Raw genomic sequence first — 115,343 nt, forward strand, 5'->3', positions numbered from 1 at the left:
AGCCTGTAGCGCTTGTTCTTCTGGCGTTAGCATTTCAGCTTTCGCCGAAATAATAGTGAGTACGTCGTAGGCAGATACATCTAATTGCAACGCATATTTAATCCATTCGGGCAATGCGCGAGAGAAGTGCCCCATCATCAACATACCAAATGCAGTAATTCGAACCGGAATATAATCTAATGCAAACATGAGACGGGCTGCAGTTTCGCGCATGGGATGATTAGCTGCACAAAGCGCTTCAGTAGTACTTCTACTCAGGCTATAAAATAATGCGCCAGGCGCGCCAAACGCAATAAACCACAGCATAACAGCGGCGTAGTGCTGATAATTAAGCCATGTTAAATGTTGCCCAAAGCTTTGACCTTGGTATTTTGCGCTACTCGTGTCGTCAGCCTCTTCATTATTTGCGTTTTCGTTAACACTACTGTGACTATCACGCTCGTTGGTACAGTGGCCCAATTGGTCGGTGTACATACTACAGGCCTGCAAATCATTTCGCTCGGCCGCGTTTAAGAAGCATTTATAAGTGGCCCTTAGTGCAGGACAACCAATGCAAATAAATAGGACAACGCTTTGCTCGATAAACGTAAGAAAAGCGCCGAAAATAAAATATTCTATTCCTGCAAGTACAGCGGCTGGAGCTAGCAGGCAAAGATACAATGACGCAGACGTGTTCTTTTTAGACAACCAGCGCTTTTCAATAAGCCACTCACGGTATTGACTGGCGTATTTTTCAATATGCCAGCGGGGATCTTTACTTACTAATCGCTCTAAACTTAGTACTAATAGCAAACTCATTAAAATCATGTGGTAGATCGCTTCCAGTTATTTGACGCAATGCAGGTATTTATCTTAGTTGTTGATTAAGCCTGACTAGACGCGGTGACCCACTTTATAGGCATTCATTTTATTGCTTGGTTTACTAAGAATTGCCTACAGTAAATTGATAAGGGTCTTTCTATACCTAGCCCAGTCAAACGCAACTCCAGGGTCGGTTTTTCTCCCTGGTGCAATATCGTTATGACCTACGATACGCCCTAACGAGATATGAGGATAGTGCTTAACGATGAAATTGGTCAGTTTTGTCAATGCGGTATACTGCTCACCGGTGAAAGGAAGTGTGTCTGTGCCTTCTAGTTCTATACCAATAGAAAAATCATTACATCGACGCGTACCTTGAAACACCGATAGCCCGGCATGCCATGCTCTTTGGTTAAAAGGAACGAATTGCTCAATCTTTCCCGTGCGGTAGATGACACAATGTGCCGATACCCGTAGACCGGCAATTTCCCTATAAAAGGGATGTTCATTAATATTAAGCTGCCCCATAAACAAATCACGAATTCCTGACGTACCAAATTGAGATGGTGGTAGAGAAATATTGTGAACCACCAGCAGGCTTACTTGTGCGTCATCAGGACGAGCATCACAATGAGGCGACGGTACAAAGGTCGCATTGTCGTATTTCAACATAGGGTGAAGCACCTCGGTGTGGGTTTATTTTAATGTTTGCCAGCATTATTACATATCAAATTTTACATATTAGATGCCTGTGCATATAGAAGTGTTACATTGCTCTACTGGCAAAATCAATAACTTAAGCCAAAGGCAGGTTTTAAAAAGCTATGAAAAAAACTACGGAAGCAACTAATATAAAAGCGATCGTAAGCGCTCTAACGGGAGAGTAATGTCTCAGGAACACAATGAAACAAGCGCCGCTGGAAAGTGGATGGTGCTATTAGCGTGGGTGTGCGGACTGGGTTTACTTGTGTATGTTTTCTCCGGCCTATTGGAAAAACAAGTTAACCCGAATAGCACGCCTATTTCGCAGCAAATGGGATCGCAAACCGAAGTGCGCCTTAAACAGAACCGTCAGGGCCATTACATCACCAGCGGCTATATTAACGGTGAAGAGGTTGTATTTTTAGTCGACACTGGTGCGACGGACGTTGCTGTGCCGGCACATTTGGCCAGTAAGCTTCAGTTGCAGGCAGGCCGCCAAGCACTGGCAAGAACCGCGAACGGAACGGTCAGAATAGCCGAATCCACCATAGACACCCTTCGCATTGGCGATATAGAAGTACGAAATGTAAAAGCCAACTTAAACCCTGGTATGCAAGATAACCATATATTGCTCGGAATGAGCGTTCTTCGCCAATTAGAGTTTACTCAGCGTGGCGATTGGTTAATATTGCGTACCCTCTAAAAAGACAAAGTGAAAAGAAAACAGCAATGAAGATGACGTCACCCGATATACAAGCCATCCGCGAACAGGTTTCTCAAGCGCTCATTGAAGACTTAGGTGGTGAACTGAATGCCGATAACGACATAACTGCCAACCTAATTGATAAAGAAGTGACAGCGAGTGCTACTATTATTACCAGAGAGCCTTGCGTTATTTGTGGCGTTGCTTGGGTAAATCAAGCGTTTGCCTTAATAGATGAGTCAGTGTCGGTAGCTTGGCATGTAAAAGACGGGGACCATGTTGAAGCCGATACGGTGTTAGTGAGTTTATCTGGCTCTGCCCGAGCTATTCTTACCGCTGAACGCACCGCGCTTAACTTTTTACAGACCTTATCAGGCAGCGCAACGGTAACGGCTTCTTACACCAAATATTTAGCCGGTACTAACACCAAAATTCTTGATACACGGAAAACCCTTCCAGGACTTAGATACGCGCAAAAATACGCCGTACGCTGCGGCGGTGGTCAAAATCACCGTGTCGGGTTGTTCGACGCTTACTTAATTAAAGAAAATCACATCTTCTCCTGCGGCGGTATTCACAATGCAATAAGCCGAGCAAAAACAAACATGCCAGGTAAAACTGTTGAGGTTGAAGTTGAAAGCATTGAAGAATTTCAACAGGCCCTTGATGCGGGTGCTGATATTGTAATGTTAGACAACTTTACTAACGAACAGATCCAGCAGGCAGTAGCCATGAATAACGCACAGTGTAAGCTGGAAGTGTCTGGCAACATTACCGATGAACGTTTGGCTTCGTTATCAAAACTTGGGGTAGATTATATCTCTTCAGGGGCACTAACAAAGCACGTGCAAGCGATTGATTTGTCGCTACGTATCCAGTTAGATTAAGGCTACTTTTGTTTAGTTTTGCTAGCAATGATCGCTGTCAATAACTGAGCAAGTTAGAAAATATACCGAAATCAACGGAAAATTAGCAGAATATGAACCTGCGACGAGTAGTTACGCGAAGGTCAACATATAAAACATTAAATGTTGTGGTTTGTATTGCTCAACATACTTTGCCAGTAGGAATAGTTTTATACGAAAGTTCAATGACATAGAGCTGCAATGGTGTGAACGAACGTGTCATACTGATTGTGTCAGACATAGGTATAATTCTAGATACTTGTCATAGACAAAGAAAATTCTATACTGAGTAACAAGTACCAGGGGCGTTTAAGGACGACTCGGGTATAAACGTCAATTTGAATTTATTTAAACTTAGCGTGTTATACACGTCCCGGAGATAGACCATGATGAAAATGAAAACTACAAACCAAAAAGGTTTTACCCTAATCGAACTAATGATCGTTGTTGCGATCATCGGTATTCTTGCAGCAATCGCATTGCCTGCTTATCAGAACTACACGCAGAAAGCGAAGTTCACTGAAGTGACTAACGCTACTGCCGCAGCGAAAACAGCTGTAGAGATTTGCTATTCATCAACGGGTAATATTACCGATTGTGATCAAGGCACAAATGGGGTTCCCGCTTTAATTGGGCCAGATGCAGATACTGTCGGGGTAACAATCACTGATGGAGTAATCAAAGCGACTGCTTCGGGAGACTCTGGTCTTAAAAACGGAGCTGATGCCGCTACTTATACGTTATCACCTGATGTAACTGATGGTAACGTTAAGTGGACTAAAGCGTGTCTTCCAGCTGACATCTGCTAACCAAACAGAATATCCCAAAAGCCCAGCATTAACTGGGCTTTTTTTGTTTTATGTCGTTCAAGAAGAGTCAGAAGAATTGCTATGGCAAGAGCACCAACAGTTTTTATATGGCAGGGCAAAGACAGAAGGGGCCAGTCGCGAAAAGGTGAGTTATCAGCCGTATCTGTTTCAGAGGCCAAGAATCTACTTCGTCGTCAGGGTATTTCCGCTAATAAAGTTAAAAAGCTGAGTAAGCCTATATTTGGCTCTGGCGCAGCAAAAATAACACCGGCAGACATATCAGTTACTTCACGCCAAATCGCCACTATGCTTAGCGCTGGCGTTACTCTTATTCAATCCTTAGAAATGATCGCTCAAGGTCACGCAAAAGTCAGTATGCGCAAGTTGCTAGGCGAAATAACTGAAGAAGTTAAAGCAGGTAATCCACTTTCCTCGGCATTAAGAAAGCATCCAAACTATTTTGACGACCTTTATTGTGATTTGGTTTATACCGGTGAACAATCTGGTGCACTAGAGTTAATTTACGACCGAATTGCGACCTATAAAGAAAAAGCAGAAGCCTTAAAATCTAAAATTAAAAAGGCCATGTTCTATCCTATTGCTGTAGTGGTAGTAGCCTTTATTGTAACCACTATACTGCTTATTTTTGTGGTACCTCAATTTGAAGAGATATTTAGTAGCTTTGGAGCAGAACTGCCCGCATTTACCCAGTTTGTATTAGGCATTTCTCGATTTGTGCAAGACTACGGTATTTTTATTGCTATAGCGGTAGGTATTGCAGGCTTCTTATTTGGCCGTGCTTACAAAAAGAGCCAAAAGCTGCGCGATTCCTGTGACAAACTTGTATTGAAAATTCCGGTAATTGGAGAAATTCTTAGAAAAGCCAGTATTGCTCGATTTACCCGGACCCTTGCCACTACTTTCGCTGCAGGCGTTCCTCTTATAGGAGCCCTTGAGTCAGCTGCAGGTGCATCAGGTAATGCAGTATTCCGAGATGCCATTTTGTTTATACGTAAAGAAGTGGCAGGCGGTATTCCCATGCATGTTGCCATGCGTGCCACTAACGTGTTCCCAGATATGGTGACCCAGATGATAGCTATTGGTGAAGAATCTGGCGCCGTTGATGAGATGCTCAGTAAAATCGCCACAATATACGAGGCGGAGGTGGATGATATGGTAGATGGCTTAACTAGCTTACTTGAGCCTATGATAATGGCAGTATTGGGCGTAGTTATAGGTGGTCTTATCATTGCCATGTACTTACCTATATTCGATATGGGTAACGTGGTATAACTATCCGTCGACTTCAAGGAAGAAACTAGCACAAATCGCTAGCGTTGATTTTCCAATGCAAAAAGTAAAACTTCTCTGCTTAAAAACAATAACAAATAACTAGCTCGCACTTTCGCGGGCTTTTTCTTATTCTGGTAGGTATCGATAGCGCGTAAATACGTTGCTGACAACAGAATTATATTAATGGAACTGCTTTAATGGATGCAATTATTACCCTCAGTCAACTCCACCCAGAGTTCTTTTACGTATTCGTTTTTCTGGTTAGCCTCATGGTTGGCAGTTTTTTGAATGTGGTTATTTATCGTCTGCCAATTATGATGGAGCGAAGCTGGCAAGAAGAATACGATAGCTACTTTGCTGAGGTAAATAGTGATGAAGACGCCAATGCTGCTTCTACGGTTGACCCAGCCCTATCTATCCCTTCGGCCCCCTCAGCCCCGTTTAACCTTGTAAAGCCCGATAGCACCTGCCCTAAGTGTGGGCATACCATTCGAGCGTGGGAAAATATTCCAGTACTCAGCTATTTGTTTTTAAAAGGCAAATGCGCCAATTGTAAAACAGGTATTTCCCCTCGCTATCCGTTAGTAGAGCTTTTTACTGCTATCGCCTGTACGTTTACTGCATATCACTTTGGGCCGACTTCCCAAGCTGTGTGGGCTATTTTAATTACCTATGTACTTATTTCGCTTATTTTCATCGACGTGGATAAAATGTTGCTGCCAGACCAACTGACGCTATCACTGCTTTGGCTCGGTTTGCTATTGAGCACGAGTAACGTATTTGTTGGCACTACCGATGCCATAATTGGTGCTGCTGCAGGGTATTTAAGCTTATGGTCTGTTTATTGGCTGTTTAAGCTAGTGACTGGCAAAGAAGGTATGGGCTACGGCGACTTTAAGTTGCTGGCTGCGCTTGGTGCCTATACTGGCTGGCAGGGCCTGCCGGTTATTATTTTACTCTCTTCTTTTGTGGGCGCCATTATTGGTATTGCCATTATGATGATACAAAATAAGGGTAAATCGCTGGCGATTCCTTTTGGGCCTTATTTAGCAGTTGCGGGCTGGCTGACGCTTTTATACAAAGACGTTATTATTACCACCTACCTTGATATGGTTTTGTAGCAATAGACTAATTAGCTTTGAACAATTTAGTTCGGCAACGTCAATTTTTCAGTCGAACTTAAAGCTTAAGCTTATGGCTCGAACTTATGATTCAAGCTGATAATTTAAGAGCGGCGGCTGTGGCAAACGGCGCCGGTTTGGTAACTACAACATGTAGCGAATATTCATTTGTTTGACGTTCTTGTTTAATGTGTTGGGTAAACTGATTGGCTTACTGTGTTTAATTAACGTATTTGGGAGAATAAATATTGAATAACACATTTGTTGTTGGCCTGACGGGCGGTATTGGTAGCGGTAAATCGGCAGCTACTGATTTGTTTAAAACCCATGGTATTAATGTTGTCGATGCCGATGAAGTAGCACGAGATGTGGTTTTACCAGGCACAACTGGGTTGCAGAGTATTGTCGAGCGCTTTGGCGACAGTGTGTTGCTGAGCGATGGCACCCTTGATAGAGCGCAACTTCGTAAGTTAGTGTTTACCGATAGCACTGCGAAAGACTGGCTGAATAGCTTACTTCACCCCCTTATACGGGAGCGTATGCAGCAACTGATAGCCGACACATCGAGCGCTTACTGCATACTCTCTGTACCGCTGCTTGTTGAAAACAAACTCACTACAATGTGCAACAAAGTCGTTGTAGTTGACTGCAGCGAAAGCACTCAGCTGACTCGTGCAGTGAATAGAGATAGCAGTGATGTAGAAACGATAAAGAACATTATGGATGCCCAAGCTACCCGCGAAGAACGTTTAAGTGCAGCTGATTATGTATTAGATAACAATACAAGCTTACTATCGCTTAAGCAGCAAGTAGCAGATTTACACCATCAATTATTAGCGCAAGCCTCAACTACTCCTTCTTCCTAGAGCAATCCGCACTCCCTAGAGCGAGCCTTCCCTGTCTGCACATTTTTACAGTGGCTTATTCTCAAATTAGATAAGGCAAATAGTTAAAGGCATCTTGCTGTAACAGCGATTGATGACAATTTGCCTGTTTTTGAAACTTTTTTGCTCATTTAGTATCTAAAGACTAGTTTGGTTGGTAAGTATACTTGGCTTAATGCTCACTATGCTTTAGGCTTTACGCTTTCTCCTTACGTAATTGTATTTAAAGGATATCCATGAGCGACGCTGTATTCGAATTCCCCCTAAAGGAAAAGGTGCGTAATTACCTACGCGTAGAACAGCTGCTTGGGCAACTTAAAATTACGGCTAAGGCAGAGCAAAGTAGCTTGCAGCTTGTATTTTTTGAGCAACTCTTTGAGCTACTTGACCTCATAGAGCGAATCGATCTTCGCTCAGATCTCACTAAAGATTTAGAAGCTCATGAAAAGAGCCTCGTTTACTGGTCAAAACACCCTAAAATCGACTCTACTGCCCTTGATCATGCGTTAAAAACCGTATTGCGTTTACGCCAAAAAATTAAAACAGAAGGTCGGTTTGGCAATGCGCTAAAAGAAGACAAATTATTAAGCTCCATAAGGCAGCGATTCGCCATACCTGGCGGTGCCTGTAGTTTTGATTTACCTAATTTGCATTTTTGGTTACATCAACCCCTTGAGCGTCGCCTAACAGAAATAGCACAATGGCTGGATACTCTCGCCTTATTAGATGACGCTATCACGGTAGGCTTATCGTTTATTCGCGAACGAGGTCAATTTAAGAGTACTATTGCAGAAAGCGGCTTCTATCAAGGAGCAGCAGAAGACAAAAATGAACTGATAAGAGTCAAATGTCGCACCGATGAAGGTTACTACCCAACCCTTAGCGGTAACAAATATCGCTATGCCCTTCGCTTTATGCTCTTCTCAAGTGATGACAGTAAAAGCGGTTCTGTAGAAGAAAACGTTCAATTCCTTTTAGCAGCCTGCTAACCTGTATTTAAGAGCTACCCTTACTTAAAAACCCGTATATGCTATTTAGAATGACTGGCATTCCTAACTTTTTTAATGGCTGTGTCTGCAGCGCATAATGGCTGTACCTGCAAAGCATTGAGACGCATGTGATCGATTCGTCCTAGTAGCTCATTCAAGGAGTTAGCCTATTTTATGCGTGGTTAAACACATGTGGTACTAAGTTATCAGCAAGGGTGATTATGCCCTAGCGTTTTGTTTTAGCATTCTTTTTGGAGAGATAGATGGAAGTAAAATGTCCTATTTGCACCAAACCTGTCGTGTGGTCGCCACAAAGTGAATACCGCCCTTTTTGCAGTAAAAAGTGTCAGCTAATAGATTTAGGTGAATGGGCCGGTGAAGATAGAAAGATAGCCGGTAAGCCAGCTCAAGATGCTACGCCTCAAGCTATGGATATAGAGGAAATTGAGGCAATGCTAGCGCAGCAGCCTAACGACTTCTTCAAGCATTAATTTATCTTTTTAAGGAACATCATGATTAACCATATTGCACTGGTAGGTGGTACTCACGGCAATGAAATGAGCGGCATTCAGCTTATTCAAAATTGGGAATCTAGCGGTATTCCTTCTCAGTTTAATGAGCTAGACGTCACGCTTTATACCGCCAACCCTGCTGCTATTGCAGCCAACGTTCGGTTTTTAGAGGAAGATTTAAATCGCCAATTTACTCCCGACGGCCTAAACACAGATTCATTTGAAGCTGCCAGCACGAGTGAAGAGCACAAGCTAGCAAAAACGATTAACGAACAATTAGGCCCTAAAGGCGATGCTTCCACCGACCTTGTAATCGATATACACAATACCACCAGCAATATGGGTGCAACACTTATCATTCTCGATACAAGCGATGTGTACGTTAAAATGGCCCGATATGTAAAGCAACATATGCCAGAAGCTAATATTTTAGTTGAAGACGAAATGGCCTATGCCTCTCACGGTTATTTATGCACTACAGGTAAATACGGCGTAATGATTGAGGCTGGCGCCCAGCCTCAAGGCGTATTGCGAGAGGACGTATTTTTGGCCACACAGAAAATGGCAGAAGTATTGTTAGCCTTTTGTATCGCCTACAACAAAGGCGAGTGCAACGACCTTGCGGCCTGCGAGGCATTTCGACTTGGTGAGAACATCTCTTTCCCATTAAATGATGAAGGCAACCGCACGGCTATGATCCATCATTCGTTGCAAGATAACGACTTTGTTCCCTTAATGCCTGGCGCCCCCATGTTTAGGCGTTTTGATGGTAAAGACATTGTATGGGAGGGTACAGAGCCAACCTACCCGCATTTTATCAATGAAGCGGCCTATCACAAACTAGATGTGGCCTTTGCCACCTCGTCACTAATTTCGCTATAGCCGAACTAAAATCATACAAACAGGAGCGATATGCTTTGCATTTCAGTGCTTGGCGATATCGCTTCTCAGAATAGTTGTATTTTGGGCTCTCTCGCTTCTTCAACCTCTGTTTTAACACTGTTACCTTTATCCTCATTGATATCAAAGTGAATCTTACGCTGATCTTCCATAACGTAATTTTCAAACATCTTCTTTGTATTTAAGTTAAAAGTTTCATCAAACTCTTCTCGAGAATCAATATATGAAGAAAAATGGCCGAACAATCCCACAATAGCATCTTGTTCTAGCTTTATGTGCTCTGCGCGCTGCCTAATGATATCTTGAAACTGAATTTTACCAATTGCCCCACTTACTTTCTTCGCGACTTCGCTCGCACTTTTTGCAAAACACGCAAGCATTGCAGGATTTAAATCTTCTAATGACTTGTAATGTTGAGTAATGCTTTTCAGGGAGCTTGAGAAACCACTTAGCAAGTCACAGGTTTCGTTTGACTGAGTTGATGCCAACATTTTATCACCCTGAAGACGAGCAGCATCAAGCGCCGACTTTATTCCAAATTCAATTTTATCTGCTGCTTCAGAAGATTGCGAAGACAGAATACGAACTTGCTCTGCGACCACTGCAAAACCTCGACCATACTCCCCGGCTCTTGCTGCTTCTATTGCAGCGTTCAACGCTAGAAGGTTAGTTTGGTTTGCGATGTTTTTGACTAAATCCGTCAACTCTTTGAGTTTCTCCACTTCGGACATAACATTTTGGATAGACTCATTGTGTTCGATGTCTTGCTCTCGCTGCTGGTTTATAAGAGTCTGTATTTGCGATAAGCGCGTTTCAACTTTTAAAAACTCAATTGCACTTTCCTTCTTGCAATTAACACTTTGACGTTGGTTCATTTCAACGTTGTCCAAGCTGCTTTGAATGGAACTTTCGATCTCATAAAGCGCAGTCATTAGCTCTAATGACGCCTCTTCGGTAATCGTACTAATCCCATCAATTTGTCCTTTCAGTATTGCAACGTAATCGTTTACTTGATTATGGGTATCGCTTAATTGACTCGACGCTTCTTTTAAATAGAGATTTTGTATGTGTATCTCTGCATTCAACTCCTTCCTCACCTTCTTCGTATTCCAATAGCAGCTGAACAAAATTCCTGATGCAACGAGAACCATATCAAGAGCTCCGCCAAGCGCCATTGATAAACTTGAGTGAAGATTTGCCCCAAGCCCTATAAGCAAAGAGAGGGTTATGCAGAAACAAAAAACAATTCTTTGAAGGCTGAAAAAGCTGACAAACGAATCTATGGAGATTTTCATGTCTGCAAATTTCATTTTGCTCGCAACAAACTGATTATCAAAAAAAGTTGATTTCTTCATCATGTTTAACCTTATGCTGCAGGAACCAGTTGCTTTACTACGCCAATTAGCTGATCGGGCTCTACGGGCTTAACCAACCAACCTGTTGCACCAGCTCGCTTCGCCTCCTCACGTCGGCTTTGCTGTGACTCAGTAGTCAACATCAGCATCGGCATAAACCGAAACTTTGTTTGTTGTTTGAGAGTCTGAATGAGATCTATTCCATTCATACCTGGCATATTCAAATCTGTGATGATGAGTTTAGGCGTGATCTCTTCAAGGTCTTTTATCGCAGCTTCAGCGCTGTTTGATTTTGTTACGGTATATCCTGCTCGCTTAAGTAGCATTTCCATACTCATTAGCATGGTTGCAGAATCGTCAATTAAATGTATTGTACTCATAGTTGCTCCGTTGTTACTCTGAAATCATGGCGTTACACAGTGCGTCATAGTCTTTCGCTCCCCGACATTTAGGGGCAAACTCACTTATTGGCTTATTGGTACTGAATGCTTCCGCCAATTTGATGCACTTATAAATAGGGGAAAATACCTTTGCATTCCCAAATCTCTCTCTCCATTGGTTGAGCGTTAGGCGGTGAAGCCTCACGTTTTTCTCGACCATGACAGGGAGTAGCTTTATGCTTTTTGCTCTAAACTTTCTTTCTGACACCGCTTTTAAACAAGCAAAAAGCAGTTTATCTACACCATCGGAGCTAAGCGGCAATGGAGCCGCGGGTATAACGATTTCTGTCGCAGCCGCTAATGCAGCCATTAGCTGAGCATTGAGCGTTGGTGGGGTATCAATAAGAATCACGTCGTAGCGTGCGCACAATCTTGAATCATCACACCACTCTCTTACCGCTTGCAAATGTATCTGGCTTCCAATATCGGAACTTGTATTGTTGACTTCTGTGATATCAATATTGGGGTGCACAGCCACAAGTTGTTTATAAAAATGCGCAATTGGGAAAGCAGGCGAAATAGGGCCTTGCTCGCCTTGAGAGAATCCGTGTAGCACATGCCCTTGATTGTCTAGGTCTAGTACCAATACACGTTGCCCCCTAGTCGCAAGACCATAAGCAAGGTTTACAACAGTAGTCGTTTTAGCACTCCCACCTTTTCTATTTGCGACCGTTATAACCCGCATCACAGCCAAACCTCTTTCGAATCGTTCGTTAATAGTTCTTTAAACCAAAAGAGTGAAGTGTCCTCAGGCATTATCGATATCGTAGGTTGGAGCCCTAAGATCACCTGATAGATAGCTGTATGTGCGGAGGTCAGCTCTTTTAAATTAAGCGAACGTCCAGAGGCCTCCTGCAGCCAATTGAACAAGCTTTCTGCTTCCTCTATTTCGCAGTGTCCACAGAGCACCGCCACTTTTTTCTTCAATACTAATGGCATGCAAGTATCTCCTGAATATTTACAATCAGCATCACACGCCCATCGCCTAGTAGTGCTGTACCTGAAAAATGGGAATAGCCAGACAGGACTCCCTCTAAAGGCTTTTGAATAACATCTATTCCCTCGTGAAATTTATCTATCACTAGTCCATGCTCGCCAGTAGGAGAACTAACGATCAAGATAGAACACTCTTCTCCATTTTCAATATTTTCAAAACCAAGCGCCGAACGCAGTTCACACAGAGGGATTAACTTATCGCGGATAACAAGTACATTCTGGTTGCGAATTCGTTGAACTTCACTTCGATGCACTTTTACAGTTTCCACAACCGCGTCCATACTGACACCGAACATTTGATCGGCGACTTCAAACATCATCACGTGGTTTACCGACATGGTTTGAGGCAGCAATAGTTTAAATGTGGTTCCAATACCGAGCTTACTGCTCATTTCAATCTTTCCGCCGGCCTGATTGACCATGGTGCGAACAGCATCCATGCCAACTCCACGTCCCGATAAATCAGACACCTCTTCGTTGGTTGAAAATCCCGGAGCAAAAATAAGTTGAAGCGCATCCTCATCATTTATTGTTTCTAGCTGATGCTCAGTGATGATGCCCTTTTGGAAGGCAAGTATTTTTAATTTTTCAGGGTCAATTCCTTTACCGTCATCGCGAATTTCAATGACAACGCTATCATCAAGCGGAGTAGCAATAAGATCTATTCTTCCTTTTTCCGCTTTACCCTGCTGTATCCTCAAATCTGGAAGCTCAATACCATGATCAATGCTATTTCGCAGCAGGTGAATAAGCGGTTCAGACAGTGATTCGATTAAATTTTTGTCGAATTCTGTATCCTCTCCACTCATAACTAACTCAATTTTTTTATTAAGCTTTCTAGCAAGGTCACGCACCAAACGAGGATACCGTTCGAAAACATGAGATACTGGCACCATACGAATCTGAAGCACAGCACTTTGTAACGACTCTGTTAAACGATTCACGATAGAAAAATGAGACTTAATCTGCTTACTCAACACTTTACTTCCCCCTTCTTCTTCAGCTTGCTTTGCTAAGTAGGGTAAAGAATTTTTTGCGACAGCCAGTTCACCAACGATATCCATGAGATAATCAATTTTTTCTTGGTCGACTTTGAGCATTTTCACGACGTGGCGTTCTGATTTAGCCATTTCTTCAGAGGGTGAAATAGAAGAAGCATGCCTGTTATGCGAATCAACATTTATTGAATTACTGTCGTTCTCTGGTTGCGAATTCTCTAAAGCGGTGCTAGCCACTGACAAGGCGCGATCTATCGCATTTCGTATGCTCTCCTCACAGGTCAAATCACATTCAATTGCAAAACGACTCAGCAATTGTTGCGTTAGGTTCGCTACTGAAGGGAGCATAAGCTCGCGATTGTAATACTCTGCGTCAAGTAATTTGCGCTGCTGTTGCAATAGCTCGACTTCATAGAGGCTGACAGATTTAACGTGCTTATTGTCTGTAAGCTGAATAGATTCTAGCTTCAGGCTATCTTGCATATGGGCTTGAGGCGAATTAGCAGGGTACTCATTTCCTTTTGCCAAATAGCAGAGCACTGCATTTGTGATAGGGTCGTGATTACCCGAGGTTTGCAGTATTTCGGCAACACTTTGTATCTGCTCCAACTCACCATCTTCAATCGCAATAAGGAGACTTTCATTCGCAAGTTTCTCGACAGCGTCTCTTATTTCAGCGGCAAAAGACAATGCTAATTCGCAGCGAGAGATGTGCGATACGTGATACTGTCCCTCGTAATATGCCATATGGCTATCGATTTCACTTATATCCGCTTCGCCGATGGCAATAAAAGAGAGAGCACTCTGATAAATATCGCTTTCGCTTGTTAAAAGTGGAACTGCTGCTTTGAAGCCCAATAAACCAGGCATTGTGATTAAGACATTGAACGGATCTTCGCCCCGAAAAAAGCAGTCGTGATCTGGCTGATAGTCTATGAGATACAGGTTTTCACTTTGCGTTTTTGCCAAAAGAGTGATTGCCGAGCTTGATGAAAACTTGGACGTGAATGTACCGATAGTGCTATTGAATGGGCCAGCGCTAGATGATTCACTCGTTGTATTTCCAATAACATTGACAGAAGTCAATGAGTCGGGGTGCGGCGGCTCTTCATCGCTGGTGCCCTTTGCGTTGTTTGCACTAATGAATGCACGCAATGAATCGCTTAGTTTTACTGAAACTGGTTTCCATTCGTTCATGTTTTCAGTACCGAGTTCAAGCTCATCGAACCACGAGGATATTTGATCTAGCACCTCTAATAGAAGGTCACCAATTTCTTCGGTATAAACGACTTCACTCGCTCGTAGGCAATCAAGCAAATCTTCTGCGGCGTGCGCTAACGCGGTGAGGGGTTTAATATCGAAAAGATCAGAAGAGCCTTTAATTGTGTGGATGTCTCTAAAAATACCGTCAATAATACCGTTGTGGGAGCTCGAGGAGTGTATAGTTAAAAGGCCTCGACTTGCTGACTCTAGATTTTCTCTCGACTCATTAATAAATACATCTAGAAGCTCACTCATACCGCATCCCCTAATATAGCCGCAACAAGCACTTTGAGTTGTTCACTGTCTACAGGCTTTGACATATAAAAATTTGCACCACTTCTATAGGCCCGTTCCTCATCCTGCTTCGCTGACTCTGTACTTATCATGATAACTGTGGATGAGCGTAGCTCGTCACGTTGTCTGATTTCTTGGCATAGTCGGTACCCGTCCATTTTTGGCATGTTGATATCAACTAAGAACAGATCAATAGGAGCTTTAAGCGCTTTCTCTAATGCCTCTACCCCATTTTCAGCCTCTTCTATGTGACGGTTTATAGAAGAAATGACGCCTTTGTGAAACATACGAACTGTAGTAGCGTCGTCAACAATCATTATATTCTTCATCTCACTCACCCCCTGTCATAGGTTTTTGGTAAGCAATCACATCACCAAATCTTTTAATTTTAAACATAGACGATATGCGACTCATCGACTCAGAATGACCGAGAAAAATATACCCCCCTGGCTTCATAGCATCGTACAAAACTTGTGCGGCTCGCTTGCGTGAGTCATCGTCGAAATAAATCAATAAATTCCGACAAAATATGAGATCAAAATGTCGAAACTGCTTCATATTGCTTGAAGATAAAATGTTGGCGAGAGTGAATGAAACAGAATCGCGAATATCTTCAATTAGTTGGAATTGCCCGTTGTTTTCTACAAAGTATTTTCTTTGAATATCCACTGGAATATTTTGTACCGAGCGTTTTGAATAGAGCCCTTTCTGTGCGGCTTGCAATACCTTGCTATCGATATCTGAAGAGATTATTTCTACATCTCGATGTGATATTCCTTTCCAATATTCAAGTAATTGAATTGCGATAGAATAAGGCTCTTCGCCAGTACTAGAAGGAACCGACCAAATTCTGAGATCTTCACTAGGCTGACGTATACTATCAAGCTCGTCCATTATATGTTTTGTCATGGCAGAAAACTGATAGTCTTCACGAAAGAAGTAAGTTTCGTTGACTGTCATGGCATTCACCAAGTTTTGAAATTCATCACCGCTTGCCTGAAATCGCATGAACGTAAAGTAGCTTTTAAATGTTGTATGCCCCGTGACTTTCATTCGTTCATAGAGCCGTTTATCAACGAAATAACGCTTCCCATCTTCAAAGTGAATACCTGTTTTTCGATAAAACAGTGAGCGGAAGCGCTCAAAATCTGCTGTTGAAATTTTGTCTAATGATGGACTATTCATCAGCTGAACCCAGCTGTTGATAAAGAATATTGATGACAAATTCTATGTACGTATTACCAGCATGTCGTTTAGCAACCAATGGTAATACTTCCAACGTTGTGCCGTCGCCTACCTCTGTGAGTTTGTCTAATGCGGTTCCTACAACATTTATGTCTGTATCCGTTAGTGCAATTTCATGTAGCCAGTTTGTAGCCTCTTTGTGTGCAACAGCGCCAATAATATCGACACAGAAAATTCGTAAATCTGGATCGTTATCATTGATAATATTGTCAATTTGAGAAGCGAACTCAACAGGATTGAGCTGAAAAAGTTCTATAGCTCCATTTCGAACCTGAACGTTTTCTGATTTGAGCAAATCAAGCATCCCATTTGCTGTCTTTGACGAAAACTTCCTGTCTAAAGCAGAGAATAGCGCCTCAATAATGGTAACGTCAGTCTCTTTATGAAGCCGTTCGATGAACACTTCGTCCGAAGTGTCACTGGCCCTTAAATCACGAATTGCCCAGCGTCTGACCTCTATGTCGCATGAGGATAAATCGCGAATTAACTGTTCGTAAGTTCTGGCTGTTGCACGGCGTTCTGACTCGCTCGACTCAGTTTCAAAACTAACTTCATTTTTCTTTTTCAATCCCATTCGAATCCCCTCAGCTGCACAGTGCGTTCAATTTTCCGGAAATATGATGGCTATCAAGGGTAAAACTGGCACATCCAGCCTCTATTAACTCTTTAGGCATGCCAAACACCACTGCAGACTTTTCACTTTCGGCAATCGTTATAGCCCCACCTTTGAACGCTTTACTCATAGCTTGCGCCCCGTCATACCCCATTCCGGTGAGTTGGACACAAACCATATTCATCGGCTCATAGCAGGAAAGTGCTGACTCAACCATGCGATCTACACTCGGGTGCCACAGAAAAGAAGGACTAGAGGGAACCGGCCTAATAAAAATGTCTTGGCCTGATTTTGAGAATACGACGTCCGAATCCCCCTTTGCTATATACACACAGCCGCGCTTCAATTTGGTTTTATTGCCGGCTTCCATGACAGGAAGTGGGCAAATTCCATCCAACCGATTGCTTAGTGCGCTAGTAAATGAAGCAGGCATGTGCTGAGCAATAACGATAGGTGCCGGAAAATGTGGTGAAAGCTGAGTTAATATTTGCTCCAATTTTTTTGGACCGCCCGTTGAAACTCCAATAAGCACGACATCCACCTGCCGGTTTGAAGATGTATTCTGCGGGACAGGGGCTGCAGCTGAATTTACTTTTCGAATTGATCTTACTGGCTTAACAGCGTTTGTCAGAGCATGGACTTTATCAATCAGCGAAGCTTCTATATCTGCAATATCACGTGATACGGTTCCGCCAGTTTTTAGTACAAAATCGGCGGCGCCTAAGGTGAGCGCTTCTAAGGTGACAAACGCACCTTTTTGAGTGAGCGATGAAACCATAATGATTGGGCAAGAGTATAAGTCTTTCAAAATAGCTAAACATGTCATCCCATCCATCACGGGCATATTGATGTCTAACGTAATGCAGTCTGGTTGAAACTCAACGGCTTTGTTCAGTGCTTCTTCTCCGTTGCGCGCTATGTCAACCGCAAACCCCTCCCTGATGAATAGGCCAGAGAAGTGTTTACGCATAAGAGCGGAGTCATCGACGATAAGAACTTTAATGGGCATTTCTTGACCTCTCAAGCGATAAAATGTTTAACCACGGGCAGTTTCTACAGCTTTGTCGTGAAGCAACACGCTAGGCTCGATAAGTTGGATAATGCGTTTTTCATCGCTGAGCTTTATTAACCTGTTTAAAAATTCACTTTGTGAATCTGATAAGGAAGGTGCTTTTTCAATCGCATTTCGCACCACGGTTTTTACTTCAACAACGCTGTCTACAATGAAACCTGTACGTAACTTATTTTTCGTCAGTACAACAATCCTCTGACGCTCACAGCTTTGCGACGAAGGCAGATTTAAACGGCTTCTCAAATCGATAACAGGTAAGACTGTACCTCTTAAATTAACAATACCTTTCAGGTAGTGAGGAGTGCCTGGCACACTCTCCAGCTTCTCTGGAACACGAGTTATCTCCTGTGTGTCTTCAATACTAACGCCATACTCCTGTCCCTCAATCCAGAATATGACGTACTGTTCATAGTCGTCTTCGCCCGCCGAGTCTTGCTTAACCTCGGTCACGTTATCCTCTCCTATAAGATCGGTTTCCATGGTATTTAGCGTATGTGATAATGAACGCATGAAAATATTCTCCAACGAAATTATTGAAACTAAACTTTTACCGCCGTCTCGTCGGTAAACCGCTTCAAGGAAGCCAGACTCTGCGCCATCGTTACAAACACTAGGAACAGGCTCCATCTCATTACTGCAAATTGACATGACGTTGCTTACCTTAGCGACAACGAAGCCAATACTTCCATAATGTGCGCTATGTATGATCACAATTCTGCTTGCATCGTTAATTTGAGAACTTTTCATGTGTATGGTCGACGCAAGATCGATAATAGGAATAATTCGCCCCCTGAGATTAACAAGCCCTAAAACACAAGGTAGGCTATCGGGTAATTGCGACATGACATCTGGTACCCGCACTATTTCTTGCACGTCCTGTAGATGCAGGGCAAAGTCTTGAGCATCCAGCGAAAAACAGACAAGTTGCTGCAAGTCATCTGTCTCTTCTTCAATACTGGCCTTACTGTCAGCTGATGCAAAGTGAGAAAGAGTGGCATTTTGCGATTCTACCTTTGCTATTGATTGTGCTTTAGCTAAGGAAGACACATTCAGAATTTGCTCAACAGGCCTGTCTGCTTGCTTTATAATTCCGTCTAAATAGTCGTAAGCCACAGCTATCGTTTTACTATCGCTGTCGACCACGCAATTGCTTGGCACGCTGTACACTTTGAGAACTCTGTCTACAAGGAAACCAATACTCCCAAGCTCTGTATCAACTACGATAACGCGATTCACATCGGATACCGCTGAAGGCGTGCTAAGTAAAATCATTGACAGATCGTAAACTGGCAGCACATTTCCTCTCAGATTTGCCAGTCCTTGCATTTGAGGCGGACCTAATGGGACAGATACCAAAACTGGAACTCTGATGATTTCTCCGACTGATACCATTTGGAATGCAAAACATTCTTCTTGGATTAAAAAAGAAACAAATTGTTTTTCAATATCTGCGCTATCAGTGTGAACTTGTTCGGTTATACTCATCACTGCCTCCTCATCTCGACCGCTTCGTTTTGACCACTTTGCACAAACCACATTTTAATGACCGATTTCTATTAACCAATTCAACTAGCCGTTTTGCATTTCATCAGCTACCGATGCAATTTCTTCAATGGACTTAGCGAGTAACTCCATTCCCCTACTCTGCTGCTCGGCAGCCACAAGCGCTTGCTGACAGTTACTGCTGGCCTGTTCATTGGCAGTAGCAATTTGCTCGAGTCCTTTTTGCGCTTGTGTTACCCCCGCTGATATTTCCTGCCCACTGTCTTTCATTCCTTGGTTGAACTTAATAATTTCGCCAATATCAATACTGATTTTTTCCACATCCTTCATTGTTTGCTGTGCTTTTTGAACTTCTCGTGATGCGCTTTCTGCAACATTAGTAAGGTCAAATTTGACTTTAACTGTTTGATCTTGAATGGCTTTTATTAAGTCTTTGATTTGCTCTACGTTTTCCGCCGCTTCATCTGCTAAACTTTGAATATCGGAAGAAACGACAGCAAAGCCTTTTCCAAATTCGCCCGCTCTTGCCGCTTCCACAGCACCGTTAACCGCTAACATGCTAGTCTTCACGGATACTGTGGTAATAGTGTCTATAACTTTATCGATCTGTCGGGTCATTGCTTCCATGGTAGAAATGGATGAGACATTTTCTTTGCTGGTTTCGAGCGCGATATCAATTCCCGACACCATCTCTTCGATAAGTGTTTTATTCGTTGCGAGTAAGACAGAAATGGATTCACCTTTTTCTAAAGCTGTATCACATTGTGAAGAGGCTTTATCCACACCCTCTCGCAGAATTTCAATGTTACCTACCGCCTGCTCAACCGCGCTTGCAGCTTGCTGAGCACCGTTGTTAACCTGAGTAAGAGCGGTTGATATTTCTGTTGATGACCGACTGATCTCTTCAAGAGTCGCAGATAGTTCTTCAGCAGAGGAGGCGACTTCTTCTGCGCTTTTATTAATGTCCGTGCTATTGCGTAGCTCCTCGGTTATGATTTCGAGCGATTGTGCGGCTTGCTCTGCTTGGGTCAGTGCAGCGCTTTGTTCAGCGACATTAGATGAAACCTCTTGGGCCGCTGATGACTGCTCTTCCGCTGCGCACGATATTGCTTCTGAAGCAGTCTGAATTTCTGTTGCAGCATGTTCCATTGATTTAACCTGAGCTTGAAGCTCATAAGCACCATTCGAAATTGCTTGCATATCCTCTTTTATCGTACTGAGCTGCGAAGTAACTGTTTCTCCTTTTTTTACTTCTTCCAGTGCTGACTCAGAGGATGATTTAACAGAGTCTGAAACTTGGTTCGACTGCATTTGAATAGACTCGATTTGCTTTGCAATTTCAGATGCACTCTTATCAGATACTTCTGCCAAAGCACGCACCGTGTCAGCGACAACCGCAAACCCCTTTCCGTGCTTACCAGCTCGCCCCGCTTCAATTGCTGCATTGAGCGCAAGAAGATTAGTTTGGTCAGCAATACGAGTCACTTGTTTGACCGCCTCGCCAATGTTGGAGGCCTGCTGCTCTAATTCACTCATCATCACAACAGAACGGGATTGATTTTCAGATGCCACCTTTACGCTTGACATAATAATCGCCAAATCATTAACCACTCTTTCAATGTATTTTTCTAGCTCGTTGGATTTACCCAACGTCGCGGTAGATAGCTCAGTTTGCTCTGTTAAACCGCCCGCAATTTGAGTGATAGCTGCCAAACTTTCTTGGCTTGCACTACTTGACTCTTCTGCTCCAGCCGATATTTCACTAACCGCAGTTGAGAGTTGATCTGTAGCACTCGATGATTCGTTGATTCCACTTGCAAGCTCAGTTGTTGCCGTTGCAATCCGCTCAGCTGCTTGTTGTTGCCTCGCTAGAGTGCGTGCCTTTTTACGTGCATCTTCCGCTTGTTTCCTCATTCTAGCGTCAACATTAACGGTGGGGGCAGAGCTTTGCTCGGTGTTTTTTTTGAGTGCCATGGGTTACCTCAGTACGGTTCAGAATAGATACACATTTACTATCAGCGACTTTCTGAATAATTTAGGTATAAATCAAAATACTAAAGTATAGAAATGACGAACTAAGAAAATGATCCCGCTACAGAGATTTCGAGAACACAAGCAGAATGCACAAATGGCACTAATGTCTCGTAAAAGTAAAATATTGATCTGCAAGATAAAATGTAAAAGGCTGACAATTGGAAAAATTGTCAATTATCTTTCGTCTAATAGGAGAAAGTTTGAAAAGAAAATTTTTGAGTTTTTGCGTAACTGAACGACATTTGTATGACGTTCATTACGAAAAAGAGGTTAGGGAAGTGTTAAAGCTTGTATGATGGGTTTGTTCGCCGCAGGGAATTCATCGCTGTTAATGTCACTCAATGACTGCCAGCGTGATGACTGACCTTCTTTGCCGTGAGGCTCGCCGTTAAACTGCGTTACGCGATGCACATCTAGTTTTACTCGCTTATCGCCATAATCATGCTCGATAAGTATTAACGGCTCGCTAGATAGCACGTCTATGCCAATCTCTTCAGCGAGTTCTCGTTTAAGGGCATCAGTAACCGTTTCTCCGCTTTCCACTTTTCCACCGGGAAACTCCCATTTCCCGCCTTGGTGAGCGTCTTTTGCGCGAAGGGTGGTAAAGATATCATCGCCGCGGGCAACAACGCCCACGGCAACATGTACCACTTTCATTAACTTAATTTACCGTGGCACTGCTTATACTTCTTACCCGAACCACAAGGGCACGGATCGTTACGGCCTACTTTAGGGCCATTTCTTACGGCAGTACGTGGCGTATTACTGGCCTCTTCTGGCTGCGTTTCAGAAGCATCTTGATGCTCAAAGTTTTTAGGTACGTCATCGGCTTGGCGACGCTGCTCTTCCACTTTTTGCACGTCTTCTTCTGCCTGTACTTTTACGCGGGCAAGAATGGTAATAACTTCAACTTTTAAGGTCTCTAGCATTTGTGAGAATAACGCGAAGGATTCTCGCTTGTACTCTTGCTTTGGATTCTTCTGAGCATAGCCACGCAAGTGAATACCTTGGCGCAGATGATCCATAGCCGCCAAATGCTCTTTCCAGTGGCTGTCTAGGTTTTGTAGCATTACCGCTTTTTCAAACTGACGCAACACGTCAGCCCCTACTACTTTTTCTTTCTCTGTGTAAGCGCCTACTACTTCACCGTGAATGCGTTCACGAAGCTTCTCTTCATAAAGCTTGTCGTCGTTTTCTAACCATGACTGCACCGGCAAATCCACAGCGAAGTCTGCCTTCAAGCGCTCTTCTAGGCCCTTTACATCCCACATTTCTTCAAGAGACTGCGGTGGAATGTATTCGTCTACAACGCTCGTGATAACGTCTTCACGGATAGCAGAAATTGTTTCGCTGATATCGCCTTCATCGAGTAGTTCGTTACGCTGCTCGTAAATAACTTTACGCTGATCGTTAGCCACGTCATCGTATTCAAGAAGCTGTTTACGGGTATCGAAGTTACGACCTTCCACTTTGCGCTGTGCGTTTTCAATAGCGCGCGTCACCCAAGGGTGTTCAATAGCCTCGCCACGCTCCATGCCTAAACGCTTCATCATATTGCCCATTTTTTCAGAAGCAAATATGCGCATAAGCGCGTCGTCTAACGATAGATAAAAACGGCTTGAACCAGGGTCACCCTGACGGCCTGAACGTCCGCGAAGCTGATTATCGATACGACGAGATTCGTGACGCTCGGTACCAATGATATGTAAACCACCTGCAGCGAGTACTTCGTCGTGTCTTATTTTCCACTCTGCTTTAATTTTCTCTACCTGAGCGTCGGTAGGATTTTCAATATTTTCAATTTCAGCCTGCCAGTTACCGCCCAATACAATATCAGTACCACGGCCTGCCATGTTAGTCGCAATAGTGACAGCACCCGTTTTACCCGCTTGTGCCACTATATCAGCTTCATGCTCGTGGAATTTGGCATTCAGTACTTTGTGCGGAATTTTCGCTTTTTTAAGAATACGCGAGATAAGCTCAGAGTTTTCAATTGATACCGTACCTACTAAGGTAGGCTGTCCACGCTTCACGCAGTCTTTTATGTCTTCTACTATCGCCTCATATTTTTCTTCAGCGGTTAAGTAGATAAGGTCAGCCATGTCTTTGCGCTGCATTGGCTTGTTGGTAGGAACAACCACGGTTTCTAAACCATAAATATGCTGAAATTCAAACGCTTCTGTATCTGCCGTACCTGTCATACCCGCTAGTTTGTTGTATATGCGGAAGTAGTTCTGGAAAGTAATTGAAGCAAGCGTTTGGTTTTCGTTTTGAATGCGTACACCTTCTTTCGCCTCTATGGCTTGGTGTAACCCTTCAGACCAACGGCGCCCGTCCATTGTGCGACCAGTATGTTCATCAACAATAACAATTTGATCTTCTTTAACAATGTAATCTACGTCTTTAGTAAACAGCTTGTGGGCACGCAGTGCAGCATTAATATGGTGCAGCAGTGAAATATTGCCCGCAGCGAATAGAGATTCGCCCTCGGGTAGCACGCCTTCTTCCTGAAGAATTTCTTCTACATGAAGCTGTCCACGCTCAGTTAAGTGAATCTGCTTGGCTTTAAGGTCGATGGTGTAATCGCCATCACCTTCTTGGCCTTCTTCGTCTTCCTTTTCTTGCTGTTCAAGTTGAGGAATTAACACGTTGATTCTGCGATAGAGCTCTGAACTATCTTCAGCTTGGCCGGAGATGATCAAAGGCGTCCGCGCTTCGTCAATTAAAATGGAATCAACCTCATCCACTACTGCGTAGTTAAGTGGACGCTGCACTCTGTCTTGGGGGCTAAATGCCATGTTGTCGCGAAGGTAATCGAAACCGAATTCGTTGTTCGTACCGTAAGTCACATCAGCTTGGTAGGCTTTGCGCTTTTCCTCTGATGACATGCCCGGCACGTTACAACCGACTTCCATGCCCAAGAAGTTGAACAGTTGATTACTCCACTGCGCATCACGCTTGGCAAGGTAGTCGTTCACAGTAATAACGTGAACACCTTTACCCGATAATGCATTTAAGTAGGTAGGCAAGGTTGCAGTTAGCGTTTTACCTTCACCGGTACGCATTTCCGAAATGTTGCCTTGATGCAGTACCTGACCGCCCAACATTTGCACGTCGAAGTGACGCATGCCGTATACGCGTTTACTGGCTTCTCGTACCGTCGCAAACGCTTCATTTAGCAACGCATCTAGGGTTTCGCCCTTTTCAATGCGCGCTTTAAATTCGTCGGTTTTTGCTTTTAGCGCCTCATCAGAAAGCTTTTCATACTCTGCTTCCAGTGCATTGATGGCATCTACGTTTTTACGTAATTTTTTTAATAGACGGTCGTTTCTACTTCCGAATACTTTTCTAAGGATGCTTGAAAACATTAGCTTTTTTATTCCACTACTTGTCGAGACGCCATACCAAAGGTACAGCAAAAATTAATTGTATAAGACTGAAGCCACCACGTGGCATTGCCTTGCGATTTTCACATAAAATGCGATTTGTAGCGCATTAACACTGTTAAAATATGCACTTTATATTGACGCAGGAATAACCCTACTTACCTGGCTGCTACCTTTATTTTTTTCTTACATAAGGTAGAGGATCGACTTGTTTTCCGTTTCTTATTACTTCGTAGTGAACATGAGCGCCAGTCGAACGACCGGTATTGCCCATTTTAGCGATAGGTTGTCCCTTGGTAACCACATCACCGATGGAAACAGACAGTGTGTCGTTGTGCCCATAGCGGGTAACGAATCCATCTCCATGATCAATTTCTACTAGTTGGCCATAACCGTAGCGATCACCTGCCCAGGTAACAATACCTGCAGCTGTTGTCACTACGTCTACACCCGCCTCTCCAGCAAAATCCAGCCCTTTGTGCATAGCTGATTCGCCAGTAAACGGGTCGGCCCGCATACCGTAATAAGATGACAACCATCCCGACGCAATCGGACGACCAGATAATCGACTCTGCTCTTGGATATGGTGACCCCGAACCAAACTTTCAAGCATAGCTAGCTGTTGCGATTTCAAATCGAGTGATTGCTCTAGCTTGGCTATCTCATTGAGGATGGGGTCGTCTTGGATGTTGTCTGGTATCGATACCGGTACGAAAGCGTCCAGGTCAGCCGCTGACATACCTAATTCTGTTGCAATTTGTTTGCCTTGCTCGTCAAGAATGGTTGCTTGTGCCGAGAGTTCGGCCACACGTGAGAGCAGTGCTTTTAATTTTGTCGTGGTTTGATTTTTTAGCGCGTTAATGTCTTCTTTAGCGCCATCGACTTGTGATTGAGCTAAGCGAACCCGAGCAACGTCTTCAGGAACAGACTCTGTTGAACGGCTCGACACCAGCATAAAAATAGATGTGAGCACAGTTGCGCTCACAAGCGTACGGACACTGATACTGTGCCGATAGCGTGTATTTTTACCTGCTAGTGTAATTGTTAACTTCATACCACAAAACGGAATTGGACTTCACACTCGAACGTGTTCTTTGCACGCTAGGCTAATTCCCTAGGGCTTTATTATTAATGTCGAGACGGAATTCTGTAAATTATCGGCTTACTTTATCATTTATTGAAACGATTGCCACGTGAAAAAAAACCGCCAAGTTGGCGGCTTTTTCAAATTATGCTAATACGGGTTGTGCGTAGCGTATTGGCGCGGACTCCTGAGAGTCATACGTCACGAACTCCCAGCAATCTTGTTGTGCTAATAGAGCATTCAGCAGCTTGTTATTTAAACCATGACCGGTTTTATACGCTCTCAGTTCGCCGATTAAGCTGTTTCCGCCAAGATACAAATCACCGATAGCATCCAAAATCTTATGCTTCAGGAATTCATCGTCGAAGCGCAACCCTTCAGGATTTAACACGCGAAACTCGTCAAGGGCCACGGCATTTTCCATGCTGCCACCTAATGCTAGGTTATTCGCATTCATATACTCAAGATCGCGCATAAAACCGAAGGTGCGCGCTCTGCTAACTTCGTTAACATAAGAGCACGAATCAAAATCCATCACCATGTGTTGGCGGGTTTGGCTAATAACGGGGTGGTCAAAGTCGATTTTGAAATCTACACGAAAGCCGTCATAAGGAACCAGCTCAGCCCATTTGTCTTCATCTTCTACGCGCACCGGTTTCTTTATACGGATAAACTGCTTAGGTGCATTTAATTCTTCAATACCCGCCGTTTGAAGCAGAAATACAAACGGACTTGCACTTCCATCCATGATTGGCAGTTCGTTACTGTCAACTTCAACGATGATATTGTCGATGCCTAAGCCAGCAAGAGCAGAAGCAAGATGCTCAACGGTCTGAATTGTCACACCGTCTTCGTTATTTAAACACGTGCACAGCATGGTGTTCCCTACCGCGTCGGCGCGAGAAGGAATATCAACATGAGGGATAAGGTCAACACGCCTAAACACGATTCCCGTGTTCGCAGGCGCAGGCCGGAGAGTCATCGTGACCTTTTCCCCTTTATGAAGCCCAATGCCGGTTTCTTGAACCGGATGCTTGATTGTACGTTGTCTAATCATTTGCTTATGCTTTTACCTTTTAAAAAAGCGGGCGCGAATTATAGTGAGTTATTACTCACATGTCAAAAAACACACAAATTGTGGAATTTCTCCCACTGCTTTGCCTGAGCAGAAATACTGAATAACTTGCTTCAACAAGCGGTGAAGTAGTTTACAAAGCACCCCGTGCTTGCTCGCAGTTTATCCAACCAGTGCTTGTTTCACTCTAAGCTTAGGACTCTAACCATAATGCTCTAGCCTTAACACTCTGACCTTAACACTATGACCTTAACACTGTGAGTACATTACTCAGACCACAGAAAAACTAAAAGATTCCCCGCAGTTTCCTGACGTTTTTCGCAGATTTTTTCAAATGCCTCGAAAAATTTTCGAAAACGCCAGGCAGTGCGTTAGTCTGCCTGCTTACGCAAAAACGCAGGAATATCTAAATATTCCAAATCATTGTCAGGCTGTGCACTGTCTTCTGCTTTTAATGCTTGGTTGCCTTCGGTACCACCAACAGAAGAGCGTGATTCGGATGTATTGCTATTACTACCGTACTCTTTAGCAGGCTGAGTTAAGCGAGAACCTTCAGTGCTAACTAACGAAATATCAGCCTTACGCTCTGCACCAATACCCGTGGCAACAACAGTGACACGTAGCTCGTCCGTCATTTCCATATCGATAACGGTACCAACAACAACAGTAGCGTTTTCAGATGCAAATGCTTTAACCGCATTACCCACGGTTTCAAACTCGTCGATAGCAAAGTCTGGGCCCGCTGTAATGTTAACAAGAATGCCTCGCGCACCTGATAAATCGATATCTTCAAGCAGTGGACTCGCAATAGCTGATTCAGCTGCTTCTTCAGCACGGTCTGGACCGCTTGCTGCACCGCTGCCCATCATGGCTTTACCCATTTCAGACATAACAGTTCTTACGTCGGCGAAATCCACATTGATCAAACCAGGGCGTGTAATCAGCTCTGCGATACCTTGAACCGCACCGCGTAATACATCGTTCGCCGCGCTAAATGCTTGAAGAAGCGGCGTGCCAGGACCCATTACTTTTAACAGCTTTTCGTTAGGGATAGTGATCAATGAGTCAACGTTGTTCGCTAGTTCAACAATACCTTGCTCAGCAAAAGAGGTACGTTTCTTCCCTTCGAATGGAAATGGTTTGGTTACCACGGCCACTGTAAGAATACCCATTTCACGGGCTATCTTTGCCACCTCTGGCGCAGCTCCCGTTCCAGTACCGCCACCCATACCAGCGGTAATGAAAACCATATCGGCCCCATCTAACGCTTGACGAATAGTTTCTCTGTCTTCTTGTGCTGCATCTCTACCGATATTTGGATCGGCGCCTGCGCCTAACCCTTTTGTGACACTTGAGCCAATTTGCAGCGTAATATCTGCATTTGAACTACGAAGTACCTGTGCATCAGTATTCACAGCGATAAACTCTACGCCTTCAATGCTTTGAGACACCATGTGCTCAACTGCATTACCTCCGCCACCGCCTACACCGATGACTTTGATTACGGCTTCTTCGCCGTGACTATCCATTAATTCGAACATACTTACTCTCCGGTTGTACGTCTTTAAAACACTGCACTAGGTCACGTTGTTGACTAATAGCATCCTGCTAGTCTTAATGCCTTTACTGCAGCGCCCCCTAAAAAATTAAAATTCACCTTTGAACCAGCTTTGCACTCGATGAAACAAACTTTCGCTCGATTTCTGCGTACTGGAATTCTTATTATCAGTTTGTACTTTGCCGTATTGCAGTAAACCCACCACAGTTGCAAATCCGGCATCATCAACATATTCGGCTAGGCCTTTCACATTGATAGGTTTGCCCACGCGAACAGGCATCTGGAAAAGTTCCTCGGCAAATTCAACAGCACCTTCCATCTTCGCGGTGCCTCCTGTAAGCACAAGGCCCGCAGCAATTTGCTCTTCCAGACCACTGGCACGAATCTCATCATGTACCAGTTCAAAAAGTTCTTGATAGCGAGGCTCAATGACCTCAGCTAATGTATGACGAGACATGACTCTGGCAGGACGTCCACCCACGCTAGGTACTTCAATGCTGTCTTCCATACTTACCATATCTTTTAATGCACACGCGTAATTGATTTTAATCTCTTCCGCATTGCTGATAGGTGTTCTAAATATTTTCGCTATGTCGCTCGTAATCTGATTGCCAGCAACAGGTATTACAGCAGTGTGACGAATTGCGCCATCAGTGTAAATAACCATATCCATGGTACCGCCACCGATATCAACCACACACACGCCTAATTCGCGCTCATCGTCAGTGAGTACTGCATAACTTGAGGCCAGTGCAGAGAAAATGAGCTGGTCTGCGTTTAGTTCGCAGCGCTCTACACATTTCACCATATTTTTAGCCATATCGTCTGCACAGGTAATGATGTGTGCATCGGCCTCCATACGCACCCCTGACATACCAATGGGGTTTTTAATCCCCTCTTGCACATCAATAGTGAATTCTTGTGGCAACACGTGAAGCAGGCGTCTTTCAGCTGCTATTGGCACACTGCGCGCCGCGTGAATAACATTGTCCACGTCTTCTTGTGTCACTTCTTGATTATTAATCGGCACCATGCCGTTTTCGTTCTGGCATTTAACATGACGTCCTGAGATAGACATAAATACCGACGAAACACGACAATCTGCCATTAATTCCATTTCATTAACAGCACGTTGTACTGATTTTACCACTAAATTCAGATCGTTAACGCCACCTTTATCCATGCCTTTCGATGCATGAGTGCCCACACCAACAATACTGATTTGATCATCATCTAGTACTTCGCCCACCACGGCCTTAACTTGGCTGGTGCCGATATCTAGTCCTACAATCAGATTGCGTTCCGCAGGTTTTGACATGGTTTTCTTAACTCTCTTTGTTTGTCGTGTTGCTGTTGTCGTTTTCATTCCAACCAACAGCTACACCAGTGTCATAGCGAAGGTCGACGTAACGTACAGCCTTCTCTTGTTGCGCTAACAGTGGATACACATCGATAAAGCGCTGTAGCCTATCGATAAAATCCTGGCGCCCTAAATTCAATCTAATGCCATTTTCTAGCTGTACCTGCCAAGCAAATCGCTCGCTGAGTGACAGTTCATCAATAGCCATATTGGTAGTGCCTATCAGTGCATGCATGCTATTAAAGCCTTCTAGCGCCGTTTTCTCACTACCACCGGGACCATACAGCCGCGGCAAATCAATCTCAACGCCTTCATCATTAAAGGTGTCGCCGTACGGATTAAGCAGTAAGTCTTCGTTCCACTTTGCAACGGCTTGCTGCTCAACCAAGTAAATCTTCAGCGTGTTCGGCCACTTTTTGCGAACCGACGCGCGGTATACCCATGACTGTGCTTCAACTAACTCGAACACGTCATTAACATCCAAAGCAAAAAAACTGCCGGGCTGCGCCTTTCTAATCAATCTCTCTAGCTTAGTGATATCGATGTGCTGGTAATCCCCAGAAAAATCGATAACTTGTACCGGCATTTGTTGTTCATCATGCAAGTATTGGTTGGCCTTCATACCGCCAAACACCACACCCGATATCACCAACAGCAAAAAGAGTACGCCGGCCCACATTGTGCGCCTATTGTTCTTCGACGCTTTAGCTTTTGAACCTGCGCCCGACTCATCGGCGGCTTTAGTCATTCGCATTGTTAGTAACGCTATCGAAGCTCGTTGATAAAATGCTTAACACCAACTCATCGAAACTCAGCCCTGCCACTTTTGCTGCCTTTGGCACTAAGCTTTTTTCAGTCATCCCGGGCACCGTATTCGCTTCTAGCAAATAAAACTGGCGCTGGTTGTCCTGCATCACGTCTACTCTTCCCCAGCCGCTTCCTGAAATAGCGTCAAAAGCGCGAGATGCTAGTGATGCCAGCTGCTCTTCTTGCGCTTCTGATAAGCCGCTTGGGCAAAAGTATTCGGTTGTATTATCCTGATATTTCGCAGCATAGTCGTAGAACGTGTGAGGCGTAGACATACGGATTGACGGTAAAGCCTGCCCCTGAACAACAGAAACAGTAAACTCAGGGCCGTCGATATACTGCTCTAGCAATACTTGATCGTCATATTGAAAGGCATCTTGAACAGCCGTTTCTAGTTGTTCAGCGCTTGTCACCTTTGCCATGCCAATACTCGACCCTTCTTGAGCCGGTTTTACCATGACCTCATTTCCCAACTTTTCCATTATAGCGCTGCACTTACCAGCATCAAAGCGCCTTTTGTCAGCAATTTCATATTTCGCTGTAGGTAAGCCAAGACTTTGCCACACCTGCTTAGTGTGGATTTTGTCCATTGCCAGTGCAGAGCCTAAAACTCGACTGCCAGTATAGGGAATTTTGAGCAGCTGAAGTGCCCCTTGCATAGAGCCATCTTCACCACCGCGACCGTGCAGCATGATAAGCGCGCGATCGACTTTTAAGTCAATCAAATCGGTAAGCGGACGCTCGGCAGGGTCAAAAGCAAAGGCATCAACCCCTTGTCGTAACAGGGCGTTTAACACCGTGTTACCCGAATTAAGCGATACCTCACGCTCGGCAGAATCACCACCAAGTAACACTGCAACTTTGCCGTATTGCTCTGGTGTATGAGAAGTCACCATTGGCTTAAGCATGGTCACCTCCTTCGCTAGCAAGCTTCGCTGGCTCTAATTCACAAGCCGCTAATCGTTTTGAAATTTGACCGATATTGCCTGCGCCCTGCGTCATAACAATATCGCCGTCTTGTAATATGTTCGCCAATATTGTGGGCAACGCCTCTTTATCGCCCACATACACAGGCTCTATTTGGCCTCGTTGTCGAATAGAGCGACACAATGACTTGCTATCTGCCCCTTCAATGGGCTGCTCGCTAGCGGCATACACGTCAAGCAACAGCAGTGCATCAACACTTGATAGCACCTCAACAAAGTCTTCGTACAAATCTCGAGTTCGCGTGTAGCGGTGAGGCTGATAAACCATCACTAAGCGATTGTCTGGCCAATTGGCTCGTGCTGCTGCAATAGTCGCCTTTACTTCGGTAGGGTGATGGCCGTAGTCATCGACTAAACACACTTCACCTTTACTGGTATTAAACGTGCCTAATTGTTCGAATCGACGCCCTATACCGCCAAAGCTTGCCAGTGCGCTTACTATCGATTCATCATCAATGCCTTCATCACAGGCTACCGCTATGGCGGCGAGCGCATTGAGCACATTGTGATTACCGGTTAAGTTGAGCATTATCTCAAGGGGCTCAGCATCAGGTCGGTGTACAGTGAAATTCGCTTTACCAAAGGACAGCGTAATGTTCTTGGCGCGATAGTCGTTATGCTCCTCAAAGCCATAAGTGACAATGCTTCTGCCTATACGCGGGCGTATTTCTTGAATATTAGTATCATCGCCACACACAATGGCCTGACCGTAAAACGGCAGGTTAGACAGAAAATCCACAAAGGTATCTTTAACCTTTGAGAAGTCGCCGCCATAGGTATCCATGTGGTCGGCTTCGATATTGGTCACTACAGAGACCATAGGCTGTAGATGCAAAAATGATGCATCGCTTTCATCAGCCTCAGCAATTAGGTAACGACTTTTCCCTAAGCGGGCATTGGTGCCAGCACTATTTAACAACCCACCAATCACGAAGGTTGGGTCGTAGTGGGCCTCAGCAAAAATGGTCGAAATTAAGCTGGTCGTGGTCGTTTTACCATGCGTACCAGCAACCGCTATTCCGTGGCGAAACCGCATTAGCTCAGCAAGCATTTCAGCTCGGCGAATAATGGGAATACGGTTTTCTCTTGCGGTGATTATTTCAGGGTTTTCCTCGTTAATCGCACTAGAGACTACGATCACATCCATGCCATCGACATTTTCCGCTCGGTGTCCAATTTTAACGTCAGCACCTAACTCGCTTAGGCGTTTTGTCATTGGGCCCTGTTGGATATCTGAGCCCGCTATTTGATACCCTTCATTAAGAAGAACTTCTGCAATACCACCCATACCGGCGCCGCCGATACCGATAAAGAAAATATTATTAACCCGACGCATTTGCGGGCTTTCAAATGGGGTTTTAAAAACCATTAGTCCCCTACTCCTACCACTGACTTAATGTGGCTTACTACTTGGTGTGTGGCGTGGGGGCTTGCACATTTACGTGCAAGCTCGCCCATTTTCAAACAGTCCTCTGGATGCTGTATCCAGTGACGAACGGTTTGCCCTAAATTCTCTTTTAATACCGATTGCACAATCATGACGCCAGCGCTGTGCTTAACCAGCGACTGTGCATTTTTAGTTTGATGATCGTCCACCGCATGAGGCAGCGGTACAAAAATCGCCGCTCTTCCCGCCGCCGCAACTTCGCTAACGGTAAGCGCGCCCGCTCTGCATACAATAAAATCGGCCCATTCGTAAGCGTCTGCCATATCGTCAATAAAATCACTCACTATTACATCTACTGTATTAGCGCCTAAATTATCGTAGGTCTGTTTTACAGACGAGGCGTTATCTTTGCCGCATTGATGGCGAATGGATAACCCTTTTAATGCGCTGCACACTTGCGGCACTACTTCGTTGAGCACTTGTGCTCCTAGACTGCCGCCAACAACTAGCATGTTGAGGGAAGATGCATTGCTCTTATTGGCTGTATTGACGCGTTTCTCTGAGCTATTCTCTGGGCTTTTTTCTGAGCTATTTTCTAAAATATTGGCCGAGCTATTGACCGCTTGGGGTTCGTTTTGGTGAGCCCTCTGTAAGTGAGGCTTACGAGAGACTTCCCAAATATCGTCTCTTACTGGGTTGCCAACAACGTGCACTTTGCCGGCCACGTTGGCAAATTGCGCTTTCGCATCCTCAAACCCAAGTAAAACGCGATGCGCCACTTTGCTCAATAGTTTGTTCGTCATTCCGGCAGCCGCATTTTGCTCGTGAATAATCACCGGAATGCCAAGAGTCTTAGCGGCTATGCCACCAGGTCCACTCGCGTAACCGCCAAAACCGACGACAATATCAGGCTGTATACGCTTGATAATACGCCTTGCCGATAGCAAACTTTTTAGTAGCGCGATGCAGCCTTGAATACGCGCTGACATACCTTTGCCACGTAACCCTTTTACCGGAATAAAGTGAATAGGAATATCGTGCTTTGGCACCACGCTCGCTTCCATACGCTCAGCAGTACCAAGCCAATGAATGTCCCACCCTTCTGTGCGAAGCGCGTTGGCTACTGCGAGTCCAGGGAATACATGCCCGCCAGTGCCGCCGGCCATAATAAGACAACGTTTAGTCATTATCGGCCTCCTCGGCTACCCGTGCGAGTATAGCTTTGATACCGGCCTTTCCTTCGTCTTCCGGTTTTGCTTTAGCACTAGAAGAGTTAGATGCAGCCTGTGAAGAAGCATTCGCCCCAGCGCTGTTATCTGAGCTTGGGGCATTTGAGCCTGCAGCATTTGATGCAGAAGCCTTAGTCTTTCTCTTTTCCCCGCGATTTAATGCCTGTACGCCATCTACGCGAAGCTCAAAGTCTATTCGCAATAAAATGGCAACCGCAATCGACATGATAATAAGGGAAGAGCCACCGTAGCTGACAAGCGGTAGCGTAAGCCCTTTTGTGGGTAAAATACCTGCGCTAGCGCCAATATTTACCGCCGTTTGAAAGCTAAACCAAATGCCGATACTGTAAGATAGGAAACCGTCGAACGCCCGTCCTCTCTCCAATGCGTGATTGCCAATATGCAGTGCTTTAATCACCATCCATAAAATAAGACCTAACACAGCAAGAACGCCTACAAAGCCCAGCTCTTCAGCTAATATTGCCATCACGAAATCGGTATGGGCTTCAGGCAAAAACTCTAACTTCTGCAGACTATTCCCTAGCCCTTGACCAAGCCAGTTACCTCTACCGTAGGCCATTAGCGATTGGGTTAGCTGATATCCAGCGCCGAAAGGGTCGGCCCACGGATCTAAGAACGATGTCACGCGCTTAAGGCGGTATTCTTCAAATACAATAAGCGCAACCACAGCCATAAGACCAACAAACACTAAAGCGAAGAACTGCCACAACCTTGCGCCAGCTAAAAACAACAGCCCTATAGTGGTGGCAAACATAACTACGACTGTGCCTAAATCTGGCTGCAGTAGCAGTAGTAGCGCAAGTAAGAAGAACACGCCGAGGGGCTTGATAAACCCTTTTAAATTCTCGGTAACTTCTTCATAACGACGAACTAAATACCCAGCAAGGTAGGCAAAGAAAAATAACTTTGCCGGTTCGGCTGCTTGAATGGTAATGGGCCCAAGTGCTAACCACCGGGTACTGCCGTTTACGGTTCGACCAATAAGCAGTACCGCTAGCAATAAGCCTATTGCGGCAAAAAGAAGGTAAGGGTTAGTCACACGCCAAAACTGCATGGGCAACTGCAATACAGCAATAGCCGCTAAGATGGCGCCGACGATATAAATGCCGTGGCGAATAGCAAAGTGAAAAGGATTACCGTGTAATCGGTCAGCCACAGGCATTGATGCCGAGGTAACAATAATGACTCCTATGCTCATTAGCGCTAGCGCAATCAGCACCAAGGTAGCATCGTAAGGGTACTTTGGTTGCTGCGGTTTATCATGCTTGGCTGCAAATAGCGCGCTGAGTTTGGTAGAGGTTAACATCATGCTGCTAATACCTCTTCAACGGCCTGCTTAAATACATCGCCACGGTGCATATAGTTGTTAAACATATCAATGCTAGCGCAGGCCGGAGACAGCAAAACCACATCGCCATTGCTTGCCACCTTGCACGCACTTTTCACTGCGTCGTTTAAATTGCTGCTTATTACGGTGTTGGCAAAAGCAGTGGTGAACAAAGGCGCATCTTTACCGATGGCAAATACGTGTGAGACAAACTGATTCAAATAGGGAGACAGCGCATTAATATCGCCGCCTTTTGCATCTCCACCGGCAATAAGGATGAGCTTACCTTGTGTGACAGGCGCTAACCCTTCAAGGGCGGCAATGGTGGCACCTACGTTTGTGGCTTTTGAGTCATCAATAAAGCGCACGCCATTGTTTGCAATTTCAACACAGCGGTGTGGAGCACTGGTAAAGCTGCCGATATGCGTTGCAGCCGCCTCTAGACTTATCTCTAGTGCATGGCTCTTATTTAACGCATAGCAGAGACCTAGCGATGCCATTACGTTAAGCACATTATGCGTGCCTGCAAGATGGATGCTGCTGAGGCTGCAAAGAGGTTTACCGTTAAAGGTTAACTGCGGCTTCTCGGCAGAATCGCTAACACCAAAGCCATGCAGCGCTTCCCCTAACCCATAGTGTAGCTGTAAAACAGAGGATGATTCAGGTGCGACATGATGACCATCGCGCCACACAATAGCCTGCGATGCATTATCAAAAATACGATGCTTTGCAAGGGCATAGTGTTCAAACGAGCCGTGGCGATCAAGGTGGTCATCGGACAGATTAAGAATAGTGGCGGCACAGAGCGACAGGCTTGATGTGGTTTCAAGCTGAAAGCTAGAAAGCTCAAGCACAATAACATCTGCATCAGAATCCAACGTATCTAAAGCAGGAAGCCCTACATTGCCAGCAGCAATCGCTTTAACGCCAAGTGAGTTGAGCAAGTGCGTAGTCAGTAAGGTCACTGTGGTCTTGCCATTTGAACCGGTAATGCCGACAACGGGTTTGGTGTTCAGTCGAGCAAAAAGCTCTATATCACCAATAACTTCAACGCCACATTGCTTCGCTAGTTTAACTTGCTCTATATCCGGCGATAAGCCAGGACTGAGCACTAGCGTATCCACATTATCGAAAAAAGCGGCAGACAAAGGTGCAGTTTCTATTTTGCCCTTCATACTTGCTTGCATGGCTTCTGGCATTGAAGCCATTATCGATGAAGCTGAAGGTCGCGTATCGAACGCTTTTACACTAGCGCTTTGTTGAAGTAAGAAGCGCACGCAAGCCTGACCTGTTATTCCAAGGCCTCCTACTACATAGCTGTGCTCGCGTACGTTATACGTCATTATCGACTTATCTCAACTTCAGCGTTGCTAGACCTACTAGCACTAAAATAATGGATATAATCCAGAACCGAACAATAACTCTGGGTTCAGGCCAACCCTTCAATTCATAGTGATGATGAATAGGTGCCATTCTAAAAATACGTTGCCCGCGCAGTTTGTAAGAGCCCACTTGTAAGATCACCGACAGCGTCTCTATTACAAACACACCGCCCATAATGATAAGTACCAGCTCTTGCCTTACTAATACCGCTAGCACGCCAAGTGTGCCACCTAGGGCTAACGAGCCCACATCGCCCATGAATACTTGAGCTGGATAGGTGTTAAACCACAAAAAGCCAAGTCCTGCGCCCACCATAGCGGTGCAGACAATCACCAGTTCACTGGTAAGGGGGATGTGTGGAATATTTAGGTAGGCCGCGAAATTGGCGTTTCCTGTCACATAGGCAAAAACGGCAAACGCACCGGCAACTAAAATGGTTGGCACAATGGCCAAGCCATCAAGGCCATCGGTTAAGTTCACAGCGTTACTCGTCCCCACAATAGCGAAGTAAGTAATAATGATGAAAAATATCCCTAACTGCGGGAATACTTCTTTGAAGAAGGGCACTAGTAGGGATGTTTCTGCACTTAGCGTAGCGCTACTGTAAAGATAAAACGCAACACCCAACGCAATCACTGATTGCCAAAAATACTTCCACCTGGCAATAAGACCTTTTGAGTCTTTGCGTATTACTTTTCTGTAGTCGTCAACAAAGCCAATGATGCCATAAGCCACGACCACGGTAAGCGTCACAAGCACGTATCGATTTGATAAATCAGCCCACAGCAAACCGCTTATTACAATTGCCGCGAGTATGAGTAGGCCGCCCATTGTAGGCGTTCCAGACTTCGACAAGTGACTTTGCGGGCCATCGTCGCGCACCGTTTGGCCTATTTGCATGTTTTGCAAATAGCGGATCATTTTAGGACCGATAAGAATAGCAATCAGAAGCGCAGTTAACGTACTTAAAATAGCCCGTAACGTGAGGTACGAAAATACGTTAAACCCTGAATCGAATTGAGTTAGCCAATCGGCCAGCCACATTAACATTTACTTTGCTCCTCATTACTATCGCACTGTCCGAATGAAGAGGCTTCAATAGCCTTAACGACTCGCTCCATTTTTGAACTACGGGATCCTTTTACCAAAATTGAAATATCTTGGTGTGCTGTCACTACGTCGTCTTGTAGCGAGGCGAGTAAACTGTCAAGGTTGTCGAAGTGACGCCCCCCGAATGATTCACTCGCTAAATGACTTAGGGCACCCATGGTGTAAAGGTAATTTATACCCTGCTGCTTTGCATACTCGCCGACGTGCTGATGGTAATAATCTGACTCATCACCAAGCTCTGCCATATCACCTAAAACGAGCACCTTGGCGCCAGAAAATTCGCCCAAGGTGTTAATAGCGGCTTTCACCGAGGCAACATTGGCGTTGTAAGTATCGTCAAGCACTCGTAGCTGCTTATTAAGCCGCTTAACGTTAAGTCGGCCATCTACTTGATTCATTGCACTTAGCCCTGCGCTTACATCAGCAAGGGTAGCTCCAACATTCAGCGTAAGAGCTGCTGCAAGTAGTGCATTGCCTACGTTGTGAATGCCGGGAATAGTTAGCGCAATAGCTATGTGACCCTTTGGTGTATTAAGCGTAAAAGACGCACAGCCGCTGTCTTTTATTTCAATATCTGTGGCAGTGAAGTCTGCTGCGTTTTTTTGATCAGGTGAAAACGTCAGGGTTTGCTTACCGCTCACTTTGTCCAACCAAAAATCACCAAATTCACTGTCAATGTTCACTATGGCAACGCCATTGTTGCCTAAGCCATCGAATATTTCGCTTTTTGCTCGTGCCACACCATCTACGCTACCAAATCCCTCAAGGTGTGATGCAGCGGCATTAACAATGGTGGCGACATCAGGCTTTACTAGTTCAGTGGTATAGGCAATTTCACCTTTGTGGTTTGCACCAATCTCCATGACTGCAAAGTCATGATGAGGTTCAAGGCGAAGTAAGGTAAGCGGGACGCCAATATCATTGTTGAAATTGCCCTTTGTGGCCAACACACTTCCGCAACCTTGCAATATGGATGCGCACATTTCTTTTACTGTGGTTTTGCCACTGCTGCCTGTTATGGCGATAGTTTTTGGAGCCACAGAAGCTTTTACTGCCGCCCCTAACAACCCTAAGGCTACTTTTGTGTCTGAAACCTGAATGACGGGTAAGGATGTCGTAATATCTTCGCTAGCGATTATCGCTTTTGCACCTGCACGTTGTGCCTGGTTAACAAAATCGTGACCATTAAAATTAGGGCCCTTAAGCGCAAGATAGATAGCCCCTTCGCTAATTGTCCGGGTGTCTGTGCTAACGTTTGAAACGTCGCAATCATTTCCTATTAATGTACCGTTTATTTTCTCGGCTACCCAAGACAGCGTTGTAATTATCATTTGCTGTATTCCTGTTGTAGTCGCGCCACTACTGCACGTTCATCGTAATTTGTTTTCGTATCACCAATAATTTGGTAATTTTCGTGGCCTTTACCCGCCACGATGATAATGTCGCCCGCTGCGCTGTGCGCTAAACAGTAACGAATTGCCTTCTCTCTATCGGGGATTGACACCGCAATGTCTGGGTTGTGCAACCCTTCAACAATGTCTTTTGCAATGTTCTCAGGTGCTTCACTTCGACTGTTGTCGGTAGTAATCACTATGCTGTCTGCACCCGTTTCTGCCGCGCGCCCCATCAAAGGACGCTTTCCTTTGTCTCTGTCTCCACCGCAGCCAAATACGCACCACACATTTCCTTGTGTATGCGCCTTAGCGCTGGCAAGCACTTTTTCAAGGGCATCAGGAGTGTGAGCGTAATCCACAACCACATTGGCGTGAGCTTGAAAGGGAAATACTTCCATACGCCCTTCAACGGGTGTAATTGTATTAACGGCGCTTACCACCTCATTAAAACGCTCTCCCTGCTGCAATAAAGTCGCAATGGCACTAAGCACATTGGCAACATTAAATGCTCCAAATAGCGGAAGCGCTATCGCGGCATTCCCCCAAGAGCTTTGAATGTCAAAACGACAGCCGGCTTCGTGGTACTCGGCATTTAGCGCAAAACAATATTTGCTAGCGGGGCTCTTTGCACTCGTAGTTAAAGCGGAGCCTTGGTTTTCATACGTACTGACTGAAACTTCGTTACTAGTTACACCAGTCCACACACGAGTAATGTGTTTTTCTGCCGCATGGTCCCAACGATTACTTTCTTCATCGTTCGCATTTAATACAATTGCCGCAAGCCCCGGTTGTTTTAGCAACAAACGTTTAGCCTTTGCGTACTCTTCCATAGAGCCATGATAATCAAGATGGTCGCGAGTTAAGTTAGTCAACACCGCAATATCGGTTTTAACATGACTCAGACGCCCCTGAACCAGAGCATGAGAACTCGCCTCAAACGCAACGTGCTTCACATCGCTTTGCACAAACTCTGCCAACAAGTACTGCATGCGAATGGCATCGGGCGTGGTATTTGCCGCCGACGTTGTCTGCCACTGAGTATCAGCACCTTCAAACACACTGCTACCTAAGGTTCCAATACTGGCACTGCGTGTACCTAGCGCGTCTTTAAGTTGCGTAAGCAATTGAACTGTCGATGTTTTTCCGTTCGTACCCGTTACCGCAACCGATGTCATTTTTTGTGCAGGATAATCGTAAAATGCGCCTGCTAATGTGGATAGCAAATTGGGCAACTGATAAAGCGAAATGATAACGCTATGGTCGCGCATCTCCATAGCGCCATGGTCATCACTGTCGTCAGTTTGCGCCAGAATCACTCGGGCACCTAAGCTGATGGCTTGGGGAATAAATTCACGACCGTCCCTTTCATGACCTTTTATGGCAACAAACGCTGAGCGCGTGCTAACTTCACGGCTATCAAGGGTGAGTCCTTCTACGCGGATATCAGGGGCATCTACGCCAAACTTTGCGAGTAAGGCTCGAATGCTTTGAGTGAAGGCGCTAGCTACCACTTTCACCTCCCTTCAAAAATCGACTGAACGTAACCTGCTTGTCATCGGGGGTAATATTTAATATGTGAAGTGCCCCACCCATAATGGATGAAAATACAGGGGCAGCGGTGTCGCCTGCGTGGTACAAATCGCCACCAGGCTCATTAATAAGCACAACCGTGACTAATCGCGGATCGGAAACAGGGGCTATGCCTGCAAAAATATTCACATACTCTTCGCCATAACCACCCGCTACTGCTTTTCGACTTGTGCCCGTTTTGCCCGCAACACGGTAGCCAGGTACAGCGGCCTTAGTTGCTGTACCGCCACGCTGGGTAACGCTCTCCATCATTTGAACAATGGCTTTTGCATTTTCTTCGCTAATCACGCGCTCAGCCTGCCCTTGCCATGCAGGCTGCTCTGGCGACTTCACCATATTAAGTGGCGTTTTAATTCCACCATTGGCGATAGTAGCGTAAAGCCGTGCTAACTGAGCAGTGGTTACCGAAATACCGTAGCCAAAAGACAGCGTGGCTAATTCAAATTTAGACCATCGGCTTCTTTCGTGGAAAATACCGCTGCTTTCCCCAGACATATTAAGCCCAGTGTCGCTCATTAAGCCAAGGTTGTAGTAGGTGTCTAATAAGAAGTTTTTAGGCACAGAAAGCCCTAATTTAGACGTTCCCATGTTGCTTGAGTGTTGAATAATTTCTTCAAGCGATAGTTCACCGTAATTGCGAGAGTCTTTGACTAAGCTACCGCCAAGTCGCATCCAACCAGGACTAGTATCAATAATATCGTTAGGTTCTACTTCGCCAAACTCAAGTGCCGTAAGCACCGCTAGTGGTTTTAATGCAGAGCCTGGCTCAAAGGCATCAGTAATTACGCGGTTACGCATTCTGTGCGGGGCAATATCACTTCTGTCATTAGGATTAAATGACGGTGCGTTTACCATGGCCAATACATCGCCCGTTTTTACGTCAACCACCATGGCTGATGCAGAGCTGGACTGATAATAAATCATGGCTTCTTTAATTTCTTTATATGCCAGAGCCTGGATACGCTGGTCTATAGCAAGCTGAAGATTACCGGCTTTTTCGCCTGCTTTGGTCTCCAAAATTTCTACCTGCCGTCCTTTTGCATCGCGACGGATTTTTCGAGAGCCAGGCGTGCCCGTTAGCCACTCATCGAACATGTGTTCAAGACCTTCAACACCCGTATCATCAACATCGGTGATGCCAATAAGCTGTGCTGATACTTCACCGGTTGGGTAATAACGGCGACTTTCTCTTCTGAGATAAATACCGGGAATATCAAGTTTGTCCACGTATTCGGCCATAGCTGGCGATACCTGGCGCTGCAGATACACAAATCGACGTTTAGGGTTTGCTACCTTTTCTTTCAGTTCAGTCACGTCCTGACGTAAAACGTCTGCCAGTGCATCCCAGCGGCGCACTTCATCAAAACCGTTGTTTTCATGGATTACTTTTGGATCGGCATAAATCGCTCTTACCGGTACACTGACCGCTAATTCAACGCCGTTTCTATCGGTAATAATGCCGCGGTAGGTGGGCATATTGCGTGTACGCAGTGTGCGGCTGTCACCCTGTTGAATAAGCTCATCGGGCTCTATCACTTGAATAAACGCGGCGCGGGCTGCAAGTACGCCAAACACAGAGGTAATAACCACAAGCACAACGAGGAATCGCCAGTGCATGAAACTTGGCGTTACGTTTTGTTTTGCGCCTGTCTTCTTGCGCGACCGAGTAGTCGATACCGTGCTCATTTAAGTCTGACCACCACTTCATCATCGGCAGTAGGACGATACATACCAAGCTGCTTTTCAACTAAGGTTTCGATGCGGTTGTGCTCGGTCAAAGCGCGTTGCTCAAGCACGAGATTTCTCCACTCAACGTCAAGCTCGTCTTTCTCCTGCATAAGGTCTTCTAACGCAATAACTTGCTGTCTATTGTGGTGACTACTCAGAATCACGGCCATAGCACTTGTAATAACCATCAAATACAACAAAACCCGCAACTTGTTGCGGGTCAAATCTGAGACGATAATCAGTATTAAGTTAAAATTAGTACTGGCTTTATTCGGCGTTGTCATAGCTTTTCGGCCACCCGCAATACTGAGCTGCGAGAGCGCACGTTATTTATGACTTCTTGCTCAGATGGCTTGATAGCTCGACTAAGCGCTTTTAGCACTTTGTCGGCATCAATTTCGGCTTGAGTAATGGGCATGTTGTGAGGAACCGACTTCCCTTTACTCTGATCTTTAATAAACCGTTTAACCAATCTGTCTTCTAACGAGTGAAAAGAGATAACCGCTAATCGACCTTCTTTCGCCAACACCTGAGTGGCTGCTTTTAACCCAACGCGAAGCTGCTCAAGCTCAGCGTTGATATAAATTCGAATGCCCTGGAAAGCTCTTGTGGCCGGGTGCTTATATTTATCTTTCACCGGCACGGCTTCATCGATAATTTTTGCTAATTGGGCTGTACGAGTAATAGGCGTTTCCTTGCGAGTATTCACAATCGCATGGGCTATTCGCTTGCCGAACTTCTCTTCACCGAACTCTTTTATAACTTGCGTGATATCTTGCTCTTCTGCGTGCGCCAACCAATCAGCAGCGCTTTGGCCTTTAGAGGTATCCATACGCATATCAAGAGGGCCATCGCGAAGAAAGCTGAAACCCCGTTCAGCATCGTCAAGCTGAGGTGATGACACACCTAAGTCCATTAATACGCCATCAATTTTCCCCGTCAAACCTAGGGCTTCTATTTCTTCGGCCATATTGCCGAAGGGCGCGTGGATAATACTGAAGCGTTCGTCCTCGGCAAAGCGTTCAGCTGCCTTGATAGCTTGTGGGTCGCGATCAAACGCAATAAGTCTCCCGCCACTACCTAACGCCGCTAAAATGTGCGCAGAATGGCCTCCACGTCCAAAGGTCGCGTCAATATAAGTACCATTAGGCTTAATAGATAACGCCTCGATACATTCATCAAGCAATACGGAAATATGTTTAAATTCGCCTGTTGATGATGTGTTTTGCGATGTCATAGAGAGAAATCCTGTAGCCGTTCGGTAAGTTCAAATTCGCCTTTGCGTTCGGTGTCTATATCAACCTCAATTTGTTGAGCCCAAACATCGGCATCCCAAATTTCAAATTTGTTTAACTGACCAACTAACATGACTTCTTTGGATAGCTTTGCGTGAGCACGCAAAGGTGTAGGTATAAGAATTCGACCGCTTTTATCCATTTCCCCCTCTGAAGCATGGCCTAATAGCAAGCGCTGCATTCTGCGCTCGGCTGGAACCATACTAGAGAGCTTAATGAGTTTGAGCTCGATTTCTTCCCATTCGGGAAGTGGGTAAAGTAGCAAACAGCTTTGCTGTGTATCGACAGTGCAGACAAGTTGTCCCTCACAATCATCCAGCAGCGACTGACGATACCGCGTAGGTATAGCTAGTCTGCCTTTTGTATCCAGATTAATTGCGTTAGCGCCGCGGAACATTCCCCTAGCCTTTTGTTATTTGCTTTTATTTTTCTTACTTTTTGAGTACTAATCTGCAAAGTGATGATGATTTGATCCACATTTCGCCACATTTACCCACTAGGTGACAGTTTAGGTATCATTGATCCCCACTGTCAAGTATAAAAACAACGCCAAGCCCGCGTATTTACTGGCTTTAGACTGTGTGTATATACAGTACTTAGAGGAAGTGTATGATTAGGCATGTAAAAAAGAGAAAAATAATGGGAAAAGAAATTAAGCCTAGAAAAATTAATCGATGAACTGCAGTAAATAGTGTGGCTAACGGGTTAATTTGCGTGAGATACAAAAAGCCCCGCAAAAAGCGGGGCTTTGAAATACGCTAGGCCGTATAGACTACGGTTAAATCTATTATTCGCTTGCTTGTTGCTCTTCAGGCTGAACGGCTGAAAGCTGCATGTTGCGAATTGGGTTTTCTGTCTCGTTAGAAAGCTCAACCAAACGGTTTAATTGACCCACTGACATCATTACCGCGTAGATTGCACCTAAGAAGCCCGCTTTATGTAGCTCAAGTACTTGCTCTTCAGGAAGCTCAAGTAACTTCTTCTCATTGATGCTCATCATGCCAGTTACATTGCGTTGTTTACCGTCTTGGTAAGTTAGGCGAATTTGGATTTGATCAAGAAGGTCTAGCTCAACTACTTTAGCAACGAAACGCTGTGTTAGCATTTCGCTGTTAGCAAGGTCTGCTAAGAACTTCTGACGACCGTCTAGGAACTCGCTTGGCTCGCCAGCATCAGTGAACAGTGCTTGACCTTCACCCGTTGACACTAGGTCGCTGTTCTCATCGATGTATACACCTAATTTGTCGCCGTCAGGACGCACGTCAAACGGATAACGAAGAATGTTCATTGGAACATGAGGGCCTTTCCACGTGTCGCCAGTTAAAAACAAGTTTTGACCTTGTTCCATACCTAGCATAGTGACTACGTGGTGACGCTTTGATGTTGGATCTTCGATGAACACTAGAGGCATAGTTGCCGCAAGTTGTGCAAACTCACGAATTGTTGCCGCAGCAAGGTGAGTATTTTTTGCGAAGCTGAAAGATGAATTTACCGCAACCTTCAGGTCTTTATGCTTTTCTTTATCTAGCGGTACAAAATTAATAGCCATATTTATTTCTCATACTTGTTAACGGTGGCCCCTGCTTTTGTTTTGATAAGTGCGGAGCCACAAAAAATGTAGTTTTGCCGTTCAGGTGATATGTCGTCATCACCCATCGGACGAGCGCTAGGGCGTGCTGACCTCTGATGTACAGCAAAGGTCAACACGCCCAGGGATTCTCCCGAAAATAGCGCCATGAAGTATCCCGTATTCGCGCAATGAAGTCACGCAGGCTTCACCATAACAAGTTTTAAATTTTTATTGCAATGTAAACTTGAGGTAAATACGCCCGACCGCTTTAAAAATGAGCAATTGAGGTAAAAACCTAGCTCAATAGGCCTAATAGTCGAAAGGAAGGTAGTAAATAGGCTCTAGTAACCCGTTTAGAAACTGCGATAATAAACGATAGAAAAGCAGTCGTTGTAGCCCACCAAAATATGCATTAGGCTCATAGTATCGACTAAGCTCTGGTTTAAAAGCTCTAACACAAGGGCTTTTATCTACACCTAATGACCCACGAGTAATGAAAATAACAAATAAGGAATAAAATAATGAAGGGGCGTCTACCAACAACACACTTTTTAAAAAGTAAGTGTGCACTGGCTATCACCACATTTTTTACCGCCAGCGTATTGTCTGCTGGCGCATTCGCTTTTGTACCATTGTCTCAAGGCCAGGCACAGGACAATGGCCCTGCGGCTTCTAAATCATACAGTGCTTCAGATAAAGCAGTTAGCATTGCCAAGGAAACCATTATTGTCGATGGCCATATTGATGTTCCCTATCGGGTTAAAAATCAGTGGGTTGATGTGACTAAAGCCACCGACGATGGTGACTTTGACTACCCTCGGGCGGTAAAAGGAGGATTAAACGCTCCCTTTATGAGTATTTATGTTCCAGCCAGTTTGGATAACTCGCCCGAATCAACCCAACTGGCACATCTGCTTATCGATTCTGTAGAGGCCATTGTGGCGAGAGCGCCCGATAAGTTTGCCATTGCCAAAAGCCCAAGCGACGTAAAAGCACATTTTAAAAAAGGCATTATTTCACTTCCGCTTGGAATGGAAAATGGCTCACCTATTCAGGGTAACTTAGATAATCTGAAAGACTTTCACGAGCGCGGCATTCGGTATATAACCCTTGCACATAGCCAGTCTAATCATATTTCAGATTCATCCTATGACCTGCGTCGACAGTGGAAAGGATTAAGCCCGTTTGGAAAGCAGTTGGTTAGCGAAATGAACAACATTGGCATTATGCTGGATATTTCTCATGTGTCTGATGATGCCTTCTATCAGGTGATTGAACTTACTCACGTTCCTGTCATTGCATCACACTCTTCGCTGCGCCGTTTTACCCCAGGGTTTGAGCGCAACATGAACGATGACATGATTAAAAAGCTGGGCGACAATGGTGGCGTGATCATGATTAACTTTGGCTCAAGCTTTGTTTCTAAAGAAGCGGGTCAATGGCGCACTGGACTCACTAATGCGCGAAAAGCGCTGATAAAAGCTGAAGGCGAAGACAGTCCTAAGCTCGAAGATTTTGAAGCACAGTATCGCAAAGAAGTGCCTTATCCATACTCTACCCTTGACGAAGTGTTGGATCATATTGATCACGTGGTTAAGTTAATTGGCGTTGACCACGTAGGGATTGGCTCAGACTATGACGGCGTTGGCGACTCATTACCAATAGGCCTTAAGGATGTTGCGAGCTTTCCAAACTTAGTGCAAGGCTTGTTAGACAGAGACTACAGCCGAGCCGATATTGAGAAGATATTAAGTGGCAATTTACTGCGTGTGTGGCAACAAGTAGAAGACTACGCAGAAACACACTAAAACACGTTTATCAAAACGGCTGTAACTGTTGCTCACCGAGTCTTATGTAATCTAAAATATTGAAAAAAGGGGTGTTTTCTATAAAGAAAACGCCCCTTTTTTTGTCTTTTGCTTGCTGTTTATTGCTACTGTCTATTGTTGCTGTCTATTGTTACTGTTTAGTGAATCATAGTGTCGTCAGCTCGCAATCCATACCTCAGTTTAAAACTGCTTCACTGGCTTATGCTTCACTGGCTTATGCTTTACTTAGACTTGTCTTGCTTAAGTCTGCCCTACTTAAGTCTGCCTTACTTAAACCTGCCTTGCTTAAACCTGCTTTACTTAAACTGATTCAGATAATCTACTAACATCAGTTTCATGGTAGGGAACAACGGGTTTGCTTTTGGAATAGCACATTCTTCCTGTTGATTGACCATATTTGCATTAAAGTCCATTTTGGCAAGCAGCGCAGCGTTAACGACTAAGTCGGCATGACAAAGCTTGTAAGATTCATCAATCACGAAAAAGGTGTTGATACCTCTACTTTGCGCTATCAGGTTTTCAACCCCGTAAATAGGCGTTGTTGAATCCGCCTGAGAGTGGGCAGCAAATACAGGGATGTCTATGTGCTTCTGTGCGCCAGAGCTGTTTTTATCAGAACTGTTCTCATCAAAGCTATCTTCAGCATCGTTGGAAGCATCCATCACGTCGCGAATATCATTAATGATATCCATTAGTTCCAAACCAGCAAAACCAGCCACATTAGGATACTTATAAGGGTTGGGGCCATGAGTTTCGTAAGTGCCATCAACAATTTTGGCAAGCAGTTTTATGCCCCAAATTCGAGACATGCCTTCTGCGTTATCAGACAACGCTAACGCCCCCGAAAACAGCATGAGTCCATCAATATTGTTTTCTTTGGTAAGATAGTTATCAACGGCCAACGCACCACCTGTGGAAAATCCGCCGACTACAAGAGTGTCTCCCATAGTGCCCGCTAATGAAATGACATCGTCCACATGGGTTTGCCAACGCTCTGCAAGGCTCCAATCCGACATATCGTCATCGGCTTCTCGTAAGCCGTGCCCCGGTAGCAGCGGCACTACAACTGAAAAGCCTTCATCAAACAATACTTGTGCTATTGCACGCATGAAAAAGGGAGAGTCGCTCAAACCATGTACGAGCACTGCAACCTTGTCGCTATTTTTGTTATGCAAAATAAAAGGCGCATTTCCTTCATTTCGCAAAACGTTGCTACAAACGCCAAACTTATTTAACGCCGTTTCGCGGCACGTTTGTGTCTGTCCCCACTCGCGCTCGTAAAATCCTTTAAACCGCTCATTAGCTTCATTAGCCCCAGCTAACATCGACATTAACGACAATATGAGTGCAGAAAGTAGTTTAAAACCTAATTTTGACGACACCTTAAATCTCCACGGAAAAGCTCAAAAAACGGCGGTTAACAAATGACAATAAAAAACGGGGCCATGTTATCACGGCCCCGCTAATTGTTGTTCACATTAGCTTTAGCTTACAACAACCTCTTTAGCTGAAGTAGGCTTCTAAGTCATCAGAACCACCAATGTGCTTACCACCGATAAACACTTGAGGTACTGTTTCTCTTCCGCTAATGGCTGAAAGGCTGGTTAACGTAGCATCTTTCCCTAGCACTAGCTCTTCGTACTCGTACCCTTTTTCTGTAAGAAGTGCTTTAGCTTTCGCACAGAAAGGGCAGCCTGGCTTGGTGATTAGTGCAACCGGTGCATTGGCGACTTCTTCAGGTGCAATATAAGACAACATAGTATCAGCATCTGATACTTCAAATGGGTCGCCTGGCACATCTGGTTCGATAAACATTTTATCTACCACACCGTCTTTCACTAGCATAGAATAGCGCCAGCTGCGTTTACCAAAACCTAAGTCTGCTTTGTCTACTAGCATACCCATTCCATCAGTAAACTCGCCGTTTCCATCTGGTATAACGGTAATGTTTTCTGCCTCTTGGTCGGCAGACCACGCATTCATAACAAAGGTGTCATTCACTGACATGCACACAATGTCGTCGATACCGTGCTTGGCGAATTTTTTCGCAAGGGCGTTAAAACGAGGTAGGTGTGTAGATGAGCACGTTGGCGTGAAAGCCCCCGGTAAAGAAAACACTACAACGTTCTTTTTAGCAAAAATGTCTTCCGTCGTTTTCGCTACCCACGACTCACCTTCTCTACACTGAAACGTTACGCTTGGTACTTTTTGGCCTTCTTTGGATGTGAAACGACTCTCTGACATATTTCTCTCACTGTTAAAGTTACTGTTATTAGTGGCGACTTATCTTTGCTGTGTATATTTTTGCTGCATGCATGTTGTTCACTCTACGTGCGTGCAGCACACTCTCGGCACATATTGTTTGTGCGCAGATTCGCGACACATCTTAAAGGTGCAATGAATCTGCATCTCAAGCAAACAACAAATAAAAACACATTGTGACAAGACTAGTTTGTGTTAGATCACAAATCAATAGATGCCCTTTATAAACTGCATCATGCTTTATAAACAGCATCGGGGAGCGATTATGCCATAACAACAGTCACTTAATCATTATTAGGTATTTAACTACATTCGTTAATATCGTTTTTGATGCTGAAGATTCACCCAAGTGTTTCTATGCTTTGTGTCATAGGTTACCGACGCCGCACATTCAAAGCGTGGTTCATGTTGGTAGCACAACGATTTATTAAAGGTTTACTTGAGGGTTTGTACCATGATTATTCTAGTCGGTGGTGAAAAAGGCGGAAGCGGTAAAAGTTGCTTAGCCCAGAACATAGCAGTGTATTTGCGTACCGAAAAAGGTGCAAATGTGCTAATGGTCGATTGCGACCCTCAACGAACCACATCGGATTGGATCCAAGAGAGAAAAGCCAACCCGAGACTTGCTGAAATAAATTGCGTTCAGTTATACGGAAAAATACGTAACGAACTTTTGAATCTTCGTCAGTATTACGATTACGTCGTAATAGACTGCGGTGGGCAAGACAACCTTGCACTTCGCTCTTCTATGGCAGTGGCCGACCATATTCTTATTCCGCTTCGCCCAAAACGCAGAGACTTAAAAACCGTTCCCCACATGGAAGATATACTGTCAACGTGTAAGATGGTAAATCCAAAAATGAATGCTGCATTTGTTGTAACGCAGTGCCCTTCACTACCTAGCCTTGCAGGACGAATTCTAGAAGCGAAAGAAGTGTGCCGTTCTTTTGGTATTCCAGTGCTTAACGCAGTTACCTTCAGCCGCAATATGTATGATGATTCAGAAGAATCAGGACAGTCAGTCATAGAGAGCGAGCCGGAAGGTAAAGCGTCGCACGAAATAAGAACCTTGTTTGAAGAGCTATTAGCGGGAAAAGTGGAGGATTCGCATGAGTTTACTCAGCCTCAAAAAGTCGAAGCCGTCAGCTAAAGCCACGCTTCACTCTGTCGATTCGTTTATTGACGATGCAATATCTTACGCAGCGGGTAAGGGGTTACAACAAGAAACGCCATTGGAAACGCTGGTAGACTCGAACCAAAAACCAAAAGACACTCGAGCAAAACCGTGCCTGAAAGCGGTTAAGTGTAATGCCACTCAGAAACAGAAAAAAGGCATGCGCCATGCAACCTTTACCCTTTCACCCGAGTGTATTACGCAGCTTTCACTGCTATCGCAAGATAGCGGTATGGCGAAATCAGCAATAATAAGAGAATGGATATCAGCTGAATTTGCCAAGCGTCAATTTAGAAAGCGCTAATTTTTAAAGCTCTAATTTATAGAGCTTTAATTTAGAAAGCCCTTATATATAAATCTCATTTTACAGATAACCGCGGTACACAAGAGCGCGGCACGGATGGCGTTGCGAAAAAGAAATGAGCGTGGCTCAACACGTTTCATAGAGAAATAAAGATCATAAAACACTGAGCTTTATTTAGGCTCAGTTCGTTTAATCATTTATACTAAAGTATAACTGCCATCCTAGACGTTATTGAAAAACCGTTTATTGTTTATGCACGATGGGAGTATATAGACGGCAGTATTTCGATGCCATCATGGCGGCTCTCGCTACCTAGCGCTCCGAGAACAAGGAGCACTCAAAAAAAGAGCCTATAAAGCGACACCTAAAACGCTATATCTAAAAAGCTATCAGCTAAAGAGTTATTATTAAAAATCTTATCACGCAACTCAGGAGGAAGAACGTGATTTACAGCTTCAAGCTTATTCACTCGCTTGTTCTTTCTCTTTTATTAAGCAGTATCTTCGTCACACCTTCGCTTGCACAAAGTAATGAAAAAAGCGAAGTTAATGAACTCAACGTTATCAGCGGACTTTTAGAAGCGAAAAGATATGCAGATGCTGACAGACAAGCGCTGCTTTTTATAGAAAGAGCGCTTCAAAAAGATAATGCACCGTCAGACTACTTACCCTTGGGAACGCTGCTTCAAGCCTACTCACGATTCAAAGCTTCCAAAGCAGTACTAAACGCAGCCCTCGAAAGGTATACACGTGAGGGTAAGTTACTCAACGTAGCTCGTTCACTTCTGCACCTAGCCAGCGCTGAACGGCACTTATCAAATTACGCATCTGCAGAAGAATATTTACGTCGTTCCCTATCGATTGCCGAAATGAGAAACGACAGACAGCTTAAAGCAAAAGTGCATTTAGAGTTGGGCGTCGTATATAAAGAGCAAGATAAATTAGAGCTCGCTTTGGAGCCTTTGAAGCTCGCATTGGCTGTGTTTCGCGACAACGACAACGTAACTTATTCAAGTCTTTGCTTGTCTCATATCGGGGATATTTACGGCTTACTTGGCCACACTACCCTCGCCTTTACGTATTATGACGATGCGTACTCTGCTGTTTCTAACTTAAGCGCAAATGTAGAAAATAAACGCTTATTAGGAATGATAAAAAGCAAAATGGGAAGTCTCCAGCTCAAAGACAACGAAAAAGAAGAAGCACTGCAATCAATTACTGATGGGCTTGATCTTCTTTTATCGACCAATGATGTTGGCGCCATTTTCGAGGCAAAGATGTTAATGGGCAAAGCGCTGTTAGAAACCGGAGACACAGCCAAAGGCACCGCTTTGTTGCAAGAGGCAATGAGTTTTGCGTTGGAATCAGGACAAATTGGTTTAGTCAATGATGTGCGCTTAGCGCTCGCTCAGGGCTATATGCGAGAACAAAAGTTTGACCTAGCTCTCGTCTATGCGCGCGCCGGAACCGTTGACGCTCGAAAACATGGGAACTTGCGAGACCAATTGCGCTTTTTAGCTATTCAGCTAAGCGCCAATGTTAGCCTTGGCGATTTCGAGAAAGCATTGGACATACAGTCGGTGGTTCAAGAGCTTCGCGAGGCGCTTCTTAATTCCGAAACCCAGAATGCCGTAAAGGGGCTTCAAGCGGAAATTGAGCTCGTTAGGCAGTCAGGAGAGCTTGAAAAATTAGAAGAGTCCAAACAGCTTGTTATTGCAAAAGCGGAGCGGGAAAAGCTAAAAAACACTCTCTTTTGGAGTGCGTCTGTCGCGGTATTACTCATGCTTTTTTTAATGTGGAGCAGGTTTAAGCAGCGCCAACAAACCATTATTTTACGCCGTGAAGTTAGGCAGCAAACTGAAACCTTACAAGAGAAGAATAGTGAATTAGAGCAAGCCTACAAAACCTTAGAGCATGTCAGCTTACGCGACCCACTCACTGGGTTATACAACCGACATTACTTGGAATCTCAACTACCTTCAGAGATTAAACGCAGTCAGGTTGAAATTGACAATATATCGACCCCGTCAAAGAAGCGGGATCTTCTGTGTTTACTCATTGATATAGACCACTTTAAAAGTATTAATGATGATTATGGACATTTAGCAGGCGATAAGGTGCTCGAAGGTTTCTCATCTGTACTTAAAGAGGTGTTTAGGCACACCGATTTGATTATTCGCTGGGGCGGGGAAGAATTTCTTGTGGTTTGCCGTCATTCCTCGCGAGAGGAGCTTCCTGAATTAGCAGAACGTTGTCGGGCAACAGTCGCGAGCAATGTGTTTAACATCGGCGATGACAAAACGGTTAAAGTTACCTGCAGTATTGGATTTTCACTGCTTCCACCTAACGAAATTTCACATTTTGATAAGGCGTGGCAACGAACGTTTGCGGTCGTTGATTATGCCCTGTATGCCGCTAAACTTTCTGGCAGAAATGGGTGGATAGGGCTAATTGAAACCTATCACACGACAGATGCCAATCGAACGCCCTTAGACTGTAAGTTCGATTTTCCAAGTTCAAGAATAGCAACATCATTTAACAATATCGCTAGTATTCAATGGCCTGAAGAAGTAACGAGGTAGCAGTATGTATAGGGGAAATTGCAAATGCCAAGCTGTGCATTTTGAATTAGCCGATGGCAACCATCTAGAAGCCCACTCTTCAACGTCTCTGCTAACAGATGACAGTAAAATGTTACTTGAAGCTGATAGACAGCATGTCATTGTAGATTGCGCACCATCAAGTGTCGCACGACTCCATGCTTCAAGCGGCGAAACACATCATGTTTGCAATATATGTGGGTCGCTGTTGTTTGTGGAAGTAAAGCCAAATACTTTCCAGCTTGAAGTCGTGTTTGCAGGGCATAGTAAACCGATTGGTTTCGCCTAAGTTGGCGGCTCAATTCAGTACATTACGGTATTGACCCATTGCGGTTTCTTCTTTGTGGGCGCTAATTATCGCTATACAAATACTTCTCACACTTTGCTTTAGAATTAGGCTAGACTCGTGAAGTTAAGCGTAAGCTGAGGTGTGGTAGAGTCATTACCTGTTCTACGCTTATCAACTTGTGACACCAGCACTCAAATTATCCGGCAAAAGGAGTTTTACCATGAAAACAAAAACAATTGCGCTAGCACTACTACTTACCACTCTTGGCGTAGCAGGCTGCTCTGATCAGAAAGAAGAGCCGAAAGAAGAAGTAATGGCTGAAATGGAAAAGGCAGGCGAAGCAACTGCTGATACCTATGAAGATGCAAAGGAGAAAGCAGCAGATTCATGGGATGAGACCAAAGATGCAACATCTGATGCCTACGAAGAAGGTAAAGACATGGCGTCTGACGCGTATGAAGACGGCAAAGATATGGCCTCTGATGCATACGAAGACGGCAAAGAAATGGGCTCTGATATGATGGACAAAGGCGCTGAAAAATCTGAAGAGCTGAAAGATGCGGCATCAGAAAAAATGCGCGAAGCGTGTATCAAAATGAAGAAAAAAATGGGTGGCGACGTTAGCGAATGCGACACGCAAGACTAATTTAGTCAATGCGATACGCAAGGCTAATTCAACGAATACGAATTTCCTAGCTACTTAGCAAGTTACCCTGTGAAGTGTTGGTTGGCGTAAGCCACCCAACACTTTATTTTGTAGAGACTATTCAACAGGTCTCGTTCTTTACTGGCGCAAATGCAAAAACTCGGTTGACTAGCTCGATTATCTGGCTCAGTCGCTACTTTTAATATCTTCCATGTGATATTTATCGATAAGCGAATAAAGCGTTGGTCTTGTAACCCCGAGTAACTCCGCAGTTTTAGACATGTTCTTTTCAGCTTTTTGATAAGCGTTTCGAATTGCCTTACTTTCCGCTATTTCTCGCACTTCCCTCAAATTTAATGTGGTGGGCTCATCAACACCATCTGCAGGTAACAACCCTAAATCATCGGGCTGTATCACCGTTCCCTCAGCCATAATTACCGCTGATTTGAGTTTATTCTGCATTTCCCGAATATTGCCAGGCCATTTGTGAGCTAGCAGTGCGTTAACAGCAGACTCGGAAAAGCTTTTTGCTTTCGCTTTAAACTCTTCGCGATAAATATTGAGAAACGTCCGTGCGAGTAAAATGACATCCTGATCCCGGTCTCGCAGTGGTGGGATCATAATAGGCATTTCCCCTACCCTGTAATATAAATCTTCTCTGAATGTTTCGTTCGCCACCATAGCCTGCAAATCTCTATGGGTTGCACAGATAACTCGTATATCGACGGGTATCTCACTTCTTCCACCTACACGTTCGATAATGCGCTCTTGAAGAAAACGCAGCATTTTAGCCTGTAGCCCAATCGGCATATCGCCAATTTCATCAAGAAATAGCGTTCCGCCCTGAGCGGTTTCGATTTTACCGAGCGTGGTTTTGTTAGCTCCGGTAAATGCCCCTTTTTCATAACCAAACAGCTCACTTTCAAGTAAGTTTTCCGGTATGGATGCGCAATTAATAGCCACAAACGGCTTATCTTTTCGCGGACTATGTTCGTGAATACTGCGGGCAAACACCTCTTTACCCGTACCACTTTCCCCAAGAAGCAACGTGCTAATATCAGTATTTGCTATTTTTTCTGCGCGTCTTACCACCGTTTGAATGGCTTCGCTGTTTCCTACAATTCGAGACATCCCGGTACGAGTGCGGGCTAAAATAGCGTTCTCGTGTTCCAATTTTGCTAAGTTTAAGGCGCGGTTTACCAACAGCTTTATCGTATCTGAATCGATAGGTTTTTGATAAAAGTCATAGGCACCAAAGTCGATGGCCTTTAGCGCATTTTGTTTATCGCTGTTGCCCGTTACCACGATTACCTTTGTACGAGGCGCGAGAGAGATTATATCGTGAAGTATACGCAGCCCCTCTGAGGCGTTTGCAGGGTCTGGAGGGAGTCCTAAGTCAAGAGTAACAACTTTGGGCTCATGACGTCGCAACTGGGCAATTGCCGAGGTGTGATCATCGGCAAACACAACGTTGTAGTCGGTTAAACTCCACTTGAGCTGCTTTTGGATACCGAGGTCATCATCAACTACCAGTATGGTATCTGTCATCTTGTCATCCTATTCTTCTACTTCATCATACGCCGCGAACAATCCACTGCGCTCGTATTTGATTGCGTGCTTACTGCGCCTAAGCGCTATTTTGCGAAAGGTATCATCGCCTACTCTATGGGAAAATGCAGAGTAAAACAGCTTCCTTTTCCCACTTCACTTTGTACGGTAAGTTTGCCGCCGATAGACTCTAGGTAGGTTTTTGCATCGTAAGCGCCAATGCCCATACCTGCATTTCCTTTTGTTGTATCAAAGGGTTTGAAAAGGCGCTCTTCAATAAAGGCTTTTTCCATGCCGGTACCGGTATCTTCAATCATGATCATTTGCGTGCGCTCTGCGCCATCAACCGTCAATACCACATCAACCTCACCATCATCTGCGGTAGCCTGCTGAGCATTGCTGATTAAGTGATAAAGTACATTGGCCACTTTCTCTTTGTCCACAATAACAGATTCTTCTTTCATCAAGTGGACTTTTGGTATCGGAGAAATTGAACTGCAGCGCTGCGTTACCACCTCATCGACTATTCGCGACAGATACTGATCATCATTCACACTCTCTTCAATGACCTTTTTATCGGTTAATTGTTTCAGCATTTTTTCCATACGCGCTTTTGTGTGCTCAAGCGTCTCAAACGTATCTTCAATGAACTCGGGATTATGTTTGTGCTGCTGCGCATTAGCAAGAATGAGGTCTACCTGAGCAAGTACGTTTTTCAAATCGTGCAGCACAAATGCGGACATTCGATTGAAAGCGGCAAATTGTGCATTCTCAGCGACGACTTGAGCTGCTTCATGATGTTGTATAAAGGTACCGACTTGTTCTGATACTGCGTTGAGGTAATCTTTAACTTCCCAATTCAAAGCGACTTTTTCTTTATCACCCGCGGCTAACACGGCAAAGCCCCATACTTGGGCATCTTGCATGAAGGGGATGAATAGTTGGTAATCCCACTGTTTTAACACTTCCCTATCAAGCTTTAACCCTTCATAGTCAAAGGGCTTTACCAAATAAGCATCCGTATCGATTACCCACCCTTTTTCACCACTATATCCAATTAGTTGCGTAAGCATAGCGTGCTGCTTTTCATTCAGGCTTGTATCGCCAGACGGAGAGGCAGCGGCGACGCAGTCGAGGCCGCTTTTTGATACTTTGAACAACAAGCCCGAGTCGTATTGAATGGCATTTAATAGACCGGTTAACCCCGAATGATAAACGTCTGCCGTGCTATCCCCTGAGCGGGTTAACCATTTAGTAAGCTTTACCCACTCCACTCGATAATCGTATTGATTAGCAAAAAAGTGCTTGGTGATGAAAATTTTGATTTTTGTTCGAAATGCATTTGATAAAAAGACAGTGGCTAACAACGCGAAAGACATAACCACCAAAATAATTTGTACTGTGGCGCCCCAGCTCCCCCCTACGAAGTTAATCGCATAGCCAACAACGGCCATGACAAATAAATAGCCACCAGCCACAAGTAACAGGGAGCTATGCAGAACCACATCTCGGGAAATAAAAATGTCGATACCCCAGTGATGGATACGACGAATAGAGATAACGAGGAGCGGCATAAGCAGGAAATAGATATAACCGCGCGCTGCGATGTAACCGACCTCGACCTGGTTCACCATGGTTGCATTCGCATAGGTGACAAATTCAAATACATTTGCCGCACCAAGGTAAATGATGAGGGGTTTAAACGCCCACTGTTCCCGACCCGCTTGGCGATAGACAACCTCGAGTAGTACCAGCACTTCCAGCGACAACACAATGAGCGTTAAAAAGCTCCACGTAGGGTCAATAGCAAACAGATAGGGAGCAACAAGTGCGACAATGGCAGGCGCTATGATCATTAATGTCGCAGGGCGACGAAGCACGTGATGAAGATTTTGAAAATTAGTTTGAATACAGCCAGCAAGGAAAAGAAGCCACGCCAACTGTTTGACTATGTCGACAGTGAGTAACCAGTTTAGCGAAATAGGCCCAAACAACACCGTAATTAAACTTGTCGACCAAACGAATGTGGTGGCAGTAGCGAGCACGAGCAAATGCTTCGCTACACCTGGCTTCCTTACCGTTAGCAATAAAAGTAGCAGTGCTAAATGCGCTAGGCTATTTAGCCCATAACCTAAATCTGAAACCATCCCTTCGCTGTCATCCTAGTAAGTCTTATTATTTGGGTGCCGATAGGCTATTTCTCTTAAGCGCTCTTTTAAAGCGCTGTTCTTGTAACCATTTTTAAGTACTTATGTTTACGTACTTGGCTTTAAGCACTTATCTTAAAGCCCTTGGCCTAAGACAATTGACTTGAAGCGCTTATTTTCGAGTACTTGGCTTCAAGTGCCTATTTTTAAATGCTTAGCGCTTTTTAACGACCAACGAGCCAATCGAGTAACCTGCACCAAATGAACATAGCACGCCCACATCGCCAGAAACTAGGTCTTGATGATGCAATCCAAACGCAATCACCGACCCTGCTGACGCTGTGTTAGCATACTCATCTAGCACAATTGGCGCTTCTTGTTGTGTGGCATCTCTGCCAAGCAGGCGCTTACAGATCAGTGTATTCATGTTGATATTCGCCTGATGGAGCCACCATCGTTTCACTTGCGCAGGCGTAATATTGTGTTTTTCTAAATGCGCTTCGATGTGTGAGGCCGCCATGGGGCAAACTTCTTTGAATACTTTGCGCCCTGCCTGATGGAACAACTTGTCGACACCATAAGGTTCAACGTCTTCAGCTCTCGTTAAATAACCAAAATTCGAGCGTATATTGTTTGAAAACTTAGTGACCGCTTTTGTGCTCAGCACGTCGTACACATGCTCGCTTTTTGCAGTATCAGCTAATTCCATAACGGTTGCTGTGGCTACGTCGCCAAAAATGAAATGGCTATCTCGGTCGGTATAATTTATTTGCGGCGATACTAGCTCAGGATTTATCACCAACACTCGAGAGGCGTTGCCGGCACTTAGCATTTCAAATGCTCTGTGCATCCCAAACGTTGCTGCTGAACATGCCACGAGCATGTCAAAACCAAAACCCTCTATGTTCAGTGCTTCTTGTACTTCAATGGCAATTGCGGGATATGCCCGTTGCGTATAAGCACACGAAACAATAACGGCATCTATCTCTTCTGCATTTACGTTCGCTGAATTAAGTGCCAAGCGCGCAGCTTCAACAGCGATTTCAGCCTGATGGGACAACGCGTCATCACTGCGAGGAGAAATTTTAGGCTTCATTCGCTCGATATCCAAAGCACCTTCTTTCTGATAGATATATCGGCTTTTAATACCTGATGCTTTTTCGATGAATTCAGCACTTGAATAAGGCATTGGCGCTACGTCGCCACTTTCGATGTCCTGTTTATTCTTTTCGTTGAAGCTGTCTACATACGCATTGTAACTTGCTACCAATTCTTCGTTGGTTATGCTTTCTTCAGGGTGCCAGACACCCACGCCACTTATCACGACTTGCTGAGACATAGTTACTCTCTTCTAATTATACGCTTCTATTATTTGGTGAGCCTAGATGGTAAATACAGGGCACAAACCCTATTATTAAAGCAATCGCTTGCGCCTCGATTTACGGCTGAATCACCTACGCATCAATATTAAAGGTATTAATACACAGTCTGTGTATTTGAATTAGGCAAACCTTCGATATCTTTGCTCGCGGGCATCCTATAAAACGCCACTTCTTTTGCCATAGCTTACCTCAATCAAGTCGCTCTGTAACTATTCTCAACCATTGAGACGCTCTTGCATTACTACGAAAGTCCGCAGTGTATTTATACAACAGAGTGACTCGCTAACCCTTGATACAAAAAAACCCGCTGTTAAGCGGGTTTTTGTCACTAATGCAATACACTAGGTTGTTGTCATAATTTATTACAGCTGGCTAATTTGCCATACCGAAACGGTACCACTTACTTCGTTACCGACAATCAGTAACGCTTCGCCGCTTGGGCTGTCTTCTGCACTAACAAACACCAAACTCTCAGGCGCTAAGTCGCCAATCACATCGTCAGAGGTTAGGCCTTCAGTTAGGTCACGGTTAATTACGTATTCGGTAAATTGCGCATCATACGGATTAGTCACATCATAAACGAAAATTCCGCCCATGCGCTCTAGACCGATAAAGGCGTAAGTACGATCGCCAATTTGACCAACGGTAATAGCTTCCGGCTCAGGCCCTTTGTTTTCAGAGCGTGAATCGCCTTCATTTACATCATTGTCGTTATTAAACTGTGCGCCGTGCACTGACGCCGTAATGCGTTCAAAGTCATCACCTGAATCGAAAACCACTAAACCGTTTTGATCCCAGATTGTGAATGAACGTGCACCGTAGGTAAATGCAGCGTCATACTCACCGTCGCTATCAGCATCACCCATGGCTGTTGTAACACGTAAATCATCAGCTTCACCAGTGGCTTGCAACATCGCTAATTCAGAGTTTGCTTCTGCAACTAAATCGCCCACTTGTACTTCATCGGTGTAAGCTAAACAGCCGTCGTCTTCATCAAAAGAAACGCCACCTGCAGCGGTACATGCAGCATCATCAGCAGCATCAAAGAAGTATTCACGAGCATCACCTTCGTTAGCTGTCACAATAAAGGTAGCGTCTTTCCATGTAAAAGTAGCAAGGCTGTCAGGCTGATATACGCCGTATAGACCAGTGTACTGACCAAAGCTTACGGAGCTGTCTTCTTGAATATCGATATTCAAATCAGCCCATGCTTTAGTACCTAACCCAACAACATCAACGGTTAACTCTTCTAAATCAAGTACCGCTAGGCCGTTATTTTCTTGCAAGCTGACGTACGCTACGTCATTAGTTGCTGCAATGTATTCAGGCTCTAAATCTTGCGCTACTGTCGTTGCAATGCCAGTCCCATTGATTGTGCGACCAGATGGGTTGGGGAACATCATGCCCTGTGCCATAAGCTCAGCTTGTGAGCCGTTGAATGCCGTGAACCCAACGGTGGTTCCCGTTTCTTCTGGTTCGCCACTGGCAAGTACATTAATAACGGATATTGAACCAACCGGGTCTACCGTGTAATCGTCTGAGGGCTCGCCTTCGTTAGCCACTAACACTTTGCCGCCATCGGGAGTGAACGTAACCATATCTGGTAGCGCGCCCACTTCTACCGAATCTAAAAATGCCGGCGTTGCGCTATCTAAACCGTTGTAGAAAAGCACATAGCCGTTGTCAGTTTTCACTGCTGCTGATACGGCAACAGCCATAAGGTCACCGCTAACCGCAATGCTATTAACACCGCCAAGGGCAACCCCATTAATGTCTGCTGGTAAATCAACAGTTGAAGGTGTCAGGTTAATTGTGTTTATCGGGTCGCCTAACGCCGCTGTAGTAACAGTGCCAGCGGGAATAACCGCTATAGTATTGGTTGAGGTGTTAGTCGCGTAAATCGTTTGGGTATCAGCGTGATATTGAACAATTTCCGCAGCGCCCTGGTTACCTAAAAATGCACGACCAACAACATCTAAGGCAATACCAATTGAAGCATCAGTACCGTCAGAACCATCTGCGCCAGGTGTTCCCTGTTCACCCTGAGGCCCTTGAGCACCCGTTTCGCCTTGCTCGCCATCGTCGCCGTCTAGGCCACAACCAGTTAACGATGCAGACACAAGAAGGGCGAGTAATCCGTACTTGAATTTATTACGCACTGCCATTTTTATTTCCTTTTTTATTAGTGTGTTATTCAGTGTTGAACTGTTGAAATAGGTATCGCTTCCTGCGCACTAGTACAATCAGCAGGTGTAGGTATCTGTTCAACATTATTCCAGTACAACAGAAATATCATGTAACTTCTATGTATAAATTAAAGCCAGTTTATGACACAAATATTAATTTGGCAAAGGCTTTACCAAGGGCTATCAACTACTTATTGAGCGATGATATTTTTACCATTGCGCACCACGGGAACCACTAAATAATTTAGCCACTATTGATGCACTAAAAATAAAGGTATGCTTAGCGTCAGCCTAATGACCTTTGGTCTGCACGTTTCTGCGCTTTCTTAGGCCTTAAAAGTGCAAACCAAAGATCATCAGGCCCAAAGCCAAACGATGTTTAAGACACAAAGGACTCAAAATGAAATTGAAATTCACCTTATCAGCGGCGGTGGCCGCAGCGCTCGCACTATCAGCGTGCGCCACCTCCCCAACTGGCAGAAACCAAGTACTGCTTTTTTCTGACTCCCAGTTATCTGAAATGGGAGCACAAGCGTTTTCAGGCATGAAAGAAGAACTCAAAGTGTCGACTACGCGAGTGCAGAACACTTACGTGGAATGTATTGCCAATGCAATTACTGCACAGGTGCCCTCCTCTGTTTTTGACGGAAAATGGGAAGTGGTAGTTTTTGACGATGAGCAAGTCAATGCATTTGCTTTGCCTGGCGGTAAAATAGGGGTTTACACTGGCCTTCTTGGTGTCGCTGAAAACCAGCACCAGCTTGCAGCGGTAATAGGCCATGAAGTCGGTCACGTTATCGCTGAACACGGTAACGAGCGTATGTCTCAATCTACCTTAATCAATATGGGTACTCAGGCAGCAGGCCAGGTGCTTGCAGCGAATGAGGTGCCTCAGTCGGGCCCTATTATGGCGGCCATTGGATTAGGTATGCAGGTTGGCGTTCAATTGCCTTTTAGCAGAACTCACGAATCAGAAGCCGATGAAATAGGTCTTCAGCTAATGGCAAAGTCTGGCTTTGACCCTCGTCAGTCTGTCAACCTTTGGCAGAACATGGAGGCAGCGAGTGGAGGAAATAGCCCAATGGAGTTTTTATCTACTCACCCGGCTCCGCAAACGCGTATTGCAGATTTAAGAGCAAATATGGGTCCAGCGCTTGCTGATTATCAAGCCACGAACAACCGCCCCAATTGTAAGCAGTAATTCAAAGTAATAGTAATAAAAAACGCCGCTTAAAAGCGGCGTTTTTGTTTATCTAGCTGGCGTAATCTTATTCGCCATCTGTTTTATGCAAATGCACATCCATTTGTGGAAACGGAATAGAGATGCCTTCTTGGTCGAAACGCAATTTAACCGCTTCAGTAAAGTCGAACTTAACGCCCCAGAAATCTGCTGCCTTAACCCATGGGCGAACCACAAAGTTCACACTGCTATCGGCAAGTTCAGATACTGCAACCGTTGGCGCTGGCTCTGCTAAAATTCGTTCATCAGCTGACACCATTTCTTGAAGTATTTGCTTCGCTTTCAATAAGTCAGCGTCGTAGCCAATACCTACAACCATATCTACACGACGAGTTTCCTTAGCCGAGTAATTGGTAATATTACCACTGTAGATATTACCGTTTGGTACAATAATTTCTTTATTGTCAGGCGTTGTCATTGTCGTTGTGAAAATGCCAATCTTTTTAATTGAGCCCGCAGTTCCACCCGCTTCAACGAAGTCACCCGCTTTAAATGGTTTGAATAAAAGAAGCATTACGCCCGCTGCGAAATTCTTGAGCGAGTCTTGTAATGACAAACCAATGGCTAGGCCAGCTGCACCTAAAATAGCAACAAGCGATGTGGTATCAACACCAAGTTGGTCTAGCGATGCCACAATAACGAAAAGCATTAGTATGGCGCTAATGATTGCTTCTAAGAAATCAACGAGCATGTCGTCGTATTTAGATTTGGCCATTACGCGTCGGAAAACTGACAGCAACAGACCGACAACAATTTTACCAATTACATAAATTGCGATTGCCATGGCGATATTAATGCCCCATGGAATTGCGTAATCATTTATATACCTTTCAACGTCACTTGCAGAAAAGAGCGAGAGTTGTTCTTCCATAATTATTCCTTGTTGAGTTTATAGTTACTATGCAACTCACGGTATCAGTAAAAACTAACATCACCAATAGTTAAACTAAGTTAATCTTCAAAACTAAGCTAAAGTCTAACGCTGAAGCAGCCTATAGAGGGCATTCATTATCCAAAAGTAGTAAGTTTTATGGTTATACATTTACGATTTCTGTTATCATTGCAAATGTCATTTTGATTTCATTTCGAACTTAATTTTGTGTTCACTCACCTGTCACATTTCTCACCTAAGCTTTAAGCATAGTTTTAGGGCGTGTTGTTCTTTGCTGTACGTTTTTGCAGCGCCTGTGAGCTATTTAAACAAGGCGAATGGTTGAAGGTCTAGCGGGCTAAATCGAAACCATTCAACGCAGAGTAAATAGCTCACAGGCCCTGCCCGAAGGGGGCGTTATGGAAGCATTTTACTCTTTGTCACAGCCCTTTGACGTAGCCCACTAGGCCTACAGGACTGTTTCGCGATTAAAATGCTTCCATTTAGCCCAAAACTCGTAAAGCAAAGAGCAACACGCCCTAGCTTACGTATTAATTTAAATACTTCATTTTAAATCTTCATATTGATCACATAGATAGTTTTTTAGACAGTATGAGAAGAAAAATGCTGATGTTTTTTTAATCAAAAAAGTTTACACTAGGGCTTCACGGATGGTGCATTAGGAAATTGCATCGACTTTTAAATAAAAGTCGGTTCATTGAACTCCTAATGCAAAGACATTAAGTACGCTGTTGTATAAAAACCACAGCCACACTGATGCTTTAGTAGATTATTATAAAAAAGGATTATCGTATGTTGCTCTTAACCACGTTATTTACTGTCGTTGCTGGAATTTTTCTTTATTCTTTGCGATCAGACACCGGCAAACATACCAAGCACGCACGAGCTCAACGGGACATGAACCGTAATAAAAGCGAAAATACAGCGTCGACGCCTACTCACTCTCTACAGTCGGGTTCCACGGATTCAGCTCGCGCTGCGTAGTCGCTTCTATTTAACATTCACACGGTTTCTGTCACGCTTTCTCACTGTATTGAGTTGCTCATTGGCTTAACTCAATTGCGAATGTTTACAGTAAAGTAGCTAACGAAAGAACGTGTTTAAACGTGTTATCGCCGATTTCGCTGACGTCGGCGTTGCATGTCGCCCCCCTCCCCACGTATTATACGCAAAAACGACAACTGCAAATTTTTCATGCGTATACCTAGAGTTTATTACCCCGATCCTATCGCCTTAGAACAAGAATTTGAGCTTACCCAAGAAGCAGGACATCACGTTGCAACGGTTTTACGCCTGAAACCTAATCGACCGATTGTTTTGTTTAACGGCGATGGCAATGAGTACAGTGGAATAATCATCAGTGTTCAGCGGAAAAACGTTATCGTTGAGATTGATGCCTGCTTGTCTGTCTCTAATGAGTCACCTCTGCACCTGCATTTAGGTCAAGGCGTTTCTAAAGGTGACAGAATGGATATGGTGTTGCAAAAGAGCGTTGAATTGGGCGTAAGTGAAATTACCCCAATCATCACCGAGCGGTGTGCAGTGAAATTAGAGCCATCACGCTGGGAAAAAAAGCTGCAACAATGGCAAAAAATTATCCTAGGTGCCTGTGAGCAAAGCGGTCGAAACAGAGTGCCTACGCTTAATGAGCCAGTTTCTCTTGTTCAGTGGCTGTCTCAATCTACTTCTAGTTCTCGTATAGTCCTTGCACCGGGTGCGTCACAGCCTCTTGCTAAGCAACCCTACAATACGCAAGGCTACAGATTACTAGTGGGGCCGGAGGGCGGCCTTTCTGAGACAGAAATTCATCAGGCTAATGAAAATGGATACCTGTCGGTAAGCTTAGGTCCACGAATTTTAAGAACAGAAACTGCAGCCCTCACGTCGTTAAGCATACTGCAAGCTCAACATGGCGATTTCTGAGTAACCTGAATCCTGTTTACATTGTAGAACATAACGCCGCTGTCTTGAACTGTGGTAGAGCGCCCCAACATAAGGGGGTATAAGGTCATAGTGACTACCGTTAATTTTAAAGCGAGAACCTAATGCAATATACTGTCGGCGTAATCATGGACCCCATTGAGGCCATCACACCTCACAAAGATACCAGCCTCGCAATGATGCTAGAAGCACAGCGCCGCGGTGCAACTGTAGTGTATTTTGAACTTAAGGATCTCTACTTAGAAAACGGTAAGCCAATGGGATTGGCGAAAACGGTAACAGTGAAAGATCAGCCCGCAGACTTTTACGAGATTACCGAAACCAATGCGGTTCACCTAGGTGATATCGATGTGTTGCTTATGCGTAAGGATCCGCCATTTGACAGTGAATTTCTCTATGCCACTCAAATGCTGTCGTTGGCACAAGATGCAGGCGCTCTTGTGGTAAATAACCCTCAGGCGTTGCGAGACTACAACGAAAAGCTGTTTACTTCATACTTCCCTGAACATATTCCAGCTACGCTTGTTGCTAATAACCAAGTGCCAATTCGTGAATTTCACGCTAAGTACCAAGATATTATTTGTAAACCTCTCGATGGAATGGGCGGAGCTTCCATATTTCGTGTGAAGCCTGACGGCAATAACCTTGGGGTCATCATTGAAACGCTGACTCACCTAGGCACGCGCTACATGATGGTTCAAGAATATTTGCCGCAAATAAAAGACGGTGACAAGCGCGTACTTATTGTAGACGGTGAAGTTATTCCTTATTGCTTGGCTCGCTTACCTACCAAGGGAGAAACTCGAGGTAATTTAGCCGCCGGCGGTACCGGACGGCCCCAACCCATTTCTGAATCAGACAGAGCGTTAGCAGAAGCCATTGCACCAACGCTGAAAGAGAACAACATTCTTTTTGTTGGACTTGATGTGATTGGCAATAAAATAACGGAAATAAACATTACTAGCCCCACATGCGTACGAGAAATTGAACGTCATTTCGATATCAACATTATGGCGAAGCTGTTTGAGGCAATTGAAAAACGCTTGGCACTCAAGGCTTAGTGCAACTCAGGCTAGGTAAAACCCAGGCCTAGTAAAAGCTAGGCTTGACGAAACTAAGCCTTTATAAAAACTGAACGTGATAAATTTTGAGAGAAATAAACTGAAAGTGAAAAAAATATGACAGAGTTAACGAGTTTAAAAAATCACTTTTTGGTAGCAATGCCAAGCTTAGGCGACCCTTATTTTTCTCGCTCTTTGATTTATGTTTGTGAACATGACTCAGAAGGCGCCATGGGAATTGTGGTGAATCAACCCTCCACAATGAATGTGAAGCAACTTTTAGAACAAACCGACAAAGAACTCACGGTGTCAGACGATAAAGCCGAAGAGATCGTACTGGCAGGCGGCCCTGTAAGTCAGGAACGAGGGTTTGTATTGCACTCTACGCAAAAAGGTTGGGCCTCGAGTCTAGCCCTAGCACCAGGGGTAATGGTAACAACGTCAAAGGACATTTTAACCGCCATCGGTAACGATGAAGGTCCTGATGATGCCATTATCGCTCTGGGGTTTGCCGGTTGGTCTAAAGGGCAGTTGGAGCAGGAAATGCAAGATAACGCATGGCTAACGATTGAAGCTGATGAGGAAATCTTATTTCACACTCCTATCCATAAGAAATGGCAAGCTACCGTGAACAAGCTCGGCGTCGATGTGTGGCAATTAGCACCAGGCTCTGGTCATGCCTAAAATGGGAAATAAACTTGGCAACAGAACAATACTTTCCTTCGATTTTGGTACTAAAAGCATTGGCGTTGCCGTAGGCCAAGAAGTCACAGGTACCGCATCGCCCCTTCCCGCTTTGAAAGCCAGAGACGGCATTCCCGATTGGAACCTTATCGAAACCTTATATAAGGATTGGCTTCCTGATGTGGTCGTTGTTGGGCTACCGCTAAATATGGACGGTACTGAGCAGCAGATGACCCAGCGGGCTCGTAAGTTTGCTAATCGCTTGCACAATCGCTTTAAGGTTAAAGTAGAGGTTTGCGACGAGCGGCTAACTACCACCGACGCTAAAGCCATGCTGTTCGAACTAGGTGGGTATAAAAAACTGACAAAAGAGAAAGTAGATAGTGTGTCGGCGTGCGTTATTTTTACTAGCTGGATAGAAAGCGCCTACGAGTAAGGCTTCAGACCGATTTTAAGCGTCGACGCCTGAAAATTACTTCTCTACTACTGGCCCTTTAGATGCTCGTAGCCTTAGAGATCATCGCCGCATTGCCAGCAAACCTCAAACGCACTGCCATTTTCTTCACCGCAACTGTTGCATACCCATTCGCGCTCTTCCTGGCCCTGGCCGCCTTGGCTAGATGCAAAATTGGCTTTAATGCCGTCCACTACCTTTGAAGCGCGATGAAACCACGTATCGTCAACCAACCACAACTCTTGCTGTGCTTCTTGCCATGGCAGTTCCCCAAGTGCTCCACTAGCAAACTCGTTTTTTATCATGTAGGGAATACTAAGCGCGTCAAGCTCGCTGCGCACTGCCTGAAGTTCAAACGCATGCTCAGAAGAAAACAGTTTTTTCAAGCAATCACTCCCGCGGCGCTCCAACTCATGTTGCTATTCATCCATATCAAAAGACACATTCGATAGCGTTCCCAAACTTGAGTTATCACTGGCATCTAGCTTAATCATAAGGCGAAGGTCGTTTGGTGAGTCAGCGTGATGCAGCGCTTGGTCCATTTCAATCCGTCCTTGCTTATACAAGTCGTACAGGGCCATATCAAAGCTCTGCATGCCCTGCTCTTTACCTTTTTTCATCGCTTCTTTAAGACTGCCAATCTCGTTGCGTTGAATAAGGTCGCTTACCAACGGCGTGTTAAGTAGCACTTCTATTGCCGCGACTCGGCCTTTTCCGTCTGGCGTAGGCACCAATTGCTGCGCCACAATAGCGCGGATGTTTAGGCTTAAATCGAAACGCAGCTTGTCGTGCATGTCTTTTGGCGCTAGGTGCATTATTCGCTCAATGGCTTGGTTGGCATTATTAGCGTGCAAAGTCGCTACACATAAATGCCCTGTATCGGCAAACGACATGGCATACTCCATCGTCTCCATAGAGCGAATTTCACCAATAAGAATGACATCTGGCGCTTGGCGTAGAGAGCTTTTTAACGCATCATCAAAAGATTGCGTATCTATGCCTACTTCACGCTGGGTTATAACGCAGTTGTTGTGTTCGTGAACGAATTCAATTGGGTCTTCAATAGTAAGAATGTGACCGTGAGAGTTTTCATTTCTGTGGCCAATTAGCGCGGCTAAAGAGGTTGATTTACCGGTACCGGTTCCCCCGACAAATAGTACGAGCCCGCGTTTTGCCATAATGATTTCTTTTAAGACTCTCGGTAGCCCTAAATCATCGGCCTTGGGGATTTGCGTAACGATCCGCCTTATAACCATTCCTGCTTGGTCGCGCTGCCAAAAAGCAGAGCAACGAAAACGCCCAATTCCTTCTCTAACGATAGCAAAGTTACACTCTTTTGATGTATGAAACTCGTGTTGCTGCTTTTCTGTCATCGCTTCATGTACCAGAGACAGCGCTAATTCTTCAGAGGTTACTGAATCGGAGATAGGCGTAAGCTTGCCGTTAATTTTTGCACTAATTGGAAAGTTTGCCGTGACGAATAAATCTGAGGCATTACCGTCGATCATTTTTTGTAAAAGCGAATCTAGCATTATGGTTCCTGGGCTTTAAACCTGAAAAGTTGGACCTAATTACGGGTGTTTAACAAACTGTCTAGAAGCTATTCATCGATTGTTTATCAACAGACTTAGCCGCAGCATCTTGCTTTGTAATCACGCCCATTGCCACCAAGCGCTGCAAACACTGATCCATGGTTTGCATACCATGTGCCTGACCGGTCTGAATAACCGAGTACATCTGCGGCACTTTGTCTTCGCGGATAAGGTTTCTAATGGCCGGGATACCCACCATAATCTCATGGGCAGCTACTCGTCCACCGCCTACTTTTTTCAATAGGGTTTGCGATATTACCGCTCGTAAAGATTCGGATAACATTGAACGCACCATTGACTTTTCCTCTGCCGGAAACACGTCGATAATCCGGTCAATGGTTTTTGGCGCTGAGTTGGTATGCAAGGTACCAAATACCAAGTGACCAGTTTCCGCGGCGGAGATAGCAAGGCGTATAGTTTCTAAATCACGTAGCTCGCCCACAAGAATAACATCGGGATCTTCACGTAACGCCGAGCGCAGCGCATTGTTGAACGAGTGTGTGTCTCGATGCACTTCACGCTGGTTAATCAGGCTAAGTTTATTGTCGTGCACAAATTCAATGGGGTCTTCTATGGTAAGAATATGCTCTCGTTTGTGGGTATTAATGTGATCGACCATAGCCGCCAATGTGGTACTTTTACCCGAGCCGGTAGCACCTGTCACTAACACTATTCCAGTTGGCTGATTGATAATTTCTTTGAAAATATCTGGTGCACCTAAATCGTCTAAAGTAAGCACATCGCTAGGGATTGTACGAAGTACCGCTGCGGCGCCGCGATTTTGCACAAACGCGTTTACACGAAAGCGCGATAGTCCTTTTACTTCAAAAGAAAAATCGGTTTCTAAGTTTTCCTCGTATTCTTTGCGTTGCATGTCGTTCATGATTTCATAAACGAGGCCATGAACCTGCTTGTGATCAAGGGCTGGAACGTTGAGCTTACGCATTTCGCCATCAACGCGAATAAGCGGCGGGAGTCCGGCTGACAAATGTAAATCTGAGGCGTTATTCTTAACACTAAACGCTAAAAGTTCGGTAATATCCACAACCACTTCTCCATAACAAGGTGAATAATGCAAACAATAGCAGAAAGAATAAATTCCGCACTAGAGGGAATTACACAAGCCGCTAAGTCAGTACATCGTCCACCAAATTCAGTCAAATTACTAGCGGTAAGCAAAACTAAACCCGTATCGGATATTATTGAAGCGTATGAAGCGGGACAACGATTGTTCGCAGAGAACTATGTTCAGGAAGGTGTTGAAAAAGTTCAGGAACTTGCTCACCTCACCGATATAGAGTGGCACATGATTGGCCCCATTCAATCGAATAAAACCAAGGTCGTAGCCGAGCACTTTCACTGGGTACAGTCGGTTGATAGAGAAAAAGTGGCGCGAAGACTAAATGATCAACGCCCCGACAACTTATCTGCGCTAAATGTATGCATTCAACTCAACATTGATGATGAAGACAGCAAATCTGGCGTTAAACCTAGCGAACTTGACGGCTTAATTCAGTTTATCGAATCGCAGGAAAAATTATGTCTTCGCGGCATTATGGCCATTCCAAAAGCCAACCCAAGCGAGGAAGAACAAGCCCATACTCTCGGTAAACTGAAAGAATTATATGACCATTACCACAAATCGCTGGCCAATTTTGATACCCTATCAGTAGGAATGAGCAGCGACATGAACGCTGCCATCAAAAATGGTTCTACAATGGTGCGTATAGGCACGGCTATTTTTGGTAAACGTGGTTGAGTCGTCTCCCCCAAGCGTGAGCGTTTTAAAGTAAGCCGCTAGCGTTTGAAAATGAGCCGCTAGCGTTTGAAAATGAGCCGCGAGCGTAAAAAGTGAAACGTTGGCGTTCAAAAAACGAGGCGACAACGTTAAAACCCACGATTTAACTACTTATTCAGCAATACGCGATTGCGACGTTACTTTTGTGCAATTATGCGTGTTGAATTAAGCATTACATAGACAACAAATAGGATTTACATGCAACAGAAAAAATTGGCATTTATTGGCGCAGGCAACATGAGCCGCAGCATCATTAGTGGATTAATTCAGTCTGGCTATGCAAAAGAAAATATACTTGCAGCTAACCCGTCTACACCGAAATTAGACAAGCTGAAAGAAGAGTTCGGCATACAAACGACCCAATCGAACGATGAAGCCTGCCAGTTTGCCGATGCCATTGTGCTTGCAGTAAAACCACAAATTATGGGCGACATGTGCGCCGACTTACAGAAAAACAATGACCTCGCGGGTAAGCTCTTTTTGAGTATTGCAGCAGGCCTTCCGGTATCTCGCCTGCAAGAGATGCTAGGTGGTGACTACCCAGTTGTTCGTATTATGCCAAATACGCCAAGTTTATTAGGTAAAGGCATGTCGGGTATGTATGCCGATGACACAGTGACGCAAGAAGACAGAACCTATGTAGACGATGTAATGAACAGCGTAGGTGAAACCGTTTGGGTTAATGAAGAAGATGGTATCAACGGTGTCATTGCCGCTGCCGGTAGTAGTCCTGCGTACTTCTTCTTATTCCTTCAGAACATGCAAGAAGAAGCCATGAATATGGGGTTTGATAAAGACCAGTCTCGTCTTATGGTACAGCAAGCTATGCTAGGTGCAGCTGAAATGGTGTGCAATAACCCAGACCTTGAATTAAGTGAGCTTCGTGCCCAAGTTACCTCTAAAGGCGGCACCACCGCACAGGCGGTAAATACGTTCATTGACGAAGGCTTAAAAGATATTGTCAGCAAGTCTATGCGCGCTGCCGTCGCTCGAGCCGAAGAAATGGCAAAACAGCTTTAACGTTTTTAGGAAAAACAGTAGATGAACGCAACGGTATTTTTAGTCGATACATTATTTAACCTTTACCTGATGATTGTCATCTTGAGGTTGTGGCTGCAGATGGTACAAGCAGACTTTTACAACCCCATGAGCCAATTTATCGTGAAGGCCACACATCCGATTGTAGGACCGTTGCGACGCATTATCCCGTCCATAGGTCGATTTGATACGGCCACCTTTGTGTTAGCGATTGCTGTTTGTGCGCTTAAAATCATTACCTTAATACTGATATCTGGCGGCAATCTAAACCCTATCGGGATTGCCATTATGTCAGTCATGGGTGTGATAAAAGAAACCTTGTCGCTTATGTTCTGGGTGCTGTTATTGCGGGCAATTTTAAGCTGGGTCTCACAGGGTCAGTCTCCTATAGACTATGTGCTTCATCAGCTTACCGAGCCTTTCTTAGCGCCTATTCGCAAAATTATTCCTCCCTTAGGCGGCCTTGATTTGTCGGTGCTTATCGCAATTATTGGATTACAGTTTTTACAGCTGCTGATCCAAGACGCGCTCAGAGTGCTATGAGTCTATAAATAATGAATGGGCAATCCTCTCTCTTTGTAGGTGAAGATTTACGTAGGTGAGGATTAACGCTAACGCCGTCCACCAAATCGAAAGAAAACGGTGCGAACAATGTCAATGCGAGGAACAGCGGTGAATATAGTTAAAAAAGTGTCATCAGTGTTTATAGGTGCACTACTCATGTGCCTAAGCGTACAGGCTCATGCGGAGCAAAAAGAAACTCTCGGTGAGTGGGATGTGCACTACATGGTAGTGAATACGCCGTTTTTAACACCTGAGGTGGCAGCTAACTACGGTATCGTTCGCAGTAAATACAATGCGCTGGTGAATATTTCAGTGTTAAATAAGGATTCTGGCGAAGCTCAGCGAGTATCAGTGACTGGCAACGCAACGAACTTGCTTGGTAGTAAAAAGCAGCTGACGTTTAAAAAGGTGGAAGATGGTGATGCTATTTATTATTTGGCAGTATTACCGTTTCGCGATCAAGAGACTTATCGCTTTGAAGTCACCGCTCAAAGAGCCGCTGAAAAGCAAACCCTTAAGTTTAAACAAAAAATGTACGTGGACTAAGGCGAGCTGCCTTTGTTGATTACTTTTTAAAAACGAGGTCTTTGACCTCGTTTTTTTATGTCCGCTATATTTTATACCAGTCCGCATAGATAATTGCTCACTCAGAAGGCGCTGGCAAGTTTCCTAGCGAAGCGTGGGAATGCAGGAATGGCTGTTCCCTTTCAAATTCCCAGAATGAAGCTAGGGAACTTGCCAGACCTTCCCAAAGGGCGAGTTTAAAATGTCCGTACTCTTTGTTGTGTCACCTTGATGTAGAACCACTGCACCTGCGGTAACACGCCGCGATTACGAACATTTTAAGTCTCGCTGAGTGGGTAACTATCTATGCGGACTGGTATTAATAAACTCTCTTTACGATACGCTGTTCCTAGTAAATAATCAGAACAGCGTTATTTTATGTATTCACATACTATTATATTGTATTAGACATGAGAGCGGCTTGTTAGGTGCGGCTTGTATACTGCGACTTATATGTTGGAACACTTGCTTTGCGACCCGTGCAGTTTAGATTATCTACCTCAACACGTTTTGCTTTAAATAAAGCGCTTTATATAAAAGGCTTCGGAAAACGTGAGGCAAACCACTAAAATTATAAAAAGAGAAATGACTATGACTACGCCCTACCCCCACCTTCTCGAGCCTCTTGACTTAGGCTTTACCACATTGCGAAACCGCACATTGATGGGCTCTATGCATTTAGGCTTAGAGGAAGAAAAAGGCGGGTTTGATAAATTGGCTGCATTCTATGCAGAGCGAGCTAAAGGCGGCGTAGGTCTCATTGTAACGGGAGGAATAAGTCCCAACATTTCTGGGTGGGTAGCCCCATTTGCAGGGAGAATGACCAGTAAGAGACATGCTAAGAAACACAAAGTTATTACCGAGGCTGTTCACGCTGAAGGCGGCAAGATATGCATGCAAATTCTTCACTCTGGGCGTTACGGCTACCACCCTCTAGCGGTATCAGCTTCACCCGTGAAATCACCTATTACCCCCTTTAAACCACGAGCACTGTCTTCAAACGGTATTAAAAGCACAATAAAAGACTATGCAAATTGCGCAGGTTTAGCTCAAAAGGCTGGATACGACGGCGTAGAAATAATGGGGTCAGAAGGCTACCTCATCAATCAGTTCTTCTGTGAGCGCACTAACCAGCGTAATGATGAATGGGGAGGAAGCCTCGAAAATAGAGCGCGATTGGCTATTGAGGTAGTGAGAAGTGTGCGTGAAAAAGTAGGGGCTGAGTTTATAATCATTTATCGTCTTTCCATGCTGGATTTAGTGGAAGGCGGAGCCCAATGGGATGAGGTGGTTTATTTAGCTAAAGAGATAGAAAAGGCAGGCGCAACGCTTATCAATACAGGTATTGGGTGGCATGAAGCGAGAGTGCCAACAATATCAACCTCGGTCCCACGAGCAGCTTTCACTTGGATAACCAAGCGGATGAAGGCAGAGGTATCATTGCCGCTAGTGACAACTAACCGAATAAATACGCCAGAAGTTGCTGAATCAGTGTTGGCAGAGGGCCACGCAGACATGGTTTCCATGGCTCGCCCTTTTCTTGCCGACGCTCACTTTGTGGCCAAAGCAATGCAAAATGAATCGAAGCTTATCAACACCTGTATAGCTTGTAACCAAGCCTGCTTAGACCATGCCTTTGAGCAAAAGCGTGCAAGCTGCTTAGTGAATCCTCAGGCCTGCTATGAAACCGAACTCACTTTCTCGCCAACCTCGAACAAGAAAAAACTGGCGGTTATTGGTGCAGGACCAGCAGGCCTGTCTTTTGCGATGTACGCCGCCGACCGCGGGCACGATGTGCATCTATTCGACCAGGCTAGCGAGATTGGTGGTCAATTTAATTACGCAAAGCAAATACCGGGAAAAGAAGAGTTTTATGAAACCCTTCGTTACTTCAAGCATCAACTAGCGCGAGCCAATGTCACTATTCATTTAAATACGCTTGCAACCACAGAGACATTAAAAGATGGAAGCTTCGATGAGGTTATCTTAGCTAGCGGTATTAAACCTAGAAGCTTAACTATTGAAGGTCACGATCACCCGAAAGTGTTGGGTTATCTAGACGTATTGCGGGATCATGTTGAAGTAGGTCAGCGTGTAGCGGTAATCGGTGCTGGAGGCATCGGGTTTGATGTCGCTGAATACCTAGTTGAAGATGCAGATCTTACTGAAAATAGAGACAAGTGGCTGCAGCACTGGGGAATTGATAAAAGCTATGCCGCCGGCGGCGCACTTAAGGAAAAACACCTGACCCCAACCACCCGCGAGGTGTTTTTACTTCAGCGTAAAACCACAAAAGTGGGTAAGGGCTTGGGCAAAACAACAGGCTGGATCCACCGTCAGTCTCTCAAACTTCACAACGTGCAAATGATCAATGGCGTATCTTACGAGAAAATTGATGACAAAGGGCTTCATGTTGTTATTAACGACAAACCAAAACTACTGGAAGTCGATAACGTGATCGTATGTGCGGGCCAAGAACCATTCACGCCATTAAAAGCGCCTCTTGAAGAAGCTGGGTTTAAGGTACACATCATAGGTGGCGCCGACGTAGCAGCAGAACTTGATGCTAAAAGAGCCATTCGTCAGGGCGCCGAATTGGCTGCGAAAATCTAAGCGTTATTTGGTTGTATAACTAATAAGGTTACTTTGCTAATTAATCGGTAAATTTATTAACACGCTGCAGGGCGTCAAGCTTTGCAGCGTATAACCCTCTTTCCTTTTCACCAAAGGCGAGTTCCTTTGCTTTTTTAAGCTTCGACTCTGCACGTTCTATATCGCCAAGTAAAAAGTATGCTTTTGCTAACCCCATATAACCTTCACTCAGGTACGGCCCAGTTTTTACCGACTTGTTGAAAAGGGCAACCGCCCTTCTTGTTTCGCCTTGATTCAAATATTTAACGCCTTGGTCGTACCATTGATAGGGATTGTTCTCTTCAACGTCCAAAAGCTTACTTCTTATCTTCGCTAATGTTGCACTATCTCCTACCTCGGATAACAGCACAGCATAGTTGGATAAGGTGTGTATAGATTCAACGTTATTCTCAATCGCAAATTCATATATGTCTCGCGCTTTTTTATACAGCATGTTCTGACGATAAAACACCGCCAAAGCGTTAAGGGTTTCTGGATTAAGTGGGGTTTGGCGCATTGCCCTTGAGAGTAAACTGTAGACTAGTGACGAGTTATTAACTGCCATCGCCTTTGCCGCTTTGTTTTGATAATACATAGAAATAAAATCGTTAAAGGCTACGTACTCCCCTGTGTCGTTAAGCGATGACGGGAAATAATCTATAACGGTTCGGCTGCGAAAAAATATAACGCCAAGCTTTTTCTCTTCCGCCTCAGGGCCAAGCACAATGGTTTTAACATGGGCAGAGGTGGTCAAAACATGATTGTGGCGCCGGTAAATAGGCGGCGTGAACACCTTTTTATAATATACATCTAACCCAACAACGTTAGCGAGTGCGGTGGTTAGTATTGCCAGCGTCAGGCAATTTCCCGACCTTTTTTCAAACGCTTCTGTTGCAGTAAATGTGTCTCCTGCGTAGCTAAAATCCGTAGCCCATTTCTCTAAAAAGTTGGATATACGAAAATTGGGGGATACGTCTTGCTGTTCGTCGCTATTGAAAAAGGATAAAAATTCCGCTTTTTGTTTGGGTGTGAGCACCAATATCTCATGGGGCTTAATAACCTTGGTTTGGCTAAATTTGTCGCTTTGCCAGTTGAGTGAAGAAGACAGATTGCTGGGAATATCATCGCTGCTACTCACTTGCTGTGAGGTGCTTTGGCAGCCAGAGAGGCTTAACGCTACACAGGCAAAGCCAATAGCGGCTAAAGACGCGAAAAATCCATTATTTTGCTTCATTGCGTTCCCCATACTTTACTTTCCATTCCCGACGGGCTGAATTTTAGAGTAGAGGAAGAGAGATCAAAAAACCAGCTTTCACTTGATGGCAAAAGCTGGCTTTGTGCGTACTTTTTTAAGAGGCTAATTTTTTGGCTAGCTTTTCTGACTGGCTATCCAACGGTCTATTTTTTGTTCAAGAATAGCCAGCGGGATGCCACCTGTATTTAATACCTGCGCATGGAATTCTCGAATATCAAAATTCTTGCCAAGGGCTTGTTCAGCCCGTGCGCGTAACTCTTGTATTTTTAATGCTCCAACCTTGTAAGATAAGGCTTGTGAGGGAATAGCAATATAACGCTCAACCTCTGCCACTACCTCAGTGCGCGTCATGCCAGAGTTATCGAGCATAAAGTCGATGGCTTTTTCTCTGCTCCAGCCCTTCGCGTGAATACCGGTATCAACCACCAAGCGCATGGCTCTTAACTGCTCATCTTGCAATGTGCCGTAACGGTTCCACGGATCATCGAAAAACCCCATTTCGTAGCCTAGCGTTTCAGAGTATAGCGCCCATCCCTCGCCGAAAGCGGGTAAAAAGCTAAAGCGCATAAATGAAGGCAGTGAGTCATTTTCTTGAGCAAGGCTTATTTGAAAATGATGGCCCGGTGCTCCCTCGTGAAGATATAGCGTCACGTTCCCGGTAGTTAAACGGCTAGGTAAATCATAGGCGTTAAAGAAAAACGTGCCTGGACGTGACCCATCAGGCGTACCCGGTTGATAAGAACCACCGGCGCTAAACTGCTCAATAGCCGGATCGTAAGGCTTTATCTCTAGCTCTGACTTTGGCAATAATGAGAAATACTCACCAATTTTCTTGTCTACCTCTTTGCCAATACGATAGTAACTTTGGGTCAGTGCTTCACGACTTTCAGGCTTAAACTGCGGATCTGTGCGCACGAAATCAAACAATTCGTTTAACGTGCCGTCAAATTCAACTTCGTCTTTTATTGCTAGCATGTCGTTTTTAACGCGCTTGACTTCTCTAAGCCCAAGTTCATGCAGTTCGTCAGGAGTCAGAGGTAGCGTAGTCGAGCCCTCTACCATCAGCTCATAAAGCTTTGCTCCGCCTTTCATGTCGCTCAAACCGATGGTTTCACGAGCAACAGGTAGGTATTCAGTTTGAAGAAAATCGCGCATACGAGTGGTTGCATCATATATATCTTGCGTCGCTTGCTCATATTCACTTGTTAAGCGAGCCTTTTCTTCATCAGAAAATGATTCTGGAAGCATCGTCATAGGCCCCCAAAACTGCGATTCTTTAAGCGGTATTGCTAGCTGTGTATCAAACTGCTTAATAACGCGGTCTATGGTGAGCGTGGTTTCTAACACGCCAGATTCCATTCCCTCTTTAAAACGCTCTATAGCCCGGTCTGAAATGGCAATATAGTCTTTGTGGCGTGATAAGTTGTTCTCGTAGTCTTCAACGGTTTTAAAAGGAGCTGCGCCCTTACCGCTTGCAAATGATGGATAGAAAGTATGGAACCCACTAAAGTGATTAACAGGACGTACTTCGGTTAAGGCGCTTATCTCAGGAGAGGACATCTCAAGTGCGCGCTCTTGATTGTACTTAAAAACGTCATAAGCCAATTTATCAGTATCATCTAGCTTGCTTCTATCAATTTGCGCAAGTTCCGATAAATTGAGCTGTGTATTGGTACGGCTTGCTAAATCATGAGCATCAGTTAAAAAATCGCCCAAGCGATCTGCACGTCGCATATCACCGCGAAATATGGCCATTACGGGGTTCAGCGCTAAATTACGCTCGTCCGATGCTGCAAAAAGCGCAAAGAGTTTTTCATGCTCATTCTGAGCTTCTTGCATAACGGTTGGCTCTTTTAAAGCGTCATTATGAGAATTTGCGATAGCAGCTGAAGTGCCTAGCGCTAGCGCGACTGCACTGCTAATCAACAGCATCTTTTTGATAATCATACTTTTTCCTTTGTCGTTTTATTTTTAATTAGGTTTTGCAGACTACAATACAGCTAGCCCTTTCTCTGTACAATTGGCCTGTAAGAATGCTTGTAAAATCGCAAAGTAAAATTACTCTGTAAATCTACTTTGCTAATTTGGGCCGCTGCCGAAATCAGCGCATATTTTAATAAACAGAGCAAAACTTAATAAAGTGCGCCACTCAATCAAATACACGGTTTTATTTTAACCTTTTAAGATGCAACCCGAATTAGCGTGAACAGAGCCAGTCATTACTTCGGCGTGTTGATCTTTACTGTACATTTATGCGGAGGCCTTTCTTAGCTGATTAACGCTTACTTTAGGCCTTATCCACACAAAGTGCTACGTGTGCGTGCATATCAATTGTTACGCAATATATACGAGGGGTGCTGTTTAAGAGGAAAGCTGGCTTGAAGGACTAGGTATCTGTACGAAAGAATCTGTTGGTAGAGGTATCAATATGAAAATAAGCGAATGTATGCAAACGGCAAGACCGACACGCCATCTGGCGTGCCGGTGAGTATTACGTCTTCTGGTTTCGCTTCAAGGTTACTCTTCTTGGGTTATGCTTCTTGGTTGCGCAAAAAGACAAGCTCAGTTGAGGAGCTTTGTTCTTCACTAAACTGGTAGCCATCAGTGTCAAACGCTTTTAACCCGTCTACATCAGCCACTTTGTTATCAATAATATAACGGGCCATAAGGCCTCGCGCTTTTTTAGCGAAAAAGCTGATTATCTTATACTGCCCGTTTTTGCAGTCTTTGAATGTAGGAGTAATAACCATCCCATCTAGTGTATTTTTCTTAACGGCTTTAAAGTATTCGTTTGATGCCAAGTTAATTAACACGTTATCACCTTGGGCCGCTAGTGCTTCGTTCAGCACCTCGGTAATGCGGTTATTCCAAAACGCGTATAAATCCTTACCTTCGCTGTTGGCGAGTTTTGTCCCCATTTCCAGTCGATATGCCTGCATTAAATCGAGTGGACGCAGCAGTCCGTAAAGCCCTGACAATATTCTCAAATGATCTTGCGCAAACGCTACCGATTCATCACTGAGGGTATATGCATCAAGTCCGGTGTAAACGTCACCGTTAAACGCATAAATGGCCTGACGGGCATTGTCTTTATCAAAAGGAGTAGAAAATTCAGCGAAACGATTAGCGTTTAAAGTTGCTAGCTTATCGCTAATTTTCATTAGAGACGATAAGTCTGCTGGCGACAAGGTACGACATACTTCCATAAGACGCTTTGTATCGTCCATCATGGTTGGCTGAGTGAACGAACTCACTGGAATTTCAGTTTCGAAATCAAGATTCTTTGCTGGGGAAACTACCACTAACATGTCAACTCCTTAGGTTTCTACAGACTAGCTCTTATAAACCCGAGTATATCACCACCTGATAGTGAAAAAATAATACCCCGCAACAAACATACAAATTGGCTTAACAGAGAAATCCGATTAGCAGTAAATTAGCGCCTGTAAGCTATAATTTGTCACATGATTTTGGTATAACTATGTACCATAAGAATTTCATTAACGTAATCAAACGTTAATTCCCTACTCGCAGAAAAACGAACCATTTTATTCAACTTGTCTCCCTGACAAGTTGTACAAATTTTGAATGACTAATAGAGAGAATTATGAGCAATCAGCTAGCATCGTTACGTGATATCACTACCGTTGTTGCCGACACCGGTGACATTGACGCTATAAAAAAATACCAGCCTGTCGACGCTACTACTAATCCGTCTTTATTGTTAAAAGCGGCTGGCTTACCACAGTATGCAAGCTTGATTGACGACGCCGTAGCCTGGGCTAAATTGCAGTCGAACGACGCTGACCAGCAGCTTATTGATGCCTCAGACAAACTCGCGGTCGCTATTGGTAAAGAAATTTCAGGCACTATTCCTGGTCGTATTTCTACCGAAGTGGATGCTCGATTATCTTTCGACACTGCGGCCACTATCGAAAAAGCAGAACGCCTAGTTCAGCTTTATAAAGACGCGGGTATCGATAAGTCACGCATTCTTATTAAAATTGCATCGACTTGGGAAGGCATTCAAGCGGCAGAGGTTTTAGAAAAACAAGGAATTCAGTGCAACCTCACTTTGTTATTTAGTTTCGCGCAGGCAAGAGCATGTGCTGAAGCAGGCGCTTATCTCATTTCTCCTTTCGTGGGCCGTATTCTAGATTGGTACAAGAAATCAACGGGCAAAGAGTCTTACGCTGCCAGTGAAGACCCAGGCGTAGTGTCTGTCACCAGTATTTATAACTATTACAAAGACCACGGCTACAACACCGTAGTAATGGGTGCTAGCTTCCGTAATATTGGCGAAATTCAGGCATTGGCAGGGTGCGATCGCTTAACCATTAGCCCTGCTTTACTCGAAGAACTTGCCAATGAACCCGGTGAGCTTGAGGTGATGCTTAAAGACAATGGCGCAACACAAACTCCTGGTCCGCGCTTAACTGAAAGCGAATTCCGCTGGGATATGAATCAAGACGCAATGGCAACAGAAAAATTATCTGAAGGTATCCGTAACTTTGCTGCAGACCAAGATAAACTTGAGACTCTACTTCGCGAAAAACTGAATGCGTAAGGATCAAACTACGATGAGCGTATTAACATCACTACCCGAGTGGAAAAAGTTAAGTAAGATAGCCGAGACGGTTAAAAGCGCACACATGCGAGACTGGTTTGCGTCTGACAATGAACGCGCTGAAAAGATGACGCTTAACGCATGCGGCATTTATTTAGATTATTCTAAAAACCGTGTAAACGACGATGCGCTTTCTTCACTTTTCGATTTAGCCCGTGCATGTAATTTAGAAACAATTCGAACAAGCATGTTCGAAGGCAAACACATTAATACCACCGAAGGCCGCGCGGTATTGCATACTGCACTGCGCAACTTCTCTGACCGCCCAGTAATGGTTGACGGCGAAGATGTCATGCCTGAAGTGCATGCAACACTAGAAAAAATGAAAGCCTTTACCGAGTCGGTTCACAGTGGCGAGCACAAAGGCTACACCGGCAAGCCCGTTAAACATATTGTTGCAATTGGTATCGGCGGCTCGTTCTTAGGCCCTAAGATCATGACTGAGGCGCTTAAGCCTCACACTGTTGACGCCGTTAAAGTTCATTTCGTTGCTAACGTTGATGGCTGTCACATTCACGACGTGCTCTCAAGTGTAGATTTTGAAGAAACCCTTGTTGTTATGTCTTCCAAGTCATTCACGACACAAGAAACGCTCCAAAATACACTCACTGCAAAAGATTGGTTCTTAAAATCAGGCGGCACGCAGCAAGACATAGCTAAACACTTCGTTGCGGTATCTTCAAATGTTAAAGCGGCCACTGACTTCGGCATTAGCGAAGATAACATCTTCCCAATGTGGGACTGGGTTGGCGGGCGCTATTCATTGTGGTCTGCTATCGGCCTTCCTATTTCATTAGCACTTGGGTTTGATAACTACAAAGCACTGCTTGAAGGTGCTTTTGAAATGGATACCCATTTCACCACCGCGCCTCTTGAAGAGAACATGCCGGTACTATTAGGCCTTCTTGGCGTTTGGTATCGCAATTTCTTCGATGCACAGTCTCACGTTCTTCTTCCTTACTATCATTACTTGCGTGGCCTTCCAGCCTATGTACAACAGCTGGACATGGAGAGTAATGGTAAAGAGGTGACGCAAACCGGTGAAAGCGTAGACTATCCTACAGGGCCAATTATTTGGGGAAGTGAAGGTACTAACGGTCAGCACAGTTTCCACCAGCTTATCCACCAAGGCTCTGGCATCATTCCAGCTGATTTTATGTTGCCGCTTAACGTGCCCAATCAAGATGACACTCATCATGCAATGTTGGCCTCTAACTGCTTTGGCCAAACCCAAGCACTGATGCAGGGTAAAACCTTTGAAGCATGCTATGCAGACCTTGAAGGTCACGGCCTTGACGACGCAGAGCGCAAGCGTCTAGCGGCTCATAAAACCATGCCGGGTAATAAACCAAGCAATACTTTTTTGTTTGATAGCCTTACGCCTAAAACACTTGGCGCGTTGGTTGCAATGTATGAACATAAGGTATTCGTTCAGGGCGTTATCTGGAACCTTAATTCCTTCGACCAATGGGGCGTGGAGTTAGGTAAAGCACTTGGAAACCAAGTACTTGCAGGCATTCAAGACGAAGCAGACAAAGACAACTTTGACGCTTCAACGCAACAATTGATTGCCCGCTTCAGAGCAGCGAATGCACCAAAATAAGGAAAGTATGGGGTAGCAACACACCCCGCCTTGGTGCAAATAATAAACTGAACGGTCGGCTTACCCCCGGCCGTTTTTTTTGGCCAGCTTTTAAGGCAATGTCTAAAGCTCACCATGGGTTTACTCGCTGCAAATAGATTTTGCTCGCCCTGAACAATGTCACGAAAATGCCACATCTTGTTAATAAAAAGTAAATATAAGTGTTTTATTTTAAATGCGGCTGTGATAAAAATTGTACAGAGGGAAGTTACTAAGTTGCTCTGTATTAGTTGTAGTGGTGTAAAAAGGAGATCCCAATGGATAAATCAGATCTATTTGCCATGTTAGACATCGAAGCAAGTCCAGCAAAAACAAAAAGTAAAAAAAGAAAGTGGAGAGAAATCGAGGCGCTGCAAGATCGTTACAAATTGGAAAAAGAACTCGCTGAGTTAGATTGTGGTTTTGAGTACGAACTTGAAACTCTAGAAAGATAACAAAAAGCCGCCTGAATTTTCAGGCGGCTTTTTTCTTTCTACATACCTAGCGCTTTTGTATTCAAACCTGCCACTGAATGGGCGTCTTGCCCGATTCAATAAGTAGCTGGTTTGTTTGGCTAAAAGGTTTACTACCAAAAAAGCCTCTGTGTGCCGACAGCGGAGAAGGGTGCGGCGCGTGTAAAACATGATGTTTTTCACGGTTAATAGTATTGCCTTTCTTTTGAGCGTGACTGCCCCACAGCAAAAAAACCACATTCGAACAATGCTGGTTTACAACCTCTATCACTTTATCGGTAAAGGTCTCCCACCCTAGCTTTGCATGGCTATGCGCTTTACCCTGCTCAACCGTAAGTACCGTGTTTAATAACAACACGCCTTGTTCAGCCCAGGGCGACAATGTGCCGTGGTTTGGAATAGTGAAACCGTCTATATCGTCGGCCAATTCTTTATAGATATTTCTAAGAGACGGTGGAATTTTAACGCCAGGTAAAACAGAAAAGCAGAGACCATGGGCTTGATGTGGCCCGTGATAGGGATCTTGGCCTAGTATAACAACGCGAATGTCCTCTAAGGCTGTCATGGCGAAGGCATTGAACACGTCTTCTTTTGGCGGGTAAATAACTTTACCCGCTTCCCTTTCTGCCTGAACATGTAACATTAGCTCTCGGAAATAAGGAGTTGCCTTTTCTTGTGCTAATGCCTCTGTCCACGTCATCATGGTTTTAACAGACTCATCATATGCTGCTTCAATGCGTCGTACGATGCAGGCAAATCGACGGCTAAGCTATCTTCTCCCGCCACATCAGCAAGGGGCTTAGGTAAGCTAATCGGGTTTCCTAATACGTTTTCTACCGTCTCGCGGAATTTCGCAGGATGGGCAGTACCAAGGAACAGGCCAATTTCCCCCTCTTCCAAGTCATGACTCACTGCGCGGTAGGCAATAGCAGCATGAGGTTCGCTAGTGTAGCCCTGCTGAGCCAGCTGGCGCATAGCAAGCTGAGTGTACTCTTCGTCAACCATTTCACCTTTCAAACACGCTTTGTCGATATACCCGCGCTCAATAAGGGCTTCGATACGCGGCCAGTTATTCGGCTGGCTCACGTCCATGGCATTTGAAATAGTGGCCACTGTTGACTTTGGATCCCACTCTCCCGTTTTTAAATAACGTGGAACGGTATCATTGAGGTTTGTCGCAGCAATAAAGCGCTTAATCGGCAGCCCCATTGCCTTAGCAATCATACCCGCGGTCAAGTTACCAAAGTTACCGCTAGGCACTGAAATAACGACCTGGTCGCGCTTTTCTTTTGGCAACTGGCTTATCGCCTCGAAGTAATAGCATACTTGAGCCAACAAACGGCTGATGTTGATTGAGTTGGCTGAGTTAAGGTGCAGGCCTTCACGTACATCTGGGTCGTCAAATGCCGATTTAACAAGCGATTGGCAGGCATCAAAATCGGCTTCAATGGCAACCGTGTGGATATTGCCGCCTAACGTGGTGAATAGCTTTTCTTGAAGCTTGCTGATTTTTCCCTTTGGAAAAAGAATAACCACGTTGATATTTTCAATGCCATGGAATGCGTGAGCTACGGCAGCGCCGGTGTCACCCGAGGTTGCGGTTAAAATAGTTATCGGCTTACCTTCACTGATGCGAGATAATGTTTGCGCCATAAAGCGCCCGCCGAAATCTTTAAATGCCAGCGTTGGGCCGTGGAAAAGTTCGAGTGAATACACATTGTCATTAACTTGCTCAACCGGTGCGCCAAATGAGAAGGCCGTTTCAACGATGGCATTTAACTCGCCTTCAGCTAATTCATCACCAATAAGGGTACGAAGCACGTCGATACTGCGTTCAACAAAGGGCTTTTCCAATAGTCCGTCAATATTGTGTAAGGCTGGAATTTTCTCTGGAAAATACAGTCCCTGATTTTTGCCCAAGCCGCGCTTTACTGCTTCTGCAAAACTTGCCGTATCTGATGAATCTTTTAAATTTACCAATTCCACTTTTATTTACCTTCTTAAATTCTTACCACGCCCATGCAGGCTTTAGTTCAGCCTTTTTAAGACTGTTTGCCCTTTTGAGTTAAAGCTGTGCGCTGCTGTATCAGGTCTTTGATACTAGCGTTCCGAGCTTTGGAATTTGACATACATGGCTAAAGCCATCGTCATTTTGCACATAATTTTTATCTAAGTAAGCTGCAATTTTTTTAGCTTGATCTTGGCTATTACATACCGCAAAGACAGTAGGTCCAGACCCTGAAATACCAAAGGCCAGTGCACCTTCACGCTCACTGAATGCACGCGCTTCATCGAAACCTGGCAACAGTGACTTTCTGTACGGTTCGGCAATCACGTCTTTCATTACCGAGGCCGCCAGAGAGAATGCTTTTGAATGCAATGCGTGAACAAACACGCCTAGCTGACGACCGAAAGTCAGTGCTGTTGCCATGTCCACCTGCTTGGGCAATATATCTCTAGCCGCCGCCGTCGATACACTGATACCAGAATAGCAAATAGCATAGTACCACTGGTCATTAAGCGGTAGCGATAACGTTACCGGCGATGGTGAGCCGGTCATTAACGTCATACCGCCAAGAAAGCACGGCGCCACGTTATCGTAATGAATACTGCCGCTAATCTGCCCCTCTAACTCCCCCATCATCGTTAACAACGTATCGTTATCGAAAGGACTGTCAAAGAACGCATTTAAAGCGGCAAAGGCAGCCACAATTGAGCTCGCACTTGAGCCCAAGCCACTACCTATGGGCAGGTTTTTATGCAGCGTAATAGCGACAGGTGATACCGCTTTATTGTCATTCAACATTTTTTCGCAAAAGTAATGATAGCATTTTGTCACTATATTGCTGTCGGCATCATCGGGTAGTTTGTGCGCAAAAGCACCGATGGTTTCAAGTGAAAAATGCGCCGCTTCTTTAACTTCTACCTCATCACCGAGTCTTGTGCCATCCACCGGTTCAAGTGCAGCACCAAGGACATCAAAGCCCAAACTTACATTACCAATTGAGGCCGGCGCATAGGCACGTATTGCTTTCATATTCGTATTCCTGCTTATTACTTCTCTATACGCTTAGTACGCCATTTGTTTCCAAGGCATCGTTCGTAGAATATCTGCAAACACACCGGCCGCAGTTACTGTACCGCCGGCGCCGTAGCCGCGTATTACATAAGGAATAGGATTGTAATAATCGCTATTGATGGCCAATGCATTTTCGCCATCTTTCACTTGAGACAGTGGATTGCTTGGTGGTACTGCTTCAATACTTACCTTGCACTTGCCATCTTCTATGCTGCCAATGTATCGCAGTACTTTACCTTCTGATTTAGCATCTTCAACACGCGCTGCAAACGCCTCATCAAGCTCTGGTAGTTGAGTCATAAACTCATCAACCGAGCAGGTTTCTGCAAAGCCTGGCGGCAATACAGATTCAATTTCAATATCAGACAGCTCTAACGCAAGGTCTGCTTCACGGGCCATAATTAAAAGCTTGCGTGCTACATCCATGCCACTTAGGTCGTCACGCGGGTCTGGCTCAGTAAAGCCGTTTTGCTTGGCGGTTTCAGTAGCCTGAGAAAGCGTCATACCTTCGTCCAGCTTTCCGAAAACATAGGATAAACTGCCAGAAAGTATGCCCTCAAAACGATGAAGTACATCGCCAGCGCTAAATAGCTTTTGAAGGTTATCTATAACAGGTAGGCCAGCCCCTACAGTAGTTTCATAAAGGTACTGACGGTTGGTAGCTTGAGCTGTTTTTCTCAGCTTACGGTAATACTCCATGGCTGAAGTATTCGCCTTTTTGTTTGGCGTTACCACGTGGAACCCGCTTTCCATCATGTCTACATATTGATTAGCAATGGCCTCATGGCTGGTGCAATCCACAATCACTGGGTTAACTAAACTATTGTCATTCACAAACTGATCTAGGCGTTCAACGCTCAACCCTTCACGGGCAGATTCTAGTGCGGCTTTCCAGTCGCCACTTAAATCGATACCTTGACTATTAAGCAACAACTTGCGGCTATTTGCCATACCGTATACGCGCAGCTGTATGTTACGTGCAAGCAAGGCCGGCTGCTGTTTCGCAATTTGTGCTAGCAGTTCGCTACCTACATTACCGCAGCCTACAAGGAATACGTCGATAGTGTGCCTGTCTGAGAAAAAGTTTTGATGAATAACCTTCACCGCTTTTTTCGCCCGCTTAGTCTCGATAACAGTAGAGATAGAACGTTCAGAAGAGCCTTGCGCTATCGCTACATTATTCACTCGTGCTTGCGCTAATGAATTAAAGAAACGAGCCGCAAGCCCCTTAGTTTGACGCATACCGTCGCCCACAAGCGTTACAATAGCAAGGTCGTTGCGCACTTCAATTGGGTCAAGTAATTGATTCTGTAACTCTAGCGCAAACGCATCTTCAAGCAAGTTCAGTGCTTTATTAGCGTCTTTACTCTGTATACAAAAGCTAATGGAGTATTCAGAAGACGACTGGGTAATAAGGCTGATTGAGATATTGGCGTTCGACATAACTTCGAATACGCGACTTGCCATTCCCACCATGCCTTTAAGGCCAGGTCCCGCCACGTTAAACATAGTGACATTATCAAGCTGTGATATACCTTTGACCGATGTCCATTTCTCGCTTTTCTCATTGCTGATAAGCGTTCCAGGAGCCGCCGGATTAAGGGTATTTCGAATAAGGCACGGTATATGATGCTGAGCAATAGGGCCTATTGTTTTTGGGTGCAGAACTTTTGCGCCGAAATAGGATAACTCCATCGCTTCTTGATAGGTGAGTTTATCAAGCAGTACTGCGCCCTCAACCTGATTCGGATCCGCATTGTAAACGCCGTCTACATCAGTCCAAATTTCGCAGCAGCTTGCGTCAATACACGCAGCAAGAATAGCCGCAGAGTAATCAGAACCATTTCGACCTAGGGTGACTTTTTGCCCTTCTTCGTTTGCGGCTACAAACCCCGGCATGATAAGAAACTCACTGCCATCAACGGGAACGTCAGTAAATCGCGCCTTACTTAGCGACACATCGGCAATGCTGTCTAAGTACTCGCCATCAGCAAGAATATATTTTACGGGGTCAATAATGCGATTAGTCACGCCTTTTGCAGTAAGAATGGCACCAAAGAGCGTTACCGAAATGTACTCACCAATACTTAGAATGCCTGCGGCCACATTGTCAGGCGCTACACCTAGCAAACTAATGCCCTGTAGATGTTTTTTCAATACTGCAAGCTGGCTGTCGATAAAAGCGATAACTCGGTTGTATTCAAACCCGTCTAATTCATCATTTAAGCTGTTAGCGATACCGGTTACTGTGTCGTTTAGCTTATCGAGAAGCGGCTGAAAATCTTCGCCACCGGCTGCTTGTTCGCACAATAATGAGAGCGCATTCGTTACGCCTTTTGGGGCCGATAGTACAACGGCAGCACCGTCGGTTTGGTGAGTATCCATGCTAATCTCTGTAACGCGTAAATATCGCGGTGCATCGGCTAGAGAAGACCCTCCAAACTTTAAGACTTTCATATGCTACTCCTTGAGGTTGCGCATGCTAAAACGTATATAAAAAAAAACCCGCTCTGTTTGAGGCGGGCTTTCGTTGTCTTTTGCTTATTCGCACTAGTCACCGACCGCCCTTCTTGAGGTGGTAATTAACATGGTCATGGTGCGAATCGCTAGAATCTGTTTCATGGGTTCAATTTGCCGTATAGACGTCTATCTGTCAACCGCAGTTTTCACCACACTGTATTGCACATAATGCAACACTCTAGACATAACGTTTCTTTTTTGAATATGAAAAGCCGATTATGGGTAACATTATCGGTCATCTGTAAGGTTTTCGGACAAAAAATCAACAAGAAGTCTAATTTTAGGTGCCACATTACGGTTAGAGGGGAACACGGCCCAGATGGCTTCTTGCTTATCTTTATAATCTGGTAAGACCTCTATGAGATGCCCCTCGGTGATGGCATCTCTCACGTAAAAACCGGGAAGTTGGGTTAGACCCAGTCCGTTAAGCGCAGCAGCTTTAAGTGCATTGCCACTATTATACCGCACGCGACCATTTACATTCAGAGTGTGAACCTGTTGATTAATTAGAAAGCGCCATTGAGGCTGCGAACCTACCAGCAAACTGTGTTGTTTTAAGTCTTCAAGCGTTTCTGGCATCGATGTGCTTTTAAGGTATTCTCGACTTCCGCACACGTACAGCTGGCGTGTAGCCAACTTTTTAGCAATCAATGAGGAGTCTTCAAGTTTGCCGATGCGTATTGCCAAGTCGAGTCCCTGCTCAATGATATCCAGTTTATCGTTGGAAAACGTGCACTGCACACTGATGCCGGAATAGGTAGCTAGGAATTTATTCAATAAAGGCGCAATGAATGCTTCACCAAAGGCTACTGGCGCGGTCAACTTAATGAGCCCCTGTGGAGATTGTTGCAGCGCACTTACCGTTAGCTGTGCATTTTCGAGCATGGTTAACGCCGGGTTGGTTTGCTCAAAATAAAGCGAGCCCGCCTCGGTTAGCGATACACTGCGCGTTGTTCTCTGCAGTAGCTTTACCCCAAGTCGCTTCTCTAGTGCAGCAACTTTTCGACTAATTTGTGCCACTGAAGTATCTAGCTTGTTTGCCGCGCCGGTAAAATTCCCCACGTTAGCGACATTACAGAATTCAACAATACCATCTAGATTTTTCACCGCTGTGCCTCGTGTATCAACCTATTCAATTTTTTAAAACCATCCTTTTTAATTTACTCTTTTCAAACCATTCCTTTTAAAGCATACGTCCTATCGTGCGTTTCCCGTGTACTTCAATAATTCTCTTACTCAGCGACTAACTTAGTCCCTCATTCACTTCTGGCTCACTTTTGGCTCGATTTTGGTTCACTTTTGGCTCAATTTTCGCCCAACCTTGGTTGGGCAAAATAAAGTACCGTACAGCTTAGAGCCTATGACGCTTTTACTATTATTACAAATAAGAAATAGTGATTTACTAAATCTGTATTTATCAATCGTCCTGCCTCTCCTATACTCGTCTTATCAAACATCACAAACTCGAATTGTAATGACAGGAGTAAAGTATGAGCTCGTTTAAAGATTCATTAGAAGCAGGTCAAACGCATATAAAATCCAAAGCAGCAGTGGCATGGGGACCTGGCGAGCCACTCAAAATGGAAGAGATAGATGTCGAGTTGCCTAAAAAAGGCGAAGTATTAGTTCGTATAAAAGCGACTGGCGTATGTCACACCGACGCATTCACCTTGTCAGGTGAAGATCCAGAAGGCGTTTTTCCATCGGTACTTGGCCATGAAGGTGGCGGTATTGTAGAGATGGTAGGCGAAGGAGTAACAAGTGTAGAAGTGGGCGACCACGTTATTCCTCTTTACACCGCAGAGTGCGGCGAATGTAAATTTTGTACTTCTGGCAAAACAAATTTATGCCAAGCAGTGCGCGCCACGCAAGGCAAAGGCTTAATGCCTGACGGCACTAGCCGCTTCTCAAAAGACGGCGAGCCAATTTATCACTACATGGGTTGCTCTACATTTTCTGAATTCACTGTTTTACCCGATATCTCTTTGGCAAAAGTCAATAAGAGTGCTCCACTTGAAGAGGTATGCCTACTTGGTTGCGGTGTTACTACCGGCATGGGCGCGGTGTTAAATACAGCAAAAGTACAAGAAGGCGACACGGTAGCTATCTTCGGGTTAGGTGGTATTGGGTTGTCAGCAATTATCGGCGCGCGTATGGCGGGTGCGAAACGTATTATTGGCGTTGATATTAACGAGAGTAAATTCGAGTTGGCAAAGCAACTTGGCGCCACCGACATGGTGAATCCGAAAGATTACGACAAGCCCATTCAAGACGTCATCGTTGAGCTTACCGATGGCGGTGTAGACTACTCGTTTGAATGTATCGGTAATGTGGATGTAATGCGCTCTGCACTTGAGTGCTGCCACAAAGGCTGGGGAGAGTCGGTTATTATTGGGGTTGCGGGTGCTGGACAAGAAATTTCAACCAGACCGTTCCAACTTGTTACCGGTCGTGTTTGGCGTGGTTCTGCCTTTGGTGGCGTGAAGGGCCGCTCGCAGCTGCCTGGCATTGTTGAGCAATATCTAAACGGTGATTTCGGTCTGCAGGAATTTATTACTCACACTATGGGGCTAGACGAAATCAATGAAGCGTTTGACCTTATGCACAAAGGCGAAAGCATTCGCTCAGTTGTTCATATGGACAAGTAGGTCATATGGACAAGTAGGTCATATGGACAAGTAGGTTATAGAAATAAGCAGTTCATATAGATAAATAGCTCATATGAACAAATGCTTTTAAAATAACCGCTAGAAAAGCCCGTTTTGGTAACAAGGCGGGCTTTTTTATTGCACAACACTAGGCAAAAAAACACTGATTTTCACAATGTGTTACGCATTGAAAAAGAGATTTTAATCACGTTTTTAGCTGTTACTGCGTATTCATGCCATAGTATTGATAACGCATTAATCGTGTAGGAGAGTTTATGAACTTGGTTAAAGTTAAAAAAACGATGTCTTATTTATCAGCTTCGTCTTTGCAGAAGCTACCGTTTCAAAAAGCCTCGATGTTGGCAGTGTCTTTATTTGCTTTAGCGTCCTTAGGGGCTGCCTCACCCGCCATGGCTACAGCTCAACAGCAAAGTGAAGAAACTCAGCAAGTTAATAGTTTAACGTCGTTGACCAACTTACAAAGCAATAACGACTTCATGGTCTCCTCTGGATTACCTGCGAAAGCCCATTTAGCGCTGCTAAAAGAAGAGGGCGTTGCCTATGTTGTCGACCTTATCCCAGGCGATCGCTCTCAGGAAATTATGAATACTGCTGAATTGGGATTGAACTACTTCAACGTACCCGTTGAATGGGAAAAGCCGGTGCTCAGTGATTTTTTAAACTACTCGGCGTTTATGCAGCGGGTAGATAAAGGTTCTGAAAAAGTGCTTACCCACTGCAAATTAAACTGGCGCGGCGCCTCATTTACTTACCTTTACAGAGTGAACGTGCTCGGTGAGGACGAAAATATGGCCAAAAAAGACTTATTAGCCATTTGGCAACCTAATCCAACTTGGTATGCCTTTATGGAAGGCGTAATTGCTCACTACAATGCAATAAATAGCACAGATAACGCGATGTCTTTTGATGCGGCTATTCCAAAAACCGAAAGCTAATAATCGCCTTTAGCTCAGCGATAACCAATGGCTTAGCCGCATATTCGGCTTAGCCATACCCCTGGCTTAGAGCAAAATAACCCACTCTTTCCATCCACTGCATTATCACATATGAAATTTCAAATATGTTTTGACATATACGAAATTCCATATACCATAAAAAACATATGAAATAACGTATGTGAACAATTATGACAGCAACATGTGACTTCTCACCGCTTAGCTTTTTCAAATGCCTATCGGAAGACACCCGTCTTAAAACATTGCTGCTACTGAGCTTTGCAGATGAACTCTGCGTGTGTGACTTAACCGATGCACTAAAACTGAGTCAACCTAAGATATCTCGACACCTTGCCGATTTACGCAAGTGTGAGCTAGTGGTTGATGAGCGTAGAGGTAAGTGGGTTTATTACAGGCTTAATCCTGCCCTACCGGTATGGGCAAAAAACATCATTACCAACACCGCGCAAGAAAACGAAGATTACATTAGCGAAGCCAAGGAAAATCTAGCTTGCTGCCAGTCAGTCGGATGCGACGCCTAATCTTACAACACGTTTAATTTCTCATTTATCTACAACGCAACGCATTAGAAGGTTTATCATGAAAATTCTTTATATCTGTACTCACAATCGCTGCCGCAGCGTTCTATGTGAAGCGATTACCAACGCCTCTTCAGGTCCTCTTCAAGCACAAAGTGCAGGCAGCCAGCCCGTTGGTGAAGTTCACCCTCTATCGTTGAAATATTTGGCCGAAAAAGGTTATCGCACAGAGGGCCTTAAAAGCCAGTCTTGGGATGAGTTTGAAGATTATGAAGCAGACCTTGTTATCACTGTGTGCGACTCTGCTGCCGGCGAAAGCTGCCCGGTATATTTCGGCAAGTCATTGAAAATGCATTGGGGTCTTGAAGATCCATCTAAGTTAGAAGGCAGTGACGAAGATAAAGCCTTAGCGTTCTATCACACTATCGATATCATTGAGCAACGCGTTGCCGCACTAGCTGAGCTCGCTAAGCGGTCATTATCTGACGAATCATTTTCACGAGAGCAACTCAAAGATGCACTCGTTACATTAGGAGCACGCTAATGACTGAGGATCTTTTCAAAGAGAGTGAAATGCACAAACCTTCTGCGTCTGACTTTACACAAAGCCCGTCTTCACATAAGCCTCGTATCTTGCTGCTTTATGGTTCGCTTCGCGAGCGCTCTTACAGTCGCTTAGTCATTGAAGAAGCTGCAAGACTATTAGCGTTTTTTGGCGCTGAAGCGAAAATATTTGACCCTAAAGGGCTGCCCCAACCAGATACCGAAGACGACACACATCCTAAAGTGAAAGAACTTCGCGAGCTTATGGTGTGGTCAGAAGGGCAAATTTGGTGCTCACCCGAACGTCACGGCAGTATTACTGGCATTATGAAAAGTATTATCGATTGGGTGCCCCTTAACATGGGCGGTGTGCGACCAACCCAAGGAAAGACCTTGGCAGTAATGCAAGTAAGCGGCGGCTCTCAGTCTTTCAATGCGGTTAATCAAATGCGTATTTTAGGGCGTTGGATGCGGATGCTCACCATCCCAAACCAATCGTCTGTTGCTAAAGCGTTTCTTGAATTTGAAGAGAACGGACGAATGAAGCCTTCCCCTTACTACAACCGCATTGTGGATGTCGTCGAGGAACTGGTCAAATTTACCCTTCTTACTAGAGATAATAGTGAGTTTCTTGTGGACCGATACTCTGAGCGAGTGGAGAGTGCCGAAGAAGTAAGTAAGCGCGTAAATCAAAAATCGCAATGATGGTGCAAACATGTGGTTGAGCCACATCTGATCAAATTTAATAGGGGTTAACGATGGGTTTCTTTGAACGATACCTTTCTGTATGGGTTGGACTATGCATCGCTCTTGGCGTGGGATTTGGCTACGCCGTGCCGCAATTTTTTGAGTCGGTAGCAGCATTAGAATATGCCCATGTAAATTTAGTGATAGCAGTGCTTATTTGGTTAATGATTTATCCAATGATGGTACAAATCGACTTTAGCTCAATCAAAGACGTGGGTAAAAAACCCAAAGGCTTAGTATTAACGCTAGCGATTAATTGGCTAATAAAGCCCTTTAGCATGGCCCTACTTGGCTGGCTGTTTTTTAGAGTTATTTTTGCCGATATGGTAGACCCTCAAACGGCAACTGAATACATTGCAGGTATGATTTTATTGGGTGTTGCGCCCTGTACCGCTATGGTTTTTGTGTGGAGCCACCTCACTAAAGGCGATGCTAATTATACGCTAGTGCAAGTGTCTATTAATGATTTGATCATGGTGATTGCGTTTGCACCGCTGACCGCCTTGCTGCTTGGTGTTACTGATATTACCGTTCCGTGGAATACTCTATTACTCTCGGTGGCGTTATACGTAGTACTGCCACTCATAGCAGGCTTTCTCACTCGAAAGCGTATCGAAACGAAGGGGCCTGAGGCTGTTACCAAGCTGGTTAATAACTTTAAGCCATTCTCCGTCTGTGGCTTACTGCTCACCATCATAATATTGTTTGGCCTGCAGGCAAAAACCATACTATCTCAGCCTCAGGATATCGCGCTTATTGCCGTACCATTGCTTATCCAAACTTATGGAATTTTCGCGATTGCCTACTTTGCCGCGAAGAAGATAAAACTTCCTCACAATGTTGCCGCTCCGGCGTGTATGATTGGGACGTCGAACTTTTTTGAACTGGCAGTGGCAGTGGCCATCTCGATGTTTGGTTTACACAGTGGTGCAGCGTTGGCTACGGTGGTAGGCGTGTTGGTAGAGGTTCCCGTGATGCTGTCACTGGTATGGTTTGCAAATAGAACACGACACTGGTTTGATAACCCATCGTAAATAGTCAATTTTAGCGGGCGCTGACACTAGTAGCTCACACTAGTAAGGAGCGCCCTGCTTTACGACGTTAAAACACACAAAAAGTGTAAAGCAGTTTTAGAGAGTGTATTGATTAGTAGTGAGCGCTGAGGCAGGCCCAGCAAAATCTTAATAAGCTAGCCAGCAAGGGCTTCTTTTTCTATGGTGGTGACGAAACCAAACTTCTTCAGCACTGATTGCAGGCGTTCAGGCTGCAGCGGCTTTTGAACAAAGTCCAGAGCACCTAACGAAGCGACTTTTCTATGTATCAACGGCTGAATATCGCCTGACACAACAATAACGAAAGTCTCAAGACCTCTACGTTTTATCTCTCCTAAAACACTTATTCCGCCAAGTACAGGCATGGTCAGGTCGAGTAACATCAAATCGATAGAATGATGGGCCAATACCTCAAGGGCATCAACCCCGTTTGACACCTCGTAAGCATTTTCAACAAAACCAGCAGGCAGACTTTTTTTCATCATTTTGCGCGCCAACGCTGAATCATCGCAAATTAGGACATTGAAACTCATTAAGAACTCTTTACTGCTTAGTTTTGACTCAACCAATTTACCCTAAACTAAAGTATAAGAAAACAAAATAAGTCGCTGATTATCGACAACTTACCGTTGAAACAAGTGGCATCTGTGTATCATCTGCATTATTTTGTTAATAAATATGCGATGTATTTCGCGCCTCAACCTGCTGTCTGCGATCTGTTGCCAACGTTGACTTCTAACAGATAGCGCGCTGTAAGTGCACATCATTTGAGGAGTTCGAAGACGTCGAAATAGGCAAGTGATGCTTGTTATTTCTAAGGAACCTAGTAATGCAAAATACCCTATCGCCCCAAGAAACAAGCTTAGCCAAAAAGGCTGCCTATCTGGTGTTATCTCATTTCGACAAAAGCTATCGGTGGTTCACTCGAATTACTCGAGGTGCGCAACAGCGGTTTGAAAAAGGCAACTGGAAAGAAACCCAATTAGCATCGAGAGAGCGCATCAATATATATGAACAAAGTTTATCCGATGCCGTTGCTGAGATTTATCACTTAACGTCGGTGCACAAAAAAGATGATGCGTTTTGGCAAGAGCTAAAGAAAATCTTTGCCCTTCAATTAGAAGGTCACCCTCAGTTTGAACTTGCCGAGACCTTCTTCAACTCGGTCATTGGCCGTATATTTAAACATCGTAAAATAGATGATGACATGATGTTTGTGCATCCTAGCCGCTGTTTTTTACCGGGTCAGGATAGAGACAAAGTGATTAATAGTTTCGATACCACCACCACGGTGAGAGAGATGTACGAAGCTATTTTTAAAACCTACCGATACAACATCCCCTTTGAAGATTACGAACGGGATTTGCAACATTTGGAAGACGCACTTCGCGCTCGACTCACCACATCGCAACTTGCCAGTGTGCAGGCCGTAGAAATACTCAAACCTACCTTCTTTAGAGGAAAAGCAGCCTATTTAATTGGCAGAATCTGTATGCCGGACGAGACGCTGCCCTTTGTCATTGCTATGCGCCGTTACAATGCGCCAAATATGTTTGTCGATGCTCTGCTTACAGATAGGAAAGATTTGAGCGTTATCTTCGGCTTTGCCCGCAGTTATTTTATGGCCGACACACAAAACCCAGCAGAAGTTGCCGCTTTTTTACAAGAGTTGCTGCCGAATAAAAAGAACTTTGAATTGTATATGGCGCTAGGCCATTACAAACACGGTAAAACGGTATTTTATCGCAATTTCCTTTCTCATTTAGAAACCTCAGAAGACCACTTTGAAGCGGCGCCTGGAATACGCGGTTTAGTGATGATGGTATTTCACCTTCCCTCGTATGGTGTTGTGTTCAAAATTATAAAAGATGAATTTGCAGAGAGTAAAAAAATCACTCGCCAGCACGTGAAAGACTGCTACAAACTCGTGAAGATGTCTGATCGTATCGGCAGAATGGCCGATACCCATGAATACGTGAACTTTCGATTTCCACTTCACCGAATAGCGCCAGAATTAATTGAAGAGCTTAAAGAGACGTGTGCTTCCAGTTTGGAATTCACTGAGAACGAGCTTGTGATAAAGCATATGTACATTGAACGCAAAATGACGCCACTCAATCTTTATCTTCAACAAGAAACCGATGAAGACAAAATAACAAACGCACTAGATGAACTAGGTATGTGCATAAAACAGATTGCGATGGCCAATATATTCCCAGGAGACATGCTGCATAAAAACTTTGGTATTACCCGCCATGGTCGCGTCATATTTTATGACTACGACGAAATTTGCCTCATGAATGAACGAAACTTCCGCGCGCTGCCTAAATCTGATGATCCCTATGCTATTGATACCCTTTCAGTAGGTCCAAGCGACGTATTTCCAGAGCAGTTTGAACACTTCATTGTGGGTAAACGCAAGTTTAAGGATATCTTAAAAAACCTTCATGGCGACCTAATGACCCAAGAATACTGGCGCAATGTGCAAATAAAATGCGAGCGAGGCGATGTACAACACTTCACCCCCTATGCAGCGAGTAAGCGTTTCAAACGCGACTAACGCACACTGCCGTGCATTATTTTGCAGTAAAACTGGGGAGTAAACCGTTAACATACCGCCTTTACAAAAAGTGCTGTATTTCGCGGGTTATTTATCACGCACGTGGGGTAAAAGTGATCGCTTTTTGTCTACTGACACGTAAAAGAAACCGTAAGCCAATAGCGGCCTTACGTTTCGTTTTAACCTAAAAGTAGAAGTGTAATCATGAGAGTGTTACTTGTAGAAGATGATCCAAAGGTTGCCTCGCACATCGCAAACGGACTGTTGGGCGAAGGTCATGAATGTATTACTGCGGGTGACGGAGCATCTGGCTATAGGGAAGCAACATCAAATGAACTCGATGTTGTGATACTCGACGTAATGCTTCCAGAATACGACGGCTTCACTGTTTTAGAAAAACTGAGAGAAGCTGACAACAACACCCCAGTTTTGTTACTTAGCGCCAAAAGCCAAGTAGAAGATAAGGTGCGCGGCCTGCGCACGGGTGCAAACGACTATTTAACCAAGCCGTTTGCATTTGAGGAGCTGCTTGCTCGCATTGAGGGTCTAGCCGGGCGCGGCAAAGAAGCCGATGACAAAACACTTATCAAAGTTGGCGATTTAACCCTCGATCTCGTTAATCGCAAAGTACTGTGCGGCGAGCAAGAAATTGATTTGCAATCGAAAGAGTTTCAATTACTCGAGTGCCTACTTCGCCATAAGGGTAAAGTCGTCACCCGCAGTATGCTGCTTGAGCAAGTGTGGAACTACCACTTTGACCCTCAGACCAACGTGATTGATGTACATATTAGCCGACTGCGCCAAAAAGTGGACAAAGCATTTAATGTTCCACTGATTGAAACGGTAAGAGGTACGGGCTACCGTATCGCCGATAGCGCTACATGATAGCAATTCGCGACTTCACGAGAAGTTCTAGTTTTCGTGTTGGCGCGCTGCTTACCACACTGGCCAGCGTGGCAATTATTCTCATTGTTTACTTTTGGCGACTAACAAGCAGTGACCTTTTTATAACAGAATCTACGGCGGCAATTAATGCAAAAATTGCCGCTCTTTCTCAGATACATAATTCATTAGGTATTGATGCAGTTAAAGAGGCTATCGACAGCGGAGAGTTTTCACGTTCCACAATGGCCAATAATTCTGCATCGACTACCAACGCCTCATCCGGCGAACTACCCAAGTCTGTTCGCTCTTTCGTAGTATTAAGTCAAAACGAACAGTTTGTTACTGGAAACCTTGCCAGTATTCCGCTTATTTTAGAGCGTCATGAGCACGCAAACTTTAACACGGCTGAAATTGTTATTTCGCTGCCTGATAGCGGCGAACGCAAAACCCTTCGGCAGGCGTTAGTTAGAGAAGTCTCCTTAGGCAGCTATACGTTAATTGTAGGTCGTGGAATTGACGACTTATACAGTGCCCAATGGTTTGGCAGAGCGTTTAGCTGGATTATAGTGGTGCTGCTTTCGATGTTAAGCGTACTCAGTTTTGCCATTGCTGTTTATGTGGTTAATCGTATTAATCGAATGTCCCAAACCGCAGACAAAATAATAAAAACGGGGAATTTAGAAGAACGTCTAGAAATTGATAGTAACTGGGATGATTTAAGCAGCTTGTCAGCAGTATTCAACCAAATGTTAGATACCATAGAAAGCTCAGTGAACAATATCAAAACCGTAACTGACAGTATTGCACACGATCTTCGTACCCCCTTAGCACGATTACGCAACACATTAGAGCAAATAGACGACGAAAAACTGCGTGATGAAACAACCCACGAAGCAGATAATCTGCTTAATATGTTCAATAGTTTACTTAGAATAAGCGGGCTAGAAACCACCAACAAAAAAGAAGGGTTTTGCGAAACCGATGTTCTTGCAATTGTTGAAGATGTTGTAGACCTTTACCACCCGCTAGCTGAAGACAGGAATATAACCCTGACTAGCTCCTTGCAGCCAATCACCATGATTGCAGACCCCAACCTGCTATTTCAAGCTGTAGCGAACGTACTTGATAATGCCTTAAAGTACTCTCCCGATGGAAGCCGTGTAGTAGTGCAATTAACGTCGACGAAAACACACCACGTCATATCCATCAACGACGCAGGGATGGGCGTAGGAGAGCATGAACTTGAAAGTTTAGAACGTCGTTTTTATCGCGCAGATGGCAGCAGAACAAGTAAAGGCAACGGTTTGGGGCTGTCTCTTGTCTCTGCCATTGTTAAGCTACACGAAGGCCGTGTGTGGTTTGTACACGACCCACTCATGAATGGAACGGGCTTGGGCGTGGTACTTAGTTTCAAGCGCTAGGCGATTAGACTATTCATATACAACTCTCGCCCTTCAATAAACCGTGACTGGCCACATGCGTCTGGCACGAGTTCTTATTAACACGATATAATGCGCAAATTCAGTTGTCCGTTTGAGGGAATTGGTTTTGAACCGTCGTAAAAAAATCATCAAGAAACTCCAAGAAAAAGACAAAAAGGCGAACGCTAAACTTCATAAAAGTAGTAAGCCAGTTTATGTTTCTAAAGCTGAGAGGGAAAAATTAGCTGAGCGGGCCGATAGCGATCGTTCCAGTAATGAGCAGTCAAATACCGAGCCATCAATTGCCGGGCAATCTATTATCGAGCCATCAATTACCGAGCAGGCAGATTGCGGTCAAAGGGATAAAGAACAGCTAGATAACGAGTAAATAACCGTGACTAAAAGTGGGTTAAAAAAAACATTCACGAAGAACAAACTACGACGTTAAAAGCCGTAGACAGTATTTACCTCAATCCTGAATTAAAAAAATGCCAGTCACACGATAAATCTAGCGAATGACTGGCGTTTACTTATAGTCTGTTAAGAGCTGCTTTTGCTCTAGTTGTCTTCAAGCGGTGTGTTCTCAGTAATCGGTACCGTATTCACATCAGTATCAAGGCTTTCTACCGCATTTTTCACGCCAGCAGCGTAGTCAGGGTGCACCCTTTCAAGAACGGCATACCATCTCGATTTCACCTCATCTGAACATGGCCCCATAGCAGCGGCATAGTTCTTATACATCCGCTCTTTTTGCTCATCCGAAAACATTTCATAAAGCTTCCGGGGCTGAACATAATCAACGTCTGCATCATCTTGATGATACCTATCTGCATCGCCATCGATTCGTAGAGGCGGCTCTTTTACTGAAAAGTCCGCAACCGGCCCATCATGTTGATTTGGTTCATAATAAGCATCTGGATTCCCGAAATCATTAGTAAAGAATCGCATTGCTCCATCTTTATGGTAATGATTTACATCGCTGTTCTTTGGCGCGTTGGCAGGAAGCGCTTCGTAGTGCGTGCCTAATCTATACCTGTGAGCGTCTGCGTAAGAAAAAATCCTCGCTTGCAGCATTTTATCTGGGCTAAACCCGATCCCCGGAACAACATTTGATGGACTAAATGCGGCATTTTCAACCATTTGAAAATAGTTATCTGGGTTGCGGTTCATTTCTAATTCACCCACCTCGATCAGTGGGTAATCATCATGTGGCCACACCTTGGTGAGATCAAACGGGTTAAAGCTCTGCTCACCCGCCTCCTCTTCTGGCATCGCTTGTATGTACATTGTCCACTTAGGGAAATTGCCCTCATCTATCGCGCTGTAAAGCTCCTCTTGATACTTTTCCCGCGTGCTACCGATGATTTTTTCCGATGTTTCATTGGTGTAATTCTTAATACCCTGTTGGGTTTTAAAGTGAAATTTCACCCAGTGACGCTTACCCTCTTTATTCCACATGCTGAAAGTATGGCTTCCATATCCATTCATATGCATAGGCGAAACAGGAATACCTCTATCTGACATTAAGATAGTAACTTGGTGTACGCTTTCTGGCTGAGCAGCCCAAAAGTCGAACATAGCCTCTGGCGAGCGCAGGTTAGTTTTTGGATGGCGCTTTTGAGTACGAATAAAGTCGGGAAACTTATAACCGTCGCGAACGAAAAATACGGGAGTATTATTCCCTACCATGTCCCAGTTACCTTGCGCGGTATAAAACTTCAAGCTAAAGCCGCGAACATCACGTTCGGTGTCGGCTGCGCCTGACTCTCCAGCTACAGTGGACCATCGGCTCAATACCTCTGTTTGCTTACCTACCTGAGAGAAGATATCAGCACACGAATAGTCAGTAATATCATGAGTTACGGTGAATGTACCCTGTGCTCCCCACCCTTTTGCATGAACAACACGTTCGGGAATACGCTCACGATTTTGATGAGCTAGCTTTTCGAGAAGCTGGTAATCTTGAAGTAATGCTGGACCGCGTTCTCCCGCTGTTTTAGTCGTTTCATTACTGACTACTGGAGCGCCCGCTGATGTAGTTAACTGTGGCTTCTTTGACATAAAATCTCCTTTAATGAGCCTTTAATAGGCTCAATTCCATTGCATGTAGGGCACAACACCTACGACATATAATTGCTACGATGGCGAAATCAAAAGGTTTAAATTTTTTTAATCTTTACATTGTGCACTGACGAGGAATTAAGAAGAAGTAGAGCAAGAAACCGTCGCTTTTCCACAACTGACTGTTTGAACAAGGGCCTGTAACAAAAAAGAGCAAATAAATTGCGCTACTGCAACAATAAGCAACTTATTAGCGAAGAGTCTCAGACAGTATGGTTTTTGAGAACGTTAGAGAAGAAAGTAAGTTAGCTGGAGAAAATAAGCACGAGCTTGTTTAATCAAAGATGAGGGCTTACGCTTGCACCAAACCCCGTTCAGAAATGTCAGATAACGCTGTCTACACGTTAGTCATTATTAGTTGCGCCAATGCTTCTGTAGCATCAACGCAACACAATCCCACCTTAAAATTTTCACAATATTCCAATAACTTACAATGCTACTCCTGCTTTTGCATGAATATGGTCACTTCGGCCATAACAATCCCGAATTTGCGGATATAAGAGCGATTCATCATGGTTGTTTCATCAAAAGCCCAAAACCAATCGTCAAACGTCACAGAGTAACTGGTGTCGTCTACGGGTAAATCCATTTGGTAATGGAAATTGAAAGCATTACCGTATGATGTACCTGCAGCAGGGCCGTCTATGTCACCAGCGTTTCCAACGAATGTTCCGTCGCTTTGTTTAACAATTTTCCACGTGCGGGACATTGGACCTTCACCAACACCATAATCGAAGCTTTCATCGAGTGTTAACGTGTCACCGTCAATAGAACCATCAATATCCACTTTAAAACGCTGCACTACTTCGCCAGAGCGATTTTGAACGATGCCCCACGCTTTGACATCACCATCAAAAAACTGCTCGATGTTAAATGCTGGTTGCACAGAGGTATAGTCTTTACCTTCAACCGACACCGAACAACCACTCAGCGTTACTGCACTTATTCCCAATCCTGCTAGTGCATAGGCAGCGCGTTTCAATGATTTCATAATTATCCTGTTCTTTACTCTAATGCTAAAATTAAAAAATAGTCTTTGAGCTACGCTAATAGTTCCGCTTTATGTTCCCAAAATGCGTTAGCTAAAGGTGTTTTACCCAACGCCTCTCTCGCTATCAGAGAGGCTTCGCCGCACACAAAGCAATTTATTTGATGCCTAGTAACGCTCTTCTAAACTTAGGCTCTGAGGTATTCTCACCCAACCAAATATCAAAGAATTTTTGCGTAAACTCTGGGTCTTTAACTTCCCCAGCATTTTCGCCGTTGAAATAGAATAAGGCGTTGCCCTCTTCAGTGGCTACGCCTGTTAATACATCTCCCTCTTTTACATCCGGGAAAATATCTACCATGTCTTGTAACCAGCGCTTGGCTTTCTCTGAATCAAGCTTTGCCTGCTTTTTCATCTCATCAATAGAACGCTCCGCTATTTTCTTACCGTCTAGCGAACGTTGGTATTTTAGCGTTAAGGCAATAGGCTTTCCTTTCTCATATTCTCCCTTGGGAGCGAACAAGGTAGCCTCGTAAACGTCGAATAGGTAATAAGTAAACATATCTTTGCCTACAACTTCTGCATCGGGGACACTTTCAGATACTGGCGAAGGCAAAGCAGCATGTGATGCAAAAGATACGCTCATCAGAGAAATACTCATCATTGTTAAACTTAAAAAAGCAGCCCGTTTCACGACAGTGCGAAGCTTATTAACTAAAGAACTCAACAGCGAGCTCTTCTCTGCCTGCGATTTATTTGAGGTTGCGTGTTTGATACACGCTAATTCAGCTTTCGCTGTTAATTTAGGTTTCATCATTTTTCCCTGTATGACTCTCCGGCGTTAATTTTAGTCGCCCTATTTGACGAACTGACGCTTTCAACATTTCTATACTTTTTGATTTATGGTCGTATTAGTTATACTGCGAGCAGATAATGAATGATCAATTGTGGCAACTTCCTCCTGTGAATAAACTAACAACGCTTGAGCAAACACTCACCCAGCCTTCACCTTTAGAATTGTTCAAACCTGACTGGCCTGGTGCCGAGGATGTGACTATTTATGTAAAGCGCGACGACAAAATACACCCCGTAGTGTCTGGTAATAAGTGGCGGAAACTGAAGCAGTTTATTTACGGCTACGCAGAGCAATATCTAGACGGTGCTGCATTTGAGGAAGGACTACCTCAAAATGCTGATGGGGACTCTCCTGACGATGAAGAATCTTCATTTATTGCTGAGGGCTCTTCATTCAGCGCTGAGGGCTCCTTTAACGCTGAGGGCTCTTCATCCACCGCTGAGCGCTCCTTTAACGCTGAGGGTTTTTCATCCACTGCTCAGGGCTCTCTATACGCCAAAGGCTCTCTCAGACTCATCAGTTTTGGTGGTGGCTTTTCAAATCACCTGCATGCACTCGGATATGTGTGTTATACCCTCGGCATTCCGCTTACAGCCATTATCCGTGGTGACTACTCTGCTACACCAACACCAATGATTAGCGACCTAACTTCATGGAACGTCGATATTGAGTATGTTGACCGAATAACCTATAAAAAACGTGACTCTGCCGAATACCTCAACACACTAAAAGAGCGCTTTTCCCCTGCCATTATCATCCCAGAAGGGGGAAGCCAAAAACAGGCAATCGAAGGGGTTGCAGAGTTAGTGAGTGAGATTACTGAAGCGCTCGCTACCAATCACAATGCCGAGTTCGACACTATTATTGCCCCCGTAGCCAGTGGTGCCACAATGGCAGGTATTGTCAGTGCGTTAACGCCAAACCAGCACGCTATTGGTATTGGCGTGCTTAAAGGTCAAGATTACTTGGAATCCTTAGTTAACCAGTTTTTAGCCCCTGCCATTTTGACAAAAAAAATTGTGACAAAGGAAATTATGACAAAAGAACTCGCAGCAAAAGCGCCTGCGAGCAATGACGAAGAGAGAAAAACAAACAGTAACTGGCATATTAACCATGAATACCATTGCGGTGGATATGCAAAGGCGCCGCCCTATTTAAAGGCGTTTTGTGAGAACTTTAACAACGCCATGCCCTTTAATATTGAGCCTGTTTATTCCGGAAAAGTATTTTTCGCATTGAAAGATATGCTTAAAAAGGGCACATTTAAATCAGGTAGTAAGATTATTGTCTTACACACCGGCGGACTTCAGGGTGCTCGCTAAGGATATTGCACAGTGCTCATTTCTGTAGTGATAGTAAACCTATGAGTCCAATACACCGTAAGCAATGATGAAAGGAAAAAAAGTACAGGGTATCTAAAAACAGCAATCGTAAAATAATAGTGATGACCTATAGAGTCTTAACTATAGCATCGCAAGCAACGCTAACTTTGAGGAGATACAACATGATCGACCGACCAGTTACATTGCCAATCCCTTTAAAAGAACTTGTTTCCAAATCACTTTCCATATGTAAAGTAATGCTACTAAACAGCGATGTATTTTACCCTTTTGCGGCTATAAACCAAGACGGTAAAAACGGTTGTATATTTGCAGATGAAACCACTGAGAGCAAACGTGAGTCACAACTCATTGAGCAACTCCAGTGGAGGATCATCGACACAACCACAGACACCAACAGTTACAGCGTTTTAGTCTATGCTGCGACTATCAATACACAGAACAGCAAAAATGTTGATGCCATAGCGGTAGTAACATCGTCGCCTGATCAAGAAGAACGATTGCTCCTATATCCTTATTACAAGGTTGACGGTTCTGTGGTGGTATCGCCGCCAATTAATACTGCGGCGCCCTAGCTGCAATCTTTGTACGACCCAAGCTTGACTAAACAAGCTTGTAAACCCTGCGATAGTTAAAACGTGCATAACGTTTTCTATCGTTAGCAGGAAAATTTATACTATTTATACTTTCAGACACTGACTTTGCTTGCCAAATCGCCGGTGTCTGCTAGCATTCAGCAAAAATTTACTCGCAAAATTTAGGGATTAATACTATGTCTCGCGTTCTCATTATTGGTGCTGGCGGCGTTGCCTCAGTGACGGTTAAAAAGTGTGCTCGTTTGCCACAACATTTCGATGAAATATTCTTAGCAAGTCGAACGGTGTCTAAATGTGAAGCTCTTCAGCAAGAAGTTGGTGAAGACCGCGTAAAGGGCGTATTTGCTTTAGATGCTGACAATGCTAAAGAAGTAGAAGCGTTAATCAACGAAGTGCAGCCAGACTTAGTGATTAATTTGGCACTGCCATATCAAGACCTACCTATCATGGACGCGTGTTTGGCAACTAACACTCATTATCTTGATACCGCAAACTACGAACCAAAAGACGTAGCAAAATTCGAATACTCATGGCAGTGGGCGTACCAAGACAAGTTTAAAGATGCCGGTATCATGGCATTACTTGGAAGTGGTTTTGATCCAGGTGTCACTAACGTCTTTACTGCGTATGCAGCAAAACACTACTTTGATGAAATTCACTACCTTGATATTGTCGATTGTAATGGCGGCGATCACGGGCAAGCATTCGCGACTAACTTCAACCCAGAAATCAATATCCGCGAAATTACTCAGCGTGGTAAATTTTGGGAAAATGGTGAGTGGAAAGAAACTGATCCGCTTAGCGTTCGAGAAGACCTTGACTATCAAAATATAGGCGAGCGCGCTTCGTACCTTATGTTCCACGAAGAGCTTGAGTCGTTGGTGAAACACTTCCCAACCCTTAAACGTGCCCGTTTTTGGATGACATTTGGCGAGGCTTACCTCAACCACCTACGCGTGCTTGAAGGTATCGGTATGACGAGCATTGAGCCTATAGAATTTCAAGGCCAACAAGTTGTGCCTTTAGAGTTTCTAAAAGCTGTATTACCTAACCCAGGCTCGCTTGCAGAAGGTTATGTAGGCATGACCTGTATTGGTACTTACATTACAGGTATAAAAGATGGCAAAGAAAAGACCATCTTTATCTACAATAACTGCGAACACGCTAAGTGTAATGAGGAAGTGGGTGCTCAGGCGGTATCTTACACCACAGGCGTTCCTGCGATGATTGGTGCTGCACTTATGTTAAACGGCACGTGGAAAGAAGCCGGTGTGTGGAATATGGAACAGTTTGATCCAGACCCGTTCATGGATATGCTTAATGAACACGGACTGCCGTGGCATGTACTAGAGTGCGATAGCAGCCCATTTACTAAGTAGATTGCTTTAAACAAATACTTATTGATATTTACGAGGGGCGCTATGTTAAGTGCCCCTTTTTTACGTTATTGACCGGAGCGTGAACACCTTGACCGATCTTACCCAACGCACTGATATTCCCTCACCCTGCTATGTTCTTGAGGAGGCAAAATTAATTCGTAACCTAACGCTGATGAAGCGCGTTCAAGACGAGTCAGGCGTGCGAATTATTTTAGCCCTTAAAGGCTTTTCTATGTGGTCTTGCTTCGATATCGTCAAACAATATCTTCAGGGTGCCACCGCAAGCTCAGTGTGGGAGGCAAAGTTAGCAGCCGAAATGGGCAAAGAGGTTCATGCCTATTCTCCTGCTTATAAAGCCGAGGATGCAAAAGCACTGGCTTCACTGGTACACCATTTATCGTTTAATAGCCTCAGCCAATGGCATACCCATCGTGAGGCGCTAAAAGACGTATCACTTGGTCTGAGAATTAATCCTGAGCATCAAGAAGCAGATACACCACTTTACGACCCCGCTGCACCCGGTTCGCGATTAGGGATAAGAGCGGATGAGTTAGAGGGTGTCAGCCTTGATGGAATTGAAGGTTTTCACTGCCACAATTTATGCGAATGTGATTCTTTTGCCACAGAGCGTACTTTGCAGGCCATTGAAAAACGATTTGGCAAATGGCTACATCAATTGAAATGGTTGAATTTAGGCGGCGGTCATTTAATGACAAGTGAAGGCTATGACGTTGAGCACTTAATCAACACACTGTCGGCATTTAAAGAGCGTTACCCCCACCTTGATATTATCTTAGAGCCGGGCTCTGCGGTAGCGTGGCAAACAGGCCCTTTACTATCGGAAGTGGTGGACGTGGTAAATAACGAAGGTGATATTGCCATATTGGATATCTCGGCCACTGCTCACATGCCAGATGTGTTAGAGATGCCCTATCGACCTACCGTATTAGATGCGGCATTACCAAACGAAAAAGCCCACAATTATAAGCTTGGCGGCAACTCATGTCTTGCTGGAGATGTTATAGACACCTACTCCTTCGATGAACCTCTCGTAGCAGGAAGCCGTGTTCAGTTTGAAGATATGATGCACTACACCATGGTAAAAACTACGTTTTTTAATGGTGTTGACCATCCGTCCATTGGCATATTGCGCTCGAACGGTGAGTTTGAATTAGTTCGAAGTTTCACGTACGAAGACTTTAAAGGGCGCTTGTCTTAAGCCAATAAATCTAAAAACAGTCGGCCTACATCGGCCGACTTTTTCTTAGTGTTTTTTGTGTTCTACCATGCTGGCCCTTATCTACGAATTTCGATGTAATCGAAACCGTTTTAATTACACGTCAGTCCAGCATTTCTAATGCATTATCTCGGCTAGCAGCGACACACTCTTTAACCTAGCGTCTAAATTATGGATGGGCATTGAAACAATCAGCTCATCGACCTCAGTTTTCCCTAAAAACTGTGCTAGCTGCTCAGTCACTGTGTTTTTTGAGCCGACCAGCGCATACTGCAATACATGAGACAGCATTGCATGGTCAGTAGGCGTACACATTGTAGATAGGTCGTCCGTCGGTTTAGCAAAAGGCTTATTAAGCCCTCGGCGCATATTCATAAACTGTTGTTGAACCGAAGTGAAAAGGTATTGCGCTTCCTCATCGGTATCGGCTACTACCGCCATTACCCCTGCCATAACATAAGGTTTTTCTAATTTTTCGGACGGAGTAAACGTAGAACGATAAAGATGCAAAGCATCAAAAAGCTGGTCTGGTGCAAAATGTGAGGCAAATGAATAGCGAAGCCCAAACGATGCGGCAAGCTGCGCACTGTATAAACTAGAGCCTAATAGCCACAAAGGAATATGCGTATTAGCGCCTGGCACCGCAACAATGTTTTGGGCGGGTTCAGGAGTACTTAAATAGCGCTGAAGCTCTTTAATATCGTCAGGATAGGTGTCTATAGCACTTGAATTACTAAGGTTTCTACGTAATGCTTTAGCGGTAGCCATATCAGTACCTGGAGCTCGCCCAAGTCCTAAATCAATACGCCCGGGATACAAAGTCTCTAATGTGCCAAATTGCTCAGCAATGACCAGAGGCGAATGGTTAGGCAACATCACACCACCCGCTCCAACTCGAATATGATTGGTCGCATTAGCAATATTCCCTAGTACTACCGCAGTAGCAGAACTTGCCACGCCATACATACCGTGATGCTCTGCCAACCAAACCCGTTGATATCCACTGCGCTCTGCTTGTTGAGCTAGCTCTCGCGAATTACTCAGTGCATTACTTATACTCTGGCCTTCTGAAATAGGCGCCAAATCTAGAAGCGAAAGGGGTAACGGCATTGCATACCTCATCGTTTAATTGTCGTAAGTCAAAGGCCAGCAAACGTGTCGGTGTTAACTACCGACATTTTGGCCGGGCTTTATCGATAGCGCTTATATAACACCACTACCCTTTGCGGTTTCGCTTTCATCTATTTCCCCTTCCACTAGCACGATATCATCCAGCTCGATGGTAAATGAGGTACCTTGTTTTCCGCTTACGCTATACCGAAAACCATACATCTCACCTTCATTAAACGATATCTCAGCGCTGGTATTAGGGTGAATCAAATCGAACACTCCCGAATCATTGGCCTTTGAGAACACATCTACCAGCCACTTGCCCTCTGCCATGGTGATTTTCAATGTTTTTTTCATTTACGCCTCCATTTTCTGCTGTTCAACATTCTCTTAATTGGTAACAACTAAAAGACAGTTAAGATCAGTGCCAGCCCCAATTAGCTCAGGTTTATTCTTTTGCGTCCAACCCCGCTTGATAAAGTGCGTTTTTCTTTAATCCATAGTGTCCTGCTACTACCGCAGCAGCTTTTTTCAGTGGAATATGCTCACAAAGTGTGTGCAGCAATGACATTGCCTCAGAGGGAATTTCCTGTTCACTAACGTGAGCTGGACCAATCATCACCACAAACTCGCCTTTTTGGTGGGCCGCTTCGGATGTTAGGTAATCAATAACATCTTGGGCGCTGCCGCTTACATAGGTTTCGAAAGTTTTAGTTAGCTCTTTCGCCACTACAATATGCCTTTCACCGAGCACCCGCTGAATAAGCGTCACTGTGTCTAAAATCCTGCGTGGCGCTTCGTAAAATACACTCGTGTAAGGTCTATCAAGTAGCGCAGAAACCGCACTTTCTCTGGCCTGTGCTTTTACTGGCAAAAACCCTTCAAAAATAAACTTGTCTGTAGGTAAGCCTGACGCGCTTAATGCAGTAATGGCTGCACAGGGGCCTGGCAGGGCGCAAACCGGAATGCCCTGCTCTCGGCAGCGACGTACCAAAATAAAGCCAGGGTCGCTTATAAGCGGTGTTCCTGCGTCACTGATTAATGCAACCGCCTCGCCACCTTTTAGTCGCTCGCATAACATGGCTGCACGCTTATCTTCGTTATGATCGTGCAGCGATAATGTTTTGGTAGTGATACTCAAGTGCTGAAGTAATCTTGAGCTATGGCGGGTGTCTTCTGCCGCAATCCAACTCACACTGCCAAGTACCTCGATAGCACGAGCGCTTATGTCGTTTAAGTTTCCGATGGGGGTGGGTACAATGTATAGCGTAGCAACGTCTTTTATAGAATTGGCAGAGTTAGTCATAAATAATAATAGAAACGTGATAATGCGGTAAGTGTAACATGCCAATAGTCCAGTTTATGCCGCCAAGCGTAGATTTTCACACTGGTTGAGATAAACTGAGCCCATATCGAAGTAAAAGGAATGAAACTGTGCGCCATACCGGAACCACTGGAAAACACATTACGCGTTTTGCGGTAACCTCATTACTGCTTTCACCGTTATTGTTAGTTGGCTGCACGAGTACGCCCAAAAAAGCGGTTAACGTTTCAACAAACGTAAAATCTCCTGTTGAGCAGCCTGTTACCCAAGAAGAGATTACACCTGAACACAAGCTTGTTGAGGCAAAAAAGGCGTGGCTTGAAACTCGCAATAAAGAGCGAAGAGACACCTTACTTCTAGAAGCTGCTGAGCTGTATATCGCAAATCAAAAGCCCCTGTTAGCCCAACAAGTGCTTTATGAAGTGAAGCAAGACGGCGTATCTACTGCTAACCAACCTGCTTACGCACTGCTTATGGCAAAAGTGTATTTAAACAGCCCTGACGCGTCGTCTCAAACCCTACTGACACTGCTTGAGACAGTGCCTGACCAAAGCCAATTTGCTATCGAAAAAGCACACCTTCAGACACAGTTATTTATTCGTAATGGTAATTATGGCGCGGCGGCAAACAGCCTATTGAAAACCGACCTCACTGACGAACAAAAAGTAGAGCAAATTTGGGCATGGGTAACGTCAATGCCCTTATCATCACTTGACGACGTAAGCGCGCAGTATCCCGCACTTTCTCCCTTTGTTAGCTTAAGAAAATTAACGCAAGAATATCGGTCTAACCCTGAACAGCTTGCCGCTAACCTACGCAATTTCAAACGTGTCTATGCAGGTCACAGTCTAGGCAAGGCTTTCCCTAAAAATGTAGATAGCGCTACCCAGCTTTCTCGCCCTAGCATCGACAGTATTGCCGTGTTGCTCCCACTATCGGGGCGTCTTGGCGCAACGGGAAATACCATTAAAAACGGCATCATGGCTGCGTATTATCAGAGCATTGAAGATAATCAGAGCGAGCGCGACCTGCCTCAGCTTAGCTTTGTCGATACCACAGACAAAGATGTCGAGGGTATTGTAAGTGCCATCGGAGAAGCAAAATTTGTTATTGGCCCGCTACTTAAGGATAACGTTGAACGCATAGTGCCTGCCCTACCTACTGGGGTAAATGTATTAGCCCTAAATCGGTTTGATAATTTTCAGCAGGCAATGGGCGAGCTTGATAGAACCATTGAGATGCTTGCACAGCAGGATGATTCGGGGAACGCTGAAGCCGGCTCGCTATCAGAACAAAAAAGCGCGATGCCTCCCTTATCTGCAGAGCAAGGTTTATCTGAGAAAACGTCTGTAGAGCAACCTATCGCAGCTAACTTCTTTGGTCTAGCACCAGAAGATGAGGCCAAACAGCTTGCAGAGCTTATATTTAACAAAGGTTTCAGGGCCCCTATTGTTATTGCAGAGCAGAGCTCTCTTTACATGCGCATGGATGATACATTTAAAGCGCATTGGGAAACGCTGAACCAGGCAGAAGGCAAACGCCGCACCAACATTACGTCGGTAACGTTCAATGACAGTAACTCGCTGAGAGAAGGCATTACTTCAGCGCTGGATGTGGCGCAAAGCAACGAACGAATTAATCAAATTGAGTACATGACTAATGACGAAGTGTACAACATGCCTCGTAGCAGACGAGACATAGACGCGATTATCGCATTTGCTTCACCACAAGACACCGAATTACTCAACCCGATTATTGAAGCAAGCCTAAACCCTCTTGATGGGCAGCCCATACCCGTTTATGCCTCATCTCGCTCTATGGATTACGACAGCGGTAAAAACCAGTGGCGTGATTTGAAAAACATTCACTTTATCGATATGCCTTGGTTAATGCCGCAGCATAAATGGCAAGGTTTAGCCCAAACCGTAGACCAAGCCTTTGCAGCACAAAGTACCATGCAAAAGCGTTTATTCGCCTTTGGGTATGACGCATATGAGCTACTCCCCCAGCTTGGTATATTAAACACGCTACAATACTTGAATCACGATGGGCTTACAGGCTCGCTGTCACTAAACGAGAATGGCGAAGTAGAGCGGCTGCAGCCCAGGGCTATCATTCGCAATGAAAAAGTGGAAATACTCACAGAATAGAGAGTTATTATGTCGATAGTGCAAGGGAATGCAGCAGAGCAACAAGCCTGTCAATTTTTATTGGAACAAGGTCTTAGTTTACGCTGTCAAAACTATCGCACGCGCCGAGGCGAATTAGATATTGTTATGCAAGACGGCGACACCATAGTGTGTGTTGAGGTCAAATATCGTAAGAATACGAAATTTGGCAATGCAGCAGAATTCGTTACCGCACAAAAACTGCAGCGAATTCAAGCTGCGTTTGAGTTCTATTTGTTAGATAATAGCCTCAATTCGACGTCTACGTCATTGCGGATAGACGTTATTGCTATCGACGGTAATCGTCTTCAATGGCTAAAAAATATTGGCTAATGCCTGCTTTAGCATTCGAAGCGCCTCATACGCGCCCACCAGCGCTGAAGATTTTCTATCAGCAGCTCGCTTAAAAAGAGAAGAAGTATGATTGAACAAATTAAAGCTAACTTTACTGAAAGTATTCAAACCAAAATTGCTGCCTCTGAAATTTTGCCAGAGTCGATTGAAAAAGCAGCGAGCATGATGGTTGAAGCGCTTATTCGTGGAAATAAAGTGCTTAGCTGCGGTAATGGCGGTTCGGCTGGCGATGCACAGCACTTTTCTTCTGAAATGCTAAATCGCTACGAAAGGGACCGCCCTAGCCTGCCTGCTATAGCATTGAGTACCGATACCTCAACAATTACGTCTATTGCCAACGATTACAGCTACGATGAAATCTTTGCCAAGCAAGTACGTGCGCTAGGTCAACCCGGCG

General features: G+C 44.6%; 103 protein-coding genes and 1 pseudogene (2 of these 104 cut by a window edge). 45 read left to right on the plus strand and 59 right to left on the minus strand.

Going from position 1 to position 115,343, the window contains the following annotated elements; translation table 11 throughout:
• On the minus strand, positions 1–807 hold the 5' portion of the coding sequence (ampE, locus tag AC27HD_RS08965) for a beta-lactamase regulator AmpE (RefSeq protein ID WP_487105199.1). Its footprint begins 108 nt before the window's first position; 807 of the gene's 915 nt are visible here — the first part of the coding sequence; its start codon is at positions 805–807; the stop codon falls past the left edge of the window.
• 126 nt (positions 808–933) lie between these two features.
• Positions 934–1,473 (minus strand): 1,6-anhydro-N-acetylmuramyl-L-alanine amidase AmpD, encoded by a 540-nt coding sequence (gene ampD, locus AC27HD_RS08970; protein ID WP_487105201.1) that lies wholly within the window; start codon positions 1,471–1,473, stop codon positions 934–936.
• Positions 1,474–1,687: 214 nt separating this feature from the next.
• Here ampD and AC27HD_RS08975 point away from each other — a divergent pair, with 214 nt between their 5' ends.
• From AC27HD_RS08975 to AC27HD_RS09015, 9 genes are all read left to right on the plus strand, one after another.
• The gene (locus tag AC27HD_RS08975) at positions 1,688–2,206 is read left to right on the plus strand and encodes a retropepsin-like aspartic protease family protein (protein WP_487105203.1); all 519 of its coding nucleotides are present in this window, start codon (positions 1,688–1,690) and stop codon (positions 2,204–2,206) included.
• 32 nt (positions 2,207–2,238) lie between these two features.
• Positions 2,239–3,093: a carboxylating nicotinate-nucleotide diphosphorylase gene (gene nadC / locus AC27HD_RS08980; protein ID WP_487105550.1), complete on the plus strand. Its 855-nt coding sequence runs from the start codon at positions 2,239–2,241 to the stop codon at positions 3,091–3,093.
• A gap of 404 nt (positions 3,094–3,497) precedes the next feature.
• Positions 3,498–3,920 (plus strand): pilin, encoded by a 423-nt coding sequence (locus AC27HD_RS08985; protein WP_487105204.1) that lies wholly within the window; start codon positions 3,498–3,500, stop codon positions 3,918–3,920.
• A gap of 81 nt (positions 3,921–4,001) precedes the next feature.
• Complete coding sequence (locus AC27HD_RS08990; protein WP_487105206.1) at positions 4,002–5,213, plus strand: type II secretion system F family protein; 1,212 nt, start codon at positions 4,002–4,004, stop codon at positions 5,211–5,213.
• 197 nt (positions 5,214–5,410) lie between these two features.
• The gene (locus tag AC27HD_RS08995; RefSeq protein WP_487105208.1) at positions 5,411–6,334 is read left to right on the plus strand and encodes a prepilin peptidase; all 924 of its coding nucleotides are present in this window, start codon (positions 5,411–5,413) and stop codon (positions 6,332–6,334) included.
• Positions 6,335–6,579: 245 nt separating this feature from the next.
• The gene (gene coaE, locus AC27HD_RS09000; RefSeq protein WP_487105552.1) at positions 6,580–7,200 is read left to right on the plus strand and encodes a dephospho-CoA kinase; all 621 of its coding nucleotides are present in this window, start codon (positions 6,580–6,582) and stop codon (positions 7,198–7,200) included.
• A 254-nt stretch (positions 7,201–7,454) separates the two neighbouring features.
• Positions 7,455–8,207 carry a cell division protein ZapD gene (gene zapD / locus AC27HD_RS09005; protein WP_032097485.1) on the plus strand — a complete coding sequence of 251 codons (753 nt, stop codon included), beginning with the start codon at positions 7,455–7,457 and terminating at the stop codon, positions 8,205–8,207.
• 263 nt (positions 8,208–8,470) lie between these two features.
• A complete protein-coding gene (yacG, locus tag AC27HD_RS09010; RefSeq protein ID WP_032097484.1) occupies positions 8,471–8,698 on the plus strand; it encodes a DNA gyrase inhibitor YacG in 228 nt (75 codons plus the stop codon).
• Positions 8,699–8,719: 21 nt separating this feature from the next.
• Positions 8,720–9,601 (plus strand): aspartoacylase, encoded by an 882-nt coding sequence (locus AC27HD_RS09015; protein ID WP_487105211.1) that lies wholly within the window; start codon positions 8,720–8,722, stop codon positions 9,599–9,601.
• 65 nt (positions 9,602–9,666) lie between these two features.
• On the opposite strand, the gene AC27HD_RS09020 is transcribed toward AC27HD_RS09015, so the two are convergent.
• The 31 genes from AC27HD_RS09020 to AC27HD_RS09170 form a co-directional block, all read right to left on the minus strand.
• Positions 9,667–10,977, minus strand: coding sequence for a methyl-accepting chemotaxis protein (locus tag AC27HD_RS09020; protein ID WP_487105213.1), 1,311 nt, complete (start codon positions 10,975–10,977; stop codon positions 9,667–9,669).
• Between the two features lie 8 nt (positions 10,978–10,985).
• Positions 10,986–11,354: a response regulator gene (locus AC27HD_RS09025; protein WP_487105215.1), complete on the minus strand. Its 369-nt coding sequence runs from the start codon at positions 11,352–11,354 to the stop codon at positions 10,986–10,988.
• A 13-nt stretch (positions 11,355–11,367) separates the two neighbouring features.
• The gene (locus tag AC27HD_RS09030) at positions 11,368–12,099 is read right to left on the minus strand and encodes a ParA family protein (protein ID WP_487105554.1); all 732 of its coding nucleotides are present in this window, start codon (positions 12,097–12,099) and stop codon (positions 11,368–11,370) included.
• On the minus strand, positions 12,099–12,353 hold the full coding sequence (locus tag AC27HD_RS09035; RefSeq protein ID WP_487105217.1) for a hypothetical protein: 255 nt from the start codon (positions 12,351–12,353) through the stop codon (positions 12,099–12,101). The genes AC27HD_RS09030 and AC27HD_RS09035 overlap by 1 nt, the downstream gene beginning before the upstream one ends.
• Positions 12,344–14,926 (minus strand): chemotaxis protein CheA, encoded by a 2,583-nt coding sequence (locus AC27HD_RS09040; protein WP_487105219.1) that lies wholly within the window; start codon positions 14,924–14,926, stop codon positions 12,344–12,346. Before AC27HD_RS09040 ends, AC27HD_RS09035 begins: the two co-directional genes overlap by 10 nt.
• Complete coding sequence (locus AC27HD_RS09045) at positions 14,923–15,294, minus strand: response regulator (RefSeq protein ID WP_032097478.1); 372 nt, start codon at positions 15,292–15,294, stop codon at positions 14,923–14,925. The genes AC27HD_RS09040 and AC27HD_RS09045 overlap by 4 nt, the downstream gene beginning before the upstream one ends.
• Before the next feature lies 1 nt (position 15,295).
• On the minus strand, positions 15,296–16,150 hold the full coding sequence (locus AC27HD_RS09050) for a CheR family methyltransferase (RefSeq protein ID WP_032097477.1): 855 nt from the start codon (positions 16,148–16,150) through the stop codon (positions 15,296–15,298).
• Positions 16,143–16,784, minus strand: a complete 642-nt coding sequence (locus AC27HD_RS09055) for a HEAT repeat domain-containing protein (RefSeq protein WP_487105221.1) — start codon at positions 16,782–16,784, stop codon at positions 16,143–16,145. Before AC27HD_RS09055 ends, AC27HD_RS09050 begins: the two co-directional genes overlap by 8 nt.
• A gap of 10 nt (positions 16,785–16,794) precedes the next feature.
• Positions 16,795–17,832 (minus strand): chemotaxis-specific protein-glutamate methyltransferase CheB, encoded by a 1,038-nt coding sequence (cheB, locus tag AC27HD_RS09060; RefSeq protein WP_487105223.1) that lies wholly within the window; start codon positions 17,830–17,832, stop codon positions 16,795–16,797.
• A gap of 27 nt (positions 17,833–17,859) precedes the next feature.
• On the minus strand, positions 17,860–19,380 hold the full coding sequence (locus tag AC27HD_RS09065; protein ID WP_487105225.1) for a chemotaxis protein CheW: 1,521 nt from the start codon (positions 19,378–19,380) through the stop codon (positions 17,860–17,862).
• 84 nt (positions 19,381–19,464) lie between these two features.
• Positions 19,465–21,372 carry a methyl-accepting chemotaxis protein gene (locus tag AC27HD_RS09070; protein WP_487105227.1) on the minus strand — a complete coding sequence of 636 codons (1,908 nt, stop codon included), beginning with the start codon at positions 21,370–21,372 and terminating at the stop codon, positions 19,465–19,467.
• Between the two features lie 330 nt (positions 21,373–21,702).
• Positions 21,703–22,089 (minus strand): 8-oxo-dGTP diphosphatase MutT, encoded by a 387-nt coding sequence (gene mutT / locus AC27HD_RS09075; RefSeq protein WP_487105229.1) that lies wholly within the window; start codon positions 22,087–22,089, stop codon positions 21,703–21,705.
• The gene (secA, locus tag AC27HD_RS09080) at positions 22,089–24,800 is read right to left on the minus strand and encodes a preprotein translocase subunit SecA (RefSeq protein ID WP_487105231.1); all 2,712 of its coding nucleotides are present in this window, start codon (positions 24,798–24,800) and stop codon (positions 22,089–22,091) included. Before secA ends, mutT begins: the two co-directional genes overlap by 1 nt.
• Positions 24,801–24,993: 193 nt before the next feature.
• Positions 24,994–25,872, minus strand: a complete 879-nt coding sequence (locus AC27HD_RS09085; protein WP_349377728.1) for a M23 family metallopeptidase — start codon at positions 25,870–25,872, stop codon at positions 24,994–24,996.
• Positions 25,873–26,047: 175 nt separating this feature from the next.
• Positions 26,048–26,959, minus strand: coding sequence for a UDP-3-O-acyl-N-acetylglucosamine deacetylase (gene lpxC / locus AC27HD_RS09090; protein WP_487105233.1), 912 nt, complete (start codon positions 26,957–26,959; stop codon positions 26,048–26,050).
• Positions 26,960–27,348: 389 nt separating this feature from the next.
• Positions 27,349–28,518: a cell division protein FtsZ gene (gene ftsZ / locus AC27HD_RS09095; RefSeq protein ID WP_032097468.1), complete on the minus strand. Its 1,170-nt coding sequence runs from the start codon at positions 28,516–28,518 to the stop codon at positions 27,349–27,351.
• Between the two features lie 105 nt (positions 28,519–28,623).
• The gene (ftsA, locus tag AC27HD_RS09100) at positions 28,624–29,853 is read right to left on the minus strand and encodes a cell division protein FtsA (RefSeq protein WP_032097467.1); all 1,230 of its coding nucleotides are present in this window, start codon (positions 29,851–29,853) and stop codon (positions 28,624–28,626) included.
• 7 nt (positions 29,854–29,860) lie between these two features.
• Positions 29,861–30,574 carry a cell division protein FtsQ/DivIB gene (locus AC27HD_RS09105; RefSeq protein WP_487105556.1) on the minus strand — a complete coding sequence of 238 codons (714 nt, stop codon included), beginning with the start codon at positions 30,572–30,574 and terminating at the stop codon, positions 29,861–29,863.
• 61 nt (positions 30,575–30,635) lie between these two features.
• Positions 30,636–31,610 (minus strand): D-alanine--D-alanine ligase, encoded by a 975-nt coding sequence (locus AC27HD_RS09110; protein WP_487105236.1) that lies wholly within the window; start codon positions 31,608–31,610, stop codon positions 30,636–30,638.
• Entirely contained in the window at positions 31,603–33,057 is a 1,455-nt protein-coding gene (gene murC, locus AC27HD_RS09115; RefSeq protein ID WP_487105237.1) for a UDP-N-acetylmuramate--L-alanine ligase, read from the minus strand. Before murC ends, AC27HD_RS09110 begins: the two co-directional genes overlap by 8 nt.
• On the minus strand, positions 33,057–34,262 hold the full coding sequence (gene murG / locus AC27HD_RS09120) for an undecaprenyldiphospho-muramoylpentapeptide beta-N-acetylglucosaminyltransferase (protein ID WP_487105239.1): 1,206 nt from the start codon (positions 34,260–34,262) through the stop codon (positions 33,057–33,059). Before murG ends, murC begins: the two co-directional genes overlap by 1 nt.
• Complete coding sequence (gene ftsW / locus AC27HD_RS09125) at positions 34,255–35,634, minus strand: cell division protein FtsW (protein ID WP_487105241.1); 1,380 nt, start codon at positions 35,632–35,634, stop codon at positions 34,255–34,257. The genes murG and ftsW overlap by 8 nt, the downstream gene beginning before the upstream one ends.
• On the minus strand, positions 35,631–36,995 hold the full coding sequence (murD, locus tag AC27HD_RS09130) for a UDP-N-acetylmuramoyl-L-alanine--D-glutamate ligase (RefSeq protein ID WP_487105242.1): 1,365 nt from the start codon (positions 36,993–36,995) through the stop codon (positions 35,631–35,633). Before murD ends, ftsW begins: the two co-directional genes overlap by 4 nt.
• A gap of 7 nt (positions 36,996–37,002) precedes the next feature.
• Positions 37,003–38,085 (minus strand): phospho-N-acetylmuramoyl-pentapeptide-transferase, encoded by a 1,083-nt coding sequence (gene mraY, locus AC27HD_RS09135; RefSeq protein WP_032097461.1) that lies wholly within the window; start codon positions 38,083–38,085, stop codon positions 37,003–37,005.
• Positions 38,079–39,476 (minus strand): UDP-N-acetylmuramoyl-tripeptide--D-alanyl-D-alanine ligase, encoded by a 1,398-nt coding sequence (locus AC27HD_RS09140; RefSeq protein ID WP_487105244.1) that lies wholly within the window; start codon positions 39,474–39,476, stop codon positions 38,079–38,081. Before AC27HD_RS09140 ends, mraY begins: the two co-directional genes overlap by 7 nt.
• Complete coding sequence (locus AC27HD_RS09145; RefSeq protein ID WP_487105246.1) at positions 39,473–41,050, minus strand: UDP-N-acetylmuramoyl-L-alanyl-D-glutamate--2,6-diaminopimelate ligase; 1,578 nt, start codon at positions 41,048–41,050, stop codon at positions 39,473–39,475. The genes AC27HD_RS09140 and AC27HD_RS09145 overlap by 4 nt, the downstream gene beginning before the upstream one ends.
• Complete coding sequence (locus tag AC27HD_RS09150) at positions 41,040–42,815, minus strand: penicillin-binding transpeptidase domain-containing protein (protein ID WP_487105248.1); 1,776 nt, start codon at positions 42,813–42,815, stop codon at positions 41,040–41,042. The genes AC27HD_RS09145 and AC27HD_RS09150 overlap by 11 nt, the downstream gene beginning before the upstream one ends.
• The gene (gene ftsL, locus AC27HD_RS09155) at positions 42,812–43,141 is read right to left on the minus strand and encodes a cell division protein FtsL (protein WP_032097457.1); all 330 of its coding nucleotides are present in this window, start codon (positions 43,139–43,141) and stop codon (positions 42,812–42,814) included. Before ftsL ends, AC27HD_RS09150 begins: the two co-directional genes overlap by 4 nt.
• Positions 43,138–44,094: a 16S rRNA (cytosine(1402)-N(4))-methyltransferase RsmH gene (gene rsmH, locus AC27HD_RS09160; protein WP_349378886.1), complete on the minus strand. Its 957-nt coding sequence runs from the start codon at positions 44,092–44,094 to the stop codon at positions 43,138–43,140. Before rsmH ends, ftsL begins: the two co-directional genes overlap by 4 nt.
• Complete coding sequence (mraZ, locus tag AC27HD_RS09165) at positions 44,091–44,549, minus strand: division/cell wall cluster transcriptional repressor MraZ (protein ID WP_032097455.1); 459 nt, start codon at positions 44,547–44,549, stop codon at positions 44,091–44,093. Before mraZ ends, rsmH begins: the two co-directional genes overlap by 4 nt.
• A gap of 390 nt (positions 44,550–44,939) precedes the next feature.
• A complete protein-coding gene (locus AC27HD_RS09170) occupies positions 44,940–45,701 on the minus strand; it encodes a SapC family protein (protein WP_032097454.1) in 762 nt (253 codons plus the stop codon).
• A gap of 542 nt (positions 45,702–46,243) precedes the next feature.
• Here AC27HD_RS09170 and AC27HD_RS09175 point away from each other — a divergent pair.
• A complete protein-coding gene (locus AC27HD_RS09175; RefSeq protein ID WP_152561607.1) occupies positions 46,244–47,530 on the plus strand; it encodes a dipeptidase in 1,287 nt (428 codons plus the stop codon).
• 235 nt (positions 47,531–47,765) lie between these two features.
• On the opposite strand, the gene AC27HD_RS09180 is transcribed toward AC27HD_RS09175, so the two are convergent.
• The 3 genes from AC27HD_RS09180 to AC27HD_RS09190 form a co-directional block, all read right to left on the minus strand.
• Positions 47,766–47,861, minus strand: coding sequence for a pentapeptide repeat-containing protein (locus tag AC27HD_RS09180; protein ID WP_487105558.1), 96 nt, complete (start codon positions 47,859–47,861; stop codon positions 47,766–47,768).
• Positions 47,848–48,882, minus strand: a complete 1,035-nt coding sequence (locus tag AC27HD_RS09185) for an alpha/beta hydrolase (protein WP_487105560.1) — start codon at positions 48,880–48,882, stop codon at positions 47,848–47,850. The genes AC27HD_RS09180 and AC27HD_RS09185 overlap by 14 nt, the downstream gene beginning before the upstream one ends.
• A gap of 172 nt (positions 48,883–49,054) precedes the next feature.
• Entirely contained in the window at positions 49,055–49,795 is a 741-nt protein-coding gene (locus AC27HD_RS09190) for a glutathione peroxidase (RefSeq protein WP_032097451.1), read from the minus strand.
• A gap of 472 nt (positions 49,796–50,267) precedes the next feature.
• On the opposite strand from AC27HD_RS09190, the gene AC27HD_RS09195 reads away from it, so the two are divergent.
• The 5 genes from AC27HD_RS09195 (at position 50,268) to AC27HD_RS09215 (ending at position 54,825) form a co-directional block, all read left to right on the plus strand.
• Positions 50,268–50,963 (plus strand): AAA family ATPase, encoded by a 696-nt coding sequence (locus tag AC27HD_RS09195; protein WP_032097450.1) that lies wholly within the window; start codon positions 50,268–50,270, stop codon positions 50,961–50,963.
• Positions 50,923–51,291 (plus strand): replication protein RepA, encoded by a 369-nt coding sequence (locus AC27HD_RS09200; RefSeq protein WP_487105252.1) that lies wholly within the window; start codon positions 50,923–50,925, stop codon positions 51,289–51,291. The genes AC27HD_RS09195 and AC27HD_RS09200 overlap by 41 nt, the downstream gene beginning before the upstream one ends.
• A 442-nt stretch (positions 51,292–51,733) precedes the next feature.
• Positions 51,734–53,872, plus strand: a complete 2,139-nt coding sequence (locus AC27HD_RS09205; protein WP_487105254.1) for a diguanylate cyclase — start codon at positions 51,734–51,736, stop codon at positions 53,870–53,872.
• A gap of 4 nt (positions 53,873–53,876) precedes the next feature.
• Entirely contained in the window at positions 53,877–54,179 is a 303-nt protein-coding gene (locus AC27HD_RS09210; protein WP_032097447.1) for a hypothetical protein, read from the plus strand.
• A 220-nt stretch (positions 54,180–54,399) separates the two neighbouring features.
• Positions 54,400–54,825 (plus strand): hypothetical protein, encoded by a 426-nt coding sequence (locus AC27HD_RS09215; RefSeq protein WP_349378285.1) that lies wholly within the window; start codon positions 54,400–54,402, stop codon positions 54,823–54,825.
• Positions 54,826–55,011: 186 nt separating this feature from the next.
• Here AC27HD_RS09215 and prsR read toward each other — a convergent pair whose 3' ends face one another.
• The 4 genes from prsR to AC27HD_RS09235 all read right to left on the minus strand — a co-directional run bounded on the left by prsR (position 55,012) and on the right by AC27HD_RS09235 (position 62,067).
• A complete protein-coding gene (prsR, locus tag AC27HD_RS09220) occupies positions 55,012–56,373 on the minus strand; it encodes a PEP-CTERM-box response regulator transcription factor (protein ID WP_032097445.1) in 1,362 nt (453 codons plus the stop codon).
• A 110-nt stretch (positions 56,374–56,483) separates the two neighbouring features.
• Entirely contained in the window at positions 56,484–58,520 is a 2,037-nt protein-coding gene (prsK, locus tag AC27HD_RS09225) for an XrtA/PEP-CTERM system histidine kinase PrsK (protein ID WP_487105257.1), read from the minus strand.
• A gap of 214 nt (positions 58,521–58,734) precedes the next feature.
• Positions 58,735–59,859 carry a beta-ketoacyl-ACP synthase III gene (locus tag AC27HD_RS09230; RefSeq protein WP_487105259.1) on the minus strand — a complete coding sequence of 375 codons (1,125 nt, stop codon included), beginning with the start codon at positions 59,857–59,859 and terminating at the stop codon, positions 58,735–58,737.
• 405 nt (positions 59,860–60,264) lie between these two features.
• Complete coding sequence (locus AC27HD_RS09235; RefSeq protein WP_487105261.1) at positions 60,265–62,067, minus strand: choice-of-anchor I family protein; 1,803 nt, start codon at positions 62,065–62,067, stop codon at positions 60,265–60,267.
• 421 nt (positions 62,068–62,488) lie between these two features.
• On the opposite strand from AC27HD_RS09235, the gene AC27HD_RS09240 reads away from it, so the two are divergent.
• Positions 62,489–63,289: a M48 family metallopeptidase gene (locus tag AC27HD_RS09240; RefSeq protein WP_487105263.1), complete on the plus strand. Its 801-nt coding sequence runs from the start codon at positions 62,489–62,491 to the stop codon at positions 63,287–63,289.
• Positions 63,290–63,356: 67 nt separating this feature from the next.
• On the opposite strand, the gene AC27HD_RS09245 is transcribed toward AC27HD_RS09240, so the two are convergent.
• Positions 63,357–64,199, minus strand: a complete 843-nt coding sequence (locus AC27HD_RS09245; RefSeq protein WP_032097440.1) for a mechanosensitive ion channel family protein — start codon at positions 64,197–64,199, stop codon at positions 63,357–63,359.
• 1,215 nt (positions 64,200–65,414) lie between these two features.
• On the opposite strand from AC27HD_RS09245, the gene AC27HD_RS09250 reads away from it, so the two are divergent.
• The 4 genes from AC27HD_RS09250 (at position 65,415) to ruvX (ending at position 68,342) form a co-directional block, all read left to right on the plus strand.
• Positions 65,415–66,143: a 16S rRNA (uracil(1498)-N(3))-methyltransferase gene (locus AC27HD_RS09250; RefSeq protein ID WP_032097583.1), complete on the plus strand. Its 729-nt coding sequence runs from the start codon at positions 65,415–65,417 to the stop codon at positions 66,141–66,143.
• 122 nt (positions 66,144–66,265) lie between these two features.
• A complete protein-coding gene (gene gshB / locus AC27HD_RS09255) occupies positions 66,266–67,222 on the plus strand; it encodes a glutathione synthase (RefSeq protein WP_032097438.1) in 957 nt (318 codons plus the stop codon).
• Between the two features lie 117 nt (positions 67,223–67,339).
• The gene (locus tag AC27HD_RS09260) at positions 67,340–67,906 is read left to right on the plus strand and encodes a YqgE/AlgH family protein (RefSeq protein WP_487105266.1); all 567 of its coding nucleotides are present in this window, start codon (positions 67,340–67,342) and stop codon (positions 67,904–67,906) included.
• Positions 67,899–68,342: a Holliday junction resolvase RuvX gene (gene ruvX, locus AC27HD_RS09265; RefSeq protein WP_487105268.1), complete on the plus strand. Its 444-nt coding sequence runs from the start codon at positions 67,899–67,901 to the stop codon at positions 68,340–68,342. Before AC27HD_RS09260 ends, ruvX begins: the two co-directional genes overlap by 8 nt.
• 74 nt (positions 68,343–68,416) lie before the next feature.
• On the opposite strand, the gene AC27HD_RS09270 is transcribed toward ruvX, so the two are convergent.
• From AC27HD_RS09270 to AC27HD_RS09280, 3 genes are all read right to left on the minus strand, one after another.
• Positions 68,417–68,746, minus strand: coding sequence for a putative signal transducing protein (locus AC27HD_RS09270; protein WP_487105270.1), 330 nt, complete (start codon positions 68,744–68,746; stop codon positions 68,417–68,419).
• A gap of 33 nt (positions 68,747–68,779) precedes the next feature.
• Positions 68,780–69,892: a PilT/PilU family type 4a pilus ATPase gene (locus tag AC27HD_RS09275; RefSeq protein WP_032097434.1), complete on the minus strand. Its 1,113-nt coding sequence runs from the start codon at positions 69,890–69,892 to the stop codon at positions 68,780–68,782.
• 61 nt (positions 69,893–69,953) lie between these two features.
• Positions 69,954–70,997 carry a type IV pilus twitching motility protein PilT gene (locus tag AC27HD_RS09280; RefSeq protein WP_032097433.1) on the minus strand — a complete coding sequence of 348 codons (1,044 nt, stop codon included), beginning with the start codon at positions 70,995–70,997 and terminating at the stop codon, positions 69,954–69,956.
• A gap of 27 nt (positions 70,998–71,024) precedes the next feature.
• On the opposite strand from AC27HD_RS09280, the gene AC27HD_RS09285 reads away from it, so the two are divergent.
• The 5 genes from AC27HD_RS09285 (at position 71,025) to AC27HD_RS09305 (ending at position 76,529) form a co-directional block, all read left to right on the plus strand.
• Positions 71,025–71,711 (plus strand): YggS family pyridoxal phosphate-dependent enzyme, encoded by a 687-nt coding sequence (locus AC27HD_RS09285; RefSeq protein ID WP_487105272.1) that lies wholly within the window; start codon positions 71,025–71,027, stop codon positions 71,709–71,711.
• A 237-nt stretch (positions 71,712–71,948) separates the two neighbouring features.
• A complete protein-coding gene (gene proC / locus AC27HD_RS09290) occupies positions 71,949–72,770 on the plus strand; it encodes a pyrroline-5-carboxylate reductase (protein WP_032097431.1) in 822 nt (273 codons plus the stop codon).
• 21 nt (positions 72,771–72,791) lie between these two features.
• A complete protein-coding gene (locus AC27HD_RS09295; protein ID WP_032097430.1) occupies positions 72,792–73,331 on the plus strand; it encodes a YggT family protein in 540 nt (179 codons plus the stop codon).
• 177 nt (positions 73,332–73,508) lie between these two features.
• Positions 73,509–73,898, plus strand: a complete 390-nt coding sequence (locus AC27HD_RS09300; protein WP_487105562.1) for a DUF4426 domain-containing protein — start codon at positions 73,509–73,511, stop codon at positions 73,896–73,898.
• 603 nt (positions 73,899–74,501) lie between these two features.
• Complete coding sequence (locus tag AC27HD_RS09305) at positions 74,502–76,529, plus strand: oxidoreductase (protein WP_487105275.1); 2,028 nt, start codon at positions 74,502–74,504, stop codon at positions 76,527–76,529.
• Positions 76,530–76,569: 40 nt separating this feature from the next.
• Here AC27HD_RS09305 and AC27HD_RS09310 read toward each other — a convergent pair whose 3' ends face one another.
• From AC27HD_RS09310 to yaaA, 3 genes are all read right to left on the minus strand, one after another.
• Positions 76,570–77,781: a tetratricopeptide repeat protein gene (locus tag AC27HD_RS09310; RefSeq protein WP_487105277.1), complete on the minus strand. Its 1,212-nt coding sequence runs from the start codon at positions 77,779–77,781 to the stop codon at positions 76,570–76,572.
• A 135-nt stretch (positions 77,782–77,916) separates the two neighbouring features.
• Positions 77,917–79,749, minus strand: coding sequence for a DUF885 domain-containing protein (locus tag AC27HD_RS09315; RefSeq protein ID WP_487105278.1), 1,833 nt, complete (start codon positions 79,747–79,749; stop codon positions 77,917–77,919).
• A 584-nt stretch (positions 79,750–80,333) separates the two neighbouring features.
• Positions 80,334–81,110: a peroxide stress protein YaaA gene (gene yaaA / locus AC27HD_RS09320; protein ID WP_487105280.1), complete on the minus strand. Its 777-nt coding sequence runs from the start codon at positions 81,108–81,110 to the stop codon at positions 80,334–80,336.
• Positions 81,111–81,409: 299 nt separating this feature from the next.
• Between yaaA and tal the strand changes: the two genes are divergently transcribed.
• The 3 genes from tal (at position 81,410) to AC27HD_RS09335 (ending at position 84,505) form a co-directional block, all read left to right on the plus strand.
• Complete coding sequence (gene tal / locus AC27HD_RS09325) at positions 81,410–82,369, plus strand: transaldolase (RefSeq protein WP_163104518.1); 960 nt, start codon at positions 81,410–81,412, stop codon at positions 82,367–82,369.
• Between the two features lie 13 nt (positions 82,370–82,382).
• Positions 82,383–84,032, plus strand: coding sequence for a glucose-6-phosphate isomerase (gene pgi, locus AC27HD_RS09330; RefSeq protein ID WP_487105282.1), 1,650 nt, complete (start codon positions 82,383–82,385; stop codon positions 84,030–84,032).
• 296 nt (positions 84,033–84,328) lie between these two features.
• Entirely contained in the window at positions 84,329–84,505 is a 177-nt protein-coding gene (locus AC27HD_RS09335) for a DUF3545 family protein (protein WP_012519516.1), read from the plus strand.
• A gap of 61 nt (positions 84,506–84,566) precedes the next feature.
• On the opposite strand, the gene ung is transcribed toward AC27HD_RS09335, so the two are convergent.
• The 5 genes from ung to AC27HD_RS09360 form a co-directional block, all read right to left on the minus strand.
• Complete coding sequence (gene ung, locus AC27HD_RS09340) at positions 84,567–85,226, minus strand: uracil-DNA glycosylase (protein WP_032097423.1); 660 nt, start codon at positions 85,224–85,226, stop codon at positions 84,567–84,569.
• Entirely contained in the window at positions 85,223–86,509 is a 1,287-nt protein-coding gene (gene thrC / locus AC27HD_RS09345; protein ID WP_032097422.1) for a threonine synthase, read from the minus strand. Before thrC ends, ung begins: the two co-directional genes overlap by 4 nt.
• A gap of 100 nt (positions 86,510–86,609) precedes the next feature.
• On the minus strand, positions 86,610–87,560 hold the full coding sequence (gene thrB, locus AC27HD_RS09350) for a homoserine kinase (RefSeq protein WP_032097421.1): 951 nt from the start codon (positions 87,558–87,560) through the stop codon (positions 86,610–86,612).
• A 33-nt stretch (positions 87,561–87,593) separates the two neighbouring features.
• Positions 87,594–90,059 carry a bifunctional aspartate kinase/homoserine dehydrogenase I gene (gene thrA, locus AC27HD_RS09355; protein ID WP_032097420.1) on the minus strand — a complete coding sequence of 822 codons (2,466 nt, stop codon included), beginning with the start codon at positions 90,057–90,059 and terminating at the stop codon, positions 87,594–87,596.
• Positions 90,060–90,350: 291 nt separating this feature from the next.
• Positions 90,351–91,229, minus strand: coding sequence for a LysR family transcriptional regulator (locus tag AC27HD_RS09360; protein WP_032097419.1), 879 nt, complete (start codon positions 91,227–91,229; stop codon positions 90,351–90,353).
• A 383-nt stretch (positions 91,230–91,612) separates the two neighbouring features.
• Here AC27HD_RS09360 and AC27HD_RS09365 point away from each other — a divergent pair, with 383 nt between their 5' ends.
• From AC27HD_RS09365 to arsB, 6 genes are all read left to right on the plus strand, one after another.
• Positions 91,613–92,770 carry an S-(hydroxymethyl)glutathione dehydrogenase/class III alcohol dehydrogenase gene (locus AC27HD_RS09365; RefSeq protein WP_032097418.1) on the plus strand — a complete coding sequence of 386 codons (1,158 nt, stop codon included), beginning with the start codon at positions 91,613–91,615 and terminating at the stop codon, positions 92,768–92,770.
• A gap of 275 nt (positions 92,771–93,045) precedes the next feature.
• Entirely contained in the window at positions 93,046–93,726 is a 681-nt protein-coding gene (locus AC27HD_RS09370) for a protein-tyrosine phosphatase family protein (protein ID WP_487105288.1), read from the plus strand.
• Between the two features lie 191 nt (positions 93,727–93,917).
• Positions 93,918–94,268, plus strand: a complete 351-nt coding sequence (locus AC27HD_RS09375; RefSeq protein ID WP_032097417.1) for a metalloregulator ArsR/SmtB family transcription factor — start codon at positions 93,918–93,920, stop codon at positions 94,266–94,268.
• Between the two features lie 58 nt (positions 94,269–94,326).
• Complete coding sequence (locus AC27HD_RS09380) at positions 94,327–94,809, plus strand: arsenate reductase ArsC (RefSeq protein WP_032097416.1); 483 nt, start codon at positions 94,327–94,329, stop codon at positions 94,807–94,809.
• Positions 94,810–94,838: 29 nt separating this feature from the next.
• Positions 94,839–95,513, plus strand: coding sequence for an arsenical resistance protein ArsH (gene arsH / locus AC27HD_RS09385; RefSeq protein ID WP_235207881.1), 675 nt, complete (start codon positions 94,839–94,841; stop codon positions 95,511–95,513).
• A gap of 53 nt (positions 95,514–95,566) precedes the next feature.
• On the plus strand, positions 95,567–96,589 hold the full coding sequence (gene arsB, locus AC27HD_RS09390) for an ACR3 family arsenite efflux transporter (RefSeq protein WP_032097414.1): 1,023 nt from the start codon (positions 95,567–95,569) through the stop codon (positions 96,587–96,589).
• 155 nt (positions 96,590–96,744) lie between these two features.
• Here arsB and AC27HD_RS09395 read toward each other — a convergent pair whose 3' ends face one another.
• Positions 96,745–97,140 (minus strand): response regulator, encoded by a 396-nt coding sequence (locus AC27HD_RS09395; protein ID WP_032097413.1) that lies wholly within the window; start codon positions 97,138–97,140, stop codon positions 96,745–96,747.
• Between the two features lie 296 nt (positions 97,141–97,436).
• On the opposite strand from AC27HD_RS09395, the gene aceK reads away from it, so the two are divergent.
• The 4 genes and pseudogenes from aceK to AC27HD_RS09415 form a co-directional block, all read left to right on the plus strand.
• A complete protein-coding gene (aceK, locus tag AC27HD_RS09400; protein ID WP_487105292.1) occupies positions 97,437–99,167 on the plus strand; it encodes a bifunctional isocitrate dehydrogenase kinase/phosphatase in 1,731 nt (576 codons plus the stop codon).
• Between the two features lie 204 nt (positions 99,168–99,371).
• Complete coding sequence (locus AC27HD_RS09405; RefSeq protein WP_487105294.1) at positions 99,372–100,052, plus strand: response regulator transcription factor; 681 nt, start codon at positions 99,372–99,374, stop codon at positions 100,050–100,052.
• Positions 100,049–101,473 (plus strand): sensor histidine kinase, encoded by a 1,425-nt coding sequence (locus AC27HD_RS09410; RefSeq protein ID WP_487105296.1) that lies wholly within the window; start codon positions 100,049–100,051, stop codon positions 101,471–101,473. Before AC27HD_RS09405 ends, AC27HD_RS09410 begins: the two co-directional genes overlap by 4 nt.
• A gap of 127 nt (positions 101,474–101,600) precedes the next feature.
• Positions 101,601–101,759, plus strand: a pseudogene (locus AC27HD_RS09415) (DUF2986 domain-containing protein); the annotation flags it as partial.
• A 272-nt stretch (positions 101,760–102,031) separates the two neighbouring features.
• Here AC27HD_RS09415 and AC27HD_RS09420 read toward each other — a convergent pair.
• The 3 genes from AC27HD_RS09420 to AC27HD_RS09430 form a co-directional block, all read right to left on the minus strand.
• Positions 102,032–103,534, minus strand: a complete 1,503-nt coding sequence (locus AC27HD_RS09420; RefSeq protein ID WP_487105298.1) for a catalase — start codon at positions 103,532–103,534, stop codon at positions 102,032–102,034.
• A gap of 496 nt (positions 103,535–104,030) precedes the next feature.
• Positions 104,031–104,585: a DUF3833 domain-containing protein gene (locus AC27HD_RS09425; RefSeq protein WP_349378028.1), complete on the minus strand. Its 555-nt coding sequence runs from the start codon at positions 104,583–104,585 to the stop codon at positions 104,031–104,033.
• A 154-nt stretch (positions 104,586–104,739) separates the two neighbouring features.
• Positions 104,740–105,396: a chalcone isomerase family protein gene (locus AC27HD_RS09430; protein ID WP_487105300.1), complete on the minus strand. Its 657-nt coding sequence runs from the start codon at positions 105,394–105,396 to the stop codon at positions 104,740–104,742.
• 119 nt (positions 105,397–105,515) lie between these two features.
• Here AC27HD_RS09430 and AC27HD_RS09435 point away from each other — a divergent pair, with 119 nt between their 5' ends.
• The 4 genes from AC27HD_RS09435 to nspC all read left to right on the plus strand — a co-directional run bounded on the left by AC27HD_RS09435 (position 105,516) and on the right by nspC (position 109,972).
• Positions 105,516–106,760 (plus strand): 1-aminocyclopropane-1-carboxylate deaminase/D-cysteine desulfhydrase, encoded by a 1,245-nt coding sequence (locus AC27HD_RS09435; RefSeq protein WP_487105302.1) that lies wholly within the window; start codon positions 105,516–105,518, stop codon positions 106,758–106,760.
• A 182-nt stretch (positions 106,761–106,942) separates the two neighbouring features.
• Positions 106,943–107,353, plus strand: coding sequence for a hypothetical protein (locus AC27HD_RS09440; protein WP_487105304.1), 411 nt, complete (start codon positions 106,943–106,945; stop codon positions 107,351–107,353).
• Positions 107,354–107,550: 197 nt separating this feature from the next.
• Positions 107,551–108,753 carry a saccharopine dehydrogenase family protein gene (locus AC27HD_RS09445; protein ID WP_032097404.1) on the plus strand — a complete coding sequence of 401 codons (1,203 nt, stop codon included), beginning with the start codon at positions 107,551–107,553 and terminating at the stop codon, positions 108,751–108,753.
• 67 nt (positions 108,754–108,820) lie between these two features.
• Positions 108,821–109,972: a carboxynorspermidine decarboxylase gene (gene nspC / locus AC27HD_RS09450; protein WP_487105564.1), complete on the plus strand. Its 1,152-nt coding sequence runs from the start codon at positions 108,821–108,823 to the stop codon at positions 109,970–109,972.
• A gap of 135 nt (positions 109,973–110,107) precedes the next feature.
• On the opposite strand, the gene AC27HD_RS09455 is transcribed toward nspC, so the two are convergent.
• From AC27HD_RS09455 to rsmI, 3 genes are all read right to left on the minus strand, one after another.
• On the minus strand, positions 110,108–111,100 hold the full coding sequence (locus AC27HD_RS09455; RefSeq protein WP_487105306.1) for an LLM class flavin-dependent oxidoreductase: 993 nt from the start codon (positions 111,098–111,100) through the stop codon (positions 110,108–110,110).
• A gap of 93 nt (positions 111,101–111,193) precedes the next feature.
• Positions 111,194–111,457, minus strand: coding sequence for a hypothetical protein (locus AC27HD_RS09460; RefSeq protein WP_032097402.1), 264 nt, complete (start codon positions 111,455–111,457; stop codon positions 111,194–111,196).
• 91 nt (positions 111,458–111,548) lie between these two features.
• Positions 111,549–112,385, minus strand: a complete 837-nt coding sequence (gene rsmI, locus AC27HD_RS09465) for a 16S rRNA (cytidine(1402)-2'-O)-methyltransferase (protein ID WP_487105566.1) — start codon at positions 112,383–112,385, stop codon at positions 111,549–111,551.
• Between the two features lie 149 nt (positions 112,386–112,534).
• Here rsmI and AC27HD_RS09470 point away from each other — a divergent pair, with 149 nt between their 5' ends.
• From AC27HD_RS09470 to AC27HD_RS09480, 3 genes are all read left to right on the plus strand, one after another.
• Positions 112,535–114,574 carry a penicillin-binding protein activator gene (locus AC27HD_RS09470; protein ID WP_487105308.1) on the plus strand — a complete coding sequence of 680 codons (2,040 nt, stop codon included), beginning with the start codon at positions 112,535–112,537 and terminating at the stop codon, positions 114,572–114,574.
• A gap of 9 nt (positions 114,575–114,583) precedes the next feature.
• The gene (locus AC27HD_RS09475; protein ID WP_487105310.1) at positions 114,584–114,925 is read left to right on the plus strand and encodes a YraN family protein; all 342 of its coding nucleotides are present in this window, start codon (positions 114,584–114,586) and stop codon (positions 114,923–114,925) included.
• A gap of 87 nt (positions 114,926–115,012) precedes the next feature.
• On the plus strand, positions 115,013–115,343 hold the 5' portion of the coding sequence (locus AC27HD_RS09480; protein ID WP_032097399.1) for a phosphoheptose isomerase. It continues 266 nt past the right edge of the window; only the first 331 of its 597 coding nucleotides appear in the window; it begins with the start codon at positions 115,013–115,015; its stop codon lies beyond the right edge, outside the window.

This window comes from Alteromonas sp. 4NS20-0143 (genome assembly GCF_057542855.1).

What these genes read in the sequence shown, in the direction of transcription:
- ampD (WP_487105201.1), bottom strand. Translation starts at nt 1,473, where the DNA reads ATGTTGAAATACGACAATGCGACCTTTGTACCGTCGCCTCATTGTGAT.
- AC27HD_RS08975 (WP_487105203.1), top strand. Translation starts at nt 1,688, where the DNA reads ATGTCTCAGGAACACAATGAAACAAGCGCCGCTGGAAAGTGGATGGTG.
- nadC (WP_487105550.1), top strand. Translation starts at nt 2,239, where the DNA reads ATGACGTCACCCGATATACAAGCCATCCGCGAACAGGTTTCTCAAGCG.
- AC27HD_RS08985 (WP_487105204.1), top strand. Translation starts at nt 3,498, where the DNA reads ATGATGAAAATGAAAACTACAAACCAAAAAGGTTTTACCCTAATCGAA.
- AC27HD_RS08990 (WP_487105206.1), top strand. Translation starts at nt 4,002, where the DNA reads ATGGCAAGAGCACCAACAGTTTTTATATGGCAGGGCAAAGACAGAAGG.
- AC27HD_RS08995 (WP_487105208.1), top strand. Translation starts at nt 5,411, where the DNA reads ATGGATGCAATTATTACCCTCAGTCAACTCCACCCAGAGTTCTTTTAC.
- zapD (WP_032097485.1), top strand. Translation starts at nt 7,455, where the DNA reads ATGAGCGACGCTGTATTCGAATTCCCCCTAAAGGAAAAGGTGCGTAAT.
- yacG (WP_032097484.1), top strand. Translation starts at nt 8,471, where the DNA reads ATGGAAGTAAAATGTCCTATTTGCACCAAACCTGTCGTGTGGTCGCCA.
- AC27HD_RS09015 (WP_487105211.1), top strand. Translation starts at nt 8,720, where the DNA reads ATGATTAACCATATTGCACTGGTAGGTGGTACTCACGGCAATGAAATG.
- AC27HD_RS09020 (WP_487105213.1), bottom strand. Translation starts at nt 10,977, where the DNA reads ATGATGAAGAAATCAACTTTTTTTGATAATCAGTTTGTTGCGAGCAAA.
- AC27HD_RS09025 (WP_487105215.1), bottom strand. Translation starts at nt 11,354, where the DNA reads ATGAGTACAATACATTTAATTGACGATTCTGCAACCATGCTAATGAGT.
- AC27HD_RS09030 (WP_487105554.1), bottom strand. Translation starts at nt 12,099, where the DNA reads ATGCGGGTTATAACGGTCGCAAATAGAAAAGGTGGGAGTGCTAAAACG.
- AC27HD_RS09035 (WP_487105217.1), bottom strand. Translation starts at nt 12,353, where the DNA reads ATGCCATTAGTATTGAAGAAAAAAGTGGCGGTGCTCTGTGGACACTGC.
- AC27HD_RS09040 (WP_487105219.1), bottom strand. Translation starts at nt 14,926, where the DNA reads ATGAGTGAGCTTCTAGATGTATTTATTAATGAGTCGAGAGAAAATCTA.
- AC27HD_RS09045 (WP_032097478.1), bottom strand. Translation starts at nt 15,294, where the DNA reads ATGAAGAATATAATGATTGTTGACGACGCTACTACAGTTCGTATGTTT.
- AC27HD_RS09050 (WP_032097477.1), bottom strand. Translation starts at nt 16,150, where the DNA reads ATGAATAGTCCATCATTAGACAAAATTTCAACAGCAGATTTTGAGCGC.
- AC27HD_RS09055 (WP_487105221.1), bottom strand. Translation starts at nt 16,784, where the DNA reads ATGGGATTGAAAAAGAAAAATGAAGTTAGTTTTGAAACTGAGTCGAGC.
- cheB (WP_487105223.1), bottom strand. Translation starts at nt 17,832, where the DNA reads ATGCCCATTAAAGTTCTTATCGTCGATGACTCCGCTCTTATGCGTAAA.
- AC27HD_RS09065 (WP_487105225.1), bottom strand. Translation starts at nt 19,380, where the DNA reads ATGAGTATAACCGAACAAGTTCACACTGATAGCGCAGATATTGAAAAA.
- AC27HD_RS09070 (WP_487105227.1), bottom strand. Translation starts at nt 21,372, where the DNA reads ATGGCACTCAAAAAAAACACCGAGCAAAGCTCTGCCCCCACCGTTAAT.
- mutT (WP_487105229.1), bottom strand. Translation starts at nt 22,089, where the DNA reads ATGAAAGTGGTACATGTTGCCGTGGGCGTTGTTGCCCGCGGCGATGAT.
- secA (WP_487105231.1), bottom strand. Translation starts at nt 24,800, where the DNA reads ATGTTTTCAAGCATCCTTAGAAAAGTATTCGGAAGTAGAAACGACCGT.
- AC27HD_RS09085 (WP_349377728.1), bottom strand. Translation starts at nt 25,872, where the DNA reads ATGAAGTTAACAATTACACTAGCAGGTAAAAATACACGCTATCGGCAC.
- lpxC (WP_487105233.1), bottom strand. Translation starts at nt 26,959, where the DNA reads ATGATTAGACAACGTACAATCAAGCATCCGGTTCAAGAAACCGGCATT.
- ftsZ (WP_032097468.1), bottom strand. Translation starts at nt 28,518, where the DNA reads ATGTTCGAATTAATGGATAGTCACGGCGAAGAAGCCGTAATCAAAGTC.
- ftsA (WP_032097467.1), bottom strand. Translation starts at nt 29,853, where the DNA reads ATGTCAAAACCTGCGGAACGCAATCTGATTGTAGGACTAGATATCGGC.
- AC27HD_RS09105 (WP_487105556.1), bottom strand. Translation starts at nt 30,574, where the DNA reads ATGTGGGCCGGCGTACTCTTTTTGCTGTTGGTGATATCGGGTGTGGTG.
- AC27HD_RS09110 (WP_487105236.1), bottom strand. Translation starts at nt 31,610, where the DNA reads ATGCTTAAGCCAATGGTGACTTCTCATACACCAGAGCAATACGGCAAA.
- murC (WP_487105237.1), bottom strand. Translation starts at nt 33,057, where the DNA reads ATGGTTTTTAAAACCCCATTTGAAAGCCCGCAAATGCGTCGGGTTAAT.
- murG (WP_487105239.1), bottom strand. Translation starts at nt 34,262, where the DNA reads ATGACTAAACGTTGTCTTATTATGGCCGGCGGCACTGGCGGGCATGTA.
- ftsW (WP_487105241.1), bottom strand. Translation starts at nt 35,634, where the DNA reads ATGATGTTAACCTCTACCAAACTCAGCGCGCTATTTGCAGCCAAGCAT.
- murD (WP_487105242.1), bottom strand. Translation starts at nt 36,995, where the DNA reads ATGACGTATAACGTACGCGAGCACAGCTATGTAGTAGGAGGCCTTGGA.
- mraY (WP_032097461.1), bottom strand. Translation starts at nt 38,085, where the DNA reads ATGTTAATGTGGCTGGCCGATTGGCTAACTCAATTCGATTCAGGGTTT.
- AC27HD_RS09140 (WP_487105244.1), bottom strand. Translation starts at nt 39,476, where the DNA reads ATGATAATTACAACGCTGTCTTGGGTAGCCGAGAAAATAAACGGTACA.
- AC27HD_RS09150 (WP_487105248.1), bottom strand. Translation starts at nt 42,815, where the DNA reads ATGAGCACGGTATCGACTACTCGGTCGCGCAAGAAGACAGGCGCAAAA.
- ftsL (WP_032097457.1), bottom strand. Translation starts at nt 43,141, where the DNA reads ATGACAACGCCGAATAAAGCCAGTACTAATTTTAACTTAATACTGATT.
- rsmH (WP_349378886.1), bottom strand. Translation starts at nt 44,094, where the DNA reads ATGACATCGCAAAACACATCATCAACAGGCGAATTTAAACATATTTCC.
- mraZ (WP_032097455.1), bottom strand. Translation starts at nt 44,549, where the DNA reads ATGTTCCGCGGCGCTAACGCAATTAATCTGGATACAAAAGGCAGACTA.
- AC27HD_RS09170 (WP_032097454.1), bottom strand. Translation starts at nt 45,701, where the DNA reads ATGGCTATTAATTTTGTACCGCTAGATAAAGAAAAGCATAAAGACCTG.
- AC27HD_RS09175 (WP_152561607.1), top strand. Translation starts at nt 46,244, where the DNA reads ATGAAGGGGCGTCTACCAACAACACACTTTTTAAAAAGTAAGTGTGCA.
- AC27HD_RS09185 (WP_487105560.1), bottom strand. Translation starts at nt 48,882, where the DNA reads ATGTCGATGTTAGCTGGGGCTAATGAAGCTAATGAGCGGTTTAAAGGA.
- AC27HD_RS09190 (WP_032097451.1), bottom strand. Translation starts at nt 49,795, where the DNA reads ATGTCAGAGAGTCGTTTCACATCCAAAGAAGGCCAAAAAGTACCAAGC.
- AC27HD_RS09195 (WP_032097450.1), top strand. Translation starts at nt 50,268, where the DNA reads ATGATTATTCTAGTCGGTGGTGAAAAAGGCGGAAGCGGTAAAAGTTGC.
- AC27HD_RS09200 (WP_487105252.1), top strand. Translation starts at nt 50,923, where the DNA reads ATGAGTTTACTCAGCCTCAAAAAGTCGAAGCCGTCAGCTAAAGCCACG.
- AC27HD_RS09210 (WP_032097447.1), top strand. Translation starts at nt 53,877, where the DNA reads ATGTATAGGGGAAATTGCAAATGCCAAGCTGTGCATTTTGAATTAGCC.
- AC27HD_RS09215 (WP_349378285.1), top strand. Translation starts at nt 54,400, where the DNA reads ATGAAAACAAAAACAATTGCGCTAGCACTACTACTTACCACTCTTGGC.
- prsR (WP_032097445.1), bottom strand. Translation starts at nt 56,373, where the DNA reads ATGACAGATACCATACTGGTAGTTGATGATGACCTCGGTATCCAAAAG.
- prsK (WP_487105257.1), bottom strand. Translation starts at nt 58,520, where the DNA reads ATGGTTTCAGATTTAGGTTATGGGCTAAATAGCCTAGCGCATTTAGCA.
- AC27HD_RS09230 (WP_487105259.1), bottom strand. Translation starts at nt 59,859, where the DNA reads ATGTCTCAGCAAGTCGTGATAAGTGGCGTGGGTGTCTGGCACCCTGAA.
- AC27HD_RS09235 (WP_487105261.1), bottom strand. Translation starts at nt 62,067, where the DNA reads ATGGCAGTGCGTAATAAATTCAAGTACGGATTACTCGCCCTTCTTGTG.
- AC27HD_RS09240 (WP_487105263.1), top strand. Translation starts at nt 62,489, where the DNA reads ATGAAATTGAAATTCACCTTATCAGCGGCGGTGGCCGCAGCGCTCGCA.
- AC27HD_RS09245 (WP_032097440.1), bottom strand. Translation starts at nt 64,199, where the DNA reads ATGGAAGAACAACTCTCGCTCTTTTCTGCAAGTGACGTTGAAAGGTAT.
- AC27HD_RS09250 (WP_032097583.1), top strand. Translation starts at nt 65,415, where the DNA reads ATGCGTATACCTAGAGTTTATTACCCCGATCCTATCGCCTTAGAACAA.
- gshB (WP_032097438.1), top strand. Translation starts at nt 66,266, where the DNA reads ATGCAATATACTGTCGGCGTAATCATGGACCCCATTGAGGCCATCACA.
- AC27HD_RS09260 (WP_487105266.1), top strand. Translation starts at nt 67,340, where the DNA reads ATGACAGAGTTAACGAGTTTAAAAAATCACTTTTTGGTAGCAATGCCA.
- ruvX (WP_487105268.1), top strand. Translation starts at nt 67,899, where the DNA reads ATGCCTAAAATGGGAAATAAACTTGGCAACAGAACAATACTTTCCTTC.
- AC27HD_RS09275 (WP_032097434.1), bottom strand. Translation starts at nt 69,892, where the DNA reads ATGCTAGATTCGCTTTTACAAAAAATGATCGACGGTAATGCCTCAGAT.
- AC27HD_RS09285 (WP_487105272.1), top strand. Translation starts at nt 71,025, where the DNA reads ATGCAAACAATAGCAGAAAGAATAAATTCCGCACTAGAGGGAATTACA.
- proC (WP_032097431.1), top strand. Translation starts at nt 71,949, where the DNA reads ATGCAACAGAAAAAATTGGCATTTATTGGCGCAGGCAACATGAGCCGC.
- AC27HD_RS09295 (WP_032097430.1), top strand. Translation starts at nt 72,792, where the DNA reads ATGAACGCAACGGTATTTTTAGTCGATACATTATTTAACCTTTACCTG.
- AC27HD_RS09300 (WP_487105562.1), top strand. Translation starts at nt 73,509, where the DNA reads ATGTGCCTAAGCGTACAGGCTCATGCGGAGCAAAAAGAAACTCTCGGT.
- AC27HD_RS09305 (WP_487105275.1), top strand. Translation starts at nt 74,502, where the DNA reads ATGACTATGACTACGCCCTACCCCCACCTTCTCGAGCCTCTTGACTTA.
- AC27HD_RS09310 (WP_487105277.1), bottom strand. Translation starts at nt 77,781, where the DNA reads ATGAAGCAAAATAATGGATTTTTCGCGTCTTTAGCCGCTATTGGCTTT.
- AC27HD_RS09315 (WP_487105278.1), bottom strand. Translation starts at nt 79,749, where the DNA reads ATGATTATCAAAAAGATGCTGTTGATTAGCAGTGCAGTCGCGCTAGCG.
- yaaA (WP_487105280.1), bottom strand. Translation starts at nt 81,110, where the DNA reads ATGTTAGTGGTAGTTTCCCCAGCAAAGAATCTTGATTTCGAAACTGAA.
- tal (WP_163104518.1), top strand. Translation starts at nt 81,410, where the DNA reads ATGAGCAATCAGCTAGCATCGTTACGTGATATCACTACCGTTGTTGCC.
- pgi (WP_487105282.1), top strand. Translation starts at nt 82,383, where the DNA reads ATGAGCGTATTAACATCACTACCCGAGTGGAAAAAGTTAAGTAAGATA.
- AC27HD_RS09335 (WP_012519516.1), top strand. Translation starts at nt 84,329, where the DNA reads ATGGATAAATCAGATCTATTTGCCATGTTAGACATCGAAGCAAGTCCA.
- ung (WP_032097423.1), bottom strand. Translation starts at nt 85,226, where the DNA reads ATGATGACGTGGACAGAGGCATTAGCACAAGAAAAGGCAACTCCTTAT.
- thrB (WP_032097421.1), bottom strand. Translation starts at nt 87,560, where the DNA reads ATGAAAGCAATACGTGCCTATGCGCCGGCCTCAATTGGTAATGTAAGT.
- thrA (WP_032097420.1), bottom strand. Translation starts at nt 90,059, where the DNA reads ATGAAAGTCTTAAAGTTTGGAGGGTCTTCTCTAGCCGATGCACCGCGA.
- AC27HD_RS09365 (WP_032097418.1), top strand. Translation starts at nt 91,613, where the DNA reads ATGAGCTCGTTTAAAGATTCATTAGAAGCAGGTCAAACGCATATAAAA.
- AC27HD_RS09370 (WP_487105288.1), top strand. Translation starts at nt 93,046, where the DNA reads ATGAACTTGGTTAAAGTTAAAAAAACGATGTCTTATTTATCAGCTTCG.
- AC27HD_RS09375 (WP_032097417.1), top strand. Translation starts at nt 93,918, where the DNA reads ATGACAGCAACATGTGACTTCTCACCGCTTAGCTTTTTCAAATGCCTA.
- AC27HD_RS09380 (WP_032097416.1), top strand. Translation starts at nt 94,327, where the DNA reads ATGAAAATTCTTTATATCTGTACTCACAATCGCTGCCGCAGCGTTCTA.
- arsH (WP_235207881.1), top strand. Translation starts at nt 94,839, where the DNA reads ATGCACAAACCTTCTGCGTCTGACTTTACACAAAGCCCGTCTTCACAT.
- arsB (WP_032097414.1), top strand. Translation starts at nt 95,567, where the DNA reads ATGGGTTTCTTTGAACGATACCTTTCTGTATGGGTTGGACTATGCATC.
- AC27HD_RS09395 (WP_032097413.1), bottom strand. Translation starts at nt 97,140, where the DNA reads ATGAGTTTCAATGTCCTAATTTGCGATGATTCAGCGTTGGCGCGCAAA.
- aceK (WP_487105292.1), top strand. Translation starts at nt 97,437, where the DNA reads ATGCAAAATACCCTATCGCCCCAAGAAACAAGCTTAGCCAAAAAGGCT.
- AC27HD_RS09405 (WP_487105294.1), top strand. Translation starts at nt 99,372, where the DNA reads ATGAGAGTGTTACTTGTAGAAGATGATCCAAAGGTTGCCTCGCACATC.
- AC27HD_RS09410 (WP_487105296.1), top strand. Translation starts at nt 100,049, where the DNA reads ATGATAGCAATTCGCGACTTCACGAGAAGTTCTAGTTTTCGTGTTGGC.
- AC27HD_RS09420 (WP_487105298.1), bottom strand. Translation starts at nt 103,534, where the DNA reads ATGTCAAAGAAGCCACAGTTAACTACATCAGCGGGCGCTCCAGTAGTC.
- AC27HD_RS09425 (WP_349378028.1), bottom strand. Translation starts at nt 104,585, where the DNA reads ATGAAATCATTGAAACGCGCTGCCTATGCACTAGCAGGATTGGGAATA.
- AC27HD_RS09430 (WP_487105300.1), bottom strand. Translation starts at nt 105,396, where the DNA reads ATGAAACCTAAATTAACAGCGAAAGCTGAATTAGCGTGTATCAAACAC.
- AC27HD_RS09435 (WP_487105302.1), top strand. Translation starts at nt 105,516, where the DNA reads ATGAATGATCAATTGTGGCAACTTCCTCCTGTGAATAAACTAACAACG.
- AC27HD_RS09440 (WP_487105304.1), top strand. Translation starts at nt 106,943, where the DNA reads ATGATCGACCGACCAGTTACATTGCCAATCCCTTTAAAAGAACTTGTT.
- AC27HD_RS09445 (WP_032097404.1), top strand. Translation starts at nt 107,551, where the DNA reads ATGTCTCGCGTTCTCATTATTGGTGCTGGCGGCGTTGCCTCAGTGACG.
- AC27HD_RS09455 (WP_487105306.1), bottom strand. Translation starts at nt 111,100, where the DNA reads ATGCCGTTACCCCTTTCGCTTCTAGATTTGGCGCCTATTTCAGAAGGC.
- AC27HD_RS09460 (WP_032097402.1), bottom strand. Translation starts at nt 111,457, where the DNA reads ATGAAAAAAACATTGAAAATCACCATGGCAGAGGGCAAGTGGCTGGTA.
- AC27HD_RS09475 (WP_487105310.1), top strand. Translation starts at nt 114,584, where the DNA reads ATGTCGATAGTGCAAGGGAATGCAGCAGAGCAACAAGCCTGTCAATTT.